The following is a 112,584-nucleotide window of genomic DNA, read 5'->3' as shown; positions in this document are numbered from 1 at the left end:
GAAAGGCAAGGCAAGGCAAGGAAAGGCAAGGAAAGGCAAGGCAAGGCAAGGAAAGGCAAGGAAAGGCAAGGAAAGGCAAGGCAAGGCAAGGCAAGGCAAGGCAAGGCAAGGCAAGGCAAGGAAGGGCAAGGGCTGAGGCTAGGCACGGTGAACCAATCGGGGGAATGGAACTGCGCTTCGGTTACCGCACGTCGCCGGAACATAGGGTAGGTCGGACTTCCAGTCCGACACGTCGGCGGTTCAGGTGCCACTGTGCCAGGATCCGACGCAGTGCGTGTCGGGTTGGAAGTCCGACCTGTAGCATAAATGACTGCATATGAATATGCGGAGAATCAGTGCGTTATATCGTAGTTTTAATGTTTCTTGGCAAACTTGGCGTCTTGGCGAGAACCCGCTTTTGACCTTTCTCCGCGCACTCTGCGGCTCCGCGTGAACCCGGTTTTGACTTTTTCTCAAAACCCTTCAAAAACCCGCAGGAACCAATGACCGCACCGACAACGGAACACAGCACCAGGGACCCGCAACACCACCCATGAAACCGAGCTTCGTCCATCTGCGCCTGCATACCGACTACTCGCTGGTCGACGGGACCGTGCGCATCCCCGAACTGATGAAGACGCTCAAGGCGCGCGGTATGCCCGCGGTCGCGCTGACGGACCAGAGCAACCTGTTCGCCATGGTCAAGTTCTACAGCGCCGCCATCGCCGCCGGCGTGAAGCCGATCATCGGCTGCGACGTGCTGCTGCGCGGCGAGGCCCGTGGTGAGCCGGCGACGCCGCTGACGCTGCTGGTCCAGAACGATGTCGGCTACGGCAATCTCATCCGGCTGGTGTCGCGGTCCTATCTGGAAGGGCAGAACGACGGCGAGCCCACGATCGAGCGGGAGTGGCTCGACGGCGCCACCGACGGTCTGATCGCGCTCTCCGGCGGGCGCACCGGCGAGGTCGCGCGCAACTGGTTGGCCGGACGGCGCGAGCGCACGCTCGAGTCGCTCGCCGACTGGATGGCGCGCTTCCCCGGGCGCTTCTACCTGGAGATCCACCGCACCGGTCGCGAGCACGAAGAGGCGTGGATCGACGGGGCGCTGGAACTCGCGAGCACCATGGAATGCCCGGTCGTTGCGACCAACGACGTGCGCTACCTGTCGGCGGAGGATTTCGATGCCCACGAGGCGCGCGTGTGCATCCATGACAGCCGCGTGCTGGCGGATCCGCGCCGCCCCAAGCGCTACTCCGACCAGCAGTACCTGCGCACCGAAGAGGAGATGGTCGAGCTATTCAGCGATATCCCCGAGGCGCTGGAGAACTCGGTCGAGATCGCGCGCCGCTGCAATCTGCGCATCACGCTCGGTGAGTCCTATCTGCCCGATTTCCCGGTCCCGGCGGAGCACACGGTCGACACGTATCTGAGCGAGGTGGCGTATCAGGGGCTCGACGAGCGCCTGCACCAGCTCTATGGCGCGGCGAAGGCCGCGGACGAGGACTTCCGCAAGCCCTATGTCGAACGCCTGGAGCGTGAGCTCGGCGTCATCAACTCGATGGGCTTTCCCGGCTACTTCCTCATCGTCGCCGATTTCATCATCTGGGCGAAGAACAACGGTGTCCCGGTGGGGCCGGGGCGCGGATCGGGCGCCGGCTCGCTGGTGGCCTATGCGATGGGAATTACCGACCTCGATCCGCTACGTTACGACTTGTTGTTCGAGCGATTCCTGAACCCTGAGCGTGTGTCGCTGCCCGACTTCGACGTCGACTTCTGCATGGATGGCCGCGATCGCGTGATCGATTACGTCGCCGAGAAGTACGGCAGCGACAAGGTCTCGCAGATCATCACCTACGGCTCCATGGCGGCGCGCGCGGTGATCCGCGACGTCGGCCGCGTGCTCGGCCATCCCTACGGCATGGTCGACCGGATCGCCAAGCTGGTGCCGTTCGAGGTCGGCATGACGCTCGAGCGGGCCCTCAAGGAGTCGGAGGACCTCAAACAGGTCTACGACGACGAGGAAGACGTCCGCGCGCTGATCGATCTCGGGATGAAGCTCGAGGGCCTGGCGCGCAATGCCGGCAAGCACGCCGGCGGCGTTGTCATCGCGCCCTCGGCGCTGACGGACTTCGCGCCCCTGTACTGCGAGCCGGGCGGGCAGGGCTTGGTCACGCAGTTCGACAAGGACGACGTCGAGAAAATCGGCCTGGTGAAGTTCGACTTCCTCGGCCTGCGCACGCTCACGATCATCGATCGCGCGGTCAACGCCATCAACGAGCGGCTGCGCGGCGAGGGCCGCGAGCCCATCAGCATGGATCAGCTCGAGACGGGCGATCCCGATGCCTTCAAGCTCCTGAAGGCCTGCCAGACCACGGCGGTCTTCCAGCTCGAATCGCGCGGCATGAAGGAGCTGATCAAGCGCCTGCAGCCGGACAACTTCGAGGAGATCGTCGCGCTGGTGGCGCTGTTCCGCCCCGGCCCGCTGCAGTCGGGCATGGTCGACGACTTCATCGCGCGCAAGCACGGCCACGCCGAGGTCCAGTTCCCGCACCCCTGGCTCGAGGCCATCCTCAAGCCCACCTACGGCGTCATCCTGTATCAGGAGCAGGTGATGCAGATCGCGCAGGTGCTGGCGGGCTACTCGCTCGGCGCCGCCGACCTGCTGCGCCGCGCCATGGGCAAGAAAAAGCCCGAGGAGATGGCCAAGCAGCGCACCGGCTTCATCGAGGGCTCTGTCGCCAACGGCGTCGAATCGGCCACCGCCGAGTACATCTTCGACCTGATCGAGAAATTCGCGGGCTACGGCTTCAACAAGTCTCACTCCGCCGCGTATGCGTTGCTGTCGTATCAGACCGCATGGCTCAAGGCGCATTACCCGGCCGAGTTCATGGCGGCCGTGCTGTCGGCGGACATGGACAACACCGACAAGGTCGTCACGCTCATCGACGAGTGCGCCTCGATCGGGCTGGACGTAATCCCGCCGGACATCAACAACTCGGCCTTCAGCTTCACGGCGGTCGACGCCGGCCGGGTGCGCTTCGGGCTCGGCGCCATCAAGGGCGTGGGCGAATCGGCGCTGGAGGCCATCCTGCGCGAGCGGGATCGTGGCGGGGCCTTCCGCGACCTCGACGACCTGTGCGTGCGCGTCGATGCCGGCAAGGTAAACCGGCGCGTGCTCGAAGCGCTCAACCGGGCGGGCACGCTGGGCGGCCTCGGCCCCAACCGCGCGACCATCGAAAAGCGCCTGCCGCATGCCGTGCGCGCCGCCGAGCAGCACCGCCTCAACGCTGCGACCGGGCAGAACGACATGTTCGGCGGTGGCGACGACAAACCGGCCGCCGGCAGCACGGATATCCCGCCAGAGCCGGACTGGGACGACGAGACCCGGCTCACGGCCGAGAAGGAGACGCTCGGCCTGTATCTGTCCGGTCACCCCATCGACCGCTACAGCGACGAACTGGCCCGGTTCACGAACGGCCGCCTGGCCGACCAGTGCGGCAAGCTCGAGAGCCTCGGGCGGCGCCGCAGCGAGGACCGCAACGAGGTCTTCGCCGGCCTGGTGAACGCCTTCCGCACCAAGAACACCTCCAGCGGCAAGATGGGCTTCGCCACGATCGACGACAAGAGCACCCGAGTCGAGGTCAAGATCGGCCCGGAACTGCTGCAGCGGCGGCACAATTCCATCGTGCGCGACCGCGTGCTGGTGGTGGAGGGCCAACTGGCCTACGACGATTTCAACGGCGGGTACCAGATCAACGCGCGTGAGATCTACAGCATCGACGACGCCCGCGAACGCTTCGCCCGCCGCCTGCGCCTGCACGTCAACGGCAGCGCCGCCGGCAACGGCTTCATCGACCACCTGCGCGACACCCTGCGCCCCTTCCGCGAAGGCCACACGCCCATCGCCGTCGAATACCAGGGCCCCAGTGCCAGCGCCCGCCTCAACCTCGGCGAGGACTGGCAGATCCACCCGACCGACGAACTCCTGCACCGGCTGCGGCAGCTTACGGACGAGGGCTCGGTCGAGATCGAGTATCAGCGGTAGAGAGAAGGCGGCAGGGCCAAGGGCCAAGGGTACGGCTCGCTCCGTAGGCGCGTCTTCGAATGGCGCGGTTGAGCGCCGTTCGAATGCGCGCAGCGCGCCGGGGCGACACGGTACGGTGCACACGGTATCCGCCGCCGCGCCAACACCGCGCGCGTTCGCCTTCGGCGAAAACGCGCCTACGGCAGATAATCTTCTCAGCCCTCAGCCCTCAGCCCTCAGCCCTCAGCCCTTGGCCCTGCCGCCTGCCGCCTGCGCTCTTCATCCCCGACGTGCATAACACCGCAACCTGCCTGTATCATCCGTTTCACTGTCAGGAACATGCAGGGATCAGCCGCTAACCCATGAATCCGAATTTTCTGGAATTCGAGCAACCGATCGCCGAGCTCGAGGCGAAGATCGACGAGTTGCGCCATCTGGGCTCCGACGCCAACCCCGAGATCAATATCGGCGAGGAGATCCAGCGGCTGCAGCAGAAGAGCGAATCCCTGACCCGCAGCATCTTCGCCAAACTGCGCCCGCAGCAGATCGCGCAGCTCGCGCGCCACCCCCTGCGCCCGTACTCGCTGGACTACCTCGGGCGCGTGTTCGAGGAATTTACCGAGCTGCATGGCGACCGGTCTTATGCGGACGACCCGGCGATCGTCGGCGGTCCGGCTCGGCTCGATGGCCGCGCGGTGATGGTGATCGGCCACCAGAAAGGGCGCGACACCAAGGAGAAGCTGCGGCGGAACTTCGGCATGGCGCGCCCGGAGGGCTACCGCAAGGCCCTGCGGCTGATGCGCATGGCCGAGAAATTCAACATGCCGATCCTCACTTTCATCGACACGCCCGGTGCGTACCCCGGTGTCGGTGCCGAGGAGCGTGGCCAGAGCGAGGCAATCGCACGCAACCTCTTCGCCATGTCGGACCTGCGCGTGCCGATCATCGCCACCGTGGTCGGCGAGGGCGGCTCCGGCGGCGCGCTGGGGATCGGCGTCGGCGACCGGCTGATGATGCTCGAATATTCGACCTACTCGGTCATCTCGCCCGAGGGCTGCGCGTCGATTCTGTGGAAGTCCTCCGAGAAATCGGCCGAGGCCGCCGAGGCCATGGGCATCACCGCCCCGCGGCTGCAGGAACTCGGCCTGATCGACGAGATCATCGGTGAGCCGCTCGGCGGCGCCCATCGCGACTACGACGACGCGGCCAAGCGGTTGCGCGATGCCCTCATCCAGGCCGTCGCGGCCTACGACGGCGGCGACACCGACGAGCTGATCGAGCAGCGGTACCAGCGACTGACGTCCTACGGCCGGTACCGCGATACCGGCTGAGCGGGGCGAGCCGCGTCCCGTGTCGTGGCGGCGCGTCACGCGTCGAGCCGTTTGGGCGGATCGTCACCGGTGCATATCGCGGCTGGTGTCGCCACACGGACCGGACATGGAGGCGCCCGGAGCGCCTCGATCCCTGAGTGGCGGAGCAGATGCGCCCGGTTCACCGGCTACCGCCGCCGGGCTTTCTGAGAGCCCGCATAGACCCCGTTGCAAAGCCCGCCATGACTCAGCGCGCGACCGATCCCCCGGACCCCGCCGAACGGCTCAATGCCGTGCTCACCGAGCACGCACCGCAGCGCACCGGTGTCGCGGTCGCGTTCAGTGGTGGTCCCGATTCCACGCTCCTGCTGCACCTGGCGGCGGAAAACCTGCCCCGGCGCCGGGTACGCGCGCTGCATATCCATCACGGCTGGCACGCCGATGCGGATGCCTGGGCGGACCACTGCCAGCAGGTCGCACGCGGTCTGGGTCTCCGCTGCGACAGCGTTCGCGTCGATGCGGGGGCCACGCGCGGGGAAGGGCCCGAGGCCGCGGCCCGCGAGGCCCGCTACACCGCGCTCGGCGAGCGACTGCGCCCGGGTGAGGTGCTGTTGACCGCCCACCACCGTGACGACCAGGCCGAGACCCTGTTGCTCGCGCTGCTGCGCGGGGGCGGGGTGCACGGCTGGGCCGGGATGCCGGTACGGCGGACGCTCGGCCCCGGGCTGCACCTGCGCCCCTGGCTTGATATCCCGCGCGACTGCCTGCAGGCGGAATTGCAGCGCCGCGATATCGAGGCGCTCGATGACCCGGCGAACGCGGATACCGACTACGATCGGGTCTGGCTGCGCGAACGCGTACTGCCGGTACTGCGCGAGCGCCACGGCGAGATCGACGCCACGCTCGCCCGGGCCGCGGTCCAGGCGGGCGAGGCGGCGGCCGGCGTCGACAGCCTCGCCGCGCATGATTTCGTCACCTGCCGCGGTACGCACACCTCGACGCTGGACTGCGCCGCGCTGGCGACCCTGCCGGATTTCCGCCAGCGCGCGCTGCTGCGCTGGTGGGTCCACCGCGAGGGCCTGCCGCGCCCTGGCGCCGCACGGCTGGAATCGCTGCGGCGGCAACTCGTCGGCGCCGCCGCCGACCGCAATCCGCATGTCGCGTGGCCCGGCGGCGAGGTACGCCGCTGGCGGGGCGACGCATGGGCGCTGGCCCCGGCGCCCACGCTGGATCCCGATGCGGTCTATGACTGGACCGATCGCCGACAGCCCCTAGAACTGCCGCATCGCCGCATCCCGTCGGAGGCGCTGGAAGCGCTGACCTGTCCCATCGACGCCAGCAGCCACGTCCAGATCCGCTTCCGCCAGGGCGGCGAACGCCTCCCGCGCCGGGACGGCGAGGGCAGCATCGCCCTCAAACGCTGGCTCGCGGACAACGGCGTCCCGCCGTGGGAGCGCGACCGCATCCCGCTCGTCTACGTCGACGGGCACCTCATCGGCGCCATCGGCGTCCCGCGGCCTTGAGCGCTCGGTCTGGAAGCCGGCTGTTGCCTTCGGCAAGAGCCGGCCTACGCGCGGGGACAGCCCGGATCGTGTGGTCGCTTCAACGCCGCCACCGCGCTGAGACACCACCTGCAGGAGCGAGCTTGCTCGCGATCGTCCTCGCACGCACTCCCGGTGAGCAGGCGTTCAATCGGAGCCACACCGCCGACGGGCTGTTGTTGGATGATCCTTGGTGCGCTGGCAATCGCGAGCAAGCTCGCTCCTACAGGCAATTGCGGGCCGGTGTCCGAGGCTGGCCCCGGTACCGACCGGTCGTTGACGGTGGCGCCCGCCTTGTCAAAACCCGCTCGGCAGGCTCGTTCCGCCGACCCCGCAATTGTGCCGTTTCGGGGGGTCTGCTAACCTCCGCCGTTTGCACGCGGACCCCTTTCCCACAGCCGAGTTGCGCGCACTCAAATGGCCCGTTTCGTATTCGTAACCGGTGGTGTCGTTTCCTCTCTCGGGAAAGGCATTGCTGCAGCATCCCTGAGCACACTGCTCGAAGCGCGCGGCCTGCGCGTGGCGATGCTCAAGCTGGATCCCTACATCAACGTCGACCCGGGCACCATGAGCCCGTACCAGCACGGCGAGGTGTTCGTCACCGACGACGGCGCCGAGACCGACCTCGATCTGGGCCACTACGAGCGCTTCACGCGCGTCCGCACCAGCCAGCGCAGCAACTTCACCACCGGCCGCGTCTACCAGAACGTGATCTCCAAGGAGCGCCGCGGCGAATACCTGGGTGCGACCGTGCAGGTCATCCCGCACATCACCGACGAGATCAAGCGCCTCGTGCGCGAGGGCGCCGGTGATGCCGATATCGCCATGGTCGAGATCGGCGGCACGGTCGGCGACATCGAATCGCTGCCGTTCATGGAAGCGATCCGCCAGATGGGCGTGGAAGAGGGTCGCGAGAACGCGATGTTCATCCACCTGACGCTGGTGCCCTACATCGCCAGCTCCGGCGAGGTGAAGACCAAGCCGACGCAGCACTCGGTGAAGGAACTGCGCTCCATCGGTATCCAGCCGGACATGCTGCTCTGCCGCGCGGCCGAGCCGCTGCCCGAGGAAGAGCGGCGCAAGATCGCGCTGTTCACCAATGTCCCGGAGCGTGCGGTCGCCTCGGCGATCGACGTCGATCAGATCTACCGCATCCCGCAGATTTACCAGCGCCAGGGCCTCGACGACATCATGCTCGAGCGCCTCGGCATGCTGGACGCGCTGCCGCCGGCCGATCTGGCCGAATGGGAGGCCGTGCTCGACGGGCTGGATCACCCCGAACACGAAGTCACGGTCGGGATGATCGGCAAGTACATCGATCTGGCCGACTCGTACAAATCGCTGAACGAGGCGCTGATCCACGCCGGTATCAAGACGCGCAGCAAGGTCCGCATCCGCTACATCGATTCCGAACAGCTCGAGCTCGAGGGCACCGCGCTGCTCGACGGGCTCGATGCCATACTGATCCCGGGCGGCTTCGGCGTCCGCGGGGTCGAGGGCAAGATCGCCGCCGTGCGTTATGCGCGCGAGAACCGCGTACCGTTCCTCGGCATCTGCCTGGGCATGCAGGTCGCGGTGGTCGAGTACGCGCGCAACGTCGCCGGCCTCGCGCATGCCAACTCGACCGAGTTCGACCCGCAGACACCGCATCCGGTCATCGCCCTCATCACGGAGTGGCAGACCGTTTCCGGCGAGATCGAGCAGCGTTCGCGGGACTCCGACCTCGGCGGCACCATGCGCCTCGGCGCGCAGCAGGCGCAGCTGGCGCCCGGCTCACGCATCAACCGGATCTACGGTGCCGATGCGGTCATGGAGCGCCATCGTCACCGCTACGAGTTCAACAACAACTATTGCGACACGCTGCGCGAGTCGGGGCTGCAGTTCTCGGGCACCTCGATCGACAACGCGCTGGTGGAGGTCACGGAGCTGCCCGAACACCCGTGGTTCATCGGCTGCCAGTTCCACCCGGAATTCACATCCAACCCGCGTGACGGCCATCCGTTGTTCACGGATTTCGTGGCCGCCGCACTGGCGCACGCCGGTCACCGTTGATGAACCTCTGCGGTTTCGAAGTCGGCCCGGATCGCCCGCTCTTCCTGATCGCCGGCCCCTGTGCGCTGGAGAGCGAGTCGCTGGCGCTGGAGATCGCCGAGGCGCTCAAGGGCATCTCCGAACGCATCGGTGTCCCGGTCATCTTCAAGGCCTCGTACGACAAGGCCAATCGCTCGTCCGTATCCGGTTATCGCGGCCCCGGCCTGGAGTCCGGCCTGGCGTCGCTCGAACGGGTGCGCAGCGAGACCGGGCTGCCGGTACTTACCGACGTGCACGAATACACCCCGGTCGATGAGGTCGCTGCCGTCGTCGATGTGCTGCAGACACCGGCGTTCCTCTGCCGCCAGACCGACTACATCCAGCGCGTGGCCGCCGCGGGTCGCCCGGTGAATATCAAGAAGGGGCAGTTCCTGGCGCCCTGGGATATGGTGAATGTTGTTGACAAGGCCCGCGCCGCCGGCGGCACGGGCATCATGGTCTGCGACCGCGGAGTCTCGTTCGGCTACAACAATCTGGTCTCGGACATGCGCGGTCTCGCCGTGATGCGCAATACCGGCTGCCCGGTCGTGTTCGACGCGACGCATTCCGTGCAGTTGCCGGGCGGGCAGGGCAGTTCGTCGGGCGGCCAGCGCGAGTTCGTGCCGGTGCTGGCCCGCGCCGCCGTCGCCGCCGGCATCTCCGGGCTCTTCATGGAAACGCACCCGCGCCCCGAGCAGGCGCTCTCGGACGGCCCCAATGCGTGGCCGCTGGATCGACTGGAACGGCTGCTCAAGACCCTGGTCGAACTCGACCGGGTGGTGAAAGCGCAACCGTACGCGGAGAATGACTGGCTCGGGCGGTAACGACCCGACGCCGAAGATCGGCGTCCCTGCAGGAGCGAGCTTGCTCGCGATTGCGGTCAATCGGGACCAGGAGCGATGCGGGTTGCGGCCGCGGTTCCTCTGGCCTCGCGAGACACAATGACCGCTCACCCGCAAAACGGGCACAATCGCGAGCAAGCTCGCTCCTACAGTGTGAATGCCGCGACTGCGGGGCGCTGCAGCCATAGTCCGTGAAACGGGCACCTACATGAACACCACGACGCGACGAACCGAACGGAGAGCATCGAGATGAGCGAGATCGTCGATATCCGTGCCCGCGAGATCCTGGACTCGCGCGGCAACCCCACCATCGAGGCGGATGTCTTTCTCGCGTCGGGCAGCTACGGTCGGGCCGCGGTGCCCTCGGGGGCATCGACCGGTGTGCGCGAGGCCATCGAGCTGCGTGATGGTGACAAGAGCCGCTACCTCGGCAAGGGCGTGCGCAACGCGGTCGCCAACGTCCACCGCGAGATCCGTCCGGCGATGAACGGTTTTGAGGGCGGCGACCAGGCGGCGCTCGATCGCGCGCTGATCGATCTCGACGGGACCGATAACAAGGGCCGGCTGGGCGCCAATGCGCTGCTGGCGGTCTCGCTGGCCACCGCGCGGGCCGCGGCCGCCGAGGCCGGCGTGCCGGTGTACGAACACCTCGGCGGCGACCGGGCGCGCACGCTGCCGGTGCCGCTGATGAATATCCTCAACGGCGGCGCGCACGCCGACAACAGCGTCGACCTGCAGGAGTTCATGATCGTGCCGGCCGGCGCCGAGACCTTCTCCGAGGCCCTGCGCTGCGGCACCGAGATCTTCCACGCGCTCAAGAAGGTGCTGGGCCAGCGCGGTTTCGCGACCGGCGTCGGCGACGAGGGTGGCTTCGCCCCGGACCTGCCCTCGAACGAGGCCGCCATCGAGACCATCCTCGAGGCGGTGAACGCGGCCGGCTATCGCCCGGGCCGCGACGTCTGGCTCGCGCTCGACGTCGCCAGCTCCGAGTTCCACCAAGACGGCACCTACAACCTCGAGTCCGAGGGCCGCAGCTTCGACGCCGACGGCTTCATCGAATACCTCTCGGCCTGGGTCGACCAGTACCCGATCCTTTCCATCGAGGACGGTATGGCCGAGGGCGACTGGGACGGCTGGATCGAACTCACCCGCCGCCTCGGCGACAAGGTGCAGCTGGTCGGCGACGACCTGTTCGTCACCAACCCGTCGATCCTGCAGGAGGGCATCGACCGCGCGGCCGCGAACGCGATCCTGATCAAGGTCAACCAGATCGGCACGCTCACCGAGACGCTGGAGGCGATGCGCATGGCCGATGCAGCGGGTTACCGGAACGTCGTGTCGCATCGCTCGGGCGAGACCGAGGACACGTTCATCGCGCAGCTCGCGGTCGCGACCGGCGCCGGCCAGATCAAGACGGGGTCCGCTTCCCGGTCCGATCGCGTGGCCAAGTACAATGAACTCCTTCGCATCGAGGAACGGCTGGGCGATCGCGGCCGCTACGGTGGCCGGGGCGTGTTCGGTCCGCTCGCCTGATCGGACCGGCGGCCGGGAGCGGCCGCGGGAGGCGTATTGAAAGTCCTGATCGCCGTGCTCGTCGCGCTGCTGCTCACGCTGCAGTATCGCCTGTGGTTCGCTGATGGCGGTCTGGCCGAGGTCCACCGCCTGCAAAAGGAAATCGCGAAGCAGGAAGAGCACAACGCCCGCTTGCGCGAACGCAACCAGGCGCTGGCCGCCGAGGTGCGTGACCTCAAAAAGGGCATGGAGGCGGTCGAGGCACGGGCGCGATCGGAGCTCGGGATGGTGGGTGAGGGCGAGACCTTTTTCCGCGTGATTGAGAAGACGGACAACGACGTGGAACCGCTGCCGGATGCCGGCTCGGACGGATCGCCGGACTCGGCCCCGAAGAAAGACAGCCCCGCGCTGGACACCGACCGCCCGTGAGCCCGGTGGCGTTCAGTGTGGTCGTCCCCGCCGCCGGCGCCGGCGCGCGCATGGGTGGCCCGACCCCCAAGACCTATCTCCCCCTGGCCGGCCGCACCGTGATCGAGTGGGGGCTGGCGCCGCTGCTGGCGCACCCGGGCCTGCGACGACTCGTGGTCGCCCTGGCACGCGACGACGACCGCTTCGCCGAACTGCCACCGGCTAGCGACGCACGCGTACAGACCGTCATCGGTGGCGCCAGCCGGGCGGCCTCGGTGGCCGCGGGGCTGGACGCGCTCGCCGCCGATAGCGACGGGCCGGTGCTCGTGCACGACGGCGCGCGGCCATGTCTCTCGGGCGAAGAGATCGAGCGGCTGCTCGCGTGGGCATCGGATCCGGCCGGTGCGCTCCTCGCCATCCCGGTCCGCGACACGCTCAAGCGCGCCGATGCCGACGGGCGGGTCGCGGCCACCGAGGATCGCACCGGGCTGTGGCAGGCGTTGACGCCACAGCTCTTCCACGGTGGTACGCTTCGTGACGCACTCGGCGATGCCACGGATCCGGCCATCACCGACGAGGCCTCGGCCATGGAGCGCGCCGGCTTTGCCCCGCGCCTGGTCGAGGGCGACCCGGCCAATATCAAGATCACGCGCCCGCACGACCTCCCACTGGCGGAGGCCGTGCTGGCGATGCGCGGCGGACAATGAACATGCGAATCGGACACGGATACGACGTACACGCGACCACGGACGGCGATCACGTGATGCTTGGCGGCGTGCGGATCGATGCGCCGTTTGGCCTGCGCGCCCACTCGGACGGTGACGTCGCGCTGCACGCCCTCTGCGACGCCCTGCTCGGCGCCGCCGCGCTGGGCGATATCGGCCGCCACTTCCCGGACACCGAACCGGCCTGGGCCGGCGCCTCCGGCCAGAAACTGCTGCGGCGCACGGTGGCGCTCGTGCGCGATCGCGGCTGGGTCGCCGTCAACGCCGACCTCACCCTCATCGCCGAGCGCCCGCGCATCGGTCCGCACATCGACGCCATGCGCGAGGGCATCGCCGCCGAACTCGATCTGGACCGGCGCGCGGTCAACGTAAAGGCGACCACGCACGAGGGTATCGGCGGCATCGGCCGCGGCGAGGGTATCGCCGCGCATGCCGTCGTCCTGCTGGAGGCCCGCTGATGCCGCTCGGTCCCGTCATGCTCGATATCGAGGGCACGAGCCTCAGCGACGAGGATCGCGAACTGCTCCGGCACCCGAATGTCGGTGGCGTCATCCTCTTCAGCCGCAACTACGAGGACCGCGCCCAGATCGCGGCCCTGGTCGAGGAGATCCACGCCCTGCGCGAGCCTCACCTGCTGGTCGCGGTCGATCAGGAGGGCGGGCGCGTCCAGCGCTTCCGCGAGGGCTTCACGCGCCTGCCGCCGATGGGCCGTCTGGGCGAGCGCTTCGACGACGATCCGCACGCCACCGAGGCCGAGGCGCGGACCGTCGGCTGGTTGCTGGCGGCGGAACTGCTCTCCGTCGGCGTCGACCTGAGTTTCGCGCCGGTGCTGGATTTGCGCCGCGACATCAGCGCCGTGATCGGCGACCGCGGCTTCCACAACGACCCCGAGGTCGTCGCCCGGCTCGGGTCCGCGGTCATGCGCGGCATGGCGCAGGCCGGCATGGCGGCCATCGGCAAGCATTTCCCGGGGCACGGCAGCGTCGCGCCGGATTCGCACCACGAGTGCCCGGTCGACCCGCGCGATTGCGAGGATATCCTCCAGCTCGACGGCATCCCGTTCGAGCGGCTGGCCCACCAGGGGCTGCCCGGCATCATGCCCGCACACGTGACCTATCCGGCGGTGGACGACGTGCCGGCCGGCTTCTCCTCCATCTGGCTGAACGACATCCTGCGCGGGCGCTTCGGCTTCGGCGGCGCCGTCTTCAGTGACGACCTCGCCATGGCCGGCGCCGGGACCGTCGGCGGCAGTGTCGAGCGCGCGCGCCGGGCCCTGGCCGCGGGCTGCGACATGGTCCTGGTCTGCAACGACCGCGGGCAGGCCGCCGAAGTGGTCGAGTCGCTCCCGGTCGAGGACCGCCCGGTGTCGGTCGCACGCCTGATGCGCCTGCACGGCCATGCGGCCGCGGGCATCGACCGCGAACTCGAGTTCACGTCCGCGTGGAGCGAGGCCCGCGCGACCGTGGATGCCATCGGTCAGGCCGCTGGCGGCTGATCATGCGGAGCCGTTCATGAGCATGCCCGACTGGCTGATCGAGTTCACGGCATGGGCCGGCGGCCATCGCTGGATGGTCTGGGTCTTCCTGATCCTGTTCGCCACCGCGGCGCTCGATCTCGTCCAGCGCATCGTCCTGCGGAGCCTCGCCCGGCGCGCGCGTGGTACCAGCAACCTCTGGGACGACGCCGTGCTCTGGTCGCTCGTCGGTCCCGTCGGCCTGATCATCTGGGTGCTCGGCATCACCATCGCCGCCGAGGCGATCGGCCGCTATGCGGACACGGACGCCGCGCTGTTCGATTACGTCGGCGCCATCCGCAAATCCGGTGTGATCGTCGCCCTCGGCTGGTTCGCGCTGCGCCTGACCCGGGCCGTCGAGAGCCGCCTGATCGAGCGCGTGCGCGCGGTCTCGTTCGAACCCGATGAAGGCCCGGACCGCTCCACCGTCCAGGCGATCGGCAAACTGCTGCGGGCCACCGTCCTGATCGGCGTCGGCCTCGTCCTGCTGCAGACGCTCGGGTTCTCGATCTCCGGCGTGCTCGCCTTCGGCGGTATCGGTGGCATCGCCATCGGCTTTGCCGCGCGCGACATGCTGGCCAACTTCTTCGGCGGCATCATGCTCCATCTCGACCGGCCGATGGCCGTCGGCGAGTGGGTGCGCTCGCCGGACCGCGAGATCGAGGGCACGGTCGAACACATCAGCTGGCGCATCACGCGCCTGCGTACCTTCGACCAGCGGCCGCTGTACGTACCCAACTCGATCTTCTCGAACATCATCGTCGAGAACCCGTCCCGGATGACGCACCGGCGCATCTACGAGACCGTGGGCGTGCGCTACGACGACATCGCCGTCGTCTCGGCTATTGCCAATGACATCCGGGCGATGCTGGACGAGCACGAACAGATCGACAGCGACGCCACCCTGATCGTGAACTTCACGCAGTACAGCGAGTCGTCGCTCGACTTCATGATCTACTGCCTCACGCGCGAGACGCGCTGGGCGCCGTACCACGCCATCAAGGAAGAGGTGATGCTGCGCATCGGCGACATCATCCGCTCCCATGGCGCGGAGATCGCCTACCCGACATCCACCCTGCACGTGGCCACGATGCCGCAGCCGGGCGGCGAGCCCGCGAATGCCGACGACAAGGCCAACGCCGCATCGTGGCAGCGCGGCGCACAGCCCAGCCGCGGGCGCGGCCGCCACGGGCAGGCGGATCAAGAAGCCGAAGGCGAGGGGGGAGAATGAACACACCGGCGGACATGCCGACGATCGACCGGGCCGAACGCCTCTACACCCCGGCGGAAGTCGAACAGGCGGCGGACCGGCTCGCCACCGCGATCGACGGCTGGCTGGATGGCCGCGACTGCGTCGCCCTGTGCCTGCTGCAGGGCGCGATCGTCACCACCGGCATGCTGCTGCCGCGCGTGCATGCACCGCTGCAGCTCGACTCGATCCACGTCACGCGCTACCGCAACACCACCCGCGGCCACGACCTCGAGTGGTTCGCCTCACCGCGCACACCGCTCAAGGGCCGGCGGGTACTGATCATCGACGACATCCTCGACGAAGGCCACTCCCTCGCCGCCGTCGAAGCCTGGTGCAACGAACAGGGCGCCGCCGAAGTCCGCGCCGCCGTACTCGTCAACAAACACCACGACCGCAAAACCCCCGAAGCCCATGCCGACTTCATCGGCCTCGAGATTCCCGACCGCTACGTCTTCGGCTACGGCATGGACTACCACGGCTGGCACCGCAACGCCCCCGGCATCTACGCCCTGCCGGAATAGAATCTGACCCGCACCAACATCACGGATCCGACACCCACCAACACCGCCGCATCGACGCACGACGGGACCCGGATCGAACGTGCACCCAAACCACCGTAGGTCGGGTTTTAACCCGACATCAACAACACGTCATAATTCCACACCTTCACGCGCGCACGACGGGACGACAAAAAATGCTGGGCATCATCGGCGGCACCGGCCTCGACCAACTCGACCTCATCCAGGGCCGCATGGAACACGCCCCGACCACCCCCTGGGGCACCCCCTCGGCCGGCCTCGTTACCGGAACAATCGAAAACACCCGGGTCGCCTTCCTCCCACGCCACGGCCACGACCACTCCGTCGCCCCGCATGAGATCAACTACCGCGCCAACCTGCGCGCACTCGCGGACGCCGGCGTCGACCGCATCGTTGCCGTAGCCGCCGTAGGCGGCATCCCCGAACAACCCGGGCCGGGCGGCATCGTCATCCCCGACCAGCTCATCGACTACACTTGGGGGCGCCCGTCCACCTTCTTCGAAGGCGAGGGCGCCGAGGTCGAACACATCGACTTCACCTGGCCCTACAGCCAGTCCGTCCGCCAGTCCCTGCTCGAAGCCGCACAACAAGCCGACATTCCGGCGACCGACGGCGGCTGCTACGCCGCTACCCAGGGCCCGCGCCTGGAAACCGCCGCCGAAATCCAACGCCTCGAACGCGACGGCTGCACCATCGTAGGCATGACCGGAATGCCCGAAGCGGCCCTGGCCAGAGAACTCAACATTCCCTACGCCTGCCTCGCCGTAGTCGTAAACCCCGCCGGCGGCAAAACCGACAAAGAAATCAGCCTCGAAGAAATCCGCGGCCACCTGAAAACCGGCATGAACAAAGTCGCAAGAATCCTCCAGACCCTAACCACCTGAACCCCGTTCCACGCCCCTGTAGGAGCGAGCTCGCTCGCGAAAAACCACGCCCAACAACAGCAACCAAAAAAAACACCCACCCCCACAACAAAAAAGGCCGTAGGTCGGGCTTCCAGCCCGACAGATCAACGCCTCAAAAACAACAACCCACAAACCACGCCAACACAATTCCCCAAAATCAGACCTCCACTAGGCATCCCACCCCACCTGGACGCCCACCCCCACACCTGCCAGGATCACCCAGAACAACCAACCGGGCATGGCCGACCCGATCGACCACACCCGAACCCGGCAAAAAGGTATGGAAACCAACCGGCAGTCACACACCCAACGCCCACCGCCGCGTTCAAACGGATGCAGGCCGCATCCCCGCAAGCACACGACCGAGCGGACTCTTCACCCCACGCCCACCGCGCTCGATCACATGCGTGTAGATCTGCGTCGTACGCACATCCGCATGCCCCAGCTGCTCCTGCACCGTCCGGATATCGGCGCCACCCTCCAGCAGGTGCGTGGCAAACGAATGCCGCAGCGTATGACAACTCGCCGGCCGCTCGATCCCGGCGGCGCGCGCCGCGGCGCGAACCGCCTTCTGCATCGCCGTCTCTCCGACGTGATGCCGACGCGATGCCGACGCGATGCCGACGCCGCATACCCGAGCGCGGATCGAGACTGATCCGCTCGGCGGGAAAAACATACTGCCAACCCCAATCAAACGCGGCATTCGGATACTTCCGCGCCAGTGCATTCGGCGCCTGGTTCTGTGTCGCCGCGGCGACCTGTCCATCGATCGCCAGATGGGTGAGAAAGGCCGCGACCTCGGGTTCGCCCATATCCCGGGGATGGCGCTTCTCGTGATAGAGAATGAAGCGCCGGATTTAGTCCATGTAGGCGCGCTCGGTGCGGATGCTGTAGTGGCGCTCACGGATCGCCGCGCGCACTTCGTCAATGAAAGGAGACCGACTGGTCTTGCCGCTCATACTGCCCTCCCTTGCAGTGCTGTACAAATAAACAGTATATCGGCAGAATCGTGCGGTGCAAGCGGGATAGGCGGCGGGGCGCCGTCTATCATGCAGAGAGGGCAGAGTGCGGGGGCCGCGCAAGGCTTGGGCTGGCGGGTACGGCGATGCTTCGTGCAGGGAAGATCAATTCATGATCGACGGCGATATGCCGTGTTTAATCACGCCCAATCGCCGGCTAGTACCTGTTAGGGCTAGGTAGGTGATATGAATTTCCTTCGAAAATTGCTGGCGAGAGGGCAACGCAAAGAACCTGCATCCGCCGCAAGCGAGATTGTAGAACAGTTCAATGCAGAGCAGGCTAGGATTCGTGCGGCCGGATCGCACGACGGCGGTCACTACACAGATTATGTCGAGCGGGTTAAGCAGCTCAAACGCGAAAGACGGCACGAGGAGGCAATCGAGCTCCTTATGAATCTGGTCCGGGCCACCGAGTCTGAGTCGAAGACCGCAGGGCAGGGTTGGGGAGTGGCGCCTTGGTATTACGAGCAACTTGCCATTATTTATCGGAAAGAGAAGCGAATAGCCGATGAGATTGAAATTCTCGAACGTTACGAAGCGCAGCCAAAGGCGCCCGGCGCTGGTCCAAGTAAGCTAAAGGAGCGCCTTGAACGCGCGCGGCGGTTGCATGCTGGAAACAAACCCTAACAATTGCTTGGAGGCCGACGGCTCGCCCTTCCGCTTCGCTCCATCGTGAGCCGCGGCTCAAGCAAACCGTTGGATTGTGGATCGTTGCCGTCAGAATTCGTTTCGCTGAAAACATGGAAGGATGCAGATGTCGTCGGTCCCTCTTACCAAATTCAAGCACCGTCTACAGGAGGTCGACGAGATAGTCGCAGCGAGAGACGCTATCTGCCCTACAGGCGCCGGCCGTCCAGCAAGGCAAAAGGGAGCCGCAGTAATATCCGGCGGCACTGTGCTTTTGTCGGCGCTATTGGAAGGTTTCCTTGAAGAGCTCTACGAATTAGCAGTGGACGAGCTATACCAACACATTCCGGTCGGCGACAGGACCGAGTTGAAAGAGCACACGAGCCGGCGCAACAACAACGCTAACGTGCACCAGGTAAATACCCTGTATTTCTATTTGGGTGTTCCATGGGTGATGAGTCACCGAAAGATGCGGTGGCAGAAATGTTCAAACGCCAAAGTCCAAGAGCGGCTGCGCAACCTCTCAAAGGCACGGAACCAGCTAGCACACGGCGGTTCTCGGATCGTGAGGAAGCAGACATTGACCGCTTGGCGCGATTTCGCAGAGAGGTTGGCGAGCAAGCTTGATGAGATCGCTGCCGATCGCGTCGAAGCGGAAACGGGGCGACGACCGTGGTAGATAACTTCGCGGCAGTACAACCCAACAATACGCTGCAGCCGACGCGGAAAAGCCGCGCGGCTGAGCGTCGTCGTTAGCCATGAGGAATCCCTATGGATCCAGCCGTTACCGCGATAGTTAGCGCCCTTGTCACGGGCGTTCTCGTAGTGGCGGGCTCAGCAGTAGGGGCTTGGCTCTCCGGCCGCGCCACCGTGGTAGCGACCGAGAGACGGGTCCGGGCGGAGTTCTTGTCCACGCGACGTCAGGAATGGGTGGATTCCTTGCGGGACCATCTGGCGGAGTGGATGTCCCGGGCAAATCGGTTGCAGGTTGAAGAGGACAAGGACTCGATCGCAGACGACCCGGACAGCAAGGTAGATATTCAGCGCCTTGCGCTTCTGCGGCACAAGATTGACCTGATGCTGTCAGCCCACGACAAAGAGCATATGGAGATAAGCAAGGCTCTTGAAGACGCAACAAATGCCGCGATCGCCGGTGATGCGGACAATTACTTTTCGGCACTGACCTTTATTCGAGACAAGGCCCGGTCCATCACCAAGTACGCATGGGAACAAGCAAAGGACGATATTGGCTAACAAGTCGCTGCAGCCGACGCAGCAAAGCTGCGCGCCTGAGCGTAGACGTTAGGAGCGAGGGTTCTTTCCACAGAAAGACCGTTCGCTCACGCGGCTCTTATCAGGACAGGAAAAGTTGCGTGAGCATATGTACGTATCCGATTGAAGTGGATCGACTATGGATGAAGACAAAAACCTGCGGGCCGCACACGAGCTGATTGCAACGCTTCACTCCCAATCGGTCTCATATACGAATCTGATAATGGTTGTAGGGTACGCGGGTTTTCTGACTCTATGGTCAAAGCTTAAGCCGGATCTTCCGCCGATCTTGTTCTCCACGACCGGCCTCTTGATCGGAACCTCTATTCTACTGTTCATCGTATGGGAGCTCGTAAAGATGGTTGGCGGTCAAATGGAGCTTCGTCGGCTGCGGAGCTCGTTGGTGGGTAGTCAGTCACCTCCCGAAGCGATACAGCGGTTCCATTATCAACTCCAAAAATATGGTACAGGCTGGGTAAATCTGTGGTTATGGTTCTTCGTGCCAACCCTTGCGACCGGCATCGCGGCCGCGCTTGCGCTCCTTGGTTTCTTTGCCTTTAAGTTGATCGAGTATGGATTCTAACTATGTGCTGCAGCGGACGCAGGGACTGCGAGGCGGTTCCTGCGAACCTAAGCGGTGTCGTTAGCCAGAGAAGGATTGGATGCGGCAACAAGGTAAAGTGACTTCCTGGAATGACGCGAAGGGCTTCGGCTTTATCACGCCGTCGAATGGCGGTGCGCCGGTATTCGTGCACATTAGCGCGTTTCCCCGCGGCCGACGGCCGATGGCAAATGACGCGGTTACCTACAGTGTGACCCGCGATGCCCGGAAAAGGCTGAAAGCCGAGAAGGTTTTGCACCAGCAAAGGGGAACGCATGACCTGGTACGAGCGCGCGGGTTGATTCCGGCACTTTTCATATTGGCGGCTTTCTTTGCCGCAATATTGTACTCGGTGGTTTCCGGGCGTGCGCCTTTAGCGGTCGTTGGCTTTTACGCTCTGATGAGCGTCGTGTCGTTTGTCATGTACGCGCTGGACAAGGCGGCGGCAAAACGTGGTGGCTGGCGCACTACAGAGGCGAGCCTTCATCTTGTAGAGCTAATAGGTGGGTGGCCAGGTGCCCTGGTCGCGCAGCGCGTATTCCGGCACAAAACCAGGAAGCAGCCGTTCCAGTTCATCTTCTGGAGTGCGGTCGTAGCCAATATGGTGGCGCTAGCATGGCTGCTACTTTCGGACGGGGCGAGCGACCTTCGTGCTACCTTTGGGATTGGCTAACCAGGCGTTCAAACGGACCGGAAAAGCGGTGCGGTAGTGTCTGGACAGTTTAACGCGCACGTTAGGGCGCGGCATCCGAGAGACTGCGGATGAGTCCGAGTAGCAGAGTTGGATATATTTCTTCGATCGGCCTTTTCGTCGTGGGCGCAGCGTACGTCCTAGTCGCTGGCTTCGGCATTTTCCGGGCCGGTCTCGACGACCCGATCGTTGATCCGACCCTCGCCGTGATGGAGGCGCTGACCTTGGTGTCGGCTCCGCTCATCATTGCCCTCATGGCGTCGATCTATGAGACCGCGAGCCGGGACCGCAGGGTATTTGGTGCCATGGCCCTGGTTTTCGCCGGAGTCATGGCGGGTCTGATCAGCGCCGTCCACTTCGTAGCGCTGACATCCGGGCGCCAGACCGATTTCGCCGTTCTGGAATGGCCATCGACGCTGTACGCCGTCGAGTTGCTCGCATGGGATTTCTTTCTGGGGCTGTCCCTTCTGTGCGCCGCCCCTGTTTTCGTCGGTTCCGGCATCCGGGCTTTGTCCCGATGGTCTCTCGCTGTCGCGGGTGCCCTGTCGCTGATTGGGGTCGTTGGCCCCATCGTCGGGGACATGGCGCTTCAGCGGATCGGTATACTTGGCTACGGCATCGGGCTCCCGATCGCGGCGTTGGTGCTATCGCGATTCTTCCGCCAGGACGAAGACTAATGAGGAACGTTACTGCGGAATAGCGCGTCCCGACGACTCGGTTCAGCCGACCGCCTTCGGCGGCGGCGGACCTCGACCGTGATGCATCAAAGGAGAATGCTGCATGAAGCCACGGATCAGCATGATTACGCTGGGCGTGAGGGATCTGGCGCAGTCGGTTCACTTCTATGAGCAGGGCCTTGGCCTGCCCAGAATGGAGTCGCCGCCGGAGGTGGCATTCTTTACGCTCAATGGGAGCTGGCTGGGGCTATACGGTCGGGAGTCGTTGGCAGATGATGCGGGTGTGCCGGCCGGTGGCACGGGGTTCGCCGGTTTCACGTTGGCGCATTACGTGGACTCGGAAGCGGCGGTTGACGAGCTTCTGGAGCGGGCGGTCTCAGTAGGCGCCACACTGATAAAACCCGCCCGGAAGGTGTTCTGGGGTGGCTACTCTGGCTATTTTGCCGATCCGGACGGCTATTTGTGGGAGGTGGCACATAACCCCTTCTTTTGGGTCGGCCCGAAAGATCAGGATGCATAACCAGGCCATGCAGCGGACGATCCAAGCTCGCGCCGCGGCGGTCGCCGCGATCGTCGTTCTCGTGGTAACCGGATGCAGCGGTGTGGTGCGGGATCGTGACGACTCGGCGGAGGGCGAAGCCGCACGGGATGGTGCTCGCGATCGGGCGTGGACGGCCGGCATTATCGACCGGCCGCGGCCGGGTTCGCCCATCGCAACGCTTGTCGCCGTCCGTACCGGCACCCACTCGGGCTTCGATCGGGTCGTGTTCGAGTTCGACGAACGGATCCCGGGCTATCACACCGAGTACATCGACCGACCCGTGCGGAAGTGCGGGTCGGGCAACGTCACACCGATTGCCGGCGACGGGTGGCTCGAGGTGCGGATGTCCCCTGCGCGTGCGCATACCGAAGAGGGCGGGTCGACGGTCACCGAGCGTGAGCGCATGCCAAACCTGCCAGTAGTCGCCGAGCTGGAGCTGACGTGCGATTTCGAGGCCGTCGTGACATGGGTTCTGGGCGTCGAGTCGCCGAACCGTTATCGGATCCATGAGCTGACCGATCCGCCGCGCCTTGTCGTGGACGTGCGGCACTGAAATCCGGAATCTTCATGACCGACTTGACCTCGATGATTCTCCTCCTGGGCCTCGTGTTTCTCGTGGGCCTGACCGCGGAATCGTTGGGCCGGTGGACACCGCTTCCCCGGGTGACGCTATTGATCATTGCCGGCGTGGTCTTTGGCCCCTCGGTGCTGGGGTGGCTGTTGCCTTCCGGAACCCAGTGGTTCAGCGTCGTGTCCCAGGTGGCCCTTACCATGGTGGGCTTCCTGTTGGGAGGCCACCTGACCGGCCGAAACCTGAAGCGCCACGGGGGCGACGTGCTGACGTTGTCACTTGCGGTGGTGGTTGTTACCGCCGTGTCGGTGTTCGCAGTGACCTGGTTTATCTCCGATGACCTCGGTCTCTCTTTGCTGCTGGGCGCCCTGGCGACCGCAAGAGCGCCGGCGGCGACCACGGATGTCGTGCTCGAGAGTGGCGCCAAGGGGCCGTTCACGGAGACCCTGCTGGGCGTGGTGGCCGTGGACGACGTGTGGGGCGTGCTCGCGTTCAGTCTGCTGATGACCGTGGTGGCGATTCTGGATGGCGGCGACGGTATGGGCATGCTGATCCATGGGGCGTGGGAGATCGGCGGCGCGCTGGGCCTTGGTGTGGTCCTGGGCATTCCCGCCGCTTTCGCCACGGGTCGCGTGGCGCGCGGCGATCCGACTCTGGCTGAGGCGCTTGGACTTGTCTTCCTATGCCTGGGGCTGGCTCGCTGGTTAGAGGTGTCTTTCCTGCTTGCCGCAGTGGTCATGGGCATAGTTGTGGCCAACCTGGCCCGTCACCACAACCGACCGTTCCATGCCATCGAGCACATCCAGTGGCCCTTCATGCTGGTGTTCTTCCTGCTCGCCGGTGCGGCGCTGGAACTGGAAGTGCTGCCGGCGGTGGGGTGGCTGGGGGCTGCATACGTTCTGGCCCGGATCGCCGGTCGCCTGCTGGGCGCCTCGGCCGGCGCGCGGTGGCGCGCCATGCGGACCGGCACGGGGCCCTGGTTGGGTGCTGCACTGTTACCCCAGGCGGGCATCGCCGTGGGTATGGCGCTTGTGGCCGCCCAGCGGTTCCCGGAGCGCGCCGAGGTGTTGCTGCCGGTGGTGCTGGCTTCGACCGTGGTGTTCGAAATCCTGGGACCACCGATGACGCGACTTGCGCTGCGCTGGGCCAAAGAAGCCACGAGACCCTGAAAAAGCCACTCCGGTCCGACTCCCTCGGCTGCGCCCGATCGTTAGGCGTGATACGGCCCGAGTTCGATCCTTAGCGGCTCTCGATGATAGACTGATCGGTCTAAAAAGTAGTGACCGATCAACATCGACCACAGGAGCCCCGGATTTATGACGAATCCATCGACACTGCCGCCGCTAGATCCCGCCCGCGTTGCCACCATCGAAAAATATGGCGCGAAAATCACGCCATTGGAGCCGATTGGCGCACAGGTCGAGGGCATCGACCTGGCCTCTGAAGAAAACCCGCCGGCGGAGGTGGTCGAGGCGCTCGAACACGAGATGGCGTGTCGCGGGTTCCTGGTGTTCAAGAATGACCAGCAGCTGGAAGTCGACGATTTCCTGCGCGTCAGCCGCTGGTGGGGCGGCCGCGAACTGCACAGCACGCATGGCGTCCATCCGGCGACGCCCGGCGGCAATCCGCATATTTTTCGGCTGTCGAACGACAGTCGGCATGGGATTCCCGGCGTGGGGCCGCAGTGGCACAACGACGGCAGCTTCAACACGACCACGTTTTCGCACGCGGGCTACCACATCATCCGGCCGCCTGAGAAAGGCGGCGGAACGTATTTCGCGCACCAGGGCGCGGCCTTTGATGCGTTGCCCGACGAGCGCCAGGCGTTCTGGAGCCGGCTTTCGTCGGTCAACTCGGGCACCGGGGTCGTGCATCCGGCGGTCCATGTGCACCCGGTCTCCGGTCGGAAGTCGATCTGGCTGCATCTGGGCATGACGGGCGCGGTGATCGAGAAGCTGCCGGGAGAGGACGAGTTTCGCCTGCTGGATGCGGAAGAGCTCAAGCAGCTCTGCCATGAGTACAACGACATCCTCAATGCCGGCCTCGAAAACGGCTACGCGACCGGGTACGAGTATCAGGAAAACGACTGCATTTTCATCGACAACCTGGCCGTGGCGCACCGGGCGGCCCCCGAGGCGCATCTGCCCGCGGAGGAACAGGGTTTGCGGATCATGCACCGCAGCACGGTTCGGGGCGTGGAAGAACTCTCTCCGTATTATGGATTGCCGCGCTATTGCGACCTGCGCGCACCCAGCCCGTTTGGAGATGGCGTCTGGCAGGCCGGCGGGATCGGCTTCCGGTGGGACGACGGCGTTCCGATGCAGAATTGATTCATGGTCGGAGTGCAGGCCGGCGTCTTTCTAATAGGAGACGCCGGGCCTGACATGGCTCTGAGCAGGGCCGTCGCGTTCGGTTCTTCCCCTTCGATCTACTCTTCAAGACGACCCGCCGGGTCGTAGTCGAGCGGCTATCGCCTTTTGACGGAACAGGCCGGAGCCAGGAATCGCGCCGGCTCATCCGGTTTCCGGCATTCGGCATGAGGTGATCGGCGGTTTCCGGCATTCCTGGCTGTACTTCGATTTCGTCTGCAGTGCGTGAGAAACTGGAGGCCCGCCGCGCGAAAGCATGACCGCCCGGCGTCGTCACCTGGCTCGCCGCCGTAATCCGGCCTATGCGATACGTGGGATCGCCTTCTTATGTTGACCGCTGCACGTACGCTCTGGCGAAGACACCGCTTACTCTTTCTGGCGTTCGTCGTGGCTATCGCGGTCACGGCGTTTTTCGCCGTGCGGCTCCTGCTGTTCACCGTGTACTGGGTCGACCCCGATCACCGTCAGCAGTCGCTGGAAGACTGGATGACGCCGCGGTATGTGGCGCATTCGTATGACCTGTCGCTCGAGGAGGTTCGTGAGGTCCTGGAACTGGATCCCGGCGACGCCAAGCGTCGCACGCTGGCCGATATCATAGAGACCTCTGAACTGACCCTCGCCGAGATCCAGCGGCGCATTGATGAGGCTGCACGTGAGGAGGGGGCCGGTCAGGACTGATGGATGCCCTCTTCGCCATCGTCGCGAACTACGGCTGGGCCGCCCTGTTTGCCGTCACTTTCCTGAGCTGTCTGGCCGTTCCGGTCCCGGCCTCCCTGATGATGCTCACGGGTGGCGCCTTTGCGGCCTCCGGGGATCTGGTGCTTACCACGGCCATCCTGTCGGCGTATGGCGGCGCCGTGGCCGGTGACCAGGCCGGGTACGTGATTGGTCGGTCCTGTGCGGGTCCGCTGGAGCGGTGGGCGGCCGCCGGGCGGAGCCGGGCTTTCCTGCTGGCGCGGGCGCGGGCGTCTATTGATGAGTGGGGCGGGGTTGGGGTTTTTCTCAGCCGCTGGCTTGTCAGTCCGCTCGGGCCGTACGTCAACTTCGCGGGCGGGGCGGGGCGCATGCACTGGGCTCGTTTCAGCGTGTGGGGCGCGGCCGGGGAGATGATCTGGGTCGGGCTCTATATCGCCCTGGGGTACGTGTTCGCCGAGAGTCTCCCCGCCGTCGCCGAGTTCGCCGCCGATTTCAACGGCGTAATCGCGGGCGCTGTAGTGGCCGTGGGTCTGTGGATGTTGCTGCGGCTCATGCAGCGGCGTCGTCGGCGGGGGAGAAAGTCCGCGTCGGAACAGAGTTCCGGGGCCACCTCTTTGATTTTATGATGCCGTGAAGCCGGGGCGCTCTCGGAAGTCCGTCCAGCGTCGTTCCCCCGTCGCGCTACACGGTTTTGAGCGGAGTTCCCCTGGCGGGCCGCATTCCTGGGGTCGGGCCGGTGTGTCGGTTATCCTTCGGTTTCCACGTCCCTTATCCCGAGAAGAGTCATGTCGAAGTCCCTGGAAGACCAGTTCAAGGAGCTGGGTCTCGCCAACGAGAAGCAGGTGCGCAAGGCCCGGCAGGGCAAGAAGAAAAAGAAGGGTAACCGCAAGCCGACGCGCAGTGAGGCCGCCGCGCCCGAGCCGGAAACCGAGTCGGCAAAGCGGGAGCGCGCGGAGAAGGCCGAGCGCGATCGCCGGCTCGAGTCGGAGCGCCAGGCAGAGCGTCAGGCGAAGGAGACCGCCGCGCGCGTTCGCCAGATCGCGCAGACGAACCGCGTCGAGCGCGAGAAAGGCGATGTGGCCTATCACTTCACGTACGGCAGCCGGATCAAGGAACTGTGGCTGAGCAAGGCCCAGCATCGGCGTCTCGCCGAGGGCGAGATCGGGCTCGTGGCCGTCGGTGACCGCTATGAACTGGTGTCGAAAGCGACGGCGGAACGGATCCGCGAGATCGATGCGGCGGCGGTGCTCGTGCTGAACAGTGGGAGTGGGGACTCGGGCGATGACCCGTACGCGGACTTTCCGGTTCCGGATGACCTGATGTGGTGAGCGGTGAAGCCTGTCGCGGGCACGGGCGGCCCGTGGGACCGCCCGTCTCGCTTTACGGCTCCTTTACTACGCTGGTTCAGCGTGTGGTCTCGTCGACTGGCAACAGGGCGAATGACCCACCAATGTCGTTTTCATCATCGTGCGCGATGGCTGTCGTTACATCGCCGGCTTCGAGCATGACGGTCACCGGTCCGATGGAGGCGATGGTGGTGTCGGCGGGCGTGACGAAGACCTCGTACGTCGCGGGTGCTACCGAGAGAAACTCGCTGATCTCCTTGTAGGGGAAGTCCTCGATGGTGGGATCGGTTGTCGCCAGAGCGCCCGCTTGCGTGCCTTCTGGCGTGAGGTAGATGTCGACCGCGCCGTTCGTTCCGGGCACCTGGCTCGCCGCGTGAATGACGCGCAGGCGGGCTTCGGTGGCGATGGAGCGGATATCGTCCTCACTGAAGATCAGTTCCAGTCCGGGGGCTCCGTTGAGGAGACCGACCGCATAGCCCGTGAAACGCTCGCCTGCGACGAGTTCGACGTCGTCTGCACCCACCGCCGAGGCCGTGTTGCCGGTCGTGGCCGCGTCGATGTCGTACGTGCCGGCCGGGACCTCCGCGAAATCCGTGACCGATGGAAACGATAGGTTCTCGAACGCGGGCGGACTGAAGTTGCCGTCGAGCGCTACGTCGACGTTGGGTGTATCGGCGGACAAATGCCCGACACCGACCGCGGCCTCGGCGCCGTCATCCAGGAGCAGGAAGGAATCGGCGCCCTCGGGAGCGACCAGCAGCCGCACCGGCGCGGACTCGGGCCCGACATTGTCGATCGCGCTGATGACGAGATCGGCGCCGCCCGCCAGCGACACCGTGCCGGAATCGAACACGACCGTTCCGGCGTCGTTCTCCGGCGTAACCCGGATACGGTAGTCGGCGGCGGGGACCGTCAGCGGGCCCAGCGTCTCCTTGAACCCGAATGTCCCGATCGGATCCGAGTCGGCGAGTGCGTCGCCTGGTGCGGTCACGTAGACATCCAGCGGGCCGGTTGCGGCTGCAGCCGCGGAGGCGTGGACTACCTGCACGCGTACTTCTCCCGCGCCTGGATCGGCATCGGGGGCGGTCACGACGAGCGGGCCGAGCGCCAGATCACCACTGCCACCCACGTTGCCGAGGGCGATGATCGTGGTCTCCTGGTCGGCGACGAGCGGTACATTGGCATTGATGACTTCGACATCGCCGGTCGGGGTAATGGCCTCAACCGTTACGGTAAAGGTACCGGGATTGACGGCAAGAAGATCGGAAGCAGTGGCGAAGGCCAACATCGGGATCGCGACGTCGCCGTTGAGGGCGATATCGACATCGGGGGCGTTTGACGACGCGTGAATGGCCCGGACTTCGGCCCGATCGGCCGAGTCGTTGTCATCGCCGCCGCAGGCCGTGAGAAGGCCGGTCGTGGCAATGATGATGCCCACCGTGAGTGCGTTTCTGCGCATGATTGCATCTCCTGCAATTGCGGTTCCCGCACTCTCCGCGTTTGCGATTGTCGATTTTCAAGTGCTTGCGTTTGTCACCGTCTCCGAGAGAACTGCCCCCCTCGAGCGTGACATCCGTTGGATTCGCCGGGGCCATCGGCAAGGATTCATGCCGGGGCAAGTTGTGCCTATCGCGGGCGGCGAAGCCCGCCGGGCGACGGGGCCGGTTCGGATCTTGGGATTCGGTCTGAAATTCTCCGCTGCAGGGCCCGGAGGCGTTGCCTGGGTCCTCGCGTCTACAATCGTGAGCGGGCGTCAGGCAGTCAGCGTCTGCCGCTCGCGGCGAGACAGGTAGAGGAGAGCAGGGGATGAGCGCAAGCGAGGGCGGGAAAAAAGCGCCGCTGCCGGAGCGGCTTACGGTTGATCATGCCGCGGCGCGGTTGCGCGAGGTCGCGCCACAGCCGTTCGTGGAACTGTTTCGGCACGGTAGTCTGCACATCGAGCTGTATCAGCCGGACCGGGTGGATGAGCAGGAACCTCACGACCGCGACGAGGTGTATGTGGTGATCTCCGGATCCGGGGAGTTCGTCAACGGGGAGACCCGCCGACGGTTTGAAGCCGGGGAAGTGTTGTTTGTCCCGGCGGGTGTCGAGCACTACTTCGAGCATTTCAGTGAGGACTTCGCAACCTGGGTGATTTTTTACGGCCCGGTTGGCGGCGAACGGCATGGTGATTGATGCGAGACAGTTAAGCCCGAGTTCATGAACCCGGTGGGGGAAGCCAGGCGCACACCGATTCCTCCGTGATTCTATTCTGACCAGGGACCGGATTGGTCTGTCGGCCTCTCCGGGAACGCTCCCCCGGAACCGAAAGACCACGGCGAGCCGCGCTACGCTCGTGTCTCGCCGCGATCAGTGAACCGTTAGCGTAGTGATGGGAGAATGGATCGTGGATGGCTTCATAACTGATTTGGCCGCCTGGTGCGCAGGAATAATCGAGATTCTGGGCATCGGTATTATTACCGTTTTCGCGCTGTATGCGCTGCTTAACGCGGCGGTTCGACTGGCCACAAGAGAAGACAACGACTCGGTGTTTTATGGCGTCCGTCAGTTCCTTGGGCGCGGTATTCTGCTTGGACTCGAGTTTCTCATTGCGGCGGACATTATCTATACGGTTGCGATCGAGCTGACCTTTACGACGGTAGGGGTGCTGGCGGTCGTCGTACTGATCCGTACGTTCCTGAGTTTCACCCTTGAAGTCGAGATCAACGGTCGATGGCCGTGGCAGGAAAAGCAGTAGGGAATATTAGAAGTTCGTGGAGATTGGACTCGATGGCCGGGTTGTGGGGCCGGGCACTCGAAGGAGATGTCAATGTCCTTGCGCGTAGCCGGTAAAGCGCTGGCAGTGTGGGTGGGTATTCTGATACTGGCCGTGTTAAACGGCATATTGCGGGAAAATGCCCTGACGCCGCATTTCGGTTCCACGGCCGGCTTTGTCCTGAGCGGTCTCTTCCTCTCGGCGCTCATCGTGGTCGTTGCATGCCTGTCGCTGCCATGGCTGGGTGCTCGCCGTCCCGCTGAACTGATTGGAATTGGCCTCGGTTGGGTCGCGTTGACACTCGTCTTCGAATTTTCGTTCGGGCTGTGGCAGGGCAAGTCGTGGCAGGTCATGTTGGAAGCGTATACGTTCCGGGACGGCAACATTTGGCCGATCGTGCTTATCGCTTCGGCTTGCGCGCCCTGCCTTGCCGCCCGAGTCAGGCGGGTGAGGTAGCGCCGGATGCCTGCGCGACGGTCGAGAGATTCCGGGGAAGAAAAATAGAAGCGGAACCAATGAGCACGGGTAATATCGATCGGGCCTGATCGTGGTACGCGGGGCACCCGATCCGTAGATGCCCACGTTCGGGGTGCCGTGCCCGATCACAATATTCACCGTCGGTTTGTTCGTTTTTCTTATACCGCCGTATCCGCGCAGCCCGTCAGTCGTTTCTGTGCCGTGGTCTTTCGTGGCCGCGCAGACCGCGTTTCTCCTCGGTGTACATCAGGAGCTCGGCCTCTTTGCGGCGGCGATCGCGCGCGGGATCATGAATGATCGAGGCGGAGCCCCCACCGTTTATGGCGGAATCGGTAAAGTTTCTGTCGGTTTGCGTTATAGATCGTCCGCCTCAGAGCGCAGGATAGACTCTCCTCGTGGCACGCCGGCCACGGATCGAAAACCACATCCCGACTGCTGGTCCGCTGCTGCGTGCAGCGCGGATCGCGCGGGACCGATGGAGGGTTTTTATGAAGTTCCATTCGAGGCGTTATTTCTCGAATCCCCTGGCGCGCGGCCTGGCGGCCGGCGCGCTGAGCCTGGCGACGGCTACGGGCGCGGTTCAGGCCGCAGAGCCGAAAGAAGTGCGTTTCGGCGTGCAGCCGTGGCCGGGCGTGACCGTCAAGAGCGAGGTCTCGGCCCAGCTGCTGGAAGCCGCCGGTTACGAAACCGACACGAAAGAGCTGAACACCCCGCTGACACTCGAAGGGCTGTCCAACAAGGATCTGGATGTCGGCCTCGGGGGCTGGTATCCGGTCTCGTCTTCGATGATCGATCCGCTGGTCCAGGAAGGCAAGATCGTGCGACTGACGGCGAATCTCGAGGGCGCTCTCTCCGGCGTGGCGGTACCGACGTACGTGCGGGACGCGGGCGTCGAGTCGATGTCGGACCTGAACGAGTATGCCGATCGCTTCGAGAGTAAAATCTACGGCATCGAGTCGGGCAGTACCTGGAACACCGGCGTCAAGGAAGCCATCAAGGAGAATCGGCATAACCTTGGTGACTGGGAACTGGTGTCCAGTGGTACGACCGCGATGCTGGCCCAGGTCGGGCGCGCGACCGAGCGCGAGGACTGGGTGGCATTCTACGGCTGGCGGCCGCACTGGATGAATATCACGTATGATCTGCACTACCTGGAGGCGCCGGACGACAGCCAGATCGCGCATACGGAGGCGACGGTATATACGCTGACGCCGACGGATCTCGAGGCGCGCCTGCCGAACGTGCATCGGTTCTTCAGTCAGTATCAGGTGCAGCCGCAGACGCAGAGCCGCTGGATCTACGAGCACAGCTATAATGAGCGGCCGGAAGCCGAGGTCGCGCGCGAGTGGATCGCGGCGAACCCGGAGCGGGTTCGTGAATGGCTCGATGGTGTAACGACCGTCGATGGCGAGTCGGCATTCGAGGCGGTGAAGGCCGAGTACGGCCTGTAACCCCCTTTTTGCCAATCGGCAATATCGGCCCCACCGTCGATTGTTCGGCGGTGGGGCCGTTTGCGTGTGTGCGGACCATGTCGATGGAGTCCGCCCGCGTTACGCAGGCCGGCCTTGCCGGAGTGAAGCGGAGGCAATGCCGGCGGTTGCCGTGCGTTGAGGTTTTGCGCGGACGGCCGATCCGGACCGTCCTGTCGGGAGCGGGACTGATGGAAAACATTCGCGGCAGTCTGTTGATGGTGGCCTCGATGCTGGGCTTCGCGCTCGAGGACATGCTCATCAAGCAGATGGCCGATGCGCTGCCGATGGGGCAGGTGATCGCGATGATCGGCCTTGGCGGGACGGTCAGTTTCAGCACCGTGACGCTGATGCGCGGACAGCGGGTCTGGTCGCGGGCGTTGTTGTCCTGGCCCATTATTCTCCGCAGTCTGGGCGAGATTATCGCCACGTCCGGTTTCGTTGCGGCGATCGTGCTGACGACGCTCTCCAGCGCGTCCGCGATTCTCCAGGCGACACCGCTCGCGGTGACGCTCGGGGCTGCGCTGTTTCTGCATGAGCCGGTCGGTTGGCGCCGCTGGTCGGCGATCGGTGTCGGCTTCGCCGGTGTATTGCTGATCATCCGACCGGGGCTTGAGGGCTTCGCTCCGGAATCCCTGCTTGCGGTGATCGCGGTCGCCGGGCTCGCCCTGCGCGATCTCGCGGTGCGGCACGTGCCGCCGGAAGTGACCAGTGCTCAGCTCTCCGTATGGGGATTCGCGGTCGTGGTCCCGACCGGGCTGCTCATGATGCTGTTCATGGGAACGCCGCCCGCCATGCCGGGGACGACCGACCTTGCCCGGCTCGGGGCCGCCTTCGTGGTCGGCGGGCTCGGTTACTACGCCATTGTCGCGGCGACGCGCACCGGTGATGTCGCCGTCGTGGTTCCGTTCCGCTATACGCGGTTGGTGTTCGCGATGATCCTCGGTGGGCTGGCATTCGGGGAGCGGCCGGACATGTTGATGCTGACCGGCGCCACGTTGATCGTGGGGGCCGGGCTGTACACCATCTGGCGCGAAGGGCGGGTCCGGCGGCGTTCCGTTCCGGTCGAACCCACCTGCGATTCGCCTTGAATCCGTATCCGGCTGGCATGTCAGGGGCGCTTTGCCGGCGTAGAATCCACAGCGGTTCCCGTGAGGCCTGGCCGGCGCGTTGGGCGCTCGGCCCTGTAGCGTGAGACGAAGGCGCGGTGCGGTCGCCTCCGTGACCAGGCGTGGCCGCTGCGGGTTCCGCCTCACACCACCTATTGGTCAGGAGACATCCGCTTGTCCATCGCTGCCTTTGTTCGACGCCACCCGCGCCCGATCGGCGTGACGCTGTTGGCCCTTGTCGCGGTCGCCTGGATCGCATCCGGTGTCATTACGCGCGAGCCCCCCGAGGCACCCGAAGCGGTGGGTTCGGAGCCCATGACGGTCGCGGTCGAGGAACGGCGTGCCGAGCGCGTCGAGCGTATCGTTGCCTTGCAGGGCGACGTGGAACCCCATCAGCGCATCCAGGTGCGCGCCGAGACCGCCGGCCAGGTGGCCGAGTGGGATGTCCAGCTGGGCGCGGATCTGGACCAGGGCGAGCGCATGGCGCGTCTGCGCATGGACGATCGTGAGGCCAAGCGCCAGGAAGCGATTGCCCGGTTGCGTGACCGCCAGAGCGAACGCGACGCGACCGCGCGACTGGTCGAGGACGGCGCTGCCCCGCCCATCCAGCTCGATGCCCGTGAGGCCGAGGTGGCCGCCGCACGCGCGCGTCTGGAGGCCATCGAACTGGATATCGAGAATACCCGGATCCGTTCACCGATCGAGGGGTCGCTCAATCGGCGGATCGCGGAGCAGGGAGACTTCGTCTCCGTGGGGGATCCGATTGCTGAAGTGGTCGACAACGATCCCCTGCTGGGCGTGGTCCAGGTACCGCAGCACCAGATCGAACGGATCGAGCCGGGGCAGTCGGCGCGCCTGCGCTTTCTCGATGGTCGCCGGGCCGACGGTCGGGTGACGTTCGTCTCCAGGGTTGCGCGGCCCGGCACGCGTACCTTCCGGGTCGAGGTGGAGGTGCCGAATCCAGGGCGCGCCCTGCCTTCGGGGATCAGTGCCGAGGTGGAGATCCCGACCGAGGAGGTGGATGCGCACAAGGTCTCCGCCGCCGTCATCAGCCTCGACGACGCGGGCCGGGTGGGGGCGAAGACCGTCGACGCCGATAATCAGGTGGTATTCCATCCGATCGAGGTCATCCGTACGGCGCCGGACGGGGTCTGGGTCACGGGTTTGCCCGAGCGGATCCGGCTGATCACGGTCGGTCAGGACTTCGTTTCCGCCGGTGAGCGGGTTCGCCCACGGACGGCGGAAGGGGAGATGTTGCCCGCGCGCTCCGACGGCGCCGGTGATTCATGAAGGGGCTGGTCGCCTGGTCTGTCGCGCATGCACGCACCGTGCTGTTGGCGCTTTTGGTCCTCCTGCTGGCGGGCTCCGGCGCGTACGTCACGATCGCCAAGGAAGCCAACCCGGAAGTCGATATCCCGATCTTCTTCGTGACGGTGCCGTATCCGGGCGTGAGCGCGGACGACGCGGAGCGTTTGATGTTGCGGCCACTGGAGCGCGAGCTCCAGAGCATACGCGGCGTCGACGAGCTGCAATCTTGGGCCGGCGAGGGATTCGCGCTGGTGCGGCTCGATTTCGAGGCGGGCGCTGACAACCGCCAGGCGCTCGCGGACGTCCGCGAGGAGGTGGACAGCGTCCAACCCGAACTGCCGGCGGACGCACATGAGCCGGAAGTCCGCGAAGTCGATCTGTCGCTGTTCCCGGTGCTCACGGTCAATCTGTCCGGGCCCATGGCCGAGCGCACGCTCGTCCGCGTTGCGCGTGAACTGCGTGACGAGATCGAGGCGCTGCCGGGCGTGCTCGAGGTGGATATCGGCGGCGATCGCGAGGAACTGCTGGAGGTGCTCGCCGATCCACTGGTGCTCGAGAGCTACGCGCTCTCCTATCAGGAACTCACCGGCTCCATCCGGCGCAACAATCAGCTGATCGCGGCCGGTGCCGTCGATACCGGTGCGGGGCGTGTGCCTTTGCGCGTGCCCGGCACCATCGATGGGCCGCAGGATGTGCGTGATACGGCGATCCGGGTCGAGGGCGATGCGGTCGTGACGGTCGGTGATGTCGCCGACGTGCGTTCGACCTATCACGACCCCGAAGGCTTTACGCGCATCAACGGTCAGCCCTCCGTTTCGCTGGAAATCAGCAAGGCGACCGGAGCCAATATCCTCGATGTCGTCGCGCGTGCGCGCGCCACGATCGAGCGGGAAGTGGCTAACCTGCCCGACTCGCTCGAAGTCACCTATCTGCAGGACGGGGCGAAAGACGTCGAGGATCTGCTCGGTGACCTCGAGAATAACGTGATCACCGCCGTGGTCATTGTTGCCCTGGTGATCCTTGGTGCCATGGGGTTGCGCCTGGCGCTGCTGGTCGGTATCGCCATTCCGGGTGCCTTTCTCACCGGTATCCTGGTCCTCTGGTTGGCCGGATTCACGCTCAACATCGTCGTGCTGTTCGCCCTGATCCTGGTGGTCGGGATGCTGGTCGATGGGGCCGTCGTGGTCGGTGAACTGGCCGATCGCTATCTCGCGCGGGGGATGGACAAGGCCGAGGCATTCCGCAGTGCGGCGCAACGCATGCTGTGGCCAATTACGGCCGGCGTGGCGACCACGATCGCGGTATTCGCGCCGATGATTTTCTGGCCGGGCATGGTCGGTGAGTTCATCGTCTATCTCCCCGTGACCGTCATCGTCACGTTGACGGCGTCGCTGGCCATGGCGTTGATCTTCGTGCCGACGCTGGGGGCCGTCTTCGGTTCGCGCCGGGCGGTCAATGCCGAACAGGTTCGCCAGGTCGAGGCGGCCGAGCAGGGCGACTTCGACCGTCTCAGTGGGGTCACCGCGGGTTACGTTCGTGCCCTGCGGCCGTTGGTCGGGCACCCGTGGTGGACGCTTGCGGGTGTGCTGACCATCCTCGTGCTGACCTGGCTCGCATACGGTGTGCACGGGCGGGGTGTCGAGTTCTTCCCGGAAATCGAACCGGACTTCGTCCAGGTACAGGTCCAGGCACGCGGCGATCTTTCCGTATGGGAGGCGGATGCCCTCGTACAGCGGGTGGAATCCCGGGTGCAGGGTATCCCGGAGATCAAATCCATTTACGCACGCACCATCGGCACGCAACTGGGTCGGCTCGAGGGCGACTATGCCGAGGATGTTATCGGCGTGATTCAGCTCGAACTGACGTCATGGCGGATCCGTGAGCCGGCGACCGGGGTGATCGAGCGGATACGTGAACGGACCGCCGACGTGCCCGGCTTGCGCATTCAGGTGCGGGCCCAGCAGCGCGGACCGACTTCCGCGCGACCCATCCAGATCGAGGTGCGGGGCGAGGATCCGGAGCCGATCACGGCAACCGTGCGTGAAATCCGGGCGGCGATGGAACGTGTGGGCGGTTTCGTCGATATCGAGGATGATCTGCCGCTGCCGGGGATTGATCTGGAGGTCCGGTTCGATCGGGAGCAGGCGGCACGTTTCGGCATCGACGTACCGCAGATCGGGCAAGGCGTGCAGCTTCTGACGGATGGCCTGCTGCTCGGCACTTATCGGCCGGAAGGCACGGATGAAGAGGTCGATATCCGCATGCGCCTGCCCACCGAGAAGCGCCATCTGCAACAGCTGGCCAATCTCGATCTGCCGACGGCTGACGGCCTCGTGCCACTGGCCAATTTCGCCCGGCTCGTGCCCGTCCCGACCACCGGGCTGATCAAACGCCGCGACGGACAGCGGGCACACATGATCATGGCCGATGTCGCATCGGGTCTGCTGGTGGATGAACGGGTGGATCGGCTGCAACAGGAGTTCGCGTCGGCGGACCTGTCCGATGACGTGAGCCTACGCTTCCGCGGCGAAACGGAAGACCAGGCCGAGGCACGCGATTTCCTGTTTCTCGCGTTCGCGCTGGCCCTGGTGCTGATGCTCGCTCTGATGGTGACCCAGTTCAACCGATTCGGCCAGGCCCTGCTGGTCCTGTCGGCCATCCTGTTCTCGACCGCGGGTGTGCTGCTCGGGCTACTGGTGCGTGGCGAGCCGTTCAGCATCGTCATGAGCGGGATCGGCGTGCTCGCGCTCGCGGGGATCGTGGTCAACAACAATATCGTGTTGATCGACACCTACAACGAAAAACGGGGTGAGGGTCTGGCGTCCGTGGATGCGGCGCTTCGCACCGCGGCACTGCGTTTCCGGCCGGTCGTACTGACGGCCGTCACGACCATCCTGGGGCTGATGCCGATGGTCCTCGGCTGGACCGTGGACTTCGTGGGCCGCGATTTCCACATCGGTGCGCCGTCCACCGACTACTGGATCCAGCTCGCCACGGGCGTCGCGGGTGGGCTCCTGTTCGCGACACCGCTCACGCTGCTGTTCACGCCGGCGATGCTGGTTCTGTTCGACCGCTCCCGGGGGCGTTGAGGGGGGTGTTTTCAGGCGGTCGCCGAGGTGATGGACGGGTAGGTGGGCGGTGTCGAATCCCGGCCGCCGGCCTGCGTGATCAGCATCTCCAGGAACAGCTGTTCGGCGCGCCCCAGGGTCGCCCGTGGATTCGTGACCAGGTAAATGGCGATGGCGGGCGGGTCGTCGAACGGCGGCAGGCGCCACAGCAGGCCCGCGCGGACGTCGCGCTCGACGACGTGAATCGGTAGCGGGCCGATTCCGAGGCCGCTGACGATCATGCGGCGCACTTCCTCCAGATTGGACGAGGTCCCGACCACCTGGCCGTACATCTGCAGTTGCGCCCGCAGCACGGCGACGGGGCGCAGGGCGTCCGCAAGGCGGTCGGTTTTGAACGAGACGAACGACTCGCCCCGCAGGTCCTGTACCTCGAGCCCGGATTGCCCGAACAGGCGATGGCCTGGACCGCAGAAAAATCCGAAATGCTCGCGGAACAGTTCGTGGAAATCCAGCTGGGGATCCGGCTGGCTCACGAGGCAGATTCCGAGCGAGGCCTGCTTTGAGCGCACGGCCTCGATGACGCTCGCCGAGGTCGCGACCTCTATGTCGAAGCTGACCTTCGGGTAACGCTCATGGAAGGCCGCCAGTGTGGCGTCGAGAGGCGGGAACACCACGTGGCTGGCCATGTGGATATGGAGCTCACCGGTGATCTCCGTAGCGCTCTCGTCCATAAGTTGCTCAAGCCGACCGATGGTGCCGCAGATCTCCTGGCACTCGCGATAGAGCACGATGCCGTGCTCGGTCGGTTCGAATCGGCCCGATCCGCGCTCGATCAGGCGCTTGCCGAGTTGATCCTCGAGGCGTTTGAGCGCGTTGCTGACCGTGGGCTGGCACAGCAGCAGGCGATCAGCGGCGCGGCTGATCGACTGTTCCTGCACGATGACCAGGAAAGTGTGCAGCAGATTCCAGTCGAAACCGCGGCGTGAGCGGCCTCCGGGCGGTTCGGCGTGCATTCCGCATTCCCTCTGTGAATGAGCAGTATTTTGATTATCTATTTGCTAAATGTCGAATCGGGGTCTGTAATCGGTTGAAACGTATGCGGGACGTGGCCTCCCCGGTCGGACGATCGGTCTGGAGACGCGCCCGACCCGCAGCCGGGGGAGTTCAATGGCCGATACCGCCGAGTCGTTCAGGGACCGCAGACCATGGGTCCTGCTCGCGCCCGCTCTGACGGCGGTCACCTTCCTGCTGTTGATCCCCATCCTGTTCGTGGTCGTGTATTCCTTCTGGCTGCGGACCTCGATCGGTGATGAACAGGTCGGGTTTTATCTCGACAACTGGCAGAAGGTCCTCGGCGACGCGTTTTACCGCGATATCCTTTTCCAGACCCTGCGCATTGCCGCCGTTTCGACGCTGCTATGCATCGTGATGGGATACGTCCCGGCGTATTTCCTCGCCTATGCGAACACCCGGCACAAGGTCCTGCTGATCCTGCTGCTGATGCTGCCTTTCTGGATCAGTTACATCATTCGCACCATGTCGTGGATTCACGTGCTCGGCGCATCGGGCATCGTGAATACCGTCCTGCAGTGGCTGGGGATCATCGGCGAGCCGATCCAGATGCTCTATAACGAGATGTCGGTGGTGCTCGGCCTCGTGCACTTTCTGCTCCCCTTCATGGTGCTGAATATCTACGTCAGCCTGGAGGGCATCGATCGGAATCTTACCGATGCCGCGAAGTCGCTCGGCTGTACCGGTTGGCAGGCGTTCCGCGAAGTGACGCTGCCGCTGTCCCTGCCTGGCCTGGGGGCCGGTACGATCCTCTGCTTCGTGCTGGCGGCGGGCACCTACATCACACCGATGGTGCTGGGTGGGCCCGGCGATGCGATGTTCGCGAATCTGGTGTTCGAAGCGATCATCACGCAGCTGAACTGGCCGCTGGGGTCGGCGCTGTCGCTGGTTCTGCTGATACTCCTTGGTGCGCTCGTGATGATCTACACGCGTTATCTCGGCATCGATCAGATCGCCAAGAGTTTCCGCTGAGGCCGCCCCATGAGATTCAATCCCGCATGGTTCTCGATCTCCGCGTTCACCGCACTGGTGTACGGCTTCATGTTCATCCCGGTGATCATCGTGATCATGCTGGCGTTCAACGCGAACCAGTTCGGTGCGTTCCCGATGACCGGCTTCACGTTCCAGTGGTTCGTGGAGCTCTGGGAGAACGACGCGATCATGCGGGCGTTCCGGATCTCGCTCATGCTGGGCGCGTTGACCGCCGTGCTTTCGACGACGCTGGGCGTACTCGCCGCGCTCGCGATGGTGCGCTACGACTTCCCCGGCAAACGCCTGGTGTCGACCGCGCTGGTCGCGCCGATCCTGATCCCGGAGGTTGTCCTCGCCGTCGCGCTGTTGCTGTTCCTGCGCTGGCTGGGCCTGCCGAAGAGCTTCATGCTGCTGTTGGCCGGGCACGTGATTTTCACGCTCCCGTTCGTGGTACTGGTGGTGCAGGCACGCCTGGTCGGTATACGGCGGGAATACGAAGAGGCGGCGTTGAGCCTCGGCGCGAACGCCGTCCAGACCTTTTTCAGTGTAACGCTGCCGCTGATGCTGCCGGCCGTGCTCGCCGGCATGCTGTTCGCGTTCACGATTTCGTTCGACGACATCACCGGCACGCTGTTCTGGAAACCGGGCGGCGTTGAGACCGTACCTACACAGATCTTCGCGATGCTGCGCAACTCGATCAGTCCGGAGATCAATGCGCTCGCCGCCGTCATGGTGGTTGTAACCGTAGTGTTGCCGCTCGCCGGCGTCGCCGTTGCGCGAAGGATGGCCGCACGCATGCGTGGCCGCTGAGCGATCGCAGGAACGTCAACAGGCCGGTCCGATCGGCGGACCGCAAGACGATGATGGGAGAGGGGTCAATGAGTGATTCCAAACGATACGAGAAACTTCTGCAACGGTATCGCAATGGCGATATCGATCGACGTACGTTCATCAAGATGCTGGGCTTCGCGGGCCTCGCGGCGGGCGTGGCCGGCGGCCCGATGGGATGGATGACGCGGCAGGCCATGGCCGCGAAACCGGATCAGGTGCGGTTTGACGGCTGGGGCGGCGTGGTCTCCGAGGCCTTCCGCAAGCATGCCTTTGAGCCGTATCAGAAGGCGACCGGTATCGAGGTCGTCGACGGTACCTTCGGCAATGCGGACGAGTACCTGGCGCGAGTACGCAGCAGCCAGCCCGGCGCGTTCAACATCGCTCACCTTTCCGGGGTTTTCGATTATGCGCGTTATCACAACTTCGATCTGACTTCGGAGTTGAACGAGAAGAATATCCCGAACCTCGATCTGGTGATCCCGCGTCTGCAGGAGCCGCTGCGTAAAGTTACCAATGGATCGTTGTCGGCCGTGCCGTATGACTACGGCACTACGGGCATCGCCTACAACCGCAAGTACATCAGCGACGAGGAAGCGCAGGAGAAGGGTGCCCGCCTGCTGCTCGAAGAGAAGTACAAGGATCGGATCGGCGGTTGGGACGAGTGGAAGACGCGCATCTGGTACGGGGCCCTCCAGACCGGCCAGGATCCGAACGATATCCAGGATCCCGAGGCGATGTGGGAGGCCGTGCGCGAGCATCGCGGCCTCGTGCGCAAGTACTGGAGCTCCGGTTCGGAACTGATGAGCCTGCTCGCGGAGGAGGAGATCTACGCGACCGAGGCGTGGTCGGGCCGCATGGTCGCATTGCGCGAACAGGGTCACGACATCGGCTACATGGACCCGCCGGGCGGTCTCGGCTGGCAGGAGTGCCTGTTCGTGATGCGCGGCAGCCCGATGGAGGCCTGCGAAGAGCTGCTCAACTTCATGCTCGAGCCGGAGGTCGCGATCGCGGTGGCCGAGGGGCAGGGATACCCGCCCGCGCTGGATCCGCAGAAGGTCGATCTCGGCGACAAGATCCCGGATCTGCCCGCCTTCGACCCCAGCGGGAAGCTCGACGGGCTCAACTTCTTCGATCCGGCCTACTGGAACAGCAAAGAGCAGGAATGGTCGGAGACCTGGGGTCGGGTCAAGCGGGGTTACTGAGGCCAGGCAACCAACGGAAGATCACCCGTAGGCCGGCTTTTGCCGTAGGCAACAGCCGGCGTATCCGGCCCCGGCAGGTCTGGATCGCCGGCTGGCTCCCTTCGGTCGCAAGCCGGCCTACGGGAGTTGGGTGATGATCGCGAAAAACGGGCCACGGTGACCGGAGCCGTCGAATGACGCGCGCGTGTGCTCGCCGGCCGGAGGACAGGTACTGATGACGCAAGAAGCGGGAAACGCGGTCGAACTGCGGGGTATCGTCAAGCGCTTTGGCGACTTCACGGCGATGCACAGCGCCGACCTGGATGTGCCCGAAGGCAGCTTCGTGACCTTTCTGGGCCCGTCCGGCTGCGGGAAGACGACGACGCTGCGCATGATTGCGGGGCTGCTGGAACCGACCGAGGGCGACATCCGCGTCCGCGGGCGACGCATCAATGACGTACCGATCCATCGCCGCAATCTCGGACTGGTTTTCCAGAACTACGCGCTGTTTCCGCACAAGACGATTTTCGACAATGTCGCGTTCGGCCTGCGTTATCGCAAGGTATCGAAGGACGAGATCAAGCGCCGCGTGCAGGAGGCACTGGAACTCGTCCAGTTGCCCGATACCGGTGATCGTCTCCCGAATCAGCTCTCCGGTGGCCAGCAGCAGCGCATCGCGCTTGCGCGTGCCGTCGTGATCCGTCCGGATGTGCTGTTACTGGATGAACCGCTGTCCGCGCTCGATGCCAACCTGCGTGAGGAGATGCGCGTGGAACTCAAGCGCATCCAGCGTGAACTCGGCGTCTCGACGGTATTCGTGACCCACGATCAGTCGGAAGCGTTGGCGATGTCCGACAAGATCGTGGTGATGCGCCAGGGCGTGATCGAGCAGATGGGCTCTCCCGAGGAGGTCTACAACGAGCCGCGGACGGGATTCGTCGCCGGGTTCCTCGGCCATTCCAATATCCTGCCCGGCGCGATCGTCGGTCAGGAAAACGACTGCTTCCGCGTGCGCCTCGATGATGGGCATGAACTGCTCGCTCGACCCAACGCGGCGAAGACCCGCGCCGAGGGCGATCGTGTGCGGGTGGTGCTGCGGGCGGAGAAGCTGCTCCTGCGCGAGCGCCACGAAGCCGAACCGGGGGATTCGATCTTCGATGCCCGGGTTACTGCCGTCGATTATCAGGGACAACTCGCGCGCTATTTCGTGGACGCGAAGGGCACGTCCCTGCAGGCCATCAACCCGATCGACATGCGTCCATTCGATGAAAGCGCCAACGTTCAGCTGCGCCTCCGTGCGAGGGACTGTGTGCTACTGGACGATCACGACGACTGAACCGCAACCAGGGATCCGAATTCGTGACCAGCAGTCATGCCAACGCGGCGGCGACGCGCCCGCCCTCGAATCTGTTCTACCAGTCGCGCCAGCGCCAGCCTCTGCTCGACCGCGCCGAGGGCGTGTACATGTGGGATCGGGACGGCAACCGATACCTGGACGGCTGCTCGGGCGCGATGGTGAGCAATATCGGCCATTCGAATCCGCGCGTGCTGGCCGCGATGCAGCGCCAGATGGAGAAGGCGACCTTCGGGTACCGGCTGCATTTCGAGAACGAGCCGGCCGAGACGCTGGCGGCGCGGGTCGCCGGTCTCATGCCCGAAGGCATGGATCGCGTGTTTTTCGTATCGGGCGGGTCGGAAGCGGTCGAGAGCTGTATCAAGCTCGCGCGCCAGTATGCGCTCGCCGTCGGGGAGGGGAGCCGCTACAAGGTCATCTCGCGCTTTCCGAGCTACCACGGCTCGACGCTCGGCGCGCTTGCCGTGACCGGCTATGCGCCCATGACCGCGCCGTTCGCGCCGATGATGCACGAAATGCCGAAGATCGCGGCACCGACCTGCTATCTGGACCGGGACGGATTGAGCGCGGAGGAGAGCGGCCGGCGGTATGCCGACCTGCTCGAGGCGGAGATCCGTCGGCAGGGGCCGGAGACGGTGCTCGCGTTCATCATGGAACCGGTGGGCGGGGCTTCGACCGGTGCGCTGGTCGCTCCGGACACGTACTACCCGCGCATCCGTGAGATCTGTGACCGGTACGGCATTCTGCTGATCCACGACGAAGTGATGTCGGGCGCCGGGCGCACCGGCCGCTTCCTGGCGGGCGAACACTGGGGTGTAGCGCCGGATCTTGTCGCCATGTCGAAGGGGTTCGCGGCTGGCTACGCCGCGCTCGGCGCGGCGATCGCCCCGGGGCGCATCGTCGAACCGGTGCTGGATGCCGGCGGATTCATCCACGGCTTCACCTACGCGGGGAATCCCCTGGCCTGCGCGACGGGCAATGCCGTGCTCGACGAGGTGCTCGAACGGGATCTCATGACCAACGCCACCCGCATGGGCGCTCTGCTTCACGAGCGTCTGCGGTTGTTGATGGGACGCTTCGATTTTATCGGCGACGTGCGCGGTAAAGGGTTATTGCTGGCGCTCGAACTGGTCGCCGATCAGGAGACGATGGAACCTTTGCCAGCCGCGGCCATGGCATCCCGCCGTCTGTGCGAGATCGCGTTCGAGCGTGGACTCATCCTGTACTGGCGGCGCACGCGCGGGGGTGATCTGGGCGATCACATCATGGTCTGCCCGCCCCTGATCGTCACGACCGGGCAGATCGACGAACTGGTCGGGATGCTCGACGACTCGCTCGAAGTACTGCGCGGCGAACTCGGGAGATAAACATGGCGCGGAAGGTCATTATCACCTGTGCCGTGACGGGCTCGGTGCATACACCGACCATGAGCGATTACCTGCCGATCACGCCGGACGAGATCGCCGAACAGGCGATCGGCGCCGCGGAGGCGGGGGCGTCCGTTCTCCATCTGCATGCACGCAATCCCGCCGATGGGCAGCCGAGCCCGGATCCGGATGTGTTCATGCAGTTCCTGCCGCGGATCCGGGCGGCGACCGATGCCGTGGTCAACATCTCCACCGGCGGCGGCATGCCGATGACCGTGCATGATCGCATGCAGGCGGCGTTACGCGCCGAGCCCGAGATGGCGTCGCTCAATATGGGCACGATGAATTTCGGACTCTATCCGGCGGCCGAGCGCTACAGCGAGTGGAAATACGACTGGGAGCCGGCGTTCCTCGAATCCAGTCGCGACTTCGTGTTCCGGAATACGTTCGCGGATATCGAAACGCTGCTCGCGGAACTGGGCGAGGGTTGCGGTACGCGCTTCGAGTTCGAGTGCTACGACGTCGGGCACCTGTATACGCTCGCGCATTTCCTCGACCGCGGGCTTGTGCGGCCGCCGCTGTTCGTGCAGTTCGTGCTCGGGATTCTCGGCGGCATCGGCGCGGATCCCGACAACCTCGCGTTCATGAAGCGCACCGCCGACAAACTGTTCGGCGATGCGTACCGCTTCTCCGTGCTCGGCGCCGGACGTCACCAGATGCCTCTGGCCTCGATGAGCGCCGCCATGGGCGGGAACGTACGGGTGGGCCTGGAAGACAATCTGTTTCTCGACAAGGGGGTGCCGGCACGGAATAACGCCGAGGAGGTAACCCGTATCCGCGGCATTCTCGAGGGCCTGTCGCTGGAAGTGGCGACCCCGGCGGAAACCCGTGAACTGCTGGGGCTGAAAGGCCGCGATCAGGTCGCGTTTTGAGCCGCCGGCCATCAACACTGAATGAAAGGTGATATGTGAAAGTCTATTTCACACCTGCTCAGAAAACCCACAGGCCGGAGACATTCCTCGTGGCCGGTGCGCTGCGCCCGATCCCCGAGGTGCCCGAGCGCGCGGATCGGCTGCTGGGTGCCATTGAACGTCTCGGTCTGCAGGCGGAGGAACCGGTTGACGCCGGTCTTGCGCCGCTGGCGGCGGTGCACACACCGGAATATCTCGAGTTCCTGCAGAACATCCACGCCGAGTGGCAGGCGCTTGGTGGCAGCCGCGATGTCGTCCCGAGCGTCCACCCGAATTACCGCAACGGTGTGTATCCGCGCGCGGCGGTCGGCCGGGCCGGCTACCATCTGGCCGATACGGCCTGTCCAGTCAGCGCCGAGACCTGGGATGCGGTGCGCACGAGCGCCAATGCCGCCGTCGCTGCCGCTCATACCGTTCGCGAAGGCGCTCGCCATGCGTATGCGCTGTGCCGGCCGCCGGGGCATCACGCATACGCCGACATGGCGGGCGGCTTCTGTTACCTGAACAACGCCGCGATCGCCGCACAGACGCTGCGCACCGCCGTTGATCGCGTGGCCGTGCTCGACATCGACCTGCATCACGGCAACGGCACGCAGGGGGTGTTTTACCGGCGTGATGATGTGCTCACGGTCTCGGTCCACGTCGATCCGAGCGATTTCTATCCATTCTTCTGGGGGCATGCCTCGGAACGCGGCGAGGGGGCTGGACTCGGTTATAACCACAACCTGCCGCTGCCACTGGGCGCCGGTGATGACGCGTTCCTGGCGGCTCTGGAGGCGGCGCTGGCGCGGATCGAGGCGTTCGCCCCGGGCTGTATGGTCCTCTCGCTCGGGCTCGATGCGTCGGCCGAAGACCCGTTCGGCGGGCTCACGGTGACGAGCGATGGCTTTGCCGCGATCGGGCGCCGCATCGGGGCAGTGACGTGCCCCGTCGCACTGATCCAGGAAGGCGGTTACCTGAGCGACGTGCTGGGCGAGAACCTGTACCGATTTCTCGGCGCATTCCTGGAGGCGCGATGAACGGGACGGCCGACATCCTGATCGTGGGCGCCGGCATGGCCGGGGCGTCCGCCGGTTATTTTCTCGCGCACGATGGCCTGCGGGTGTTGCTGCTCGAGCGGGAGGCGCAGCCCGGCTATCACTCGACCGGGCGCTCCGCGGCCCTGTTCAGCGAGACCTACGGGCCGGCGTCCGTGCGACGGCTGTCGACGGCGAGCCGGCCGTTTCTCGTCGAACCACCAAAGGGCTTCGCCGACCGTCCGCTGCTGACCCCGCGTGGCCTGCTCGTGCTGGGCTCCGACGCGGAAGCCGGACGTATCGACGCGCTGGCCGCCGAGGGGCAGGCGAACGGGGCCGCGATCGAGCGGCTGGACGGCGGCGAACTGCCCGCTCGGGTACCGATCCTGCGCCCGGGGATATTCTCCTCGGGATTACTGGAGCCGGACGCCATGGACATGGACGTGGCGGCCCTGCACCAGGGATTCCTGCGGGGGCTGCGCCATGCCGGCGGCGCGGTGGTGAACAACGCCGAGGCCGAGCGCATCGAACGGACCGCGGATGGCTGGCGGATCACGACGCGTCATGGTGCCGTTTATGAAGCGCCGTTGCTGGTGGACGCGGCCGGGGCCTGGGCGGATGTGACCGCCGAGCAGGCGGGCGTGGCGCCACTCGGTCTCGTCCCGAAGCGTCGGACCGGCGTGATGATCGACCTGCCGGCCGGCACGGAGCCGGGCGGATGGCCGTTGACCGCGGATCTCGGCGAGACGTTCTACTTCAAACCGGACGCGGGCCGGCTGATGCTGTCACCGGCGGATGCGACGCCGACCGCACCGCAGGACGCGCAGCCGGAAATCGAGGACGTGGCGACGGTGATCGAGCGCTTCATGGAAGTGACGACCGTCGAGGTCGAGCGCCCGGGCGAGACCTGGGCCGGACTGCGCAGTTTCGTCGCGGACGGCGAGCCGGTCGCCGGCTATGCACCGGATGCCGCGGGGTTCTTCTGGTTGGCGGGGCAGGGTGGCTATGGTATCCAGACGGCCGTGGGCATGGGCCGGGCGGCCTGTGCGCTGCTGCAAAGGCAGCCATTGCCCGCGGATATGACGGCGCTCGGGCTGGCGGCCGATCAGCTGGCCCCGGATCGCCCGGGACTGAAGAAACCATGAGTGTGGCAACGGAAGACATTCGTCACGCGGTCGCCGGTCTCCGCGACGAAGCGATCGAGCGCCTGGCGGGCCTCGTGCGCGAGCCGAGCGTGCTGGGCGACGAGGCCGGGGCGCAGTGCCGGATGGCGGACTGGTTCGCGGAACTCGGGCTCGAGGTCCGACGGGTGCCGATCGATCTCGACGCCCTGCGCGATCGCGCGGGCTTCTCGCCGCCGCTGATCGATTACTCCGGACGCGAGAATGTCGTCGGTGTCCATCGCCCGGCGACAACCACCGGTCGGTCGTTGATCCTCAACGGCCATATCGACGTCGTCCCGGCGGGACCGGAACACCTTTGGACAGACCTCCCGTTTGAGCCCGTCGTGCGGGATGGCCGCATGTACGGGCGCGGTGCAGGTGACATGAAGGCCGGCATCGTCGCCTACACGACGGCCTTCGCCGCATTGCGCAGCCTCGGCGTGGAACCGGCGGCGCCGGTGTGGCTGCAGTCCGTGGTCGAGGAGGAATGCACCGGCAATGGCGCACTCGCCTGCCTGGCGGCGGGCTACACCGCGGACGCTGCCGTCATCCCCGAGCCCTTCGGGCAGTGCATGATGACGGCCCAGGTGGGAGTCATGTGGGCCCGCCTGCATGTGTCCGGCCGGCCCGCGCATGTGCTCGATACCTCCGCGGGCGTGAACGCGATCGATGCCGTATTCAGACTGTGTGACGTACTGCGGCAGATGGTGGAAGACTGGAACGATCCGGATTCGCGGCATCCGGCATGGGACGATCATCCGCACCCGCTGAATTTCAATCTTGGCCACCTCGATGGCGGCGACTGGACTTCGACGGTGCCGCCGGCAGCGGTCGCCGATGTGCGCATCGGTTTCTTTCCCGGCATGGCGCTGGACGACATCCGCGGGCAGGTTGAAGCGCGTATCGATGAGGCGACGCGGAATGATCCGCGTCTCACCGGCGTTACGGCGCGGGTCGAATGGCGCGGTTTCCAGGCCGAGGGCTGCGAGATGGATCCCGAAGATCCGATGATGCAGTTGCTGGCGGACAGCCACCGGGAGATCATGGGGCAATCCGCCGTGCATCTGGCATCGACCGCGACCACGGATGCCCGATTCTTCCAGCTCTACGGCGACACGCCAGCGACCTGCTACGGCCCCGCTGCGGATGCGATCCACGGCATCGACGAATCGGTCGATCTCGACAGCATGATGGATGTCGCTGCGGTGCTGGCCCTGTTCATCGCCCGTTGGTGCGGAACCCGTCCACTGACGGAACCGCAATGACACGTCACTGATTCACTCATTCTCCGGAGTCGAGACACGCATGAGCATCGAACGCCTCGATACAGGCACCCGCATGAGCCAGGCCGTCATTCACGGCGACACGATTTACCTCGCCGGACAGGTCGGTGACCCGGGCGACACGGCCGAAAAGCAGACCGAACAGGCGTTGCAGCGAGTGGACGACCTGCTCGCCCGCTGCGGCAGCAGTCGCGAACACCTCCTTCAGGTCACGATCTGGGTGGCCAGCATGGCTGCGCATTTCGATGAAGTGAATGCGGTCTGGGATGCGTGGGTGCCGGAGGGCGCGGCGCCCGTGCGGGCAGCAGGTGAGGCCAAGCTGGCGCTGCCGGAACTCAAGGTGGAGATCATCGCGGTCGCGGCCCGGGCATGAGCGGGGAGTCCGGCCCTGATCTGATGGACCGATCGGCGTTCCCGCACTGGACCCGCGAAAAGATCCGCTTCCAGGACATCGATCGGCTCGGTCACGTAAACAATGTGGCCATCACCATCTACGCGGAATCCGGCCGTGTTGAATTCCTGGATGCCGTAATGCCGACAGCGCTGACGGCCGGCAACGCGTCGATCTGGGTGATCGCGCGCCTCGACGTCCAGTTCCGTGCGCAGTCGCATTACCCGGGTACGGTGGAGATCGGGACTCGCGTTCTGCGCATCGGCAACAGCTCGATCACGCTCGGTCAGGGGCTGTTTGTGGGCGACCGCTGTATCGCCACAACCGAATCGGTGGTGGTGCTGGTCGATCCGGACACGGGGCGTGGCATGACGTTACCCGACGAGGTGCGGGAGGCTGCACGGCCGCTCGAGTCAGCCGGATAAACGCGTGCGTGCCGGCATTGCCCGGCGCATCCGCTTGACCGCACCACACCCGGATCGCAATGCCGGGGAAGCCGGCCTGGGTCCCTCAGTCACGGATGTCGAGTTCTCCGGCACGCGAACGCGCACTCACGACCTATCCGTACAAATACGCATGGTCGGGTGGCGTGTGGCGTGGAAATATCCCGATAACGGCTGAAAGGCGAGACCCCTGCACGCGGGATTCGCCACGCCGACTGACCACGGAGGATTCGGGATGATGACCGAGGCTGCGACGGCGAATCTTGCGGCACTCTGCCGCGACAATCTGGACCAGCTTGACCGGATCGACGGGCTGCTGGCCGGTCTCGATCCGGACGAGTACACCCACCAACAGGTTTCGGCGGATCCTATCGGCAAACATGTGCGTCATGTGCTGGAGCACTACGAGAGCCTGCTCCAGGGAACCGATGGACGCATTGACTATGAGACCCGTGCGCGGGACCCGGCGGTCGAAACGGATCCGCGGGTCGCCCGCGAGCGTATCGCCGGGATCCGTGAGCGTCTGGCGGTGCTGCCCAACCTGGATGCGCCCGTGTCGGTCCGGGTGCGGTATACCTGCGCCGCCGATGACCGGACCGTCACCGGGATCGAATCAACACTCGAGCGTGAGTGCCACTTCGTCCTGAGCCATACCATCCACCATATGGCATTGATCGCATTGCTCGCGCAGCGGCATGGTCACGGTGTGCCGCAAGAGTTCGGCGTGGCCGGTTCGACCCTGCGGTACCGCGCGGCGCTCGGGTGAGCGTGCGGCGGTGACGCGTCAGCGTTCGCCATCGTCGGCCCGGATGGGGCGCTCCCGGTAGGCCCCGACTGAACCCCGCCGGCATGTGGTGCCCGCGGCGTTCAGTCGGGTCTTACGGCGGCTGATGCCTGCGACGGGTGCCGTGCAGGTCAGGCCGCGGTCGCCATCAGATCGCGCTCGATTTCTTGCCGCAGGGCCTGCAACTGGCTGCGCAGGCTCGGCTCGCCGGCATCGAAATCGAACGGCTCGTGATGGAGCGCGCAGATCGTGCCGAGGATCTCGTTGTCCGGTCCGCGCAGCGGGAAGCCGAGGTATGTGCCCAGACCGAACTGGACGAGATCCTCGTTGCCTTCCCATTCGGGGTCCGTGCGGGCATCGCGCACCTCGAGCGGCTGGCCATCATTCACGACCTGCTCGCAGTAGAGCTTGTGACAGCCCGGGTTGACGCTCTTCGGACCGGCATCCCCCGGATGATAGCTGTCGCGTCGCGGTCCGGCACTGGCCGCCGTGACCATGTGCGTCGGGGTTGAGCGCATGATCAGCAGCGAGTCGATGCCGGTTTCGCCCGCGATGCGCTCAAGCGGTTCCGTCCAGCGCGGGCCAAATCCGTCATAGAACCGTTCGTCAAATACCGCAGCCATACTGTCACCTCCACATTCATTCTGTCCCCCTTTGCCGACAATGGCCCGGGAGCGGCTGCCAGTTTCGCGAATGGTGCCCGGCGCGGCCTATACGTAGTTCCCCATATTTCGCGCCGGGGTATCCGTGGCTACATTCAATCCGGAAGACGGTCGAATGCCCTGTTCGTACTGTCGCGGGGGAGCTGTGCACGCGCGCTGCAATGCGTGTAGTGGGCCGGTCCTCGCTGGCTCGCGAGCGCGATAATGGAGGTCCTCATGAGTGAAGCCGATCAGTCAGCCCGTTTCCGCTACCGGCTGTCGGGCCGGAGGGAACGCGAACAGGATGTTTTCTTCGAGGACGCCCTGGACCCGGCGCTGTGGGAGCCGGGCGATGAAGGCGAGTGGGATACGTGCTGGCATACCGGTATGCCCGAGCGTGCGGTTTTCCGGGCCACGGCGCCGAACCGCACAGTCAACCATATCCCCGGCAACAATTGCCTGACGATCAAGAGTCGCCTGGACGCGACCCTGCGCGCGATGCGCGAACGCGCGACAGCGGCGTACGGCGAGGGCAGTGCGCTGGCCTGGCGGACGGCCTTCGTCCCGACCGTCTACAGCATGCCGAGGGATTATCATGCACTGTTGTCAGCGGCGGCGGATAATCCCGATCAGCTCTGGATGCTGAAACCGAAAAACGGCGCACGCGGACGCGATATCCGGCTGCTGGACGATGTAGCCGAGACGCCGACTGATGACCGCTGGTTGGTCCAGGGGTATCTGCACCGACCTCACTTGATGAAGGACCGCAAATACGTCCTGCGCCTGTATGTCCTTGTGAGTTCGATCGAACCGCTACGCGTTTACGTATACGAACAGGGATTCGCCAAACTGGCGTCCTGTCCGTACACGCTCGAGGACCGGTCGAATCCCTACGTCCACCAGACCAATCCCGATGTGAATGCGCGCAACACCGATGCCGAATCGCCGGTCGTATTCATCGATTTCACGCGCTATCGCGCCTGGCTCCGGGAACAGGGACATGACGATCAGCTGCTGTTTGAACGTATTGACGATCTGATCGCCCTTACCATGATCGGGGCGCGCGAGCCCATGCGATCGGCGACCGCCCGTTTCGAGGCCGATCCACGTGGGTGCTACGAACTGATCGGACTCGACTGTCTGGTCGACGAAGACCTCAATCCCTGGCTGCTCGAATGCAATCTGAGCCCCTCGCTGGGGGTCTGTGCCGCCCCCAACGACGGTGGTGTCGTCGAGGAACAGGTCAAACACCAGCTGGTGACCGACATGGTTGCCCTGGTCGGGCTCAATGAACCCGACCGTCAGCGTGTCGGCGCCGATGGCACCCCGGAAGAGCTCGCCGCCGAGGCCGATGCGGAAGCGGGGCGTGCAGGGGGATTTCGGCGCGTATACCCGACAGCGGAACCCGAGCGGTATCTCCCGTTCTTCCCGTTCCCGCGGCGCGCGGACATGATCCTTGCGCGGCACGTCGCGGGCCGGCCCATGCGCAATCCGAGCGCACGCCGCTGGCGGGTCGCGGAAGTGATCGCCGACGATCAGCTCACGCTGTACGCCGAAGCCAGTGGAGAGGTCTTTGCGCCAAATCCGACGGCCTCATTGATCTGGCTGCATGCGAGCGACGGTGGTGATCCGGATACGGTGGTGCGCGAGGTCGTTGCCGCCAGCGGACTCGCACCCGACAGTGATCCGCAGGCCGTCGCCGCGGTTGAACGCCAGGTCTGGGATGCGTTTGCTGACTGGTCGCGCGATGGACTCCTGATCCAGACGTCGCCCCATGGGGCTGATCGGGAGGATACCGAACCACGGACGAATAGCGATGCGGGCCGCATCGACGTGGCGGAGCCTATCCATCGGCTGGGGCTTCTCTGTGGCGCAAACCCGCTCGAGGTTCGCGGCTGGAGCCGCCCCGCGTTTCGGCGCCTGGAACGGATCTTCGGACCCATGCAGCGCAGTGGTAGTGATGCGGCCGCACGACAGGTCGAGATCGTGCGATCGCGCCGCGGTTTCAGCGTGATGACCGATGGTACGGCCATCGCGGAAAACCTCTCACTTGCGGCGCTGGGGCCCTGGTTGGTCGAAGATTTCCTGGCACGGGCGCCGGAGGCCGGTGAAATCGCATTGCCGGCGGCACTCGTCCGGTTCCCGAGTACGGGCGACCAGTCTGCGCCGCGCAACGTGTTGCTGTGCCGAGAGGGGCGCGCTGCTGACGATCGCCTTGCACTGGCCATCCGCGAAGAAACGGGGAACGAGGTCAGCGGTGGTGTACGGATCGATCTGGCGGAGACCGGCTGTGTGCACGGGATCGGATTGCCCTTGCGGCGCGCGCATGATCCCAAAGCGACCGACGGATCGACACGCGGGATGCCACTCTGGTCGTTCGGCTGCACCGGGATACTGGAGGCATCGGAACCGGGACGCGCACTGCAGGCGGTCGAGGCCATCGTGATCGCGCGGAACGCGACGGATGAACATGGCAGTGACCAAGCCGAATGTATCGGGGTCCATGCGGCCCTCGCATATCTGCTGCCCCAGGTCTCCGAGCCGGGTGTGGAACACCCAGGCCGGCAGACCGTATCGCGTATCGCCGAATGGCTGCATGAACGGCCGATATACGCCGTTGATGCGGATATTTCGGTGGAACGGGTACTGGAACTGATCGCGACCGCGGACCGTGATGCGTCGACGGCGGATAACGCGGAAGCGGTCCGTACAACTACGGATTCTGCGGAGCGGTGATACCTGCCATGCTCAACCACACATTACGGAAGGCCACGATGCCGAAGTGATGGCCACACTGCGATTGCGCGGCAATCGCTGCACGGATGACAAGAGGAGGATCAGATCATGGGGGCGCCGATCAATACCGGAGACGAAACCCTCGATAACGTCGGCCGGCATGCGCACTGGTTCGTACGGGCGGCGTTCGTGTCCGTGTTTCTGTACATGGGTATCGACAAGTTCATGGGGAGCGGCATCGCCGGTTTTGCCGCGGCGATGGACCTGCCGTATCTGATGGCGCTGCCCGTAGCCCTTGCCGAAATCGGTGCCGGCGTGTTGATCGTGCTCGGCGCGCTGACCAACGGCTGGATTACCCGTCTTGGTGCCGTGATGACCGTACCCGTTCTTCTGGGTGCGATCGTCATGGAGCACTGGGGGCAGTGGCATTTTATGGCCACGCCGACTCACCCGCTCGGGGGCATGATGTTCCAGGTCACACTGCTGTTCGTGGCGCTGTACATCCTCGTGAGGGGTAATGATTTCTGATCGTTCCCCTCATGCCCGGGCGGTGAGCCGATCGAGGTGCGTTTTGACCTCGTGTAATGCGACTCAGGTCGCAAAGTCTCAGGAGGAGATATGTCTCAAGAAGAAGCGCAACGGCAGCAACTGCTTCGCAGGCTGTCACGCGGTATCGCCTATGCGGCACCGGTGCTGGCACTCGTGGCGGGCGTATCGGGAGGGCATGCGATTGTCTCCGATGCGGTCGCGGAAGACGGGTACCAGATGACCGTGGCTGAGGCCGAAGGTGAAGCCGAAGGCAAAGCGGAAGGCGAAGCCGAGGCCGAAGGTGAGGCCGAAGGCGAAGCTGAAGGTGAAGCCGAAGGCGAGGCCGAAGGTGAAGCTGAAGGCGAAGCGGAAGGTGAGTCCGAAAGCGGCTACTGAACAGTCGCTTGCGGACTCATGACGGGTATACCGTATCGGGCGCTCTGCCGTTCTCGCGAGCGGCCGAATCGCCCGGTGCGGTATACCTTTTGGCACAAGGCAGCCGTGCCACGATCGGGAGCAGCGGATTTCGGAATGCGATCGGGGTGACCGGCCATGCGTGAAATCCTGATCAATACCTGGGCGGTCGGCGGCATCGCCATCGGCATCACGGCCGGATCGCTGACGCTCTCGACGGCAACGGGTGACCCGCAATGGTTCGCCCGCTCCGGTTCCATCATGACGGTCTTCGGCCTGCTGCTGCTGGTGAAACACAGCGTCCTCTGCGCCGGCGCTGACCTCGAATCGGCGATGATGGAAAAGCTGCACTATCGGCGGGGCCATGCGCCGCCGGTTCGCGGCACGGTGGCGTATGAGCGCGATCTGTCCCACACGCGCAGGATCCTGATGGATGAGTTCGGCGGTTTCACCATGAGTCTGATCGGGACCGTGATATGGGGCTATGGCGATCTTCTGCTGCGGGGTCTCGGGTACTGATCCGTACTTTCCTCCCCCGAGGTCAAGCCGACTTGCGAGTGGTGCGGTCCCCGCCGTACGCGCTGTAGGCGCCTGCGCCGGGAGCAGGCTTGTAAGCCTGTTTCGTCGGCCTGTCGGGATGGCGTCGGCCGTGGGCCAGGGTCGACACCGCCCGCAAAGTCCAGGATCATGCTTTCGTCGTTGATCCTCGTCCGCGCGTCATGCGGCCAGCCAGGGGATGATCTCTTCTGGCCGCGGTGAGCGTTGTCCGTTTATCCATCGATCCCGACCGGCGAAACTTCCATGATCCGATTCGAATCGGTAACCAAGCGGTTTGACCGCGGCGCTCCGGCGGTCGATGACCTGGACCTCGAAATCCGCGACGGTGAACTGACCGTGCTGGTCGGTCCGTCCGGCTGCGGCAAAACGACCTCACTGCGGATGATCAACCGCCTCGAGGATCCGAGTTCCGGTCGCGTGCTGGTCAATGGCACCGATGTCATGAGCCAGGATCGGATCGAGCTCCGGCGCGGCATCGGCTATGTCATGCAGACCTCAGGGTTGTTCCCGCACCGCCGGATCCGCGCGAATATCGGTACTGTCCCGCGACTGCTCGGCTGGTCGCGGGCTACGATCGACCGGCGTGTCGAGGAACTGGCCGACCTGGTGGGCCTCGCACCGGATCTGCTGGACCGCTTTCCGCATGCGCTTTCGGGCGGGCAGCGGCAGCGCGTGGGCGTCGCGCGCGCGCTCGCCGCGGATCCGCCGTTGATGCTGATGGACGAGCCGTTCGCGGCGGTCGATCCGGTCGTGCGTGCGCATCTCCAGGACGAGCTGGTGCGGCTGCAGCGGCGTCTGGGCAAGACGATCGTATTCGTGACCCACGATATCGAGGAGGCGATCAGGATCGGTGACAGCATCGCCGTATTCCAGAATGGCGGGCGGATTGCACAGTACGCATCACCGACGGAACTGTTGGCGGCCCCGGCGAACGATTTTGTGGTCGACTTTCTGGGCCGTGATCGTGAGCTGCGGCGTCTTGCACTGATCGACGTGGCCGACGTGGGGGTGGAAGAAGCGCCGCTGGTCGTACCGGGGGACAGCGCCGAGGCCGCACGCGAGGTCGCACGGCGCCACGGGCGCGAGTGGGTGATCGTGGTTGATGATCAACAACGCCTCCGGGGTTGGCTCGCGGTCGATGCCTTGACCGGTGCCACGGTTGCGGATGCCGCGACGAGGCCATTCCGTTACACCGTGACCACTGGCGAGTCGCTGCGCGCGGCGGTAAACGCGATGGTCGCTTCCACCATCGGGGTGGCGCCGCGCGTCGACAGCCAGGGGCGGCTGGAGGGCGTGCTCACCCAAGCCAGTCTGAACCCGGTACTGGCATGAATCTCGTGCGCTGGTCCTGGATCGGCAGCAATACGGACCTGCTGCTCGACAAGACGCTGGAGCATATCCACCTGACCGGTCTGGCGATGCTGATCGGTTTCCTGATCGCGTTCCCGCTGGCGCTGGCGGCCATCCATTGGCCCCGGCTGTACGGGCCCTCGCTGGCCGCGACCGGGGTGGCCTTCACCATCCCCTCACTGGCGCTGTTCATCCTGCTGATACCGTTCACGGGGCTGTCGGTAGCGACCTCACTGATCGGGCTTACCATCTATACGCTGCTGATCCTGTTCCGCAACATCGTGGCGGGCTTCAATGGTGTGCCATGGGATATCAGCGAGGCGGCCAGGGCGATGGGATATACGCGCGCGCGGCAGTTGTTCATGGTTGAACTCCCGGTGGCACTGCCCGTGATCATGGCCGGTGTGCGGATCGCGGCGGTCACCACCATAGGGCTGGTCACGGTGACGGCGCTGATCGGGCAGGGCGGTCTGGGACAGCTGTTCATCACCGGTTTCACGCTGCAACGCACGACGCCGCTGATCGTTGGGTTTGTCCTGTCCGTGGCGCTCGCCGTCGTGGTGGATCTCGCTTTGGTGGGGCTGCTGTGGCTGCTGACGCCGTGGCGACGGGGTCGCGAATGATCCGATTACGGCGCCTGATCCTGCCGCGCTTTGCCGCTCCTGCGGCCGCAACGGTACTCCTGCTCGCGGTGTGCACCGTGTCGGCGGCGTGGGCCGCGGGTGCGGGCGGCGATGTCGGGATCCTTGTCAGTACCCTGAACTGGTTCGCCGATCCGGCCAACTGGCAGGGGCGTACCGGAATTCCGGTACGCACCGTCGAGCATGTGTACTACGTCCTGGTCTCCATGGGCATCGCCATGCTGATCGCACTGCCGCTGGGTATCGGTCTCGGTCATCTGGGCCGGGGTGGTCTGCTGGCGATCAACGTATCGAATATCGGTCGGGCGGTACCGGAATTCGGTGTGGTGATCCTCGTATTCCTGCTCGTCGGCTACGGCGACACACCGATCCTCGTGGCGCTGGTCGCTCTGGGCGTACCGCCGATCGTGACCAACAGCTATGTCGGTATGCGCTCGATTGACCCCGATATACGTCAGGCTGCACGCGGTGTAGGCATGACCGGCTGGCAGAGCCTGTGGCAGATCGAATTGCCGATTGCGCTGCCGGTCATCATGGCGGGTATCCGGACTTCGGCGGTGCAGGTCATGTCGACGGCCACGCTCGCCGCCTATGTGGGCCTGGGCGGCCTCGGGCGTTATCTGATCGACGGACTCGCGACACGCGAGCTGACGCAGGTGGTCGGGGGCGCCATCGTGGTCGCTTTGCTCGCGATTGCCATCGAGGCTATTCTTGCGGTGATCCAGAAGCAGGTCGTGTCGGAAGGTATTCGCGGTTGAGTGAATCCGGATCCCGTCGGTGCGAGAAGGACTCCGGACAGTAGCCGTAGACCGCTACCTTATCCCCTGAGCGATCCGGTACAGGCCGGAAAAGGAACGCGTTATGAGCATGAAATGGCTGCAGGTCACGCTTGCGGGCTTCATGATGCTGGCGGTGGCCACCACGGCTTCGGCCGCGCGCGTGGTCGTGGGATCAACCAATTTCGCGGAGCAGTTGATCCTCGCGAACATCTACGCCGAAGTGCTTGAAGATCGGGGTGTCGAAGTCGAAAAACGGCTCAATCTCGGTTCGCGCGAGATCGTCTATCCGGCGCTCACCTCCGGCGAGATCGATATCCTGCCGGAGTATACCGGGTCGTTGCTGGCGTACCTGAGCGAGGGGGGCGAGATCCCCGCGCGGGAATCCGATGCGGTGGCACGCCAACTCCGTGAGGCACTGCCGGATGGCCTGGAGCTGCTGGAACCGGCCGATGCGCAGAACAAGAATACGCTGGTGGTTCGCCCGGAGACCGCAGAGAAACACGACCTGGAGACGTTCTCCGATCTGGCGGCGGTGTCGGGTGACATGATCGTCGGCGGGCCGCCCGAGATGAAGACGCGCAAGACGGGGCTCGAGGGTCTGAAAGACGTCTACGGGATCGAATTCGCGCAGTTCCGGCCGCTCGACGCGGGCGGTCCCGTCACGGTCGGCGCACTGGAGAACGGCGATATCGATGTGGCGCGCATGTTCACGACGCAGGGTGTGATCGATGCGCGCGGCTGGGTCGTGCTGGCGGACGATAAGGGACTCGAGCCGGCGCAGAACCTGGTGCCGGTGGCGCGCGCCGAGGTGCTCAATGACACCATCCGCGGCGCGCTCAACGAGATCTCCGCGAACCTGAGCGACAGGGATCTGCAGCAGATGAACCGGGCGGTCGGCATCGACGAGCGCGAACCCGAGGATGTTGCGCGGGAATGGGTTCGCGACAACGGTCTGGTCGACGACTGATCCCGCCATTGCGGTCACGGGCCGGCTGTCGCCTCCAGTCGACAGTCGGCCCGCCATTGGATGGAGCCGCACGCCTCTTGGCGGGCTGGTCCGCTTCGGTCGCAAGGCGACGTGCCTGGCGGGCCAATGGTGACCTGAACGCGCGTATTGACCCGATTCGTATGTCTGCCTAGTATCGCGGGCTCTGGATTGGCGCCGATTTGACTGCATCAGCTTGCGGGCGCCTTATAAATACCGCTAAAGCGAGCTGGTTGCTGCCCGCTTTAGCCCCCATGGATTCACCGTAATCCGCCCGTTTACCGCACCGGGGGTTCACCGCCATGACCATCGACGACTGGTCCGAGTTCGATCCGGCGACGCGCGCTGTCCGTGCGGGCCACGTCCGCACACAGGAGTGGGAAAACAGCGAACCGATTTTCGCCACCTCCAGTTTCTGCTTCTCCTCGGCCGGCGAGGCGGCGGAATCGTTCGCCGGAAACCGGTCCGGCAACGTCTATTCGCGCTTTACCAATCCGACCGTGCGGGCGTTCGAGCGGCGCCTGGCGGCGCTGGAGGGTGGGAGCTGCTGCGTCGCGACCGGCTCCGGCATGGCCGCGATCCTGTCCACTTGCCTGGCGCTCCTGTCGAGCGGGGATCACATCATCTCTTCGACCGGTGTCTTCGGGGCCACGACCTCGTTGTTCAACAACTACCTGTCGAAGCTGGGCATCGACACGACCTGGGTGTCGCCGACGGATCCACGGCGTTGGCGTGAGGCGTTGCGGCCGGAGACGAAAATCCTCTATCTCGAGACCCCCACGAATCCGCTGACCGAGATCGCGGATATCCGGGCGATCGCCGATATCGCCCATGCGCACGGCGCGCTGCTGGTAGTGGACAACTGCTTCTGTACGCCGGCGCTGCAACGCCCGTTCGAATTCGGCGCGGATATCGTCATCCACTCGGCGACGAAATATCTGGACGGTCAGGGTCGCTGCATCGGTGGCGCCGTCGTCGGCGATGAGGAGACGGTCGGCGAAAAGGTGTTCGGGTTTCTACGCACCGCTGGGCCCTGCATGAGTCCGTTCAATGCGTGGGTGTTCCTCAAGGGTCTGGAGACGCTCGAGCTGCGCATGCAGGCCCACTGCGCACACGCATTCGAACTGGCGCAGTGGCTGGCCTCGCATTCGGCCGTCGCACGCGTGCATTACCCGGGCCTGGAAGACCACCCGCAGCACGAACTGGCGCGGCGCCAGCAGTCGGCGTTCGGTGGCATCGTATCGTTCGAGGTGGTCGGCGGGCAGCCGGCGGCGTGGCACGTGATCGATCACACGCGTCTGCTGTCGATCACCGCGAATCTCGGCGATGCGAAGACGACGGTGACGCACCCCGCCTCGACGACGCATGGGCGACTGGCACCCGAGCAGCGGGCGGCCGCGGGCATCGATGACGGCCTGATCCGCGTTTCGGCGGGGCTGGAGTCGGTGCGGGATATCCGCGCGGATCTGGCGCGCGGGCTGGATTCGCTCTGACGTTCCGGCCGCGCCGCCGGGCGGGTGCCCGGCGGCGCGGCCGTCCGTGACCCCCGATCAGTTGCTGGAGCCGGAGTCGGCTTCGCCGCCGCCGTCGGTGATCTCGATCTCCGCGTCATCGCGCAGCGAACCGACGTAGTCCTGGATCTTCTTGCCGACGAGTTCGTTGCGCAGTTCACGCTTCATCTGCTCGAAGCCCGGCTTCTGCGCCTCGCGGGTCTCGTCCAGCTGGATGACGTGCCAGCCGTACTGCGTTTCGACCGGCTCGGTCGTGTAGTTTCCGGGCTCGAGGGCCTTCACCTCGTTCATGAACGGCTCGACCATCTGCTCGGCGCTGAACCAGCCCAGATCGCCACCACGGCTCTTGGTCGGCCCGGTGGAGTTGTTCTTGGCGAGCTCCGCGAATTCGGCGCCATCGTCGAGCTGCTGGATCATCTCTTCGGCCTGCTCTTTCTCCTCGAGCAGGATGTGGCGGGCCTTGTATTCCGTGCCCTGGGTGTCAGCCGTCCGCTCTTCATAAGCGGCGCGCAGTTCTTCCTCGCTGACCTCGAAGTCCTGGAGCTGTGACCGGATCAGGTGCTGGGCGAGCAGGCTCGCACGCTGGCGCTCGATGGTGGCGGCGATCTCGGGCTGCTCGGGCAGTCCTTCGGCCTCGGCCTTCTGGCTCATCAGTTCGAGTTCGATCAGTTCCTGCAGCGCCTGGTCGCGATTCACGCCCTGGCCGCGCTGGGACATGGCCTGGATCTGGGACTGGAGGTCGACGGCGGTAAGTGCCTCGCCATTGACCCGGGCGACGACGTTTTCGGCGTCCGGTGCCGATGAGGCGCTTTGTTGATCGGTGGAGGCGCCGGATTCGCCGCCGCAGGCGGTCAATGCAAGCGCGCCGACTGCGAGTACGGCGGTAAGTGAGCGGTGGATCATTGGGTGGTTGTCTCCCTGATTGATGGACTTCTGTATGGACCGGGTGCTGGCGTAGGCCGCCCCGTGCGTCAGCGCGGCAGGACCCGTTTGAAGGGTTTCACTTCTACGTTGCGGTAGACGCCGGCCTCGATATAGGGGTCGGCGTCGGCCCACGCCCGGGCGTCTTCCAGCGAGTCGAATTCGGCCACGATCAGGCTGCCGGTAAAGCCGGCGTCGCCGGGATCGGCGGCGTCGATCGCGGGATGTGGACCCGCCAGCACGAGCCGGCCAGCCGCCTGCAGGGTCTCGAGCCGTTCGAGGTGGGCGGCGCGTGCGCTCGCCCGGCGCGCACCGCTGTCCTCGACGTCTTCACTGAGGATGGCGTACAGCATGCCTCTGCCTCCGGATGTAATGGTCTCTCCCGATCTCCGCGGGCCGGTCACGAACCAGTGGCCGGGCGTGAAGCGGGCTGTCGGGCAGTGTCGACGGGACGGCCTCGCATGGTCCATCCGACGCCGCAAGATACACGAGCACAGCCGGGCCCGGGATGAAGGATCTGTCACTCGCCCGCGAGCCGAGCCCGCGCGGCGCGCCAGGCGCGGAGCCCCGATGTGCCGGGCACAGGCCGACATGGTAGCGCAGGGTGCGGCGTGTGCGATATGCCGGCGGCGGCGTATGCAGATGGCGCCAACGGCGGCACAATGGTGTCGCCACCTCGCGTTATGGAGGCCCTGCCCCATGAGCCAGTTTTTCGCGATTCATCCCGAAACCCCACAGCACCGCCTGATCCGCCAGGCGGCGCGCATCATTCATGACGGCGGCCTGGTGGTCCTGCCGACGGATTCCTGTTACGCCATCGGCTGCCATCTCGATGACAAGGCGGCCGCCGAACGGTTGCGCCAGATCCGCAGGGTCGACCGGGATCACAACTTCACACTGGTCTGCCGGGATCTGTCCGAGATCTCGACCTATGCGCGTGTCGACAAGTCCGACTATCGACTGGTCAAAAGCCTCACGCCGGGACCCTATACGTTCATTCTGCGCGCGACGCACGAGGTGCCGCGGCGCCTCCAGCACCCCAAACGCAAGACCATCGGCATCCGCGTCCCGGACAATGCCATCTGTCAGGCGCTGCTGGCGGAACTCGGTCAGCCCCTGATGACGAGCACCCTGCTGCTGCCGGGGGATGATTACCCGATGACCGATGCGGCGGATATCCGCGATCGCCTCGAGCACCACGTGGATCTGGTGATCGACGGGGGCAGCTGCGGTCTGGAGCCCACCACCGTCGTCCGGCTGGACAACGATCGCGTCGAGGTCACCCGGCATGGGCGCGGGCCGGTGGATTTCCTCGAGGCGACCCCGTAACCGACGAAAAAACGGCGCTGACCCGGGCGGGCGTGGCCCGGGTTGGGCGCCGGCGCTGTGCGTGGCGTATAATCGCGCGCCTTGCCGTATTCCATCCCGACCAGAGGTCGAACGCTTGAGTTCCGTACCATCCCAGAATCAGCGCGTGCTCTCGGGCATGCGGCCCACGGGCCATCTCCATCTCGGCCACTATCACGGTGTCCTGAAGAACTGGGTCGAGCTGCAGCACAGCTACGAGTGCCTGTTCTTCGTCGCGGACTGGCACGCGCTTACAACCCATTACGAGGATCCTGGCGACATCGCCGGCCACGGCTGGGACATGGTCATCGACTGGCTCGCCGCGGGTGTGGATCCCGGCTCCGCGACCCTGTTCCTGCAGTCGCGCGTCCCCGAACACGCGGAACTGCACCTCCTGCTGGGGATGTTGACGCCGCTGGGCTGGCTGGAGCGCGTGCCGAGTTACAAGGATCAGCAGGAGAAGCTCAAAGAGCACGACCTGGCCACGTACGGTTTTCTGGGGTATCCGCTGCTGCAGAGCGCCGACATCCTGATCTACCGGGCCGGACACGTTCCGGTCGGCGAGGACCAGGTCTCGCATGTCGAATTGACGCGGGAGATCGCGCGGCGGTTCAACCACTTCTATGGCCGCGAGGTGGATTTCGAACAGAACGCCGAGCGCGCCATCCACAAGATGGGCAAGAAGAATGCCCGCCTGTACCGCGATCTGCGCCGGCGCTATCAGGAGCAGGGCGACGAGGACGCGCTCGACGTCGCGCGCGCGCTGCTGGAATCGCAGCAGAATATCTCGGTGGGCGATCGCGAGCGGCTGTTCGGGTACCTGGACGGCTCGGCCAAGGTCATTCTGCCGGAACCGCAGCCGCTGCTGACGGCCGCGCCGAAGATGCCGGGCCTCGATGGCCAGAAGATGTCCAAGTCCTACAACAATACGATCTCCCTGCGCGAGGATCCGGACGCGGTCGCGAAGAAGGTCCGCACCATGCCGACCGACCCCGCCCGGGTCCGCCGCAGCGATCCCGGCAATCCGGAGAAGTGCCCGGTCTGGCCGCTGCACCAGGTGTATTCGGACGAATCCACCCGCGAGTGGGTCTGGGAAGGCTGCACGACGGCGGGTATCGGTTGCCTGGAGTGCAAGCAGTGCGTCGTCGACAGCGTGCTCGAAGAGCTGGCCCCGATGCGCGAGCGCGCACGCGAGTACGAGGACGACCCGGGGCAGGTGCGGGCGATCCTCTCCGAGGGCACCGAGGCGGCGCGCGACATGGCCCGCGACACGCTCGAGGAAGTACGCCGGGTGATGGGCCTGGTCCAGCGCTGATGGTCTGCGGGCCTCACGGGAATCGGGTATGACGGCGGACGGGACAACCGATCCGGCGGTAGCGGCGACGCAGCAGGAAGAAATGCCGTTCGCCCTGATCCGGGGTGAGCCGCTGACCGAACTGCCGCGCGATCTCTACATCCCGCCGGACGCGCTCGAGGTGATCCTGGAGGCGTTCGAGGGGCCGCTGGATCTGCTGCTGTATCTGATCCGGCGCCAGAACCTCGACATCCTCGACATCCCGATCTTCGACATCACGCGCCAGTACATGGAGTACATCGCGCTGATGACCGATATGCGCCTGGAACTGGCCGCCGAATATCTGCTGATGGCCGCCATGCTGGCGGAGATCAAGTCGCGGATGCTGCTGCCACGCCCGGAGCCGGAGGACGAGGAGGAGGACCCCAGGGCCGAGCTGGTCCGCCGGCTGCAGGAATACGAGCGCTACCGGCGCGCCGCCGAGGAGCTCGATCGGCTCCCGCGGGTCGAGCGTGACGTCTTTCCGGCCGAGGCGGAAGCGCCACCGATCGAGAAACGTGCGCCGGAGCCCGATGTCGATCTGCGTGAACTGCTCGCGGTGTTCGCCGAGGTGGTGCGGCGTGCCGAGATGTTCAGTCACCACGATATCGAGCGCGAACCCCTGTCGGTCCGCCAGCGCATGTCCGACGTGCTCTCGGCCCTTGGCGGTGGCGCGTTCGTCGATTTCCGCTCGCTGTTCCGGCTCGAGGATGGCCGCGCCGGCGTGGTGGTCACATTGCTCGCGACGCTGGAACTGCTCAAGGAACATCTGATCGAGGCGGTGCAGTCGGAGCCGTTCGCTCCGATCTGGCTGCAGGCGGTGGAGGGCGCGCGGGCATACGCCGACACCGAAACGACGGAACCGGATGAATATGGCGATTGAAGACCACGAACCCGATCCCGGCACGGAGGGCGCGGACGACGCATCTGCGGATCACGGGGATGGACCGGTAGACGACGGCCCGGAACGGGACCCTGATCGGGCGACGGTCGATTCGCGGGCAGACGTCGGTGATGATGCGCCCGGCGAGAGCGCCGACGAGGCCGTGACGGATGAACCGACCGCCGAGGCGGTGAATGAAGGGTCCGCGGACGCGGCGGCCACCGGTGACGGTTATGCGACGGAGTCGATCAAGCGGATCCTGGAAGCAGCGTTGCTGGTGGCCGGGCGCCCGCTCGCGATCACCGATTTCGAGAAGCTGTTCGGGGGGAGTACCGAAGCGCCGCCGCGCAATGCGATCCGCGGCGCACTGGCCGAGCTGGCCACGGACTGGTCCGGGCGCAGTCTGACACTGCAGGAGGTCGCCAGCGGCTGGCGCGCCCAGGTGCGCGCCGAATTCGAGCCGTGGATCGCGCGGCTTTGGGACGAAAAGCCGCCGCGCTATTCCCGTGCCCTGCTGGAGACGCTGGCGATCATCGCCTACCGTCAGCCGATGACGCGCTCCGAGATCGAGGACATTCGTGGCGTGTCGGTCAGTTCGCAGATCATCCGCACCCTGAGCGAGCGCGAGTGGATCCGTGTGGTGGGACACCGCGAAGCGCCCGGACGGCCCGCCATGTATGGGACCACCCGGGAGTTCCTGGACTACTTCAATCTCAAGACGCTGGATCAGCTCCCGCCGATCAGCGATATCAAGGATCTGGAGGGCCAGTACCCCGAACTCGGTTTCGAAGCGGAGCCGGCGTCCGGGGCGGGGGCATCGGGCGAGGGAGCGGTTGCTGCACCGGACGATGGAGCGGCATCACCGCAAGGCCACGATGTCGATGATGGGCACACGGCTGAGACCCCGGAAGGAGAACGGACGGGTGCCTCCGCTGACGGGGACGATACGAATACGGGTAGTGAGGACGGCGACGATTTTCCGGACGACGCACCCGCCGCGGAGGAAGCGCCAGCCGATATGGATACGCCGTCCTCCACGGACGACGATGATCCGGATCAAGACGACGCGGAGGAGTCACCATGCACCCCTGCCTCGTAATCCGTCACGGCGCGGCCGAAGACCGTGCCCCGTCAGGGCTCGACGCGGATCGGGCGCTGACGGCGGACGGACGCGCGATGATGACCGATGTGGCACGCGGACTCGCGGTCACCGCGCCCGCGCCGGCCGTGATTCTCAGCAGTCCATTCAAGCGGGCGCGTGAAACAGCCGATATCGTCGCGCAGGCCTTCGGCGGTTTTCCCGTGGAAGCACTCGACGCGCTCGGCTCGGGTGCCTCGGCCGCCGATATCCTCGCGACGCTCGCGCACCGCTGCGAGCAGCCGGGCGGCGGTTTTGCCGTCGTTGGCCACGAGCCCGATCTCGGCCGCTTTATCAGCTATGCACTGGCTGCATCGGCACGCGGATTCCATTCCCCGCGCAAGGGCGGAGCCTGCCTGCTGGAATTCCCGGCGACCCCGCGTGCGGGTAACGCGACCCTGGACTGGGTCATGGAACCGCGCCACCTGCGCGCGGTCGGGCTCCAGGCGGACGCCGAATCCTGACCCGCGGATACGGGCCGGGAAGATACCGCGCGGTCAGCGCCGCAATTCGTGGTCGCGATAATGCGGGTCGCACCAGCAACGGGGCAAAAGCTCGCCGGAGGGAAACAGCAGCGAGGACTTGCTGAAGGTCTCCGGTTCCGGCAGGTCCTCGCCCCAGTGGTAGCGGCCGCGCAACTCCGGGCAGTGCGGATCCATCAGTTCATGCAGATCGAGTACCTCGACCAGATGACGGCTCGTGGCTTCGCGCAGAAACATGGCGTGTTCGTCCGACTATCCGTTCTCTCCGACCGGCCCGGATCATCTCCGGCGTGAACAGGAACAAGCTTACTTGATCCGGATCCGGCCCTTCATCCCGGCGGGGTAATGCCCGGGGATATGACAGGCGAATTCGACCGGTCCCGATTTCGTGAAGCGCCAGGTCAATCGGCCCGTCTCACCGGGCTGAATCACCATTCCGGTTGGATCGTTGGCCATGTGGCCGGCCATGTCCTCCAGGGCCATTCCCTGCATCTCCTTTTCGTGTGCTTCCTGGCCCGTCGGTGTTCCGAGCGTGAATGAATGCTGCAGTTGGCCAACGTTCCGGACCACGAAACGGATGGTATCGCCGGCTTCGACGTCGATCCGGTCCGGCTCGAAGCGCATCGTATCGTGCGCGATCACTTCGACGGTGCGATCGGCATCTCCGGGATCCGCGGGTTGGCCAAAGGCGACCTCATGGCCACCGTTTCCGTGTCCGTCCTGGTGGCCGTGACCCCCCTCATGTTCTCCCGCCGCAATGGCCGAAGCGAGGGGTGCGAGGAGCAGTGCCAGAGGCATGAACCTGATAATTGTTCCAGATATGCGTCGTATCATATTGAAAAAACGTGTTTCTCTTGCGCTATTGTAAGCCCGCTCATGTTGCCCGGGGCTCCCTCGGAACGGCCTGGCGGCCGAACCGAGCGTTATGGAGCAACCGCCGCCCGTGAACGATTCACGGGTCTCGGCGCCCGCGGCGATCAACGGCGTTACCTCCGCTCGGAGGATCGCCCTGGTGAACGCTCTGATCCGCTTGCAGGGGCACTGCGTCGCCGATCGCGTGGGCCGGTCCGGCGGCCAGGCGTCGGTAATACGACTCGTGCGCGGGAGATCCCGGCGGCCAGTTCGTGTTGAATCGTTTACGCCACCCATCGCCATCGATCGTGATCGGGATGGCCTCGTAGCGCAGGCCATCGGCGGTGATCGCGTACAGCGCGTCCGGTGCGGGTCGGTCGATCGGGGCAATGCGGCTCACCAGGACCTCGTCGACCCGCCCGCGGAAATTCGGCATCCCTGCAGAACCATTGTTGATGACCGGGACGCCAGCGGGTATTCCGGTCCATGGCAGGCAGGTGTGGGTGCAGGCGAAGGCATCGACCCGCGCGGCTCGGGCCCATTGGCGCACGGTGGCGGCGTCGGTCCCGGGCGCCGCGCCATTCATCCGCTCGACGGCCAGTCCCCAGCCCGCCAGGGCGTCCGGATCGCCATGGATCACGCCGACGGTACGGTCGGCGATCCCGAGCCGCAGCAGCCGGGGGAGGGTGGCGAGCGCGTCCGTTGCGCCCGGTAACCCGGCCGCGGTGGCGCGCAGCTGTTCGATGATTTGGTTCGAGCGCTCAACCGTCGCGTCGTCGATGAACTCCGGATAAGCGCAGCCGCAACCGGCTTCGTCATCCGGGGCCGCGAGTTCGGCCTCCACATTGCCGGCGAGGGCCGTGTGCGCGAGGACATGCCGCTGGATCGTGGCGAAATCCTCGGGATCGGTATCGAACCAGTGGAAATCCCCGTTGAAGATCAGGCGCGTGCGGTCCCGATCGCGATCCGCGTCGGCGGCGACACGCGCCTCGATGGCCGCGAGCGCGTTCACGTTCCCGTACAGGCCGCCCACGATCCATGCCGCATCGGCGGCCAGCGAGGTCGCATCAACGAGCGCGCCGGCGCCGTGGCGATACGACAGCGGACAGATGCGGCCCCGCGCGTTCACGGGATCAACTGCGGGCGAGGAGCACATACAGCGCCCCGGAACCGCCGTCGACCGGGCGGGCGCTGCAGAACGCCATGACCTCGGCGCGGCGCCGCAGCCAGCCGGCGACGGCGGGCTTGAGAATGGGGCCCTCGTTGGCGGAGCGGCGCCCCTTGCCGTGGATGATGCGCACGCCGGTCAGTCCCCGCGCCCGGCAATCGAAGAGGAAATCCCGCAGCGCCACCGCCGCCTCCGCGCGAGTGAACCCGTGCAGATCGAGTTCGGCCTGCATGGCGTACTGGCCCCGGCGCAGCCGGCGCAGTACGCGCCGCTGGATGCCGGGACGCGCGTGAAACAGCTCCTCCGCCAGATCCTCATCGGCGTTGTCGAGCGCCCCGGAAGCCAGTGCCTCCCGCGCCTCGGCCTCATCGGCCTCGCGCTGGCGTGCGCGCGGCTCCGGCCGCGGGCGCTCGGCCTCGGGTGGTCGCCGGTCGGTCTCGATGGGATCGACCTCCGCCATGGCCTCGCGGAACAGCCGCCGTTCGTCTTCCGGCAGATTGTCGGACCGGTCGCTCATGGCCGCAGTATAGGACCGCCGGGGGTGGTGATGCAGCCGGGGCGCCGGAAACGTGTGTTTGGGGTTCTCGCCAAGGCGCGAAGCACGCCAGGGGACGCGAAGAGAAACCGTAGGAGCGGCCTTGGCCGCGAACCGCTCTCCAGTGTTGCGGCCGGTTCGCTCATTACCTGCGCACGCTTGCTCGGGAATCCAGGCAATCACGTTTGCCAGCTGAGCTGATCGATTGACCGAGGGACCGTGGACGCGGACACCGGTTCGCGAGCAAGCTCGCTCCTGCTCTCTCTTTTCACCTCCTGGGCGTCCCTTGGCGTTCTCTGCGCCTTGGCGAGAACCAAAAAACACACCCACCCCCGAAACTTTCCCGCCAGGCCCCAGGCCGTGAACGCCGGAGCCCGAGGGCGAACGCGCTCATGCCGATCGCCAGCACAGCCACGCTGATGAGAAGCAGGCGGTCGTACTTGTGATCGAGCCCGGTCAATGGCTGCAGCACCGCGATGTAACCGGAATTCTCCACGAAATAGAGGACCGCACCCGCGATGGCCGCCGCGAACGCGACGCTGAAACTCCAGCGTGCGACATCGCGTCCGCCCCAGATGCAGAATACGATCACCGGCGTGAGGAACATCGAGGCCGTACCGCTCACGGCGACGGCCGCGAAAAGATCATCGGTGCCGACGAATACCAGCCCTACGCCACCCACACAGAACAACAGCATCGCGATGCGACCGTTACGGGCGCTCGCGCGGGCCAGGCCCATATCCTGGATCGCGAGTTTCGAGGCGCTCGAGAAGGTCGAGTCGAGCGTCGAGGAGGCCGATATCACCAGCGCCGCCGCAAGCATGATCGTCGCGGGGCCACCGAGCAGTCGTGCCAGCGTGTCGAGCAGGGCTTCACCCTCGCTGGCATTGAGGCCGGCGAAAACACCGAGCAGTCCAAAGGCGAGGATGCACAGGGTCGAGATCCACGCGGCGTGCATGAAGCTCCGGCGTGTCGAATCACGATCCGCGATGAACCCTCGATCCATCATGACGGGGTCATGCAGCGGGTAGCTCCAGACCTGGAGCAGTGCGACTGCGAGCAGGATCCAGCCGGGACCGGCGGCATCCGGACTGCTGCCGATAACGGCCGGTAAGTCGAATGCCGGGTGAATGAACATCAACGCGCTGAGCGCAGTGATCAGGGCCAGTAGCAGGGTCATCTGCAGGACATCCGTGCGCAGCGAGGCGCGCAGCCCTCCGGTCATCGAGTACACGAGGGTAATGCCGGCAACGGCCAGTATCGCGGCGGTCGATGCGCCGCCACCCGCTGCCTCGAAAACGATCCCGACCACCAGCAGGTTGGCGAACACCTCGCTGAGCAGGCGCAGGGAGACGAGGCCGTTGAAATATCCGGTGCCGAGGGCCCCGAAGCGCTCGCTGAGGAAAGATTGGACGTTGCCATTGCCGTGGTGGAACCGCAGGCGGTCGATGATCAGCCAGCCGGTCAGGAAAGACCCATAGTAGGCCGCATAGGCGAGGGCGCCGGCGATGCCGTAGAAGTACCCGAGGATGCCGGCATTGAGCAGAGACCGCGCGAAGATCCAGGTTGTCACCTGCGAGAAAGTGAGGGTGAACACGCCTGGCGCGGCCCCCATGTCGTTCCAGCCGCGGAAGAAGCCGTCGGCGGTGCGCACCCGTGGGGCGATCACGATACTGATGAGGGCGACAACCGCGAGCAGGGCGACTAATGGCGTGAAATGACTGTCCAGCATAGAGGCAGCTCCGGTGGTTGCGGGCTCGGGTGACGGTTCGCGGGTTAGTCTTTGCCGATTCCGTAAAGTTCCCGGATCAAGCCGCTGCGCTACCCGCCGGGATTCGCGTATAGTTTACGGTTATTTCGCGCCGGTGTGCGTCGCGCACGTGGCCAACCGATGACCCAGGCATGCATATACTGATTTCCAACGATGACGGTTTTCGTGCCCCCGGCCTGGCCGCACTCGCGGCGGCGCTGGAGTCGGTCGCCGAGTGTACCGTCGTGGCCCCGGATCGCGATCGCAGCGGCGCGAGCAGCTCGCTGACGCTGGATCGGCCCCTGCACGCCCAGCGCCAGGACAACGGTTTCATCGCCGTGCAGGGTACGCCCACCGATTGTGTGCACCTCGCGATCAACGGGATGCTGGACCGGGTGCCGGATATGGTGGTGAGTGGCATCAATCACGGCGCCAATATGGGCGATGATGTGCTCTATTCCGGCACGGTGGCCGCCGCGATGGAGGGCCGTTTTCTCGGGCTGCCGGCGATCGCGGTATCGCTGGTCGGCGAGCGTCAATTCGACACCGCGGCCCGGGTGGCGCGCGAACTCGTCGAACGCCTTGCCCGCGATCCGTTGCCGGCGGACACGATCCTGAACGTCAATGTGCCGGATCGCGCGTGGGAAGATATCGATTGCTGGAGCGGTACGCGCCTCGGCAATCGCCATCGCTCCGAGCCCGTGCTGGTCGACCATGATCCGCGTGGGCGTACGTGCTACTGGATCGGTCCGCCGGGGGCGGAACAGGATGCCGGTGAAGGTACGGACTTCGATGCCGTGGCCCGCGGGCGCGTATCCGTCACACCGCTGAACTGCGATCTCACGCGGTTCGATACACTGCCACGACTGGGGGAGTGGATGGCAGTATGCTCCGACGCCTGACCCGTAACGACATCGTCGGTGTCGGTATGACCTCGCAGCGCACGCGGGATCGCCTGATCGAGCGTCTGCGCGACAAGGGTATAGCCGACGAGCGCGTCCTCGAGGTGATGCGCCATGTACCCCGACACCTGTTCATGGACGAGGCGCTGTCGACCCGGGCCTATGAGGACAGCTCGTTGCCGATCGGCTGCGGGCAGACCATCTCGCAGCCGTTCATCGTGGCCCGGATGACCGAGGCCCTGATCGCCAGCCTGCCGGCCGGTGGGGGGCGGGTACTCGAGATCGGGACCGGCTCCGGCTACCAGGCGGCCGTGCTGTCGGGGCTGGTTGAATCCGTCCATACGGTTGAACGGATCGGCTACCTGCTCGAGCGCGCGCGTGAACGGTTCCGTCAACTGGAACTGCGCAATATTCACGTCAAATATGCCGACGGGCACATGGGCTGGCCGGACCAGGGGCCTTTTGACGGGATCATGCTGACGGCGGCCCCCGAACGCGTTCCGGATGAGCTGTTCAGTCAGCTCGCGCCGACGGGGACGCTCATTGCGCCGGTCGGTGGCGCCGCGGGCCAGCGCCTGTTCGCGTATACCCGCACCGGCGACAACGGCCTTGAACGGCAGGAACTGGACATGGTCAGTTTCGTGCCCTTTCTTGGCGGCAGGGACTGAGCGGCGTGCGTCTGTTTGGCCCCCTGTACGACCGCGTGATTACCTGGTCCGGGCACCGCCATGCGCCGCGCTACCTGGCCGTGCTGTCGTTCACCGAATCGTCCTTCTTCCCGATCCCCCCCGATGTGATGCTGGCACCGATGGCGGTCAGCCGGCCCGAACGCTGCTGGTGGTTCGCGCTGATCACCACCGTGGCCTCGGTTGCCGGGGCCCTGCTGGGGTATGTGATCGGCTACTTCGCCCTCGAGCTGTTACTGCCCTGGATCGAAGAGGCGGGAATGCTGCGCGAGTACCGTGAGGCGGTCAGCTGGTTCAATGCATGGGGGCTGTGGGTCGTGCTGCTCGCGGGATTCACGCCGCTGCCGTATAAGCTTTTCACCATCGCGGCGGGCGCCCTGAATCTGGCGCTGATCCCGTTTCTGGTCGGTTCATTCATCGGGCGCGGCGCGCGCTTCTTCCTCGTGAGCGGGATCGCCGGCAAGGTTGGTCCCCGGGTTGAGCCCTTCCTGCGCCGCTGGATCGAGTGGTTCGGCTGGGGCGTGCTGGCGCTGGCCGCCGTCGTCTGGGTGATGTACCGGGGCAGCGGATGAAGCGGTGGCTCGCCATCGGGCTCGCGGGTCTGCTGATCGCCGGATGTGCGGGCAGTCTGGTCGGCAATCGCTTCCGGCCGGAGGTCTATACCGTGCGCTCTGGTGACACCCTGTACTCGATCGCCTGGCGCTATCACATCGATCATCAGAATCTGATGCGCTGGAACGGCATCGATAATCCGCGGAATCTTCGTGTGGGGCAGCGGCTCAGGCTGAGGCCCGATGGTGTGGCGGGTTCATCGTCGACGGCCTCGACGGCCACGGCGTCGACCGGACCGCGCGAAGCCGAGCCCGCTGCCCCGTCCAGAGCGAATCGCAAGGATACCGGCAGCAGGACCGAGGCCGGCTCCGGCGCGAGCGCCGCATCAACAGCGAGCCCGGAACCGGCTGAACGCGCACCGTCCGGTGATCCGCCCGGGCGCTGGCGCTGGCCGACGCGCGGGACGGTCGTGGCGCGTTTTGGGGACGGCCGGGCCGGCGGCCGGGGTGTCGATATCACCGGGGAGCCGGGGCAGCCGGTCCACGCGACGGCGGCCGGGGACGTCGTGTACAGTGGCGACGGACTCAAGGCGTACGGCAGGCTGCTGATCGTTCGCCACGAAGGCGATTTTCTCAGCGCCTATGCCCATAACAGCGAGCTGCTGGTCGCCGAGGGTGATCGGGTCGCGGCGGGCCAGCCGATCGCGCGGATGGGTCGAACCCGTGAGGGGACGGCGCTGCTGCATTTCGAGATCCGGCGTGGCGGCAACCCGGTGGACCCCCTTGACTATCTGCCCGATCGCGAGTGATATGGCGCGCGTAATACGGGTCGTCACGGACGATCGGCAATGGCCGTCATGGCCACGGTGAGACCCCGATGAGTGACAAGGGCGAGAAAGACGAAAACGGTGGCGTCGACCCGCGCGCGCGCGATGACGACCCGTTGTCCGACCAGACCCCGCGCGACGCCACCCCCCGAAAGGTCGCAGAGAAAAAATTCGGTGTACGCGAGGCCGACGCGACCCGGATGTATCTGCAGGCCATCGAGTTCTCCACGCTGCTCACCGCCGAGGAGGAACGGGACCTCGCACGCAAGGCCCAGCAGGGTGATGTGCAGGCGCGGCGGCGGATGATCGAATCCAATCTGCGCCTGGTCGTGAAGATCGCGCGCCGGTACATGAATCGCGGACTGCCCCTGCTGGACCTGATCGAAGAGGGCAATCTCGGTCTCATGCACGGAGTCGAGAAATTCGATCCGGAACTCGGCTATCGCTTCTCGACCTATGCGACCTGGTGGATCCGCCAGACCATCGAACGCGCGCTGATGAACCAGACGCGCACGATCCGGCTGCCGATCCACATCATCAAGGAAATCAACACGTACCTGCGGGCTGCGCGGCGACTCGGCCAGCAGCTTGAGCGTGAGCCGACCCCCGAAGAGATCAGCGAGTTGATGAACCGTCCGCTCGCCGACGTCGAGCGCCTGCTGCGCTACAACGAACGGGTATCGTCGGTCGATGTGCCGGTGTCGCAGGACAGCGAGCGCCCGCTGCTCGACCTGTTGCCCGACGAGTCCACGCCCGATCCGGCCGTGATGCTCGAAAACGCCGATGTCCAGTCGCATTTTGACGAGTGGCTGAACGAACTGGGCGAGAAGCAGCGTGAAGTGGTGATCCGCCGCTTCGGTCTGCGCGGATACGAGAGCGCGACCCTGGAGGAGGTGGGGCGTGAGCTCGGTGTCACGCGTGAGCGTGTTCGCCAGATCCAGCTCGATGCACTGAAGAAGCTGCGGCGCATACTCGAAGCGCGGGGCTACTCCGTCGAAACGCTCTTTTACCCCTGAGCGGCTGACCCGGGAGGCTGCCCGGGTTTCTCGGACCGCCTCCTGAATACCGGCAGCCCGATGCGTGTGACGGCCCGCGGTGGACCGTTTGTCCACCGACCCCATTCACTTTGCCCGATTCGCGCCCCGATCAGGCTCATTCCCGCGTTTTATCCAGGCAGTCCCGCCCATTCAGGGCTATATAGTCGTCCAGCTTTTGACGTTTGTCAGGCGCCGGCCTCTCCTGGCGGTTCAGTATCGACGGGTACATGGGATACGGATGACCGCGATGAGCACGAATCAGGCAGTGAATCGGACCCCGGGCCCCGATCGGCCGAGACCGCGGCCGGCACGGCGCATCGGCAAGGCGGCCGGGGTCGTCGCGCTGGCGGCGGCCGCCGAGCCGGACGCGACCCGCATGTATCTGCGCGCGCTGGACCGGACGACGCTGTTGACCGCGGAAGAAGAGTGCGCGCTCACGCGGGCGGCGCAAAAGGGGGATGGTGCGGCGCGACGCCGCATGATCGAGTCCAACCTGCGCCTGGTCGTCAAAATCGCGCGGCGCTACATGAATCGCGGGTTACCGCTGCTCGATCTGATCGAGGAGGGCAATCTCGGACTGATGCACTCGATCACCAAGTTCGATCCGGAGCGCGGATTCCGTTTCTCCACCTACGGTACATGGTGGATACGCCAGGCCATCGAGCGGGCGTTGATGAATCAGACCCGGACGATCCGGTTGCCGATTCATATCACCAAGGAGATCAATACGTACCTGCGCGCGGGACGGCAGCTCCAGCAGCGGCTGGAACGCGAGCCGACCCCCGACGAGATCAGTGAATTGATGGATCGGCCGTTGGCCGAGGTTGAACGGCTGCTGCGTTATAACCAGCGGGTGGGGTCGGTCGACGTTGCGGTCTCGAGTGAGAGCGAACAGCCGCTGGTCGATCTGCTTCCGGACGAGGATGCACCGGATCCAGCCACCGTGTATGAGAACGAGGATGTCCGCATTCGATTCGATGGGTGGCTCGACGTGCTCGGGGAGAAACAACAGGCCGTCGTCGTTCGTCGTTTCGGCCTCCGCGGTCACAAAACCGCCACACTCGAAGAGATCGGCAAGGAGCTGGGGGTTACTCGGGAACGGGTCCGGCAGATCCAGATCGAGGCGCTTAAGAGGCTCCGGCACACCCTCGAAGCGCGTGGCTACTCGCTGGAGGCGCTGTTCGGCGCCTGATGCGCGGCCCGGGCAAAGGGCGAGCCGTCCTGATGGGCCACAGCGTAGCCGCAGGGCCCATCACGATTCGATCATCATGAGCGCCGCGGCGACGCGCCGGTCTTCGGACATCAGCACGTTGTACGTGCGGCACGCGGCGGCGGTGTCCATGACCTCCAGGCCCATACCCTGGCGGCCGAGTTCAGCCATCAGCCGGGCAGGGGGAAAGATCTGGCTGCGACCGGTCCCGAGCAGCAGGATCTCGGGCGCATATTCGCGCACGATGGCGAAATGCTCCGGTGTCAGCTCGGCGATGGGTGCCGATGCCCACTCGGGCTCGATCGATTCCGGCATTACGATCAGATCGCGGCTGTAGACGGTCTCATTGACCTGGATGCTACCCGCGCCGTAGGCCTTGATCAGGTGCGAGGCGGTGCCGGTGTCGAGACTGACCTTCATTGCGGGATCCGTCGATCGTCGGTCGGGTGGCGCTCAGCCGTCAGTGTAACAGCCCCGTCGGTGGATCGGCCTCAGGCGGCATTCTCCGGCTTTTGCACGACCCCTTCGGCAGAACAATCCGGTCGGGCAGACCGCATCGCCATCGGGTGGCGGATGACGGGCATCCGGGGCACTTCGCCCATGAAACGCCAGAACAGCCACATTCCCACCAGTGACGCGAAGTGGAACATTTCGTGAGCCCCGACGATCCCCGGGATCGGATTGGGCGTGCCGGCAATCCCCACGAGCGCACCGAAGGTGTACGCGAGACCGCCGGCGAGCGCCGGCCGGATAAAATCAAAACCGAGGTGACGCCACAGGATCCACGCCGTGCCGGCGCCGAGCCAGCCCATGCCCAGATAGACGGACAGCCCCAGCGATTCGGGCACTGCGTCGAAGAAGACGGTTTTGAGCGGGATGGCAATCACGGTAACGGTCCAGACCGCCAGCAGCACGCCCCAGCGCCACGGTCCCCGGAAAAGGATGGCATGGACCGGGGTGAAGGTGCCGGCGATCAGCACGAAAATGGCGGCGTGGTCGAGGCGCTGGAAGACGGCGCCCACGGCGGTGCCGTGGCCGAAGACGTGATAGATGCCGCTGGTGGCCAGCAGCAGAATACAACTGGCGGCGAACACCGCGAGCGCTAACCGGGCACCGGGCCGCCCGCGTCCGCGCATGATCAGCCGGCGGGTCATCAACAGTGCGGCGACCGCTCCGAGCCCGTGGGTCAGCGTGCTGACCGGGTCGGCGATTCCAATGAGCGGTTCCGTCGGCATGGCGGTTTCCCAGTGTCTGCAGGGCGAAGCGATCCGAATCCCCGTTCAGCCTCACCACGGCCGGGCGTGTTCGCGATTCAAGACCGTATGATGGCGGAGGCCGCGTCCGATGCAAATAGTCTTGAGCCTATCTAAGCATGAATCGGGCCGGGTGGTGCGATGGGCCGCGCGGAAGCCGTCACGGGGGTGTCTTGCCGCGGATACGGGTTCGATTACGCGGCGCAACGTACTCTTGGCCCTGTCAGGGCGATCGGCCGTATAATGAGCGGTTTGGCAGCGTCACTCGCCCGTCAGCTCCGGAGATCCAGCGGCCGTGGAAAAACAGTTTCCCCGTATCGAACGGTTACCGCCGTACGTCTTCAATATCGTCAATGATCTGAAGGCGGCGGCCCGGGCGCGCGGCGAGGATATCGTCGACTTCGGCATGGGCAATCCGGACCAGCCGACGCCGCAGCATATCGTGGACAAGCTCAACGAGGCCTCGCAGCGCGGCGACACCCATCGGTACTCGGTCTCCCGCGGCATTCCCCGCCTGCGCCGGGCGATCACCCGCTGGTATCAGGAACGATTCGATGTCGAACTGGATCCGGAGACCGAGGCGATCGTCACGATCGGCTCCAAGGAAGGCCTCGCGCATCTGGCGCTCGCGACCACCGGTCCCGGCGATGCCGTGCTGGTGCCGAATCCGGCCTATCCGATCCATCCCTACGGTTTCGTGATCTCCGGCGCCGACATCCGGCACGTACCGCTGACGCCCGACGTCGATTTCTTCGCGGAACTGGAAAAGGCGATCACCGATTCCTGGCCGCGGCCCAAGATGCTGGTCCTGAATTTCCCGGGTAATCCGACGGCGCACTGCGCGGACCTCGAATTTTTCGAGCGCGTGATCGCGATGGCCCGGGAATACGGTATCTGGGTCGTGCACGACATCGCCTACGCGGAGATCGTGTTCGACGGCTACAGGGCCCCGTCGATCCTGCAGGTGCCGGGCGCGCGCGAAATCGCCGTCGAGACGTATTCGCTGTCCAAGACCTACAACATGCCGGGATGGCGTGTGGGCTTCGTCTGCGGCAACCCGGACCTGATCGCCGCCCTCGCGCGGATCAAGTCCTACCTCGACTACGGCATGTTCACGCCGATCCAGGTGGCCGCGATTCACGCGCTCGAGAGCGACCAGTCCTGCGTGGACGATATCCGCGCGATGTATCAACGGCGTCGCGATGCGCTGTGCGATGGCCTCAATGCGCTCGGGTGGCCGGTCGAGAAGCCGCGCGCGACCATGTTCGTCTGGGCCCCGATCCCGGCGGCGTATCGGGATATGGGGTCGCTGGAGTTCGCCAAGAAGCTGCTCGCCGAGGCGAAGGTGGCCGTATCGCCGGGGATCGGCTTCGGCCAGTACGGCGACGACCATGTGCGCCTTGCGCTGATCGAGAACGAGCATCGCACGCGCCAGGCGCTGCGGGGCATCCGCAATATGTTTCGTCAGGACAACGTCTTTCAGGAGAGTGATTCGTGAATCCCGTGAAAATCGGCCTCCTCGGCCTCGGTACCGTGGGCAGCGGCACACTGACCGTCTTGCAGCGCAACGCCGATGAGATCGCGCGCCGCGCGGGGCGCGGAATCGTCGTCAGTCACGCCTCGGTCCGCACGCGCTCGCGTCTCGAGGGACTGGCCACCCAAGATATCCGGCTCTCGGAAGATCCCCGGATCGTCGTGGACGACCCGGACGTGGAGGTCATCGTCGAACTGATCGGTGGCCAGCAGCCCGCGTTCGAACTGGTCATGCGGGCGATCGAGAACGGCAAGCACGTCGTCACCGCCAACAAGGCGTTGATTGCGCTGAATGGCAACGAGATCTTCGCGGCGGCCCAGCGCAAGGGTGTCATGGTGGCCTTCGAGGCCGCGGTCGCCGGCGGGATCCCGATCATCAAATCGATCCGCGAGGGGCTTGCGGGCAACCATATCCGTTGGCTCGCCGGGATCGTGAACGGCACCGGCAACTTCATCCTCACCGAGATGCGCGATCACGACCGCGAGTTCGCCGACGTGCTGGCGGAGGCGCAGCGCCTCGGCTATGCGGAGGCCGATCCGGCATTCGATGTCGACGGCATCGACGCCGCGCACAAACTGACCATTCTCGGTTCCATCGCGTTCGGGATTCCGCTGCAGTACGACCACGTGTACATGGAGGGAATCAGCGGTGTGACACGCGACGATGTCGCGTATGCGGACGAATTGGGTTATCGGATCAAACACCTGGCGATCGCGCGCCGGACCAACGGGAATGTCGAGCTGCGGGTACATCCGACCCTGATCCCCGAGCGCCGGCTGCTCGCCAGTGTCGACGGGGTGATGAACGCCGTGGTGGTGCACGCCGATGCGCTGGGGCCGACGCTGTACTACGGCGCCGGCGCCGGTGCGGAACCGACCGCCTCCGCGGTGGTGGCGGATATCGTCGACGTCGTGCGCACGCTGACGGGAGACCCGGAGAACCGTGTGCCGCACCTCGCCTTCAAGCCGGACCAGATCACGGATCTCCCCGTCATGCCCGTCGAGGATATCGAGACCGCGTATTACCTGCGCCTGCAGGCTGCGGACCGCCCCGGCGTGATGGCCCAGGTTTCGCGCATCATGGGTGATCTCGACATCTCCATCGAGGCGATCCTGCAGAAGGAACCCGGACCGGGCGAGACGACGGTGCCGTTGATCATGCTCACGCGCCGGGTGGTGGAGAAACAGATCAACGAGGCCATCGCGCAGTTCGAGGCGCTTGATTCGATCATCGGCAAAGTGCAGCGGATCCGCGTCGAGACGCTTGGCTGACCGCGTTGGCCACCACCGGTTACGATCACCGGGTAACGGCCGCGGGCGGTAGCCGCGTCCTTCGCTGAATGGAGAAAAGCCGTGCGGACCTTTCTGGCACTCGGGATTCTGGCGGGCATCTGCCTCTGGGGCGCGCTGCGCACGCCGCGCGCGGAGCTGCACCTGCGGGTCCTGCGTACCGCGCTGTTCGCGGGCGCGGGGGTATTCGGGGCGCTGCTGGTTTCGGCGATGTTGCAGGCGCTGTTCCTGAGCGAATGAGTACCGACTCGTTTGCCGATCGGGTCGCGGCACTCCACCGGGAACTCGGGGTGCCGGCGGACTACGCCCGGCGCACGGGGCTGCCGCTGGTGCGGGAACCGGAGACGCTGGTCGAGGTCTCACCCGGGCGGACCGATAGGCGGCACTGGCTCGAGCCGTATGCCGCCGCCCGCTGGGCCTCGATGGAGGCGGCGGCGGAAGGGGACGGGATCCGTCTCGTTCTCGTCTCGGCATGGCGCAGCCTCGATTACCAGCGTGGCCTGATCGAGCGCAAACTCGCGCGCGGTGAGGCGATCGAGGACATCCTCGCGGTCAATGCCGCGCCGGGGTTTTCGGAGCATCACGGGGGCCGGGCCGTTGATCTGGGTGTACCGGGGGTACCGCCGCTGACCGAGGCGTTCGAGCAGACCGACGCCTTCAGATGGCTTACGCGTAACGCCGAGCGATTCGGTTTCGCGCTATCCTATCCACGCGAAAACGCGCACGGCATTGTCTACGAACCGTGGCATTGGGCGATTCCGGCGGAGACCGCCTAGGCCTGAGCCAGGCTCGGACGGTGCACATTTTCCCCCGATGCCGGCTACCGGCCGGCCGCAAGGCAAGAGGCCTCCCGGATGTGCCTGGTTCTGGTCGCACTCGATCCCCGCGCTGACGTACCGATCATTGTCGCCGCCAATCGTGACGAAAGACATGACCGTCCGGCCGATCCACTGGATTGGTGGTCCGATCGTCCCGGGATTCTGGCGGGTCGCGATCGCGTGGCGGGCGGCACCTGGTTCGGTGTCGGCAGCGATGGCCGGTTCGGAACCGTTCTCAATGACCATCGCTTCCCGGCCCCGGCGGGTGCTCCTTCGCGTGGCGCGCTCGTGCCCGGTTTTCTCGAGAGCGACCAGCCGCGGGCGTGGATGGACGGACTGGCGGCCGACCTTCAACACTACGCGGGTTTCCATCTGCTGGTCGGCGGTCGGGCGGGGCTGGAGTACTGCGCGAGCGTAGAACGGACGCCGGTCACGCTCTCTCCGGGGCTGCACACGATCGACAACGCGGGCCTCGATATCGACGACCCGCGCAGCCAGCGGGCATGCAGTCGTCTCGGGCCCGTACTCGGCGGTGAACCGGAGGCGATTCTGGAACAGCTCGGCGATTGCGGCTCCCCGGGTGATGGGCAGGGAGATCGCCGGCCGATATTCATCCGCGATCCGGTGTTCGGTACGCGTTGTTCCACGGTGCTGCGGATCGACGCCGCCGGCAACGCGATCTGTCGCGAGCGGCGGTTCGACGCGCATGGACAGCCGCTCGGGGAGTCCGCCGTATCCTGGCAATGCGCCCCGTCAGCGGTTGCGGCATGCCGGGATTGAAGCGCGCGCGGTGCTGGTTCGTGCTTGTGCTGGTCCTGGGCGGATGGGCCGGCGGCGCGCGGGCGGCGGACATCGATGTGGAGATCGTGGGCGTCGACGGGCCGGTGCTCGAAAACGTGCGGGCGATGCTCTCGATCGCGGCCGAGCGTCCGGCGGAGGAGGACACGCCGGAACGAGCCGTACGGCGTCTGCACCGGCGGGCGGGCGACGAGATCCGCCGCGCGCTGGAACCGTTCGGTTATTACGCCCCGACGATCGATGCACGTCTGTCGGAGGAGGACGGCCAGTGGCAGGCGACCTACCGGATCGAACCGGGGGAACGGGTCCGCCTGGCGGAGGTCACTATTGAGATCCGCGGGCCCGCATCCGGGGACCGGGCATTCTCCGATCTGCGCGAGCAACTCGCGCTGCGGGCCGGTGAACCGCTCGTGCATTCCGACTACGACAATGCCAAACAGCGGATCATGGAACTGGCGGCGTCGCGCGGGTATTTCGACGCGGACTGGGCCCGCAGCACCCTGCGGATCGATCCAGATGCGCTGGAAGCCCGTGCCGATCTGATCCTCGATAGCGGTCCGCGCTACGCGTTTGGCGAGGTCACCTTCGAGCAGTCGATGCTCAAGGATCGCTTCCTGCAGGACTACGTCCCGTTCGAGCCGGGCGATCCCTGGGAAAGCAGTGAGCTGCTCGACCTGCAGTACGCGCTCGATGACAGCGATTACTTCCTGCGCGTCGACGTGCGCGCGCAGCGCGAAAAGGCGCGTAACGGCCGGGTACCGATCCGGATCGCGCTCGAACCCCGGCCACGGAATCGCTATACCTTCGGTGTGGGGTATGGCACGGATACCGGCGCGCGCATCAGTGCCGGCTGGGAGAATCGGCGCTTCAACCGCTCGGGGCACTCCTTTGATACGCGGATAGAACTGGCGGAGATCGGCAACGAGGTGAGCGCGCGCTATAACATCCCGCTGGATGATCCCGCGCGCGAACGGCTCGTGCTCGAGACGTCATATGGGAATGAGGAGTTCGGCGACGCGGAGCAGAGGCAATTCGAGATCGGTGCGCGGCGCGTGGAGCAGCGCGGCCGCTACCAGGCCACGGTATCGCTCGACTATCAGTACAACGAGGACACGATTGGCGATGAGACCATCCGGCGCAACCTCGTCATGCCGGGCGCGGGGCTGGTGTACAGCCGGTTCGACGATCCGGTGTACGCAACCCGTGGATTCCGCCTCGGCGGGTTTGTCAGCGGCGGTGCCGAGACCCTGGGTTCCGACGTGAGTTTCCTGAGCGGTCGCCTGAGCGGGCATGGTGTCACGCGGCTCTGGGACGGCGGGCGGCTGCTTGTGCGCGGTGAGATCGGCACGGTCGAAGTGAGCGATGTCGATCGCCTGCCGCTGTCGCAGCGGTTCTTTGCCGGCGGCGATTCCAGTGTGCGGGGCTTCGACTATCAGTCCCTCGGTCCCGTCAACGAAGACGGCGATGTCGTCGGTGGTCGCCACCTTGCCGTCGGCAGCGTCGAACTGGAGCAGTTGATCGTCGGAGACTGGGGCGCAGCCGTGTTCATGGATGCGGGTAATGCGATGAATGACTGGGATACGCCATTGCGGCGGTCGGCGGGCGTCGGGCTGCGTTACCGCTCGCCGGTGGGCGTGTTCCGGGTCGACGTGGCCCGGCCGATCGACGGCGATGGATCGGCGCGCCTGCATCTCAGTCTCGGGGTCGATCTTTGAACCAGGCCGAGCGTGACCCGGAAGCCGGACCCACCGGCGAGCAGCGGGAGCGCCCGTCGGCGCGCCGTCGACGCCGGTTCCGCCGGTTTGCACTCGCGGTGGCCGGACTCGTGCTCGTCACCGCAATCGCGCTCGCGGGCGCAATCGCATGGCTGGTCGCCACGTCCTCCGGGTTGCAGTTCGCGCTGGCCCAGGCGCGGCCCTGGCTGCCGGAAGGGGTGCGCATCGAGTCCGCCGAAGGGCGGCTGATCGGACCGCTGCGGGTTAACGGGCTCGAACTGCGGTTGGACGCGGCGAGGGTGAATGTGGAGCGGATCGATCTCGACTGGGCCCCGGCAGCACTGGTCTCCGGTGAAGTGCACGTACGTGACCTGGCGGTCGACCGGGTGGCGGTGGCCCTCGCCGATACGGGGGACGCGCCGGCGCCGGACGGCGCGCCGGCGATCCCCGGGCTGCCCGACGAGCTGGCGTTCCCCGTCGCCATACGGGTCGATCGCCTTGCGGTGGCGCCCATCGAACTGACTCTGGCCGACGGCACCTCGCATCGGATCGATCGCATCGCCCTTGGGGCGCGCGTCGGGCCGGAGGCGCTGGTACTCGACTCGCTTCGGGTCGAGGCCCCGGCCGGTCGCCTGGAGGCCCGCCTCGAATCGGGCCCGGCGGCGCCGTATCCGATCAGCGGGCGGATCGACTGGCGATGGGCGGCGGCTGGTGATCTGCCGGCATTGGCCGGCAACGGTCGCTTCAGTGGCACGCTCGCGGATCTGCGGATCGATCACGAACTGACCGCACCGACCCCCGTGACGCTGAACGCCGCCCTGCAACTGTTCGACGGGACGCCGACATGGCAGGCGGACCTCGCGGTTCCGACGACGCGGCCCGCGCAGTGGCTCTCTACCGCCCCCGAACTGGAGGCCAGTGCCGACCTCGCACTGGAGGGGACACTGGATACGGTCTCGGTGCGTGGCGATTTTGGTCTCGGGGCGGTCCTTGGCGGACCCTACAGTGGCCGCCTCGACGTGGAGGCCGATACGGAATCCCTGCGCATCGCGGAGCTTGCGATCCGCCCGGTCGAGCAGGCCGAGACGATGGCGTCGCTCAAGGGCAGCGTGGGCTATGCGGGGACGAAGCCCCGATTCGACGCGACGCTGGATTGGCAAGCCCTGCAGTGGCCGATCACCGGGGCGCCGACGGCGCGCAGCACGGAAGGCCGTATGACGCTCGAAGGGACCCTGGACGGCTATCAACTCGACGGCCGCGCGCGGGTCTCTTTGCCGGATATCGGCCCGGATGAGCCGGCGGCGGTCGAACTCCAGGGCGGTGGTGACGTCGATGGTCTTGACCGTTTCACGGCCCGGATCGACTGGGGCGGCGCGCGGCTCGCGGCGGATGGTCAGGTACGCTGGCAGGCACCGGGGAACGCGCGCATCCGCGCCGACCTGAGCGATGTCGATCCGGAGCGCTTCGGCGCGGCCATCGCCGGCCGCCTCGCCGCCGGCCTCGAGGCCGACGCGCGCTGGGACGAGACCGGCGTGTCGGCGGAGGTCACACTGGATCGGTTCGAGGGGGAACTGGATGGGCGTCCGTTGGATGGCGCGGCGGAGTTGCGCTATGCGGACGGCACACTGGAAGTGCCGCGCCTGCGCCTGGCTGCCGGCGATGCACGCCTCGAAGCGAGCGGCCGGGCCGGGGAACGACTCGCGATCGACTGGTCGGTCGCGATCCCGGATGTGCGCGCGTTGACCGGGGTCGGTGCCGGGCGGCTCTCGGGTAGCGGCCAGATCGGCGGCACGCCGGCGGCACCATCGATCAGGACACGGATGGAGGGCGCGGCCCTGGAATGGGCGACGCTGCGGATCGACACGCTCGCGCTGAACGCCGATGCCGTTCTCGCGGATGATCGTGATTCGAGCGTCGACCTGTCGTTGAGCGGTGTCGAGGTCGGCGAGGAGTCGCTGGAGCGGGTGTCGGCATCACTGGCCGGCCGGCCCGGCGATCATCGTCTGGAGATCGCTGCGGCCGGACCGCGGGGTGAGGTGGATCTGACGGCTGCCGGTGCCCTTGAGGATGTCGACTGGCGGGGGCGTTTGACCGGGCTGCAGCTGCGTCCCGCCGGCCGGACGGCCTGGACGCTGGCGGAGCCCGCGCCGCTGCGCTGGGTCGACGGGCGTGGCGCCCTTGAAGACCTCTGTCTCCTGCAGGCGCCCGCAAGGCTGTGCCTGACGGGCCAGGGCACGCCCGAAGACTGGTCGGCGCGTATCCAGGCGGACACGGTACCGCTGGCACTGATCGGCGGGTTCGGGCCGGAAGAACTGGAATATGAGGGCGAACTCGAACTGCAGGCGCGCCTGCAGGGCGGGGCAGGTCCAGTAACCGGTGATGCCCGTCTCGGGATCACCGGTGGGCGTGTGATGGGGCCGGTCGACGACGAAACGCGGACACTCCTGGCGTGGGAGTCCGGCAGCGTGGAGGCGCAGCTGGCGCCCGAGCGGCTGGATGGGCGCATCCGGTTGCCGCTGTCGGACGGGGGCCGCCTGGCGGCGACGGTCGGGATCGAGCGCAACGAGGCCGCCGCGCTGAGCGGGCGTGTCCAGGCCCGGATCGACGATCTCAGCCTGATCGCGGCCGTGGTGCCGGCGATCGGCCGTGTCGAAGGCCAGCTGAACGCCGATGTCGGGCTGGGGGGGACACTTGCGGACCCGCGCCTGACGGGGGGTGCGGAGCTCGCGGAGGGCCGGGTCACCGTCATCCCGCTCGGGATCGCGATGACGGAGCTCGACCTCGACCTGGAAACGGTCGGCAGCGGATTCCGGGTCCGGCTCGGGGGGCGCTCCGGCGAGGGCCAGATGGAGGCGCTGATCGATCTGCGCCGCGGCGACGCCGGTGCCTGGTCCGGCGAGGGCCGGATCAGCGGGACCTCTTTCGCGGCCGTGGATACGGCGGAGCTGGGCCTGGACGTGTCGCCGGATCTGAACTGGCGGGTGGAAGGACGCCGCATCGAGGTCAATGGCAGCGTGGCGATACCGCACGCCCGGATCGAACCGCGGGATATTTCCGGTGCGGTACAGACGAGTCCGGACGCCGTGATCGTGGGCGAGAACGGTGAAGCAAAGGAAACGGCCGCGGGCTGGCAGGTGCTCGCGGACGTGGGCGTCGATCTTGGAGAGGACGTGCGCGTGGATGCGTTCGGGCTCGATGGGCGTCTCGGCGGCAACATCGACGTGCGCGAGCGACCGGGCCAACTGACCACCGCGACCGGCGAACTGCGGGTCGAGGAGGGCACATACACGATCTACCGCCAGTCGCTGGAAATCGAGCGCGGGCGCGTGCTGTTCGATGGCGGCCCGGTGGCCGACCCCGGGCTCGATGTGCGCGCGGTGCGCCGGCCGCGCGATGTGGTCGTCGGTGTCAACGTCCGCGGCACCCTGCGGGAACCACGAGCGACGCTGTTTTCGGAACCCCCGCTGCCCGAGTCCCAGCAGCTTTCCTATCTGATCGCGGGTGTCCCGCTCGGCGAGAGCTCTGGCAGCGACCGCAGCACCATGGCGGCTGCCGCGGCGGCGCTCGCGACCTCGGAACAGGGGCAGGCGATCGCGGGTAAACTCGGCATCCAGGAAGTGAGTGTCGACCGCGGCGAGGTGGGCGAGAGCGACGGCGCCTCGCTCGTGCTCGGGCGCTACCTCTCGCCGCGTCTTTATGTCGGCTATGGCATCGGTCTCGCCGAGCAGGCGAACAGCGTACGCATGCGTTACGAACTGACCCGTCGGTGGTCGCTGGAGGCCCGCAGCGGTGCGGCCGCCAGCGCGGATCTGCTTTACAGTATCGAGACCGATGGAGGGATCGAACCATGATGGAGTACGCGCGGGCCTGGGGCGGTCCCGGTGGGCACGGCGATCTGCGCACCGAGGCGGCCGATTTCCGGGTCGACGAGGTGCTCGGCTTCGAGCCCGGTGGCGGCGGTGAGCATGCGTGGCTTTGGTTGCGCAAGCGTGGGACCAATACCGAGGACGTCGCGCAGGCGCTGGCCCGGTTCGCGGGCGTTCGCCGCCGGGACGTCGGGTTCAGCGGTATGAAGGATCGCCACGCGGATACCGGGCAGTGGTTCTCGGTCCATCTCCCCGGGCGGGCGGAGCCGGAGTGGTCGGACGTCGACCCGACCGTGGGCGTCGTGGAGCACGCCGTCCGGCATAACCGCAAGCTGCGTACCGGCAGCCACCGGGCGAACCGGTTTGCCCTGCGCCTGCGTGCGGTCGAGGGCGATCGCGCCACGATCGACGAACGCCTGGCGGCCGTGCGTGACCGCGGTTTCCCCAACTATTTCGGCCCCCAGCGCTTTGGCCACGGCGGCGAGAACCTGCGCCGGGCGCGCCGGCTGCTGGCCCCGGATGCGATCAAGCGTGCGCGTGGGATCCATCTGTCGGCAGCGCGCAGCTGGCTGTTCAACCTTGTCCTCGATGCCCGGGTCCGTGATGGCAGCTGGATCCGACCGGCGCCAGGCGATGCCTTGATGCTGGCGGGTACGAACTCGGTGTTCGAGTACCGTGGGGACGAGGGCGATATCGAAAGCCGGCATGATCGCTTCGACCTGGACGTGACCGGGCCGCTCTGGGGGATCGGGGAACAGCCGGTCGGGTTGGCGGCCGCGGAGCGGGAACGGGCGTGGCTGGCGGATGAGTCCGAGCTGCGGGAAGGCCTGGAGCGGATCGCCATGCAGGCGCGTCGACGCGCCCTGCGCGCGGTGGCGCCGGATCTCGCCTGGGCCTGGCACGGCGCGGATCTCGAACTGTGTTTTACCTTGGGCCGCGGTATTTTCGCGACCAGTCTGCTCGATGAGGCGGTGACCGCCGTCGACGTCAGTCGGGCGGGCGCAAACCGCTCAGCGCCCACCGGGCCTTTGGCAGCAGGCCGCCGCGGACCAATCGGAGAAACGGAATGAGTGAAGAAGCATCCTGGCTGGAACAGCCGGCGGTATCGGCGGGCCGCGCCCTGGGCGAGATTGCCGGTTTTCTGCCCAACCTGGTGGCCGCGCTGATCCTGGGGCTGCTCGGGTGGCTGGTGGCGCGCTTTGCGCGGCTGCTGGTGCTGCGCTCCTGCAGGGCACTCAACCGCCTGATCGGGCGCATGCCCGCCCGCCCGTTCTCATTGTTCGGATTGACGCCCACCGTGGCGCGGGTAATCGCGGATCTTGCATTCTGGGTGGTGGTATTCCTGTTTCTGGTCGGGATCGCGGCGGCGCTGCAACTCGACGCGGTCAGTGAGTGGCTGGCGCGGCTTGCGGGTTTCCTGCCAGCGCTGCTCGCCGGCGGGCTCATCATCGTGATCGGGATCGCGGGCAGCATCCTGCTCGGGCAACTGACGACGGCCGCCGCGACCCCGCTGGGCGGCGCCCGCGGCCACCTGCTCGGGCGTGGCGTGCAGGCGACCGTGCTGACGCTGGCGGTCGTGCTGGGTATCGGGCAGATGGGGCTCGATATGACCCTGCCGGTGGCCCTGATCGTGGTGGCCGCGGCCTCGGTGGGGGGTGCTCTGACACTGGCGTTCGCGCTCGGTGCCGTTGACGTGGTGCGCAATCTCATCGGTGCCCAGGGGCTGCAGGAACACTGCCAGCTGCACCAGCGCATACGCATCGGCGAGGTCGAGGGCGAAGTGACCGAAATGACGGCGACCAGCGTCATCCTCGCGACCGGCGAGGGCCGGGTGATCATCCCGGCACGCGCCTTCCATGAACGCCCGGTGGTGCTGTTGGCGCCGACCAGCGATGACTGATCCCGACGCGCTGACACTGGCGTACCTCGACACGCGCCCCGTGGACGCCGCCCGCGTCCTCGAACAGCTCGAGCCGGCGGCGGTGGGGGCATTCCTCACGACGGTGCCGGTGCGCCTGGCCGCCGAGCCGCTCGCGGCGATGGCGCCATGGCGGGCCGGCCGTGCGCTCGCGGCGATGGAACCGGCGCGCGCGGCCGCGCTGATCGAGGCCATCCCCGCCCAGCGCTGTCCTTATTTCCTGCGGGCGATCGCCCCGGAGGCGCGTGAGGCGATCCTCGAGCAGGTGCCCACCCGACGCGCGCGGGCGCTGCGGCGCCAGCTGCGCTTTGCCGCGACGCTCGTGGGGGCCCACATGCACGCGGAGACGGCCACGGCCCGTGCCGATTCGACGGTGTCCGAGGCAATCGCGCTGGTGCGGGCGACGCCGGGTCCGGTGCAGGTCCATGTGGTGGACGAGCGCGAACGCCCGGTAGGCGTCGTCCCGCTGGCGGCACTGCTCGCCAGCGCCGGGGAGCGGTCGATCGATGCCCTGGTGGACCGTGACTGCCCACCTCTGGCGGCGGATCTGCCGCTCACGCAGGTCGATCCCGTGGAAGGCTGGGAAGGCTGGCCCGAGCGTCCGGTCGTGGACAGCGCCCGGCGTCTCGTTGGGTGTATCACCCTGGCCCGGATCCTGGCGGCGCGCCGGGAACCCGTGGCGGAAATCTCGGCGGGAGCGGGACCCGGTGGCGTGCTGGTGCATGCGTATGCGGCTGCCGCACGTGGCCTGGGACATACGCTCGCGGGACTGGTCGCGGGTCGGGGAGGCCGTCATGGACCGTATTGATCCGTTGACCGCCCGTCGCGCGCTGACGGCCCGCTATCTCCGCGAATACCCCGGAGAGGCGGCCCGGACGCTTGAACGCATGGCGCCCGATGAAGGGGTCGCGAGCCTGCAGGCGCACGCCGTCGATATCCTGCGCCCGGTCTGGGAACGGCTGAGTCCGTTCGCCGCCGAGCGCTTGCTCGAGGCGCTGGATGCGGATCGGGCGAGCGCGCTGCTCGCGGAACTGGAACCCACGGTCGCCTGCGCACTGCTTTCGCAGATGGCTCCGCAACGCCGGGCCCACTGGCTGGCGTCGGTGGATCCGGGCATCGCCGGGGAACTGCGCGAACTGCTCGAATATCCGCCGGACTGCGCCGGGCGCCTGATGTCTCCACGGCTGGGGTTCTTCCGCGGCGACATGACCGTGGCGGAGGCCTCCGATCGTCTGCGCGCGCTCAGCGTGTACGACTCGCACACGCTGTTTCTGGTCGATGACGACCACATCCCGTGCGGGCGCGTAACGATCCAGGCACTCGCATTGGCGCGGCTTGAAACGCCATTGGCCGACCTGGCGGAACCGATCGGTCCGTGGGTGGACGCGCTGAGTCCGCGCGAAGAACTGGTCGAAGTGCTGGGGCACAGTCGTTTCACCGACCTGCCCGTGGTCGATGCGGCGGGGCGCCTGATCGGCACGGTTCCCGAAGCGGGCCTGCTTGCGGCGGTACAGGTCGATGCGGCCGGCGATATCCAGGCGATGGTGGGCGCGAGTCGTGATGAGCGTGCGCTGTCGGCCTCGTGGTTCGCGGTGCGCAAACGTTTGCCATGGTTGCAGATCAATCTCCTGACCGCGTTCCTTGCCGCATCCGTGGTCGGGCTGTTCGAGCATACGATCGCCCAGTACACCGCGCTGGCGGTCCTGCTGCCGGTGGTCGCCGGGCAGTCGGGGAACGCCGGCGCGCAGGCGCTTGCGGTCACGATGCGCGGTCTGGCGCTGCGTGAGATCACGGCCCGGCATTCGATGCTGGTCGTGCTCAAGGAGTTACGGGTCGGATCGATCAACGGACTCGCGGTCGCGGCAACCACGGCGCTGGGCGTGTATGTCTGGAGCGGATCCTGGGGGCTGTCGCTGATCATCGCCGTTTCCATGGTGCTGTCGATGGTGGCTGCGGGTCTGGCCGGCGCCCTGGTGCCGATCGTGCTGCGGCGGCTGGGGCAGGACCCGGCCACGGCGTCCTCCATCATCCTGACGACGGTGACCGACGTCGCCGGGTTCTTCTCGTTCCTCGGCATCGCGACGCTCTTCGCCGTGCTGCTGTAAGGCGGCGCAGTGCCCGTGGACGTGGCGGTCCCGCTACAGTAAAATTCGCCCGCCCGTGGCTAGGGCCTGTTCACACTTCCCGCGGTCGCCGCGGCGGGGCCTGTGTGCTGCAAGGCAAGGCGCGCCGAGTGAGCGTAGCGCGTCCTACGTGAGCGAGGCGCAACGCCGCATTGCGGCACACAGGCCCCGCCCCGAAGGGTTGCGGCCCGCGATGCGCACCGCGCTGCGTTGCTCGTCGGTCGTGTAGTGACGCTACACTCCCTTCTCGCGCCTTGCGGGGCCCGCATCGGGGGCCGCAACGCGGCGACCGCGGGAAGTGTGAACAGCCCTGGGCTGCCCGGGCACAAGAGAGCATTCCGGAAACGGGAAGGACCGGCGAGGAACTTCCCGTTTCGCATGTCTGGCAGGAGAAAACGCTTGACCGTACCGGCAATCCTGGCGCTCGCGGACGGGACCGTCTTCCGCGGCCGAGCAATCGGTGCCCACGGCCACTCCGTTGGCGAAGTGGTCTTCAATACCTCGATGACGGGCTACCAGGAGATCCTGACCGATCCGTCGTACTCGCAGCAGATCGTCACGCTGACCTATCCGCATATCGGTAATACGGGCACCACGTTCGAGGACGAGGAGTCGGCGCACGTGCAGGCGGCCGGTCTGGTGATCCGTGATCTGCCGCTGGTCGCGAGCAGCTGGCGCAATCAGGAGACCCTGTCGGGCTATCTCGAACGCAACGGTGTCGTCGCGATCGCGGATGTCGATACGCGCGCATTGACGCGCCGCCTGCGCGAGCACGGCGCCCAGGCGGGCTGTATCGTCGCTGGCGAGGCGCCCGACGAGGCGGCGGCGATCGAGTCGGCCCGCGGTTTCCCGGGGCTGGCCGGGGCCGACCTTGCACGGGTGGTCTCCACCCGCGAGATCTATCCGTGGTCGGAGGGCACCTGGGACCTGGATGGCGGCAACCCGGAACCGCTTGATCCGGCGAACGCCCGCTACCACGTCGTCGCCTACGACTTCGGGGTCAAGAGGAATATCCTGCGCCTGCTCGCCGATCGTGGCTGCCGCATCACGGTGGTGCCGGCCGAGACACCGGCCGACGAGGTCCTCGCCCTGGGGCCCGATGGCGTGTTCCTTTCCAACGGGCCGGGCGATCCCGAACCCTGCGATTACGCGATCGAGGCGATCCGGCGATTCATCGACGCGGATCTGCCGACGTTCGGCATCTGCCTTGGCCACCAGCTGTTGGGACTGGCCTGCGGTGCCCGCACCGCCAAGATGAAGTTCGGCCATCACGGCGCCAACCATCCGGTGAAAGACCTGGATACCGGGCAGGTGATGATCACCTCGCAGAATCACGGCTTCGCGGTGGACCTGGATACGCTGCCGGCGACCCTGCGGAGCACCCATGTGTCGCTTTTCGATGGCTCTTCCCAGGGACTGCACCACACGCGGAAGCCGGCCTTCAGCTTCCAGGGGCACCCCGAAGCGAGCCCGGGACCGCACGATATGCGGCCACTGTTCGATCATTTCATCGAGCTGATGGATGGCCGCGCCGGCACGGCGGGCAGAGCATAGCGCCGGCCGCCGTACGGCGGCGACCGCTGCCGTACGCCGGCTGGCGGGTACGTCACTGAACACGAAGGGGCGGGGGATGACTTCTCCGCGCCCCGCGCCTGCACCGGACGCTTTTCCGGGCAGGCGGGACCTCGAACCGATACGGGCACGCCCATGCCGAAACGCACCGACATCCAGAGCATCCTGATCCTCGGCGCCGGACCGATCGTCATCGGTCAGGCCTGCGAGTTCGACTACTCCGGCGCCCAGGCCTGCAAGGCGCTGGTCGAGGAGGGGTATCGGGTCATCCTGGTGAACTCGAATCCGGCCACGATCATGACCGATCCCGGCATGGCGCACTCGGTGTATATCGAGCCGTTGAACTGGTCGGTGGTCGAGCGCGTCATCGAACAGGAGAAGCCCGATGCGCTGCTGCCGACCATGGGCGGACAGACCTCGCTGAACTGCGCACTCGACCTGGACCGCAATGGCGTGCTGGAGAAGCACGGGGTCGAGATGATCGGTGCCTCCAAGGATGCGATCGACATGGCCGAGGACCGCGAACGGTTCCGTACGGCCATGAGCGAGATCGGCCTGGACACGCCGACCGCCTGGATCGCGCATTCCTGGGACCAGGCCCAGGAGGCGCAGGCCCGGATCGGCTTCCCGGTCATCATTCGCCCGTCGTTCACGCTCGGGGGTTCCGGGGGCGGTATCGCGTTCAACCGCGAGGAGTTCGAGGACATCTGCAAGCGCGGACTCGAACTGTCACCGACGCACGAGGTCCTGCTCGAAGAGTCCGTGCTCGGCTGGAAGGAATTCGAGATGGAGGTGGTCCGCGACCACGCGGACAACTGCATCATCGTCTGCTCGATCGAGAATCTGGATCCGATGGGCGTGCACACCGGCGACTCCATCACGGTCGCGCCGGCACAGACGCTGACGGACAAGGAATACCAGATCATGCGCGACGCCTCGCTGAAGGTGCTGCGCAAGATCGGCGTGGATACCGGCGGCTCGAACGTCCAGTTCGCCGTCAATCCGGACAACGGTCGTCTGACCGTGATCGAGATGAACCCGCGCGTCTCGCGCTCCTCGGCGCTCGCCTCCAAGGCGACCGGCTTCCCGATCGCCAAAGTGGCGGCGAAGCTGGCCTGCGGCTACACGCTCGACGAACTGCGCAACGAGATCACCGGCGGCGCCGTACCGGCCTCTTTCGAGCCGACCATCGACTATGTCGTCACCAAGGTGCCGCGCTTTACCTTCGAGAAATTCCCGCACACGCAGCCGCGCCTGACCACGCAGATGAAATCGGTCGGCGAGGTCATGGCCATCGGCCGGACCTTCCAGGAGTCGCTGCAGAAAGCGCTGCGCGGCCTGGAAACCGGAGCGGATGGCCTCAACGAGGTCATGCCGGCCGACATCGATCCCGAGGACCTCGCCTCGACCCTGCGGCGTGAACTCCAGGAACCGAGCGACAAGCGGATCTGGTATGTCGCCGAAGCGTTCCGGCATGGGTGGAGTGTCGATCAGGTATTCGATCTCACCTGGATCGACCGCTGGTGGCTGGTGCAGATCGCGGATCTGATCGAGACCGAAACGGCACTACGCGGTACGTCGCTGGCGGCGATTACGGCGGAGCGCATGTGGGCGCTCAAGCGGCGTGGTTTCTCGGATCATCGCCTGGCCACGCTGCTGGCCACCACCGAAGACGATGTCCGTGCGCATCGCCATGCGCTCGGGGTGCGGCCGGCGTTCAAACGCGTGGATACCTGCGCGGCGGAGTTCGCCACCGCGACCGCCTATATGTACTCGACCTATGAAACCGAGTGCGAGTCGGAACCGTCCACGCGCAACAAGATCATGGTGCTCGGCGGCGGACCGAACCGCATCGGCCAGGGCATCGAGTTCGACTATTGCTGCGTCCACGCCGCGCTCGCCCTGCGGGACGACGGTTACGAGACCATCATGGTCAACTGCAACCCGGAGACGGTGTCGACCGATTTCGATACCTCGGACCGGCTGTACTTCGAGCCGCTGACGCTCGAGGACACCCTGGAGATCCTGCTGACCGAACGCCCGGCCGGCGTGATCGTCCAATTCGGCGGGCAGACGCCGCTCAAGCTGGCGCGCGCGCTCGAAGCGGCCGGTGCGCCGATTATCGGTACCACGCCGGATTCGATCGACACGGCCGAAGACCGCGATCGCTTCCAGCAGCTGATCGACAAGCTGGGCCTGAAGCAGCCGCCGAACCGCACCGCCCGTGACCCGGAAGAGGCGCGCGAACTCGCGGCCCATATCGGCTATCCGCTGATGGTACGCCCGTCCTACGTCCTCGGTGGACGGGCGATGGAGATCGTCCGCTCGGATGAAGACCTGGTGCGCTATATGCGCGAGGCGGTACTGGTCTCCAATGACTCGCCGGTATTGCTGGACCGTTTTCTGGAGGATGCGCTCGAGGTCGACGTCGACGCGGTGTCGGATGGCACCGACGTGTTCATCGGCGGCATCATGGAGCACATCGAACAGGCCGGCGTGCACTCCGGCGATTCGGCCTGTTCACTGCCGCCGTATACGCTCGATGAGTCCATTCAGGGGCGCCTGCGCGAACAGATGCGGGGCATGGCCCTGGAACTCGGTGTGGTCGGCCTGATGAACGCGCAGTTCGCGATCCAGGGCGACGAGGTCTACGTGCTGGAGGTCAATCCGCGGGCCTCGCGCACGGTGCCGTTCGTGTCCAAGGCGACCGGGGTGCCGCTGGCCAAGATCTCGGCGCGCTGCATGGCGGGCGCGACGCTGGCGGAACAGGGGATCACGGGGTCCGTCACGCCGCCCTATTACAGCGTGAAAGAGTCGGTCTTCCCGTTCGTGAAGTTCGCGGGCGTGGACCCGCTGCTCGGCCCCGAGATGAAGTCGACCGGCGAGGTCATGGGCGTCGGGCGGACGTTCGGCGAGGCGTTTGCCAAGAGCCAGATGGCGGCCGGTGATCCGCTGCCGCGGTCCGGACAGGCCTTCGTCAGCGTGCGCGACCAGGACAAGGCGCACGCGACCGAGATCGCCGGCGATTTGCACCGCTTCGGCTTCGAGATCGTGGCGACGCACGGCACGGCGGTGGCTGTTGAAGCCGCCGGTATTCCCTGTAAACATATCAACAAGGTGAAAGAAGGGCGGCCGCACATCGTCGATCTGATCAAGAACGACGAGATCGCCCTCATCATCAACACGACCGAGGGCAAGTCCGCGATCGCGGACTCGTTCACCATCCGTCGCGAGGCGCTGAACCATCGGGTGGCGTATGCGACCACGATCGCGTGCGGGCGCGCGATGTGTCTGGCGCTCTCGTACCCGGAAGATGGCCGGGTGAGCCGGCTGCAGGATTTGCATCAGGAGATCGTATGAGCAGGGCCCCGATCACGGCGCGCGGTGCCGCGAAAATGCGCGAGGAACTGGATCGCCTCAAGTCGGTCGATCGCCCGCAGGTTATCGAGGCGATCGCCGAGGCGCGTGCCCATGGCGATCTCAAGGAGAACGCCGAGTACCACGCCGCGCGCGAGCAGCAGGGCTTTATCGAGGGCCGGATCAGCGAGCTGGAGTCCAAGCTCTCCAACGCCGAGGTGATCGACGTCAGCACGCTCGCCGGTAAAGACAAGATCGTATTCGGCGCGACGGTGGAACTGCTCGATCTCGATTCCGATGAAGAGGTGACGTACCAGATCGTCGGTGACGGTGAGGCCAGCATCGAGAGCGGACTGATATCCATCAGTTCCCCGATCGCCCGGGCCCTCATCGGCAAGCAGGAGGGCGATGTCGCCGAGGTCGAGGCACCCGGTGGACGCCGCGAGTACGAGGTTGTCGGTATCCGCTACGAATGAGGCCCGCGTGAGGTCGCGGGCCATTCGCACCGCCGCGGTGAGCGAGCGCCACCGCACGCGGGTGCCGTTCGGGGTTCAGTCCGGCAGCGTCAGGCGTGGCCGCTCGGTGTTGCGGCGAAAGAGGGTCGCGGTCGCGCCCAGTTGCTGGACGCTCTCGGCTCCGGTCCGCTCACACAGGGTCGCGATCATTTCCCGCCGTTCTTCCCGCCCCGCCGAAGCGAGCCGGATCTTGACGAGTTCATGGTCGTCGAGGGCTTGTTCGAGTTCCTTGACCACGGCGTCGGTGAGCCCGCGCTGGCCGAGGCGTACAATGGGCTTGCGGTTATGGGCCTGAGCCCGGAGGAAAGTGATCTGGGAACGGCGGAGCATCGTGAGGACCGGTCGGCTGAAAGCGGCGCGAGTCTAGCACGCGACGCCGACGCCGCGCTCGCCTCGATCAAGCGCGAACTGGCGGCGATTATCATCGTCGCGGTAATCGGCGCGCCGCTGGTCATGCACTGGCTGGAGGGGGCCCGTGAACTCGCGGTGCTGGGCGCGTACGGCGTCGGCGCCGGCCTGTGGGTGCACACGCGGGCGCGCGGCCTGTTGCTCGCGCTGCGCCAGGCGCGGCGCGCGGAGCAGCGGAATGGCTCGTAGCAAAAGCAGCCAGCGGTGGCTGCGTGAGCAGCATGCCGATCCGTGGACGCGCCGTGCCCGCAGCGAGGGCTGGCGTGGCCGGGCGGTGTACAAGCTGATGGAGCTCGATCGCAAGGATCGGCTCCTGCGCAAGGGCATGCACGTCGTGGACCTCGGCGCGGCCCCCGGGAGCTGGTCGCAGTATGCGGTCACCCGCGTGGGGGACGAGGGGCTCGTCATCGCGAGCGACCGGCTCCCGATCGACCCGATCGCCGGGGTCGGGTTCGTGGAGGGGGATTTCCATGACGAGACGGTGCTCAACGGCCTGCTGGAGGCGCTGGGCCCGGGGGCCGACCTTGTAATGTCCGATATGGCCCCCAACATGAGTGGGGTGGCGGCGGTGGACCAGCCGGCGTCCATGGCGCTGACGGAACTGGCGCACGATCTCGCGGTCCGTGTATTGAAACCGGGCGGCAGCTTCGTGACGAAGATGTTCCAGGGAGAAGGCAGCGATGCGTTCACGCGGGCGCTGAAATCCGATTTCACCAGCGTTCGTATCCGCAAACCGGAGGCATCGCGCGATCGCTCGCGCGAGGTCTATATTGTGGCGACCGGGCGGCAACTGTAGTACGGTCCAAATACGTTGAAAGCGGCTTTATGGCGCCGCTGACGGAGTGAGGTAGCCCTTGAGCGATCTGTTCAAAAACATCCTGCTGTGGGTGGTCATCGCAGTCGTCCTGATGTCCGTGTTCAATAACTTCGGGCAGACGACCCCGCAGCGCCAGGAAATTTCCTACGATCAGTTCATCAGCGACGTGAAGCGCGATCGTGTCGATGAGGTGATGTTCAAGAGCGACGGTCAGCGGATCGAGGGACAGCGCTCGAACGGCGACCAGTTCGTGACGTTCAGCCCCGAGTCGGACAATCGGGCCCTGGTCGGCGATCTGCTTGAGCACAACGTCACCATCAAGGCGGCGCCTCCCGAAAGCACGTCCATCCTGACCCAGATCTTCATCAGCTGGTTCCCGTTCCTGCTGCTGATCGGCGTGTGGATCTTCTTCATGCGCCAGATGCAGGGAGGCGGTGCCGGCAAGGGCGCGATGTCCTTCGGCAAGAACAAGGCCAAGCTGATGGGCGAGGACCAGGTCAAGGTCACGTTCAACGACGTGGCCGGCGTCGACGAGGCCAAGGAAGAAGTGGTCGAGCTGGTCGACTTCCTCAAGGATCCGGCCAAATTCCAGCGGCTCGGCGGGCAGATCCCGCGCGGTGTGCTGATGGTCGGACCCCCGGGTACCGGCAAGACGCTGCTGGCCAAGGCGATCGCCGGCGAGGCCAAGGTCCCGTTCTTCACGATCTCGGGTTCGGATTTCGTCGAGATGTTCGTCGGCGTCGGCGCCTCGCGCGTACGCGACATGTTCGAACAGGCGAAGAAGCACGCCCCGTGCATCATCTTTATCGATGAGATCGACGCGGTCGGCCGCCAGCGCGGCGCCGGTCTGGGCGGCGGTCACGACGAGCGCGAGCAGACGCTGAACCAGCTGCTGGTGGAAATGGACGGCTTCGAGGGCAACGAGGGCGTGATCGTGATCTCCGCGACCAACCGCCCGGACGTCCTCGATCCGGCACTGCTCCGCCCGGGCCGGTTTGACCGTCAGGTCACCGTGCCACTGCCGGATCTGCGCGGGCGCGAGCATATTCTGCGGGTGCACATGCAGAAGCTGCCGTGCGACGAGAACGTGCGTCCCCGCGATATCGCTCGTGGCACCCCCGGATTCTCGGGTGCCGATCTGGCGAACCTCGTGAACGAGGCGGCGCTGTTCGCGGCGCGTGGCAACCGCAAGAACGTGACCATGGAGGAGTTCGAGCGCGCCAAGGACAAGCTGATCATGGGCGCCGAGCGCAAATCCATGGTCATGAAGGAGGAGGAGAAGCGGCTGACCGCCTACCACGAGGCCGGTCATGCGATCGTCGGCCGTCTGGTGCCGGATCACGACCCCGTCTACAAGGTGAGCATCATCCCGCGCGGGCGGGCGATGGGGATCACGATGTTCCTGCCGGAGGAGGACCGCTACAGCCTCACCAAGCAGGGAATCGAGAGCCAGTTGTCATCCCTGTTCGGCGGCCGCATTGCCGAGCAGTTGATGTTCGGCAACGAACGCGTGACGACCGGGGCCTCGAATGACATCGAACGTGCGACCCAGATCGCGCGGAATATGGTCACCAAGTGGGGTATGTCCGACAAGCTCGGGCCGCTGTCTTACGGTGAGGACGAGAACGAGGTGTTCCTTGGTCGCTCGGTGACGCAGCACAAGAACATGTCGGACGATACGCAACACGCGATCGACGAAGAGATCCGGCATTTCATTGATCGCAATTACGAGCGTGCCGAGAAGATCCTCAGCGAGAACATGGACAAGCTCCACACGATGGCCGATGCGCTGCTGAAGTACGAGACCATCGATCATCATCAGATCCAGGCCATCATGGAGGGTCGCGAGCCGGGTCCGCCGGCCGACTGGAAGGATGACGATCAGACGCCGAACGCCGGGGATCAGGGCACGGCCGAGGCCGGCGACTCTGCCGGCAAGGGTGAATCGGGCAAGGAAGGGCCGCTCGGCGATCCGGCCAGTCAGCACTGAGATCGGGGTTTTGCGAGTAATGCGGCCGGCGCTTCCTGCGCCGGCCGTTTTCGTTGCAGCGCCGGCAGCGGAATCCGCCGGGCATGCCTGAGAGGAGTAGCCAATGGGTGACGCGGCTGTACGTCTGCGCCAGCGACTTGCGCGACCCGAACCGCTTGTCATGGGCGTGCTCAACGTAACGCCGGATTCGTTTTCCGATGGTGGGCGCTACACGGAGGTGGATGCCGCGGTGGCGCGGGCGCAGCAGATGGTCGAGGAAGGCGCCGAGTTGATCGATATCGGCGGCGAGTCGACCCGGCCGGGTGCCGAAGCTGTGCCGCTGGACGAAGAACGGCGGCGGGTCCTGCCGCTGCTCGAGGCGCTGGCCGAGCGGGTGGATGTGCCCCTGTCGATCGACACGAGCAAGCCCGAGATCATGACCGAGGCGGGCGCCGCCGGCGTGGCGCTGATCAACGACGTGCGTGCGCTGGCGGCGCCCGGGGCGTTATCCGCGGCGGCGGCGCTGGACGCCAGTGTCTGCGTGATGCATATGCAGGGCGAACCGCGCAGCATGCAGACGTCGCCGTATTACGACAACGTCGTCCGCGAGGTGGGCGATTTCCTCGAAGAGCGGATCGCCGCCTGCATCGACGCGGGGATCGGGCGTGATCGGCTCGTGGTCGATCCGGGATTCGGCTTTGGCAAGACGCTGGACCACAATCTCTCGCTGCTGCGCCATCTCGCGACGCTGATCGTGCGGCTTGATCTGCCGCTGCTCGCCGGCATGTCGCGCAAGCGCATGATCGGCACCCTGACGGGTGGCGCACCGGCCGAGGAACGGCTATACGGTAGTCTCGCGGCTGCCGTGCTGGCGGCCGAGCGTGGTGCAAGGGTGTTGCGCGTTCATGACGTGCGGCCCACTGTGGAGGCCCTCGCGATCGTCCAGGCGACCATGAAAGCGGAGTAATACAGGTTATGGGTGGATGTCGGTTTTTCGGCACGGACGGAATCCGCGGGCGGGTCGGCGAGCAGCCCATGAACGCGGAGTTCGTGCTGCGCCTGGGCTGGGCGGCCGGACGGGTGCTCGCGGCCCGCGGCAGCCGCGAGGTCCTGATCGGCAAGGATACGCGCCTCTCCGGCTATCTCTTCGAATCAGCGCTTGAATCGGGCCTGGCGTCGGCGGGCGTGAATACGAGCCTGGTCGGGCCAATGCCCACGCCCGCGATCGCGTACCTTACCCGGACCTTCCGCCAGGCCGCGGGCGTCGTCATCAGCGCGTCGCACAACCCCTACTACGACAACGGCGTAAAGTTCTTCTCGTCCGAGGGGACGAAGCTGCCCGACGCGGTCGAGACCGAGATCGAATCGCTGCTGGACGACCCCGTCGGTACGGTGCGACCCGACAAGCTCGGCCGCGCGAGCCGGGTTGAAGACGCCCGTGGGCGTTATATCGAGTTCTGCAAAGCCACGCTGCCATTCGGATCCAGTCTCCGCGGGCTGCGAATCGTCGTCGACTGCGCCCATGGCGCGACCTACCAGGTCGCGCCGCAGGTATTCCGCGAACTGGGTGCGGACGTCGTGGCGATTGGTGTCGAACCGGATGGGCTCAATATCAATCAGGATTGCGGCGCAACGGCGCCGGAGGCGCTCGCGCAGAAGGTGGTCGCCGAGAATGCGGACGTCGGGGTCGCGCTGGACGGTGATGGCGACCGCCTGATCATGGTCGATCGCAACGGCCGGGTCGTCGATGGCGATGTGCTGCTGCTGATCCTGGCACAGGCGCGGCATGCAGCCGGAAATCTGGGCGGCGGGGTGGTCGGTACGCTGATGTCGAATCTCGGCCTCGAACGGGGCCTGAAGGCGCTGGATATTCCCTTCGAGCGGGCGGCCGTCGGTGACCGCTTTGTACTGGAGCGGCTGCACGCGCGTGGCTGGAAACTCGGTGGCGAGGCGTCCGGGCATATCGTCTGCCTCGATCGCACGACTACGGGTGACGGGATCGTGTCGGCACTGCAGGTGCTGGGCCTCATGGTCGAGGCCGATACCGGACTGGACACGCTGGCTGCGTCTTTTGAGCGTTATCCGCAACTGCTCGTGAATGTCCGGGTCGCCGAACGGGTCGACCCGTGCGCGAATGAAACGGTCCAGGCCGAAATCCGGAGAGTGGAGAAAGAGCTGGGGGAGCACGGTCGGGTATTGCTTCGGGCTTCCGGTACCGAGCCGCTGGTGCGGGTCATGGTGGAGGGGCCGAACGAGGACGCGATCGAGTCCATGGCCGAGCGCCTCGCCGGCACGGTACGTCAGGAGTTCTGCAGCGCGGAAAACGCCGCGTCAAATTGATCTGCCCCTTGGGCGCGTGTACCCTTGCGCCTCCCGTATCCGGGCAGGGTGGTAGCGATGCGTCGACCGTTGGTCTGCGGCAACTGGAAACTGAACGGTTCGATCGGCAAGACCGGTCAGCTCATCGACGCGTTGGTGAGCGGGATGACTGGTATCGACGGCGTCGATATCGCCGTTTGCCCCGTGTTCGTCCATCTGCCGCTGGCCTGTGAGCGGGCTGCCGGGACCGCGCTGCATATCGGTGTGCAGGACGTCTCCGATCAGGCCCAGGGCGCGTTTACGGGTGAGGTCGGGGCCGGCATGGCGGCTGAGTTCGGCGCACGGATTGCGATTCTCGGTCACTCCGAGCGCCGGGCGCGGCACGGTGAAACGGATGCCGGTGTCGCCGCGAAGTTCATCGCGGCCCGGGGCGCGGGGCTGACGCCGATCCTCTGCGTCGGCGAGACGCTGGCCGAGCGCGATGCCGGGGATACGCTGGCGGTGGTGACACGCCAGCTCGATACCGTGCTTGAGATGACCGGTGTTGCCGGCTTCGGTGACGGTGTGATCGCGTACGAGCCGGTATGGGCGATCGGTACCGGGCGAACGGCGACCCCCGAACAGGCGCAGGAGGTCCATGCGGCACTGCGTGGTCGCCTGGCCGCACACGATGCGGCGCTCGGTGAGGGCGCCAGAATCGTGTATGGCGGCAGCATGAAGGGCGCGAATGCGGGCGAGCTTATGGCCATGCCGGATATCGACGGTGGCCTGATCGGCGGCGCCTCGCTGGACGCGGACGAATTCCTGGCCATCGCGCGCGCCGCGGTGGCCGCGTAAACCCATTCAATAGAGAGCACCGATGCACACGGTTGTCCTGACCATACACGTACTGCTTGCCATCGGCGTGATCGGCCTGGTGCTGATCCAGCAGGGCAAGGGCGCCGACGCGGGCGCGGCCTTCGGCAGCGGTTCCTCGGCGACCGTCTTCGGTGCCGGCGGTTCCGGATCGTTTCTGACCCGCATGACGACCGCACTCGCGACGCTGTTCTTCGTGACCAGTCTTGCACTCGCCGTCATCGCGGCGAACCGTGGGGGCGAATCCGATAGCGTGGTGGACCGCACGGCGCCGGCGACGGAGCAGGCCGATCCGGGCGCTGCGGGCGGCAGCAGCGACCTGCCGGCGGACGAGGGAACTTCTGGTACCGGCGCGGCCGGTGGCGAGAGTGAATCGGATGGCGATTTGCCGCCGATCGAGGAGTGATTGATGCCCGCTCATCGGGTATCATTGGTGTTTCGGGCCGGTGCTCCGGTCCATTGCCGACGTGGCGGAATTGGTAGACGCGCTATCTTGAGGGGGTAGTGGCCACTGGCCGTCCCGGTTCGAGTCCGGGCGTCGGCACCATCTTTCTGTGGTATCGTTGACGTGCGTTATTGCGCCCGCCGTGAACGATATCGCCCGGTCCCGCGGAACCGCCCGCGGGCGCCGCGATCAAGAATCGGGGTTACGACATGGTCGCGAATTATCTGCCGATCCTGATGTTCATCATGATCGGCGTCGTCGTCGGGGTCGTCACGCTGATCGCCGGCCGGGTGGTGGGCCCTCACCGCCCCGACAGCGAGAAGGACTCGCCGTACGAGTGCGGTTTCGAGGCCTTCGAAGACTCGCGGATGAAATTCGACGTCCGCTACTACCTTGTCGCCATCCTGTTCATCATCTTCGACCTTGAAATCGCGTTCCTGTTTCCATGGGCTGTGGCCCTCGGAGACATGGCGGCTGCCGGTTTCATCGCCATGGCCATATTCCTCGGTATCCTGGTGATCGGTTTTATCTACGAGTGGAAGAAGGGGGCGCTGGAATGGGAATAGAAGGCGTTCTCGAGAAGGGTTTTGTCACGACCTCCGCGGACAAGGTCCTGAACTGGGCGCGAACCGGGTCGCTGTGGCCGATGACCTTCGGCCTCGCGTGCTGTGCAGTCGAAATGATGCACACGGGCGCCTCCCGTTATGACATGGACCGTTTCGGTATCGTGTTTCGGCCGAGCCCGCGCCAGTCGGACGTGATGATCGTCGCCGGTACGCTGTGCAACAAGATGGCGCCGGCCCTGCGCAAAGTGTATGACCAGATGGCGGAACCGCGCTGGGTCATCTCCATGGGCTCCTGCGCGAATGGCGGCGGCTACTACCACTACTCCTATTCGGTAGTCCGCGGCTGCGACCGGATCGTGCCGGTCGATATCTACGTCCCCGGATGCCCGCCCACCGCCGAGGCGCTGCTCTACGGCATCCTGCAGCTGCAGAAGAAGATCAAGCGGACCGAAACCATCGCACGCTGACAACGGCGCGCGGAGCGGGGGAATACGATGTCGCAACGGGTTCATGACCTTGCGGACCGGATCAAGGAGCGCTTTGACGCCCGACTCGGCGATTGTCGCGTCGCGGTGGGTGAGGTCACCATCGAAGTGGCCGCGCAGGATCTCCTGGACGTCAGCCGCGCGCTGCGTGACGAAGAGCCCTTCCGGTTTGAGCAGTTGGTGGATCTCTGCGGGGTCGATTACCTCTCGTATGGCACCGATGAATGGAGCCGTGGCGAGCTGAGCGAGAGCGGTTACTCGCGCGGCGTCGAGGACGCGGGTACGACGGGGCGGCTGCATTTCGGTGACGAGGCTCAGGGGGGTGAACTCGACACGCCGCGCTTCGCCGCCGTCATCCATCTCCTTTCCTACACGCATAACCAGCGTCTTCGCATCCGCTGCTACGCGCCGGACGACGATGCGCCGATCCTGCCGACTCTGACGGAGATCTGGCCGGGGTCGAACTGGTTCGAGCGCGAGGCGTTCGATCTCTACGGGATCCTGTTCGACGGCCATCCTGACCTGCGTCGCATCCTGACCGACTATGGTTTTGTCGGCCATCCGTTCCGCAAGGATTTCCCGCTGGTCGGCCATGTCGAGATGCGTTACGACCCGGAAAAGGAACGCGTCATCTACCAGCCGGTCACCATCGAGGCGCGTGTGCTGGTGCCGAAGGTGATTCGCGAGGACAACCGGTACGCCCGGCCGGAAACGGAAGAGGGCGACAAAGATGCCTGAGATACAGAATTTCACGCTCAATTTCGGCCCGCAGCACCCGGCCGCCCACGGGGTCCTGCGCCTCGTCCTCGAAATGGACGGCGAGGTGATCCAGCGGGCAGACCCGCATGTGGGTCTGCTGCACCGGGCGACCGAAAAGCTCGCCGAGACCAAGCCGTACGTTCAGAGCATCGGGTATATGGACCGGCTCGACTACGTCTCGATGATGTGCAACGAGCACGGCTATGTGCTCGCGATCGAGAAGCTGCTCGGTATCGAGCCGCCGATCCGCGCGCAGTACATCCGCGTGATGTTCGACGAGATCACGCGCATCCTGAACCATCTGCTCTGGTTGGGTGCGCATGCGCTCGACATCGGCGCGATGACCGCATTCCTTTATGCCTTCAGGGAACGCGAAGACCTGATGGACTGCTATGAGGCGGTCTCCGGTGCGCGCATGCATGCGAAATACTACCGCCCCGGCGGAGTCGCCCGGGATCTGCCGGGCTATATGCCGCAGTACGAGGCATCCCGCTGGCGGTCGAAGCGCGAAGTCGAGCAGCTCAACGAGGCCCGCAAGGGTGGGTTACTCGACTTCATCGAGGATTTCTGCGAGCGCTTCCCGCGCTGTGTCGATGAGTACGAAACGCTGCTGACCGACAACCGCATATGGAAGCAGCGCACGGTTGATATCGCGACGGTTTCGGCCGATCGCGCGATCGAGCTTGGATTTACCGGGCCCATGCTGCGCGGCTCCGGGGTCGAATGGGATCTGCGCAAGAAACAGCCGTACGAAGTCTACGATCGCATGGATTTCGATATCCCGGTCGGTACGAAAGGCGACTGCTATGACCGCTACCTCGTACGGATCGAAGAGATGCGGCAGTCAACGCGAATAATCAAACAATGCATCGACTGGCTTCGGAACAATCCGGGGCCGACCATGATCGACGACCGCAAGATCGCCCCGCCACGGCGTGAGGAGATGAAGGCCGACATGGAGGCGCTGATTCATCACTTCAAATTCTTCACGGAGGGATTCAGCGTGCCGGCGGGCGAGGCCTATGCGGCGGTCGAGGCGCCGAAGGGCGAGTTCGGCTGTTACCTAGTCTCCGATGGCGCCAACAAGCCATACCGGCTCAAGGTCCGCGCCCCGGGCTTCGCGCACCTCTCCGCGTTCAACGAGATGGTGCAGGGCCATATGCTGGCCGACGTGGTCGCCGTGGTCGGAACCCAGGATCTCGTATTCGGGGAGGTGGACCGGTGAGTATCGAACAGGAACAAAGCCGGACCGATCTGCTTTCGGACGAGGTCAAGGCGGAGATCGACCAATGGGTCGCGCGATTCCCGCCCGAGGGGATCCAGTCGGCTTCGCTGCAGTCGCTGATGGCGGTTCAGCACGCGAACGGCGGCTGGGTGAGCACGGAACTGATGGATGCCGTCGCTGATTACCTCGGCATACCGCGCGTCTCGATCTATGAGGTCGCGACGTTCTATTCGATGATCGAGACCGAGCCGGTCGGCCGGCACAGCGTCTCCATCTGCACGAATATCTCCTGCATGCTGCGCGGGGCGGACGATCTGGTCGCCCATGTCGAGAAACGGCTCGGCTGCCGGCGAGGGGAGACCACCGCCGACGGCCGCATCTTTCTCAAGATGGAAGAGGAGTGTCTCGCCGCCTGCCGTTGTGCGCCGATGATGCAGGTCGATCACGTCTATTACACGGACCTCACGCCGGAGCGCGTCGACGAGATACTCGACGCGCTGGAGTGAAACGATGCTCGATGACGCCAGTCTCAATCAGGTCTGTTACGCCACGCTCCAGTTCGATGAGCCGTGGTCGTATGAAAACTACCTCAAGCTCGGCGGCTATGAGGCCTGGCAGCGGGTCCTCCGCGGCGAGTTGAGCGCCGAGGCGATCATCGACGAACTCAAGACCTCGAACCTGCGCGGGCGCGGCGGCGCGGGGTTCCCGGTCGGCATCAAATGGAGCTTCATGCCGCGCAATGCACCGGGGCAGAAGTACATCGTCTGCAACTCGGACGAGTCCGAGCCCGGCACGTGCAAGGACCGTGACCTCCTGACACTGAATCCCCACGCACTGATCGAGGGCATGGCGATTGGCGGGTTCGTGATGGGGGCGACGGTCGGCTACAACTACCTGCGCGGCGAGTTCGGTGACGAGGTGTACCGGCGCTGCGAGCAGGCACTCGCCGAAGCCTATGAACACGGATGGCTCGGCCGGGATATCCAGGGCAGCGGGATCGATTTCGATCTGCATAACGCGCTCGGTGCCGGCGCCTACATCTGCGGCGAGGAAACCGCGCTGCTCGAATCGCTGGAGGGCAAGAAAGGGCTCCCGCGGTTCAAACCGCCGTTCCCCGCCCAATACGGTGTCTATGGCCGCCCGACGACGGTCAACAACACCGAGACGCTCGCCTCGGTGCCGACGGTATTGCGCCGTGGCGGTGACTGGTTTGCCGGGCTTGGGGTGGAGAACGCCGGGGGGACCAAGATCTTCTCGGTCTCGGGGCACGTCGAACGACCCGGAAATTTCGAGGTCCCGATGGGCACCCCGTTCAGTGAGCTGCTGGAACTCGCCGGTGGCGTGCGGGGAGGCCGCGATCTGAAAGCGGTGATCCCCGGTGGGTCGTCGGTGCCTGTCGTGCCGGGCGCGACGATGCTCGAGGCGAACATGGATTACGATTCGATCACCAAAGTCGGCTCCATGCTCGGATCCGGTGCGGTGATCGTGATGGACGACTCGACGGATATGGTTGAGGCGCTGCGGCGGATCTCACGTTTCTATATGTCGGAGTCCTGTGGTCAGTGCACGCCGTGCCGGGAAGGCACGGGCTGGCTGTATCGGATGCTCACGCGTATCGTTCGGGGTGAGGCGGTCATGGACGATCTCGAGCGGCTGGAGCATGCCGCCCGCCGTATCGAGGGACGCACGATCTGTGCCCTCGGCGATGCGGCCGCAATGCCCGTTCGCAGTTTCCTGAAACATTTCCGGCCGGAGTTCGAGTATTACATCGAACACGGGCGGAGCGTGCTCGCGGATCGCGCCTCCGAGGCGGCCTGATCGCGTGCCGGCAGCAGCGAGACGCTCATGACGGAAGAAACGCTGGAACAGAACGTCGAGATGGTCGAGATCGAGGTCGACGGCAAGCCGGTGCGCGTGCGCAAAGGGGCGATGCTGATCGAGGCGACCGATGCGGCGGGTATCGACGTGCCGCGGTTCTGTTATCACCGCAAGCTCTCGATCGCGGCCAACTGCCGGATGTGTCTGGTCGAGGTCGAGAAGGCGCCGAAGCCGTTGCCCGCGTGCGCGACCCCGGTTGCGGACGGCATGAAGGTCTGGACCGGTTCCGAGCGCGCGCTCGATGCCCAGCAGGGCACCATGGAGTTCCTGCTGATCAATCACCCGCTTGATTGCCCGGTGTGCGACCAGGGCGGTGAGTGCGAGCTGCAGGATGTCGCGCTCGGTTATGGCGAGGGGATCTCGCGCTTCACGGAATCGAAACGCGCCGTCGCCGACGAAGACCTCGGCCCCTTGATTTCGACCGACATGACCCGCTGCATCCACTGCACGCGCTGTGTCCGTTTCGGCACCGAGATCGCGGGCGTCCGCGAGCTCGGGGCGACCGGGCGCGGTGAGGAGATGCGGATCGGCACGTATGTCGGGCGTACCGTCAGTTCCGAGATGTCGGGCAACGTCATCGATCTGTGCCCGGTGGGCGCACTCACGAACAAGCCGGCGCGGTATACCTTCCGGCCGTGGGAACTGCTGCAGCAGCCGACGGTTTCGCCACACGACAGCATCGGCTCGAATGTCTTCATGCATCAGCGGCGCGGGCGCATCATGCGCGCCGTCCCGCGCGACAACGAACGGATCAACGAGACCTGGATCGCGGATCGGGATCGCTACAGCTGTCATGGGCTGTACGCCGACGATCGGGTCATGCTGCCGCTGATCAAGTGCGACGGTATCTGGGAAGAGGTCGACTGGGACGTCGCATTGCCGGCGGCCGCGGAGGCCCTGCGTGACGTCACGGCGCGCCACGGCGGTGACGGTGTGGCGGGCGTGATCTCGGGTTATGCGACGACCGAGGAGCACTATCTGGGCCAGAAGCTGATCCGTGGGCTGGGCAGTCCGCACGTCGATCACCGTCTGCGCCAGCTCGATTTTTCCGATCAGGATCAGGCGCCCGTGATGCCCTGGCTCGGTCAGTCGATCGAGCAGCTGGAAAAACTGGACGCGGCGCTGCTGGTCGGCTCCAACGTGCGCAAGGAACAGCCCCTTGCCGCCCATCGCCTGCGCAAGGCGGTGATCGGGCACGGTGCACGCGTGAGCTTCCTGAATGCGCGTCGCTTCGACTGGCATTTCGATGTCGATCGCGAAATCGCGGTACGCCCCGATCGGATGGTGGCGTCGCTGGCCGGGATCGCGGCCGCCGTCGCCGAGCGCGCGGGCACCGAACTGCCACGGGACCTGGCACCGCTGGCGGGCAAGGGCGTTCCGGACGGGGAGCAGCGCGCGGTCGCCGAAGCACTGGTCGATGGCGCGTCGAGCACGGTCCTCCTCGGCAGTCAGGCACTCGGGCATCCCGAGCTGGCAACCCTGCGGCGGCTCGCGGCCGCGATCGCGCAGATGGCCACCGCGCGCTTCGGCTACCTGCCCGAATACGGCAATGCCGCCGGCGCCTGGCTCGCCGGTTGCGTGCCGCACCGCGGTCCGGGTGGGCAGGCGGTCGACACGGCGGGTGCCACGGCGGCCGACTTCTGGTCGTCACCGAAACCCGGGTACCTGTTGCTCGGCGTCGAACCGGAATTCGACAGCGTGGACGCGGCCGCGGCCAAGGCGGCGCTCGACGCGGCCGAGTCCGTCGTCGCGATCGCGCCGTTCACCAGCGATGCGATGCTGCAATACGCGGATATCATCCTGCCCGGCACCACGTTTGCCGAGACCGACGGCACGTTCGTCAACGCGGAGGGCCTCTGGCAGAACTTCAGCGCGGCGGGGACGCCGCCGGGCGACTCGCGACCGAACTGGAAGATTCTGCGCGTGCTTGGCAACGAACTGGGCATCGCCGGCTTCGAATACCACGCGGCGGCGGAAATCCGGCGTGAACTCAAGGAACGCTGCCGCGAGGTGACACTGGATAACACCGTCCCGGCGGGGGAAAGCCTGCCGGAGACTCGGTCGATCGACGGCCTCGTACGCTACGGCGACGTACCGATGTATTCGGTCGATCCGCTCGTACGGCGTTCGCGGCCCTTGCAGGAGGCGGCCGATGCGGGCCAACCGGCCGCCCGGGTCGCGCCGGCCGATGCCGCGCGGCTGGGCCTGACGGACGCGGAGCGGGTGACCGTGCGCCAGGGCGCGCAGGCCGGTGTGCTCGATCTGCTGGTGGACGTCCGGATTCCCGAAGGGTGCGTCTGGATCCCGCAGGGGATGGAAGCGACCGGCACGCTCGGTCCGGTGTTCGGTGGCGTGGAACTGGAGCGGGCGTAAGCGACCATGATCGAATCCATTGCCGCAATGTGGGCCTCGCTCCCGGAGTTCGTCCGGGTCTCGCTGGTGATCCAGGGGAAGATCCTGCTGATCATCATTCCGGTGATGCTCTCCGTCGCCTACCTGACGTATGCGGAAAGGCGCGTGATCGGCTATATGCAGCGCCGCCGCGGACCGAATCGGGTCGGGTACTACGGTCTGTTGCAGCCGATCGCGGATGGACTCAAGCTGCTGTCGAAGGAGGTCATCCTCCCGACCAATGCGAACCGATTTCTGTTCCTGCTCGCGCCGATTCTCTCGATCGGGCCGTCGCTGGCGGCCTGGGCGGTGGTCCCGTTCGCCGAGGGCTGGATCCTTGCCGACATCGATGCGGCGCTCCTGTACGTGCTCGCACTCACCGGGGTCGGTGTCTACGGCGTGATCATCGCCGGCTGGGCCTCGAACTCGAAATATGCGTTTCTCGGCGCGATGCGATCGGCCGCGCAGATGGTCGCGTACGAAATCGCCATGGGCTTCGCCCTGGTCGGCGTGCTCATGGCGGGCGGGAGCCTCAATCTGGGCGCCATCACCCAGGCGCAGGAAGGTGGGCTGTTCTCCTGGTTCTGGCTGCCGCTGCTGCCCCTGTTCGTGGTGTATTTCATTGCCGGCGTAGCCGAAACGAACCGTCTGCCGTTCGACGTCGCCGAGGGCGAGTCCGAGATCGTGGCGGGTTTCCATGTTGAATATTCCGGCATGGCTTTCGCGATCTTCTTCCTCGCCGAATATGCGAACATGATCCTGATCGCGGCGCTCGCCGGGGTGATGTTCCTGGGTGGCTGGCAGTCGCCGTTCCCGGATGGTACGGACGGCGTGCACTGGTTCCTGGTCAAGACGGCCGTGGTGGCGTTCTTCTATCTCTGGTTCCGGGCCACGTTCCCGCGCTACCGCTACGACCAGGTGATGCGCTTGGGGTGGAAGGTGTTCATCCCGATCACGATCATCTGGATTTTTGTCGAGGGTGTCATGGCCTGGTTCCAGGTCGGCCCGTGGTCCGTATGATGACCGGCCGCAACAACCTGACCGGTCGGGAGGAGTCGCGCAGATGAGTGCGATCTCGCGTTTTTTCAAATCGTTCCTGCTTTGGGAGCTGCTCAAGGGCATGCGCCTGACCGGGCGGAATTTCTTTTCCCGCAAGGTGACGATCGCCTATCCGGAAGAGAAGACGCCGAAATCGCCCAGGTTCCGCGGACTGCACGCCCTGCGCCGGTATCCGAACGGCGAGGAGCGCTGTATCGCCTGCAAGCTATGCGAGGCGGTATGCCCGGCGCTGGCGATCACGATCGAGTCTGAGGAGCGCGATGACGGGACGCGTCGCACGACGCGCTATGACATCGATCTGTTCAAATGCATCTACTGCGGCCTGTGCGAGGAATCCTGCCCGGTGGATTCGATCGTGGAGACCAGTATCCACGAATACCATTTCGAGCAGCGGGGCGAGCAGATCATCACGAAACCCGAACTGCTCGCGATCGGTGACAAATACGAAGAGATGATCGCGGCCGACCGCGCTCTCGATGCCCCTTACAGGTAAGCCGCATGCCAGTGGAACAGCTCACATTCTGGATTTTCTCGGCGGTGATGATCGCGTCCTCGCTGCGCGTGATTACGGCCCGGAATCCGGTGCACTCGGTCCTCTTCCTGGTGTTGACGTTCTTTACGGCGGCCGCGCTGTGGCTCCTGCTCGAGGCCGAATTCCTCGGCATCGTGCTGGTGCTTGTCTACGTCGGCGCTGTGATGGTGCTGTTCCTGTTCGTGGTCATGATGATTGATGTCAATATCGCGCCGCTGCGCGAGGGTTTCGTGCGGTTCCTGCCGCTGGGCGCGCTCGTGGGCATCGTCATGGTGGCGGAACTCGTCCTGATCGTCGGTCCGCGCTATTT

General features: G+C 65.7%; 110 protein-coding genes, 1 tRNA gene, 1 pseudogene and 1 riboswitch (1 of these 113 running past the window's edge). Of the genes and pseudogenes, 98 read left to right on the top strand and 14 right to left on the bottom strand.

Going from position 1 to position 112,584, the window contains the following annotated elements:
• Positions 1 to 532: 532 nt before the first annotated feature.
• The 13 genes from dnaE (at position 533) to A0W70_RS08485 (ending at position 16,599) form a co-directional block, all read left to right on the top strand.
• Positions 533 to 4,024 (top strand): DNA polymerase III subunit alpha, encoded by a 3,492-nt coding sequence (gene dnaE, locus A0W70_RS08545; RefSeq protein WP_070988915.1) that lies wholly within the window; start codon positions 533 to 535, stop codon positions 4,022 to 4,024.
• A gap of 341 nt (positions 4,025 to 4,365) precedes the next feature.
• Positions 4,366 to 5,334 carry an acetyl-CoA carboxylase carboxyltransferase subunit alpha gene (locus tag A0W70_RS08540; RefSeq protein WP_070988914.1) on the top strand — a complete coding sequence of 323 codons (969 nt, stop codon included), beginning with the start codon at positions 4,366 to 4,368 and terminating at the stop codon, positions 5,332 to 5,334.
• A gap of 221 nt (positions 5,335 to 5,555) precedes the next feature.
• Entirely contained in the window at positions 5,556 to 6,836 is a 1,281-nt protein-coding gene (gene tilS, locus A0W70_RS08535) for a tRNA lysidine(34) synthetase TilS (RefSeq protein WP_175443088.1), read from the top strand.
• 435 nt (positions 6,837 to 7,271) lie between these two features.
• On the top strand, positions 7,272 to 8,906 hold the full coding sequence (locus tag A0W70_RS08530; protein ID WP_070988913.1) for a CTP synthase: 1,635 nt from the start codon (positions 7,272 to 7,274) through the stop codon (positions 8,904 to 8,906).
• Complete coding sequence (kdsA, locus tag A0W70_RS08525) at positions 8,906 to 9,748, top strand: 3-deoxy-8-phosphooctulonate synthase (protein ID WP_070988912.1); 843 nt, start codon at positions 8,906 to 8,908, stop codon at positions 9,746 to 9,748. Before A0W70_RS08530 ends, kdsA begins: the two co-directional genes overlap by 1 nt.
• Before the next feature lie 267 nt (positions 9,749 to 10,015).
• On the top strand, positions 10,016 to 11,299 hold the full coding sequence (gene eno / locus A0W70_RS08520; RefSeq protein WP_070988911.1) for a phosphopyruvate hydratase: 1,284 nt from the start codon (positions 10,016 to 10,018) through the stop codon (positions 11,297 to 11,299).
• A 36-nt stretch (positions 11,300 to 11,335) separates the two neighbouring features.
• Positions 11,336 to 11,707 carry a cell division protein FtsB gene (gene ftsB / locus A0W70_RS08515; RefSeq protein WP_070988910.1) on the top strand — a complete coding sequence of 124 codons (372 nt, stop codon included), beginning with the start codon at positions 11,336 to 11,338 and terminating at the stop codon, positions 11,705 to 11,707.
• Positions 11,704 to 12,393 carry a 2-C-methyl-D-erythritol 4-phosphate cytidylyltransferase gene (gene ispD / locus A0W70_RS08510; protein WP_070988909.1) on the top strand — a complete coding sequence of 230 codons (690 nt, stop codon included), beginning with the start codon at positions 11,704 to 11,706 and terminating at the stop codon, positions 12,391 to 12,393. Before ftsB ends, ispD begins: the two co-directional genes overlap by 4 nt.
• 2 nt (positions 12,394 to 12,395) lie before the next feature.
• Complete coding sequence (gene ispF / locus A0W70_RS08505; protein ID WP_070988908.1) at positions 12,396 to 12,869, top strand: 2-C-methyl-D-erythritol 2,4-cyclodiphosphate synthase; 474 nt, start codon at positions 12,396 to 12,398, stop codon at positions 12,867 to 12,869.
• Entirely contained in the window at positions 12,869 to 13,906 is a 1,038-nt protein-coding gene (gene nagZ / locus A0W70_RS08500) for a beta-N-acetylhexosaminidase (protein ID WP_070988907.1), read from the top strand. The genes ispF and nagZ overlap by 1 nt, the downstream gene beginning before the upstream one ends.
• Before the next feature lie 16 nt (positions 13,907 to 13,922).
• Positions 13,923 to 15,155 carry a mechanosensitive ion channel family protein gene (locus tag A0W70_RS08495; protein WP_070988948.1) on the top strand — a complete coding sequence of 411 codons (1,233 nt, stop codon included), beginning with the start codon at positions 13,923 to 13,925 and terminating at the stop codon, positions 15,153 to 15,155.
• Positions 15,152 to 15,697, top strand: coding sequence for a hypoxanthine-guanine phosphoribosyltransferase (locus A0W70_RS08490; protein ID WP_070988906.1), 546 nt, complete (start codon positions 15,152 to 15,154; stop codon positions 15,695 to 15,697). The genes A0W70_RS08495 and A0W70_RS08490 overlap by 4 nt, the downstream gene beginning before the upstream one ends.
• Positions 15,698 to 15,870: 173 nt before the next feature.
• Entirely contained in the window at positions 15,871 to 16,599 is a 729-nt protein-coding gene (locus tag A0W70_RS08485; protein WP_070988905.1) for an S-methyl-5'-thioinosine phosphorylase, read from the top strand.
• A 346-nt stretch (positions 16,600 to 16,945) separates the two neighbouring features.
• On the opposite strand, the gene A0W70_RS17280 is transcribed toward A0W70_RS08485, so the two are convergent.
• Positions 16,946 to 17,197, bottom strand: a complete 252-nt coding sequence (locus A0W70_RS17280; RefSeq protein ID WP_342670075.1) for a tyrosine-type recombinase/integrase — start codon at positions 17,195 to 17,197, stop codon at positions 16,946 to 16,948.
• Positions 17,198 to 17,825: 628 nt separating this feature from the next.
• Here A0W70_RS17280 and A0W70_RS08475 point away from each other — a divergent pair.
• The 13 genes from A0W70_RS08475 (at position 17,826) to A0W70_RS08415 (ending at position 27,012) form a co-directional block, all read left to right on the top strand.
• Positions 17,826 to 18,266, top strand: coding sequence for a hypothetical protein (locus A0W70_RS08475; RefSeq protein ID WP_070988903.1), 441 nt, complete (start codon positions 17,826 to 17,828; stop codon positions 18,264 to 18,266).
• Between the two features lie 121 nt (positions 18,267 to 18,387).
• Positions 18,388 to 18,945 carry a HEPN domain-containing protein gene (locus A0W70_RS17335; RefSeq protein WP_070988902.1) on the top strand — a complete coding sequence of 186 codons (558 nt, stop codon included), beginning with the start codon at positions 18,388 to 18,390 and terminating at the stop codon, positions 18,943 to 18,945.
• 227 nt (positions 18,946 to 19,172) lie between these two features.
• Positions 19,173 to 19,520 (top strand): hypothetical protein, encoded by a 348-nt coding sequence (locus tag A0W70_RS08465; RefSeq protein ID WP_139150799.1) that lies wholly within the window; start codon positions 19,173 to 19,175, stop codon positions 19,518 to 19,520.
• Positions 19,521 to 19,677: 157 nt separating this feature from the next.
• Entirely contained in the window at positions 19,678 to 20,121 is a 444-nt protein-coding gene (locus tag A0W70_RS08460; RefSeq protein WP_070988900.1) for a hypothetical protein, read from the top strand.
• Between the two features lie 79 nt (positions 20,122 to 20,200).
• On the top strand, positions 20,201 to 20,812 hold the full coding sequence (locus tag A0W70_RS08455; RefSeq protein WP_070988899.1) for a DUF1294 domain-containing protein: 612 nt from the start codon (positions 20,201 to 20,203) through the stop codon (positions 20,810 to 20,812).
• 140 nt (positions 20,813 to 20,952) lie between these two features.
• On the top strand, positions 20,953 to 21,507 hold the full coding sequence (locus A0W70_RS08450; RefSeq protein WP_139150798.1) for a hypothetical protein: 555 nt from the start codon (positions 20,953 to 20,955) through the stop codon (positions 21,505 to 21,507).
• A gap of 103 nt (positions 21,508 to 21,610) precedes the next feature.
• On the top strand, positions 21,611 to 22,027 hold the full coding sequence (locus A0W70_RS08445; protein WP_070988897.1) for a VOC family protein: 417 nt from the start codon (positions 21,611 to 21,613) through the stop codon (positions 22,025 to 22,027).
• A complete protein-coding gene (locus tag A0W70_RS08440; RefSeq protein WP_070988896.1) occupies positions 22,020 to 22,601 on the top strand; it encodes an AMIN-like domain-containing (lipo)protein in 582 nt (193 codons plus the stop codon). Before A0W70_RS08445 ends, A0W70_RS08440 begins: the two co-directional genes overlap by 8 nt.
• 14 nt (positions 22,602 to 22,615) lie before the next feature.
• Positions 22,616 to 23,788, top strand: coding sequence for a cation:proton antiporter (locus A0W70_RS08435; RefSeq protein WP_070988895.1), 1,173 nt, complete (start codon positions 22,616 to 22,618; stop codon positions 23,786 to 23,788).
• Between the two features lie 147 nt (positions 23,789 to 23,935).
• Positions 23,936 to 24,949, top strand: a complete 1,014-nt coding sequence (locus A0W70_RS08430) for a TauD/TfdA dioxygenase family protein (RefSeq protein ID WP_070988894.1) — start codon at positions 23,936 to 23,938, stop codon at positions 24,947 to 24,949.
• Positions 24,950 to 25,375: 426 nt separating this feature from the next.
• Positions 25,376 to 25,666 (top strand): hypothetical protein, encoded by a 291-nt coding sequence (locus A0W70_RS08425; protein WP_139150796.1) that lies wholly within the window; start codon positions 25,376 to 25,378, stop codon positions 25,664 to 25,666.
• Entirely contained in the window at positions 25,666 to 26,310 is a 645-nt protein-coding gene (locus tag A0W70_RS08420; RefSeq protein ID WP_070988892.1) for a DedA family protein, read from the top strand. The genes A0W70_RS08425 and A0W70_RS08420 overlap by 1 nt, the downstream gene beginning before the upstream one ends.
• Before the next feature lie 159 nt (positions 26,311 to 26,469).
• Entirely contained in the window at positions 26,470 to 27,012 is a 543-nt protein-coding gene (locus A0W70_RS08415) for a DUF2058 domain-containing protein (protein WP_070988891.1), read from the top strand.
• Between the two features lie 76 nt (positions 27,013 to 27,088).
• Here A0W70_RS08415 and A0W70_RS08410 read toward each other — a convergent pair whose 3' ends face one another.
• Positions 27,089 to 28,489 carry a DUF4397 domain-containing protein gene (locus tag A0W70_RS08410; protein WP_070988890.1) on the bottom strand — a complete coding sequence of 467 codons (1,401 nt, stop codon included), beginning with the start codon at positions 28,487 to 28,489 and terminating at the stop codon, positions 27,089 to 27,091.
• Positions 28,490 to 28,836: 347 nt separating this feature from the next.
• On the opposite strand from A0W70_RS08410, the gene A0W70_RS08405 reads away from it, so the two are divergent.
• From A0W70_RS08405 to A0W70_RS08375, 8 genes and pseudogenes are all read left to right on the top strand, one after another.
• On the top strand, positions 28,837 to 29,205 hold the full coding sequence (locus A0W70_RS08405) for a cupin domain-containing protein (RefSeq protein WP_070988889.1): 369 nt from the start codon (positions 28,837 to 28,839) through the stop codon (positions 29,203 to 29,205).
• A gap of 211 nt (positions 29,206 to 29,416) precedes the next feature.
• The gene (locus tag A0W70_RS08400) at positions 29,417 to 29,767 is read left to right on the top strand and encodes a DUF1622 domain-containing protein (protein ID WP_245675835.1); all 351 of its coding nucleotides are present in this window, start codon (positions 29,417 to 29,419) and stop codon (positions 29,765 to 29,767) included.
• 72 nt (positions 29,768 to 29,839) lie between these two features.
• Positions 29,840 to 30,241: a hypothetical protein gene (locus tag A0W70_RS08395; protein ID WP_083330880.1), complete on the top strand. Its 402-nt coding sequence runs from the start codon at positions 29,840 to 29,842 to the stop codon at positions 30,239 to 30,241.
• 118 nt (positions 30,242 to 30,359) lie between these two features.
• A pseudogene (locus A0W70_RS17330) lies at positions 30,360 to 30,530 on the top strand (DUF6064 family protein); the annotation flags it as partial.
• A gap of 220 nt (positions 30,531 to 30,750) precedes the next feature.
• Positions 30,751 to 31,713 carry an ABC transporter substrate-binding protein gene (locus A0W70_RS08390; RefSeq protein ID WP_070988886.1) on the top strand — a complete coding sequence of 321 codons (963 nt, stop codon included), beginning with the start codon at positions 30,751 to 30,753 and terminating at the stop codon, positions 31,711 to 31,713.
• A gap of 209 nt (positions 31,714 to 31,922) precedes the next feature.
• Entirely contained in the window at positions 31,923 to 32,822 is a 900-nt protein-coding gene (locus A0W70_RS08385; protein ID WP_070988885.1) for a DMT family transporter, read from the top strand.
• A 192-nt stretch (positions 32,823 to 33,014) separates the two neighbouring features.
• Positions 33,015 to 34,130: an efflux RND transporter periplasmic adaptor subunit gene (locus A0W70_RS08380; protein ID WP_245675834.1), complete on the top strand. Its 1,116-nt coding sequence runs from the start codon at positions 33,015 to 33,017 to the stop codon at positions 34,128 to 34,130.
• Positions 34,127 to 37,237, top strand: coding sequence for an efflux RND transporter permease subunit (locus A0W70_RS08375; protein WP_070988883.1), 3,111 nt, complete (start codon positions 34,127 to 34,129; stop codon positions 37,235 to 37,237). Before A0W70_RS08380 ends, A0W70_RS08375 begins: the two co-directional genes overlap by 4 nt.
• A gap of 11 nt (positions 37,238 to 37,248) precedes the next feature.
• Here A0W70_RS08375 and A0W70_RS08370 read toward each other — a convergent pair whose 3' ends face one another.
• Entirely contained in the window at positions 37,249 to 38,229 is a 981-nt protein-coding gene (locus tag A0W70_RS08370; protein WP_070988882.1) for a LysR family transcriptional regulator, read from the bottom strand.
• A gap of 154 nt (positions 38,230 to 38,383) precedes the next feature.
• Here A0W70_RS08370 and A0W70_RS08365 point away from each other — a divergent pair, with 154 nt between their 5' ends.
• The 12 genes from A0W70_RS08365 (at position 38,384) to A0W70_RS08310 (ending at position 50,025) form a co-directional block, all read left to right on the top strand.
• Entirely contained in the window at positions 38,384 to 39,259 is an 876-nt protein-coding gene (locus A0W70_RS08365) for an ABC transporter permease (protein WP_070988881.1), read from the top strand.
• A 9-nt stretch (positions 39,260 to 39,268) separates the two neighbouring features.
• Positions 39,269 to 40,069 (top strand): ABC transporter permease, encoded by an 801-nt coding sequence (locus A0W70_RS08360; protein WP_070988880.1) that lies wholly within the window; start codon positions 39,269 to 39,271, stop codon positions 40,067 to 40,069.
• Between the two features lie 68 nt (positions 40,070 to 40,137).
• Positions 40,138 to 41,292: an extracellular solute-binding protein gene (locus tag A0W70_RS08355; protein WP_070988879.1), complete on the top strand. Its 1,155-nt coding sequence runs from the start codon at positions 40,138 to 40,140 to the stop codon at positions 41,290 to 41,292.
• Between the two features lie 214 nt (positions 41,293 to 41,506).
• Positions 41,507 to 42,607, top strand: a complete 1,101-nt coding sequence (locus tag A0W70_RS08350; protein ID WP_070988947.1) for an ABC transporter ATP-binding protein — start codon at positions 41,507 to 41,509, stop codon at positions 42,605 to 42,607.
• 23 nt (positions 42,608 to 42,630) lie between these two features.
• A complete protein-coding gene (locus tag A0W70_RS08345; protein ID WP_070988878.1) occupies positions 42,631 to 43,992 on the top strand; it encodes an aminotransferase family protein in 1,362 nt (453 codons plus the stop codon).
• A 2-nt stretch (positions 43,993 to 43,994) separates the two neighbouring features.
• Positions 43,995 to 44,924, top strand: a complete 930-nt coding sequence (gene kce, locus A0W70_RS08340) for a 3,5-dioxohexanoate:acetyl-CoA acetone transferase (protein WP_070988877.1) — start codon at positions 43,995 to 43,997, stop codon at positions 44,922 to 44,924.
• Between the two features lie 89 nt (positions 44,925 to 45,013).
• On the top strand, positions 45,014 to 45,982 hold the full coding sequence (locus A0W70_RS08335) for a histone deacetylase family protein (RefSeq protein ID WP_217495411.1): 969 nt from the start codon (positions 45,014 to 45,016) through the stop codon (positions 45,980 to 45,982).
• A complete protein-coding gene (locus A0W70_RS08330; RefSeq protein ID WP_070988875.1) occupies positions 45,979 to 47,124 on the top strand; it encodes an NAD(P)/FAD-dependent oxidoreductase in 1,146 nt (381 codons plus the stop codon). The genes A0W70_RS08335 and A0W70_RS08330 overlap by 4 nt, the downstream gene beginning before the upstream one ends.
• Positions 47,121 to 48,407 carry a M20 family metallopeptidase gene (locus tag A0W70_RS08325; protein ID WP_070988874.1) on the top strand — a complete coding sequence of 429 codons (1,287 nt, stop codon included), beginning with the start codon at positions 47,121 to 47,123 and terminating at the stop codon, positions 48,405 to 48,407. Before A0W70_RS08330 ends, A0W70_RS08325 begins: the two co-directional genes overlap by 4 nt.
• A gap of 40 nt (positions 48,408 to 48,447) precedes the next feature.
• Positions 48,448 to 48,798 carry a RidA family protein gene (locus A0W70_RS08320; RefSeq protein ID WP_070988873.1) on the top strand — a complete coding sequence of 117 codons (351 nt, stop codon included), beginning with the start codon at positions 48,448 to 48,450 and terminating at the stop codon, positions 48,796 to 48,798.
• 23 nt (positions 48,799 to 48,821) lie between these two features.
• The gene (locus A0W70_RS08315; protein WP_175443086.1) at positions 48,822 to 49,241 is read left to right on the top strand and encodes an acyl-CoA thioesterase; all 420 of its coding nucleotides are present in this window, start codon (positions 48,822 to 48,824) and stop codon (positions 49,239 to 49,241) included.
• A 253-nt stretch (positions 49,242 to 49,494) separates the two neighbouring features.
• A complete protein-coding gene (locus A0W70_RS08310) occupies positions 49,495 to 50,025 on the top strand; it encodes a DinB family protein (RefSeq protein WP_070988871.1) in 531 nt (176 codons plus the stop codon).
• A gap of 149 nt (positions 50,026 to 50,174) precedes the next feature.
• Here the strand turns inward: A0W70_RS08310 and A0W70_RS08305 are convergent, their stop codons facing one another.
• Positions 50,175 to 50,666 carry a GAF domain-containing protein gene (locus tag A0W70_RS08305; protein WP_070988870.1) on the bottom strand — a complete coding sequence of 164 codons (492 nt, stop codon included), beginning with the start codon at positions 50,664 to 50,666 and terminating at the stop codon, positions 50,175 to 50,177.
• Positions 50,667 to 50,921: 255 nt separating this feature from the next.
• Here A0W70_RS08305 and A0W70_RS08300 point away from each other — a divergent pair, with 255 nt between their 5' ends.
• The 9 genes from A0W70_RS08300 (at position 50,922) to A0W70_RS08260 (ending at position 60,168) form a co-directional block, all read left to right on the top strand.
• The gene (locus A0W70_RS08300; protein WP_175443085.1) at positions 50,922 to 53,420 is read left to right on the top strand and encodes an ATP-grasp domain-containing protein; all 2,499 of its coding nucleotides are present in this window, start codon (positions 50,922 to 50,924) and stop codon (positions 53,418 to 53,420) included.
• Between the two features lie 108 nt (positions 53,421 to 53,528).
• On the top strand, positions 53,529 to 53,948 hold the full coding sequence (locus tag A0W70_RS08295) for a DoxX family protein (protein WP_070988868.1): 420 nt from the start codon (positions 53,529 to 53,531) through the stop codon (positions 53,946 to 53,948).
• Between the two features lie 90 nt (positions 53,949 to 54,038).
• Entirely contained in the window at positions 54,039 to 54,344 is a 306-nt protein-coding gene (locus A0W70_RS16990) for a hypothetical protein (RefSeq protein WP_070988867.1), read from the top strand.
• A 156-nt stretch (positions 54,345 to 54,500) separates the two neighbouring features.
• Positions 54,501 to 54,881 carry a hypothetical protein gene (locus A0W70_RS08285; protein WP_070988866.1) on the top strand — a complete coding sequence of 127 codons (381 nt, stop codon included), beginning with the start codon at positions 54,501 to 54,503 and terminating at the stop codon, positions 54,879 to 54,881.
• A 282-nt stretch (positions 54,882 to 55,163) separates the two neighbouring features.
• The gene (locus A0W70_RS08280) at positions 55,164 to 56,252 is read left to right on the top strand and encodes an ABC transporter ATP-binding protein (RefSeq protein ID WP_070988865.1); all 1,089 of its coding nucleotides are present in this window, start codon (positions 55,164 to 55,166) and stop codon (positions 56,250 to 56,252) included.
• Positions 56,249 to 56,893: an ABC transporter permease gene (locus tag A0W70_RS08275; protein ID WP_070988864.1), complete on the top strand. Its 645-nt coding sequence runs from the start codon at positions 56,249 to 56,251 to the stop codon at positions 56,891 to 56,893. Before A0W70_RS08280 ends, A0W70_RS08275 begins: the two co-directional genes overlap by 4 nt.
• Entirely contained in the window at positions 56,890 to 57,669 is a 780-nt protein-coding gene (locus A0W70_RS08270) for an ABC transporter permease (protein ID WP_083330879.1), read from the top strand. The genes A0W70_RS08275 and A0W70_RS08270 overlap by 4 nt, the downstream gene beginning before the upstream one ends.
• A 109-nt stretch (positions 57,670 to 57,778) precedes the next feature.
• Positions 57,779 to 58,657, top strand: coding sequence for an ABC transporter substrate-binding protein (locus A0W70_RS08265; protein WP_175443084.1), 879 nt, complete (start codon positions 57,779 to 57,781; stop codon positions 58,655 to 58,657).
• Between the two features lie 182 nt (positions 58,658 to 58,839).
• A riboswitch (SAM riboswitch) is annotated at positions 58,840 to 58,919 on the top strand.
• 58 nt (positions 58,920 to 58,977) lie between these two features.
• Positions 58,978 to 60,168 (top strand): O-succinylhomoserine sulfhydrylase, encoded by a 1,191-nt coding sequence (locus A0W70_RS08260; RefSeq protein ID WP_070988862.1) that lies wholly within the window; start codon positions 58,978 to 58,980, stop codon positions 60,166 to 60,168.
• 57 nt (positions 60,169 to 60,225) lie between these two features.
• On the opposite strand, the gene A0W70_RS08255 is transcribed toward A0W70_RS08260, so the two are convergent.
• Positions 60,226 to 61,089 carry a peptidylprolyl isomerase gene (locus tag A0W70_RS08255; protein ID WP_070988861.1) on the bottom strand — a complete coding sequence of 288 codons (864 nt, stop codon included), beginning with the start codon at positions 61,087 to 61,089 and terminating at the stop codon, positions 60,226 to 60,228.
• A 68-nt stretch (positions 61,090 to 61,157) separates the two neighbouring features.
• Positions 61,158 to 61,460, bottom strand: coding sequence for a YciI family protein (locus A0W70_RS08250; RefSeq protein ID WP_070988860.1), 303 nt, complete (start codon positions 61,458 to 61,460; stop codon positions 61,158 to 61,160).
• 346 nt (positions 61,461 to 61,806) lie between these two features.
• On the opposite strand from A0W70_RS08250, the gene A0W70_RS08245 reads away from it, so the two are divergent.
• From A0W70_RS08245 to A0W70_RS08225, 5 genes are all read left to right on the top strand, one after another.
• Positions 61,807 to 62,436, top strand: coding sequence for an L-threonylcarbamoyladenylate synthase (locus A0W70_RS08245; protein WP_070988859.1), 630 nt, complete (start codon positions 61,807 to 61,809; stop codon positions 62,434 to 62,436).
• Positions 62,437 to 62,551: 115 nt separating this feature from the next.
• On the top strand, positions 62,552 to 63,769 hold the full coding sequence (locus A0W70_RS08240; protein WP_175443083.1) for a tryptophan--tRNA ligase: 1,218 nt from the start codon (positions 62,552 to 62,554) through the stop codon (positions 63,767 to 63,769).
• 28 nt (positions 63,770 to 63,797) lie between these two features.
• Entirely contained in the window at positions 63,798 to 64,670 is an 873-nt protein-coding gene (locus A0W70_RS08235; RefSeq protein WP_070988857.1) for a segregation and condensation protein A, read from the top strand.
• Entirely contained in the window at positions 64,660 to 65,769 is a 1,110-nt protein-coding gene (gene scpB / locus A0W70_RS17275; RefSeq protein WP_070988856.1) for an SMC-Scp complex subunit ScpB, read from the top strand. Before A0W70_RS08235 ends, scpB begins: the two co-directional genes overlap by 11 nt.
• Positions 65,751 to 66,272, top strand: a complete 522-nt coding sequence (locus A0W70_RS08225; protein ID WP_070988855.1) for a SixA phosphatase family protein — start codon at positions 65,751 to 65,753, stop codon at positions 66,270 to 66,272. Before scpB ends, A0W70_RS08225 begins: the two co-directional genes overlap by 19 nt.
• Before the next feature lie 33 nt (positions 66,273 to 66,305).
• Here the strand turns inward: A0W70_RS08225 and A0W70_RS08220 are convergent, their stop codons facing one another.
• The 5 genes from A0W70_RS08220 to A0W70_RS08200 all read right to left on the bottom strand — a co-directional run bounded on the left by A0W70_RS08220 (position 66,306) and on the right by A0W70_RS08200 (position 70,577).
• Complete coding sequence (locus A0W70_RS08220) at positions 66,306 to 66,527, bottom strand: acetyltransferase (protein ID WP_070988854.1); 222 nt, start codon at positions 66,525 to 66,527, stop codon at positions 66,306 to 66,308.
• Between the two features lie 69 nt (positions 66,528 to 66,596).
• Positions 66,597 to 67,088, bottom strand: a complete 492-nt coding sequence (locus A0W70_RS16760) for a cupredoxin domain-containing protein (RefSeq protein WP_070988853.1) — start codon at positions 67,086 to 67,088, stop codon at positions 66,597 to 66,599.
• Positions 67,089 to 67,242: 154 nt separating this feature from the next.
• Entirely contained in the window at positions 67,243 to 68,271 is a 1,029-nt protein-coding gene (locus A0W70_RS16755) for a hypothetical protein (RefSeq protein ID WP_070988852.1), read from the bottom strand.
• Between the two features lie 4 nt (positions 68,272 to 68,275).
• Positions 68,276 to 68,827, bottom strand: a complete 552-nt coding sequence (locus A0W70_RS08205) for a Smr/MutS family protein (RefSeq protein WP_070988851.1) — start codon at positions 68,825 to 68,827, stop codon at positions 68,276 to 68,278.
• 286 nt (positions 68,828 to 69,113) lie between these two features.
• A complete protein-coding gene (locus A0W70_RS08200) occupies positions 69,114 to 70,577 on the bottom strand; it encodes a sodium:solute symporter family transporter (protein WP_070988850.1) in 1,464 nt (487 codons plus the stop codon).
• Positions 70,578 to 70,747: 170 nt separating this feature from the next.
• On the opposite strand from A0W70_RS08200, the gene surE reads away from it, so the two are divergent.
• From surE to rpoS (A0W70_RS08170), 6 genes are all read left to right on the top strand, one after another.
• Positions 70,748 to 71,497: a 5'/3'-nucleotidase SurE gene (gene surE / locus A0W70_RS08195; RefSeq protein WP_070988849.1), complete on the top strand. Its 750-nt coding sequence runs from the start codon at positions 70,748 to 70,750 to the stop codon at positions 71,495 to 71,497.
• Positions 71,482 to 72,165 carry a protein-L-isoaspartate(D-aspartate) O-methyltransferase gene (locus tag A0W70_RS08190; protein ID WP_070988848.1) on the top strand — a complete coding sequence of 228 codons (684 nt, stop codon included), beginning with the start codon at positions 71,482 to 71,484 and terminating at the stop codon, positions 72,163 to 72,165. Before surE ends, A0W70_RS08190 begins: the two co-directional genes overlap by 16 nt.
• Before the next feature lie 5 nt (positions 72,166 to 72,170).
• On the top strand, positions 72,171 to 72,755 hold the full coding sequence (locus A0W70_RS08185; protein ID WP_070988847.1) for a YqaA family protein: 585 nt from the start codon (positions 72,171 to 72,173) through the stop codon (positions 72,753 to 72,755).
• Complete coding sequence (locus tag A0W70_RS08180; protein ID WP_070988846.1) at positions 72,752 to 73,543, top strand: peptidoglycan DD-metalloendopeptidase family protein; 792 nt, start codon at positions 72,752 to 72,754, stop codon at positions 73,541 to 73,543. Before A0W70_RS08185 ends, A0W70_RS08180 begins: the two co-directional genes overlap by 4 nt.
• A 68-nt stretch (positions 73,544 to 73,611) precedes the next feature.
• Positions 73,612 to 74,577, top strand: coding sequence for an RNA polymerase sigma factor RpoS (rpoS, locus tag A0W70_RS08175; protein WP_070988845.1), 966 nt, complete (start codon positions 73,612 to 73,614; stop codon positions 74,575 to 74,577).
• Positions 74,578 to 74,845: 268 nt separating this feature from the next.
• On the top strand, positions 74,846 to 75,790 hold the full coding sequence (gene rpoS, locus A0W70_RS08170) for an RNA polymerase sigma factor RpoS (protein ID WP_245675833.1): 945 nt from the start codon (positions 74,846 to 74,848) through the stop codon (positions 75,788 to 75,790).
• 60 nt (positions 75,791 to 75,850) lie between these two features.
• Here the strand turns inward: rpoS (A0W70_RS08170) and A0W70_RS08165 are convergent, their stop codons facing one another.
• The gene (locus A0W70_RS08165; RefSeq protein WP_070988843.1) at positions 75,851 to 76,228 is read right to left on the bottom strand and encodes an Mth938-like domain-containing protein; all 378 of its coding nucleotides are present in this window, start codon (positions 76,226 to 76,228) and stop codon (positions 75,851 to 75,853) included.
• A 71-nt stretch (positions 76,229 to 76,299) separates the two neighbouring features.
• Positions 76,300 to 77,043, bottom strand: a complete 744-nt coding sequence (trhA, locus tag A0W70_RS08160; RefSeq protein WP_070988842.1) for a PAQR family membrane homeostasis protein TrhA — start codon at positions 77,041 to 77,043, stop codon at positions 76,300 to 76,302.
• Positions 77,044 to 77,356: 313 nt separating this feature from the next.
• On the opposite strand from trhA, the gene alaC reads away from it, so the two are divergent.
• The 14 genes from alaC (at position 77,357) to greA (ending at position 96,527) form a co-directional block, all read left to right on the top strand.
• Positions 77,357 to 78,559, top strand: coding sequence for an alanine transaminase (alaC, locus tag A0W70_RS08155; protein WP_070988841.1), 1,203 nt, complete (start codon positions 77,357 to 77,359; stop codon positions 78,557 to 78,559).
• On the top strand, positions 78,556 to 79,866 hold the full coding sequence (locus A0W70_RS08150; RefSeq protein ID WP_070988840.1) for a homoserine dehydrogenase: 1,311 nt from the start codon (positions 78,556 to 78,558) through the stop codon (positions 79,864 to 79,866). Before alaC ends, A0W70_RS08150 begins: the two co-directional genes overlap by 4 nt.
• Before the next feature lie 81 nt (positions 79,867 to 79,947).
• Positions 79,948 to 80,124, top strand: coding sequence for a hypothetical protein (locus A0W70_RS16985; protein ID WP_175443082.1), 177 nt, complete (start codon positions 79,948 to 79,950; stop codon positions 80,122 to 80,124).
• The gene (locus A0W70_RS08145) at positions 80,121 to 80,660 is read left to right on the top strand and encodes a M15 family metallopeptidase (protein ID WP_070988839.1); all 540 of its coding nucleotides are present in this window, start codon (positions 80,121 to 80,123) and stop codon (positions 80,658 to 80,660) included. Before A0W70_RS16985 ends, A0W70_RS08145 begins: the two co-directional genes overlap by 4 nt.
• Positions 80,661 to 80,738: 78 nt before the next feature.
• A complete protein-coding gene (locus tag A0W70_RS08140; RefSeq protein WP_070988838.1) occupies positions 80,739 to 81,482 on the top strand; it encodes an NRDE family protein in 744 nt (247 codons plus the stop codon).
• Entirely contained in the window at positions 81,470 to 83,215 is a 1,746-nt protein-coding gene (locus A0W70_RS08135) for an autotransporter assembly complex protein TamA (protein WP_070988837.1), read from the top strand. Before A0W70_RS08140 ends, A0W70_RS08135 begins: the two co-directional genes overlap by 13 nt.
• Entirely contained in the window at positions 83,212 to 87,066 is a 3,855-nt protein-coding gene (locus A0W70_RS08130) for a translocation/assembly module TamB domain-containing protein (protein ID WP_070988835.1), read from the top strand. The genes A0W70_RS08135 and A0W70_RS08130 overlap by 4 nt, the downstream gene beginning before the upstream one ends.
• Positions 87,063 to 88,151, top strand: coding sequence for a tRNA pseudouridine(13) synthase TruD (truD, locus tag A0W70_RS08125; RefSeq protein WP_083330865.1), 1,089 nt, complete (start codon positions 87,063 to 87,065; stop codon positions 88,149 to 88,151). The genes A0W70_RS08130 and truD overlap by 4 nt, the downstream gene beginning before the upstream one ends.
• Positions 88,148 to 88,981, top strand: a complete 834-nt coding sequence (locus A0W70_RS08120) for a mechanosensitive ion channel family protein (RefSeq protein WP_070988831.1) — start codon at positions 88,148 to 88,150, stop codon at positions 88,979 to 88,981. Before truD ends, A0W70_RS08120 begins: the two co-directional genes overlap by 4 nt.
• Entirely contained in the window at positions 88,974 to 89,807 is an 834-nt protein-coding gene (locus tag A0W70_RS08115) for a magnesium transporter MgtE N-terminal domain-containing protein (RefSeq protein WP_070988829.1), read from the top strand. The genes A0W70_RS08120 and A0W70_RS08115 overlap by 8 nt, the downstream gene beginning before the upstream one ends.
• A complete protein-coding gene (locus A0W70_RS08110) occupies positions 89,794 to 91,104 on the top strand; it encodes a magnesium transporter (RefSeq protein WP_070988945.1) in 1,311 nt (436 codons plus the stop codon). The genes A0W70_RS08115 and A0W70_RS08110 overlap by 14 nt, the downstream gene beginning before the upstream one ends.
• A 417-nt stretch (positions 91,105 to 91,521) precedes the next feature.
• The gene (gene carA, locus A0W70_RS08105; RefSeq protein ID WP_139150795.1) at positions 91,522 to 92,676 is read left to right on the top strand and encodes a glutamine-hydrolyzing carbamoyl-phosphate synthase small subunit; all 1,155 of its coding nucleotides are present in this window, start codon (positions 91,522 to 91,524) and stop codon (positions 92,674 to 92,676) included.
• Between the two features lie 153 nt (positions 92,677 to 92,829).
• Positions 92,830 to 96,054, top strand: a complete 3,225-nt coding sequence (gene carB, locus A0W70_RS08100) for a carbamoyl-phosphate synthase large subunit (RefSeq protein ID WP_070988826.1) — start codon at positions 92,830 to 92,832, stop codon at positions 96,052 to 96,054.
• Positions 96,051 to 96,527 (top strand): transcription elongation factor GreA, encoded by a 477-nt coding sequence (greA, locus tag A0W70_RS08095; RefSeq protein WP_070988824.1) that lies wholly within the window; start codon positions 96,051 to 96,053, stop codon positions 96,525 to 96,527. The genes carB and greA overlap by 4 nt, the downstream gene beginning before the upstream one ends.
• 75 nt (positions 96,528 to 96,602) lie before the next feature.
• On the opposite strand, the gene A0W70_RS08090 is transcribed toward greA, so the two are convergent.
• On the bottom strand, positions 96,603 to 96,839 hold the full coding sequence (locus A0W70_RS08090; protein ID WP_245675837.1) for a YhbY family RNA-binding protein: 237 nt from the start codon (positions 96,837 to 96,839) through the stop codon (positions 96,603 to 96,605).
• Between A0W70_RS08090 and A0W70_RS16750 the strand changes: the two genes are divergently transcribed.
• The 18 genes from A0W70_RS16750 to A0W70_RS08005 form a co-directional block, all read left to right on the top strand.
• Complete coding sequence (locus A0W70_RS16750; RefSeq protein ID WP_245675839.1) at positions 96,768 to 97,163, top strand: hypothetical protein; 396 nt, start codon at positions 96,768 to 96,770, stop codon at positions 97,161 to 97,163. The genes A0W70_RS08090 and A0W70_RS16750 overlap by 72 nt on opposite strands.
• The gene (gene rlmE / locus A0W70_RS08085; protein WP_070988819.1) at positions 97,153 to 97,770 is read left to right on the top strand and encodes a 23S rRNA (uridine(2552)-2'-O)-methyltransferase RlmE; all 618 of its coding nucleotides are present in this window, start codon (positions 97,153 to 97,155) and stop codon (positions 97,768 to 97,770) included. The genes A0W70_RS16750 and rlmE overlap by 11 nt, the downstream gene beginning before the upstream one ends.
• A 58-nt stretch (positions 97,771 to 97,828) precedes the next feature.
• Positions 97,829 to 99,781 (top strand): ATP-dependent zinc metalloprotease FtsH, encoded by a 1,953-nt coding sequence (gene ftsH / locus A0W70_RS08080; RefSeq protein ID WP_070988817.1) that lies wholly within the window; start codon positions 97,829 to 97,831, stop codon positions 99,779 to 99,781.
• Positions 99,782 to 99,884: 103 nt separating this feature from the next.
• Entirely contained in the window at positions 99,885 to 100,727 is an 843-nt protein-coding gene (folP, locus tag A0W70_RS08075) for a dihydropteroate synthase (RefSeq protein WP_070988816.1), read from the top strand.
• Between the two features lie 8 nt (positions 100,728 to 100,735).
• Positions 100,736 to 102,100 carry a phosphoglucosamine mutase gene (glmM, locus tag A0W70_RS08070; protein WP_070988814.1) on the top strand — a complete coding sequence of 455 codons (1,365 nt, stop codon included), beginning with the start codon at positions 100,736 to 100,738 and terminating at the stop codon, positions 102,098 to 102,100.
• Between the two features lie 57 nt (positions 102,101 to 102,157).
• The gene (gene tpiA, locus A0W70_RS08065; protein WP_070988812.1) at positions 102,158 to 102,916 is read left to right on the top strand and encodes a triose-phosphate isomerase; all 759 of its coding nucleotides are present in this window, start codon (positions 102,158 to 102,160) and stop codon (positions 102,914 to 102,916) included.
• A 22-nt stretch (positions 102,917 to 102,938) separates the two neighbouring features.
• A complete protein-coding gene (gene secG / locus A0W70_RS08060) occupies positions 102,939 to 103,340 on the top strand; it encodes a preprotein translocase subunit SecG (RefSeq protein WP_070988810.1) in 402 nt (133 codons plus the stop codon).
• A gap of 55 nt (positions 103,341 to 103,395) precedes the next feature.
• Positions 103,396 to 103,481: transfer RNA gene (locus A0W70_RS08055), tRNA-Leu, on the top strand.
• A gap of 107 nt (positions 103,482 to 103,588) precedes the next feature.
• A complete protein-coding gene (locus A0W70_RS08050; protein ID WP_070988808.1) occupies positions 103,589 to 103,945 on the top strand; it encodes an NADH-quinone oxidoreductase subunit A in 357 nt (118 codons plus the stop codon).
• Entirely contained in the window at positions 103,936 to 104,412 is a 477-nt protein-coding gene (locus A0W70_RS08045; protein WP_070988807.1) for a NuoB/complex I 20 kDa subunit family protein, read from the top strand. Before A0W70_RS08050 ends, A0W70_RS08045 begins: the two co-directional genes overlap by 10 nt.
• 27 nt (positions 104,413 to 104,439) lie before the next feature.
• Positions 104,440 to 105,168 carry an NADH-quinone oxidoreductase subunit C gene (locus A0W70_RS08040; RefSeq protein ID WP_070988804.1) on the top strand — a complete coding sequence of 243 codons (729 nt, stop codon included), beginning with the start codon at positions 104,440 to 104,442 and terminating at the stop codon, positions 105,166 to 105,168.
• Positions 105,161 to 106,414, top strand: a complete 1,254-nt coding sequence (locus A0W70_RS08035; protein ID WP_070988801.1) for an NADH-quinone oxidoreductase subunit D — start codon at positions 105,161 to 105,163, stop codon at positions 106,412 to 106,414. Before A0W70_RS08040 ends, A0W70_RS08035 begins: the two co-directional genes overlap by 8 nt.
• A complete protein-coding gene (locus tag A0W70_RS08030) occupies positions 106,411 to 106,920 on the top strand; it encodes an NADH-quinone oxidoreductase subunit NuoE family protein (RefSeq protein WP_083330862.1) in 510 nt (169 codons plus the stop codon). Before A0W70_RS08035 ends, A0W70_RS08030 begins: the two co-directional genes overlap by 4 nt.
• Positions 106,921 to 106,924: 4 nt before the next feature.
• On the top strand, positions 106,925 to 108,232 hold the full coding sequence (gene nuoF, locus A0W70_RS08025) for an NADH-quinone oxidoreductase subunit NuoF (protein WP_070988797.1): 1,308 nt from the start codon (positions 106,925 to 106,927) through the stop codon (positions 108,230 to 108,232).
• A gap of 27 nt (positions 108,233 to 108,259) precedes the next feature.
• A complete protein-coding gene (gene nuoG, locus A0W70_RS08020) occupies positions 108,260 to 110,665 on the top strand; it encodes an NADH-quinone oxidoreductase subunit NuoG (RefSeq protein ID WP_070988795.1) in 2,406 nt (801 codons plus the stop codon).
• Between the two features lie 6 nt (positions 110,666 to 110,671).
• Positions 110,672 to 111,703, top strand: a complete 1,032-nt coding sequence (gene nuoH / locus A0W70_RS08015) for an NADH-quinone oxidoreductase subunit NuoH (protein WP_070988793.1) — start codon at positions 110,672 to 110,674, stop codon at positions 111,701 to 111,703.
• 43 nt (positions 111,704 to 111,746) lie between these two features.
• Positions 111,747 to 112,235 (top strand): NADH-quinone oxidoreductase subunit NuoI, encoded by a 489-nt coding sequence (gene nuoI / locus A0W70_RS08010; RefSeq protein ID WP_070988791.1) that lies wholly within the window; start codon positions 111,747 to 111,749, stop codon positions 112,233 to 112,235.
• 5 nt (positions 112,236 to 112,240) lie between these two features.
• Positions 112,241 to 112,584, top strand: partial view of an NADH-quinone oxidoreductase subunit J gene (locus A0W70_RS08005; RefSeq protein ID WP_070988789.1) — the 5' portion only. Its footprint extends 271 nt past the window's final position; 344 of the gene's 615 nt are visible here — the first part of the coding sequence; the start codon lies at positions 112,241 to 112,243; its stop codon lies off the right edge, out of view.

It is taken from the genome of Halofilum ochraceum (genome assembly GCF_001614315.2).
Lineage (GTDB): Bacteria > Pseudomonadota > Gammaproteobacteria > XJ16 > Halofilaceae > Halofilum > Halofilum ochraceum.
Note: the sequence above shows the minus strand (reverse complement) of the source record. Positions and strands in the feature narration are given on the sequence as shown.

Excerpts from the sequence above, each read along its gene's own strand:
- dnaE (WP_070988915.1), top strand. The coding sequence starts at position 533 with ATGAAACCGAGCTTCGTCCATCTGCGCCTGCATACCGACTACTCGCTG.
- A0W70_RS08540 (WP_070988914.1), top strand. The coding sequence starts at position 4,366 with ATGAATCCGAATTTTCTGGAATTCGAGCAACCGATCGCCGAGCTCGAG.
- tilS (WP_175443088.1), top strand. The coding sequence starts at position 5,556 with ATGACTCAGCGCGCGACCGATCCCCCGGACCCCGCCGAACGGCTCAAT.
- A0W70_RS08530 (WP_070988913.1), top strand. The coding sequence starts at position 7,272 with ATGGCCCGTTTCGTATTCGTAACCGGTGGTGTCGTTTCCTCTCTCGGG.
- kdsA (WP_070988912.1), top strand. The coding sequence starts at position 8,906 with ATGAACCTCTGCGGTTTCGAAGTCGGCCCGGATCGCCCGCTCTTCCTG.
- eno (WP_070988911.1), top strand. The coding sequence starts at position 10,016 with ATGAGCGAGATCGTCGATATCCGTGCCCGCGAGATCCTGGACTCGCGC.
- ispF (WP_070988908.1), top strand. The coding sequence starts at position 12,396 with ATGCGAATCGGACACGGATACGACGTACACGCGACCACGGACGGCGAT.
- nagZ (WP_070988907.1), top strand. The coding sequence starts at position 12,869 with ATGCCGCTCGGTCCCGTCATGCTCGATATCGAGGGCACGAGCCTCAGC.
- A0W70_RS08495 (WP_070988948.1), top strand. The coding sequence starts at position 13,923 with ATGAGCATGCCCGACTGGCTGATCGAGTTCACGGCATGGGCCGGCGGC.
- A0W70_RS08490 (WP_070988906.1), top strand. The coding sequence starts at position 15,152 with ATGAACACACCGGCGGACATGCCGACGATCGACCGGGCCGAACGCCTC.
- A0W70_RS08485 (WP_070988905.1), top strand. The coding sequence starts at position 15,871 with ATGCTGGGCATCATCGGCGGCACCGGCCTCGACCAACTCGACCTCATC.
- A0W70_RS17280 (WP_342670075.1), bottom strand. The coding sequence starts at position 17,197 with ATGCAGAAGGCGGTTCGCGCCGCGGCGCGCGCCGCCGGGATCGAGCGG.
- A0W70_RS08475 (WP_070988903.1), top strand. The coding sequence starts at position 17,826 with ATGAATTTCCTTCGAAAATTGCTGGCGAGAGGGCAACGCAAAGAACCT.
- A0W70_RS17335 (WP_070988902.1), top strand. The coding sequence starts at position 18,388 with ATGCAGATGTCGTCGGTCCCTCTTACCAAATTCAAGCACCGTCTACAG.
- A0W70_RS08460 (WP_070988900.1), top strand. The coding sequence starts at position 19,678 with ATGGATGAAGACAAAAACCTGCGGGCCGCACACGAGCTGATTGCAACG.
- A0W70_RS08455 (WP_070988899.1), top strand. The coding sequence starts at position 20,201 with ATGCGGCAACAAGGTAAAGTGACTTCCTGGAATGACGCGAAGGGCTTC.
- A0W70_RS08445 (WP_070988897.1), top strand. The coding sequence starts at position 21,611 with ATGAAGCCACGGATCAGCATGATTACGCTGGGCGTGAGGGATCTGGCG.
- A0W70_RS08440 (WP_070988896.1), top strand. The coding sequence starts at position 22,020 with ATGCATAACCAGGCCATGCAGCGGACGATCCAAGCTCGCGCCGCGGCG.
- A0W70_RS08435 (WP_070988895.1), top strand. The coding sequence starts at position 22,616 with ATGACCGACTTGACCTCGATGATTCTCCTCCTGGGCCTCGTGTTTCTC.
- A0W70_RS08430 (WP_070988894.1), top strand. The coding sequence starts at position 23,936 with ATGACGAATCCATCGACACTGCCGCCGCTAGATCCCGCCCGCGTTGCC.
- A0W70_RS08420 (WP_070988892.1), top strand. The coding sequence starts at position 25,666 with ATGGATGCCCTCTTCGCCATCGTCGCGAACTACGGCTGGGCCGCCCTG.
- A0W70_RS08415 (WP_070988891.1), top strand. The coding sequence starts at position 26,470 with ATGTCGAAGTCCCTGGAAGACCAGTTCAAGGAGCTGGGTCTCGCCAAC.
- A0W70_RS08410 (WP_070988890.1), bottom strand. The coding sequence starts at position 28,489 with ATGCGCAGAAACGCACTCACGGTGGGCATCATCATTGCCACGACCGGC.
- A0W70_RS08405 (WP_070988889.1), top strand. The coding sequence starts at position 28,837 with ATGAGCGCAAGCGAGGGCGGGAAAAAAGCGCCGCTGCCGGAGCGGCTT.
- A0W70_RS08395 (WP_083330880.1), top strand. The coding sequence starts at position 29,840 with ATGTCCTTGCGCGTAGCCGGTAAAGCGCTGGCAGTGTGGGTGGGTATT.
- A0W70_RS08390 (WP_070988886.1), top strand. The coding sequence starts at position 30,751 with ATGAAGTTCCATTCGAGGCGTTATTTCTCGAATCCCCTGGCGCGCGGC.
- A0W70_RS08385 (WP_070988885.1), top strand. The coding sequence starts at position 31,923 with ATGGAAAACATTCGCGGCAGTCTGTTGATGGTGGCCTCGATGCTGGGC.
- A0W70_RS08375 (WP_070988883.1), top strand. The coding sequence starts at position 34,127 with ATGAAGGGGCTGGTCGCCTGGTCTGTCGCGCATGCACGCACCGTGCTG.
- A0W70_RS08370 (WP_070988882.1), bottom strand. The coding sequence starts at position 38,229 with ATGCACGCCGAACCGCCCGGAGGCCGCTCACGCCGCGGTTTCGACTGG.
- A0W70_RS08365 (WP_070988881.1), top strand. The coding sequence starts at position 38,384 with ATGGCCGATACCGCCGAGTCGTTCAGGGACCGCAGACCATGGGTCCTG.
- A0W70_RS08360 (WP_070988880.1), top strand. The coding sequence starts at position 39,269 with ATGAGATTCAATCCCGCATGGTTCTCGATCTCCGCGTTCACCGCACTG.
- A0W70_RS08355 (WP_070988879.1), top strand. The coding sequence starts at position 40,138 with ATGAGTGATTCCAAACGATACGAGAAACTTCTGCAACGGTATCGCAAT.
- A0W70_RS08350 (WP_070988947.1), top strand. The coding sequence starts at position 41,507 with ATGACGCAAGAAGCGGGAAACGCGGTCGAACTGCGGGGTATCGTCAAG.
- kce (WP_070988877.1), top strand. The coding sequence starts at position 43,995 with ATGGCGCGGAAGGTCATTATCACCTGTGCCGTGACGGGCTCGGTGCAT.
- A0W70_RS08330 (WP_070988875.1), top strand. The coding sequence starts at position 45,979 with ATGAACGGGACGGCCGACATCCTGATCGTGGGCGCCGGCATGGCCGGG.
- A0W70_RS08325 (WP_070988874.1), top strand. The coding sequence starts at position 47,121 with ATGAGTGTGGCAACGGAAGACATTCGTCACGCGGTCGCCGGTCTCCGC.
- A0W70_RS08320 (WP_070988873.1), top strand. The coding sequence starts at position 48,448 with ATGAGCATCGAACGCCTCGATACAGGCACCCGCATGAGCCAGGCCGTC.
- A0W70_RS08315 (WP_175443086.1), top strand. The coding sequence starts at position 48,822 with ATGGACCGATCGGCGTTCCCGCACTGGACCCGCGAAAAGATCCGCTTC.
- A0W70_RS08310 (WP_070988871.1), top strand. The coding sequence starts at position 49,495 with ATGATGACCGAGGCTGCGACGGCGAATCTTGCGGCACTCTGCCGCGAC.
- A0W70_RS08305 (WP_070988870.1), bottom strand. The coding sequence starts at position 50,666 with ATGGCTGCGGTATTTGACGAACGGTTCTATGACGGATTTGGCCCGCGC.
- A0W70_RS08300 (WP_175443085.1), top strand. The coding sequence starts at position 50,922 with ATGAGTGAAGCCGATCAGTCAGCCCGTTTCCGCTACCGGCTGTCGGGC.
- A0W70_RS08295 (WP_070988868.1), top strand. The coding sequence starts at position 53,529 with ATGGGGGCGCCGATCAATACCGGAGACGAAACCCTCGATAACGTCGGC.
- A0W70_RS16990 (WP_070988867.1), top strand. The coding sequence starts at position 54,039 with ATGTCTCAAGAAGAAGCGCAACGGCAGCAACTGCTTCGCAGGCTGTCA.
- A0W70_RS08285 (WP_070988866.1), top strand. The coding sequence starts at position 54,501 with ATGCGTGAAATCCTGATCAATACCTGGGCGGTCGGCGGCATCGCCATC.
- A0W70_RS08280 (WP_070988865.1), top strand. The coding sequence starts at position 55,164 with ATGATCCGATTCGAATCGGTAACCAAGCGGTTTGACCGCGGCGCTCCG.
- A0W70_RS08275 (WP_070988864.1), top strand. The coding sequence starts at position 56,249 with ATGAATCTCGTGCGCTGGTCCTGGATCGGCAGCAATACGGACCTGCTG.
- A0W70_RS08270 (WP_083330879.1), top strand. The coding sequence starts at position 56,890 with ATGATCCGATTACGGCGCCTGATCCTGCCGCGCTTTGCCGCTCCTGCG.
- A0W70_RS08265 (WP_175443084.1), top strand. The coding sequence starts at position 57,779 with ATGAAATGGCTGCAGGTCACGCTTGCGGGCTTCATGATGCTGGCGGTG.
- A0W70_RS08260 (WP_070988862.1), top strand. The coding sequence starts at position 58,978 with ATGACCATCGACGACTGGTCCGAGTTCGATCCGGCGACGCGCGCTGTC.
- A0W70_RS08255 (WP_070988861.1), bottom strand. The coding sequence starts at position 61,089 with ATGATCCACCGCTCACTTACCGCCGTACTCGCAGTCGGCGCGCTTGCA.
- A0W70_RS08250 (WP_070988860.1), bottom strand. The coding sequence starts at position 61,460 with ATGCTGTACGCCATCCTCAGTGAAGACGTCGAGGACAGCGGTGCGCGC.
- A0W70_RS08245 (WP_070988859.1), top strand. The coding sequence starts at position 61,807 with ATGAGCCAGTTTTTCGCGATTCATCCCGAAACCCCACAGCACCGCCTG.
- A0W70_RS08235 (WP_070988857.1), top strand. The coding sequence starts at position 63,798 with ATGACGGCGGACGGGACAACCGATCCGGCGGTAGCGGCGACGCAGCAG.
- scpB (WP_070988856.1), top strand. The coding sequence starts at position 64,660 with ATGGCGATTGAAGACCACGAACCCGATCCCGGCACGGAGGGCGCGGAC.
- A0W70_RS08225 (WP_070988855.1), top strand. The coding sequence starts at position 65,751 with ATGCACCCCTGCCTCGTAATCCGTCACGGCGCGGCCGAAGACCGTGCC.
- A0W70_RS08220 (WP_070988854.1), bottom strand. The coding sequence starts at position 66,527 with ATGTTTCTGCGCGAAGCCACGAGCCGTCATCTGGTCGAGGTACTCGAT.
- A0W70_RS16760 (WP_070988853.1), bottom strand. The coding sequence starts at position 67,088 with ATGCCTCTGGCACTGCTCCTCGCACCCCTCGCTTCGGCCATTGCGGCG.
- A0W70_RS08205 (WP_070988851.1), bottom strand. The coding sequence starts at position 68,827 with ATGAGCGACCGGTCCGACAATCTGCCGGAAGACGAACGGCGGCTGTTC.
- A0W70_RS08200 (WP_070988850.1), bottom strand. The coding sequence starts at position 70,577 with ATGCTGGACAGTCATTTCACGCCATTAGTCGCCCTGCTCGCGGTTGTC.
- surE (WP_070988849.1), top strand. The coding sequence starts at position 70,748 with ATGCATATACTGATTTCCAACGATGACGGTTTTCGTGCCCCCGGCCTG.
- A0W70_RS08190 (WP_070988848.1), top strand. The coding sequence starts at position 71,482 with ATGCTCCGACGCCTGACCCGTAACGACATCGTCGGTGTCGGTATGACC.
- A0W70_RS08180 (WP_070988846.1), top strand. The coding sequence starts at position 72,752 with ATGAAGCGGTGGCTCGCCATCGGGCTCGCGGGTCTGCTGATCGCCGGA.
- rpoS (WP_070988845.1), top strand. The coding sequence starts at position 73,612 with ATGAGTGACAAGGGCGAGAAAGACGAAAACGGTGGCGTCGACCCGCGC.
- rpoS (WP_245675833.1), top strand. The coding sequence starts at position 74,846 with ATGAGCACGAATCAGGCAGTGAATCGGACCCCGGGCCCCGATCGGCCG.
- A0W70_RS08165 (WP_070988843.1), bottom strand. The coding sequence starts at position 76,228 with ATGAAGGTCAGTCTCGACACCGGCACCGCCTCGCACCTGATCAAGGCC.
- trhA (WP_070988842.1), bottom strand. The coding sequence starts at position 77,043 with ATGCCGACGGAACCGCTCATTGGAATCGCCGACCCGGTCAGCACGCTG.
- A0W70_RS08145 (WP_070988839.1), top strand. The coding sequence starts at position 80,121 with ATGAGTACCGACTCGTTTGCCGATCGGGTCGCGGCACTCCACCGGGAA.
- A0W70_RS08140 (WP_070988838.1), top strand. The coding sequence starts at position 80,739 with ATGTGCCTGGTTCTGGTCGCACTCGATCCCCGCGCTGACGTACCGATC.
- A0W70_RS08135 (WP_070988837.1), top strand. The coding sequence starts at position 81,470 with ATGCCGGGATTGAAGCGCGCGCGGTGCTGGTTCGTGCTTGTGCTGGTC.
- truD (WP_083330865.1), top strand. The coding sequence starts at position 87,063 with ATGATGGAGTACGCGCGGGCCTGGGGCGGTCCCGGTGGGCACGGCGAT.
- A0W70_RS08120 (WP_070988831.1), top strand. The coding sequence starts at position 88,148 with ATGAGTGAAGAAGCATCCTGGCTGGAACAGCCGGCGGTATCGGCGGGC.
- A0W70_RS08115 (WP_070988829.1), top strand. The coding sequence starts at position 88,974 with ATGACTGATCCCGACGCGCTGACACTGGCGTACCTCGACACGCGCCCC.
- A0W70_RS08110 (WP_070988945.1), top strand. The coding sequence starts at position 89,794 with ATGGACCGTATTGATCCGTTGACCGCCCGTCGCGCGCTGACGGCCCGC.
- carB (WP_070988826.1), top strand. The coding sequence starts at position 92,830 with ATGCCGAAACGCACCGACATCCAGAGCATCCTGATCCTCGGCGCCGGA.
- greA (WP_070988824.1), top strand. The coding sequence starts at position 96,051 with ATGAGCAGGGCCCCGATCACGGCGCGCGGTGCCGCGAAAATGCGCGAG.
- A0W70_RS16750 (WP_245675839.1), top strand. The coding sequence starts at position 96,768 with ATGGTCGTCGAGGGCTTGTTCGAGTTCCTTGACCACGGCGTCGGTGAG.
- rlmE (WP_070988819.1), top strand. The coding sequence starts at position 97,153 with ATGGCTCGTAGCAAAAGCAGCCAGCGGTGGCTGCGTGAGCAGCATGCC.
- folP (WP_070988816.1), top strand. The coding sequence starts at position 99,885 with ATGGGTGACGCGGCTGTACGTCTGCGCCAGCGACTTGCGCGACCCGAA.
- glmM (WP_070988814.1), top strand. The coding sequence starts at position 100,736 with ATGGGTGGATGTCGGTTTTTCGGCACGGACGGAATCCGCGGGCGGGTC.
- tpiA (WP_070988812.1), top strand. The coding sequence starts at position 102,158 with ATGCGTCGACCGTTGGTCTGCGGCAACTGGAAACTGAACGGTTCGATC.
- secG (WP_070988810.1), top strand. The coding sequence starts at position 102,939 with ATGCACACGGTTGTCCTGACCATACACGTACTGCTTGCCATCGGCGTG.
- A0W70_RS08050 (WP_070988808.1), top strand. The coding sequence starts at position 103,589 with ATGGTCGCGAATTATCTGCCGATCCTGATGTTCATCATGATCGGCGTC.
- A0W70_RS08045 (WP_070988807.1), top strand. The coding sequence starts at position 103,936 with ATGGGAATAGAAGGCGTTCTCGAGAAGGGTTTTGTCACGACCTCCGCG.
- A0W70_RS08040 (WP_070988804.1), top strand. The coding sequence starts at position 104,440 with ATGTCGCAACGGGTTCATGACCTTGCGGACCGGATCAAGGAGCGCTTT.
- A0W70_RS08035 (WP_070988801.1), top strand. The coding sequence starts at position 105,161 with ATGCCTGAGATACAGAATTTCACGCTCAATTTCGGCCCGCAGCACCCG.
- nuoF (WP_070988797.1), top strand. The coding sequence starts at position 106,925 with ATGCTCGATGACGCCAGTCTCAATCAGGTCTGTTACGCCACGCTCCAG.
- nuoG (WP_070988795.1), top strand. The coding sequence starts at position 108,260 with ATGACGGAAGAAACGCTGGAACAGAACGTCGAGATGGTCGAGATCGAG.
- nuoH (WP_070988793.1), top strand. The coding sequence starts at position 110,672 with ATGATCGAATCCATTGCCGCAATGTGGGCCTCGCTCCCGGAGTTCGTC.
- nuoI (WP_070988791.1), top strand. The coding sequence starts at position 111,747 with ATGAGTGCGATCTCGCGTTTTTTCAAATCGTTCCTGCTTTGGGAGCTG.